General features: G+C 62.6%; 113 protein-coding genes, 1 tRNA gene, 1 rRNA gene and 1 riboswitch. Of the genes, 57 read left to right on the top strand and 58 right to left on the bottom strand.

All coding sequences use genetic code 11. The features are described from left to right. Both A3722_RS11405 and A3722_RS11410 read right to left on the bottom strand, forming a co-directional pair. Positions 1 to 564 (bottom strand): 16S ribosomal RNA (locus A3722_RS11405); the annotation flags it as partial. 652 nt (positions 565 to 1216) lie between these two features. Continuing rightward, on the bottom strand, positions 1217 to 2077 hold the full coding sequence (locus A3722_RS11410; RefSeq protein ID WP_067625286.1) for a mechanosensitive ion channel family protein: 861 nt from the start codon (positions 2075 to 2077) through the stop codon (positions 1217 to 1219). Between the two features lie 185 nt (positions 2078 to 2262). Between A3722_RS11410 and A3722_RS23290 the strand changes: the two genes are divergently transcribed. Continuing rightward, positions 2263 to 2421, top strand: a complete 159-nt coding sequence (locus A3722_RS23290) for a YqaE/Pmp3 family membrane protein (RefSeq protein WP_082849460.1) — start codon at positions 2263 to 2265, stop codon at positions 2419 to 2421. A gap of 63 nt (positions 2422 to 2484) precedes the next feature. On the opposite strand, the gene A3722_RS23295 is transcribed toward A3722_RS23290, so the two are convergent. The 7 genes from A3722_RS23295 to A3722_RS11440 form a co-directional block, all read right to left on the bottom strand. Next, complete coding sequence (locus A3722_RS23295) at positions 2485 to 2658, bottom strand: CsbD family protein (protein WP_082849461.1); 174 nt, start codon at positions 2656 to 2658, stop codon at positions 2485 to 2487. A 122-nt stretch (positions 2659 to 2780) separates the two neighbouring features. Further along, positions 2781 to 2855, bottom strand: a tRNA-Phe gene (locus A3722_RS11415). Positions 2856 to 2970: 115 nt separating this feature from the next. Beyond that, complete coding sequence (locus tag A3722_RS11420) at positions 2971 to 3162, bottom strand: DNA gyrase inhibitor YacG (protein WP_067625290.1); 192 nt, start codon at positions 3160 to 3162, stop codon at positions 2971 to 2973. Then, positions 3159 to 4193 (bottom strand): ribonuclease E/G, encoded by a 1035-nt coding sequence (locus A3722_RS11425; protein WP_067625293.1) that lies wholly within the window; start codon positions 4191 to 4193, stop codon positions 3159 to 3161. Before A3722_RS11425 ends, A3722_RS11420 begins: the two co-directional genes overlap by 4 nt. Beyond that, positions 4190 to 4768: a Maf family protein gene (locus A3722_RS11430; RefSeq protein ID WP_067625295.1), complete on the bottom strand. Its 579-nt coding sequence runs from the start codon at positions 4766 to 4768 to the stop codon at positions 4190 to 4192. The genes A3722_RS11425 and A3722_RS11430 overlap by 4 nt, the downstream gene beginning before the upstream one ends. 81 nt (positions 4769 to 4849) lie before the next feature. Then, on the bottom strand, positions 4850 to 5068 hold the full coding sequence (gene infA / locus A3722_RS11435) for a translation initiation factor IF-1 (RefSeq protein WP_005978431.1): 219 nt from the start codon (positions 5066 to 5068) through the stop codon (positions 4850 to 4852). A gap of 81 nt (positions 5069 to 5149) precedes the next feature. Further along, positions 5150 to 6025 (bottom strand): carbon-nitrogen hydrolase family protein, encoded by an 876-nt coding sequence (locus A3722_RS11440; protein ID WP_067625298.1) that lies wholly within the window; start codon positions 6023 to 6025, stop codon positions 5150 to 5152. A gap of 191 nt (positions 6026 to 6216) precedes the next feature. Between A3722_RS11440 and A3722_RS11445 the strand changes: the two genes are divergently transcribed. Both A3722_RS11445 and A3722_RS11450 read left to right on the top strand, forming a co-directional pair. Further along, positions 6217 to 7212 carry a LysR family transcriptional regulator gene (locus A3722_RS11445; protein ID WP_067625301.1) on the top strand — a complete coding sequence of 332 codons (996 nt, stop codon included), beginning with the start codon at positions 6217 to 6219 and terminating at the stop codon, positions 7210 to 7212. A gap of 6 nt (positions 7213 to 7218) precedes the next feature. After that, positions 7219 to 7917 carry an NAD-dependent deacylase gene (locus A3722_RS11450; protein ID WP_067625204.1) on the top strand — a complete coding sequence of 233 codons (699 nt, stop codon included), beginning with the start codon at positions 7219 to 7221 and terminating at the stop codon, positions 7915 to 7917. Between the two features lie 21 nt (positions 7918 to 7938). Here A3722_RS11450 and A3722_RS11455 read toward each other — a convergent pair whose 3' ends face one another. After that, on the bottom strand, positions 7939 to 9591 hold the full coding sequence (locus A3722_RS11455) for a BCCT family transporter (RefSeq protein WP_067625202.1): 1653 nt from the start codon (positions 9589 to 9591) through the stop codon (positions 7939 to 7941). A 256-nt stretch (positions 9592 to 9847) separates the two neighbouring features. Then, positions 9848 to 10147, bottom strand: coding sequence for a 50S ribosomal protein L28 (rpmB, locus tag A3722_RS11460; RefSeq protein WP_067625199.1), 300 nt, complete (start codon positions 10145 to 10147; stop codon positions 9848 to 9850). Between the two features lie 268 nt (positions 10148 to 10415). On the opposite strand from rpmB, the gene A3722_RS11465 reads away from it, so the two are divergent. Then, entirely contained in the window at positions 10416 to 11111 is a 696-nt protein-coding gene (locus tag A3722_RS11465; protein ID WP_067625196.1) for a CDP-alcohol phosphatidyltransferase family protein, read from the top strand. A 15-nt stretch (positions 11112 to 11126) separates the two neighbouring features. On the opposite strand, the gene A3722_RS11470 is transcribed toward A3722_RS11465, so the two are convergent. Together A3722_RS11470 and ileS are read right to left on the bottom strand one after the other, a co-directional pair. Continuing rightward, complete coding sequence (locus A3722_RS11470) at positions 11127 to 11582, bottom strand: methylated-DNA--[protein]-cysteine S-methyltransferase (RefSeq protein ID WP_067625193.1); 456 nt, start codon at positions 11580 to 11582, stop codon at positions 11127 to 11129. Between the two features lie 246 nt (positions 11583 to 11828). Then, positions 11829 to 14750: an isoleucine--tRNA ligase gene (gene ileS, locus A3722_RS11475; protein WP_067625190.1), complete on the bottom strand. Its 2922-nt coding sequence runs from the start codon at positions 14748 to 14750 to the stop codon at positions 11829 to 11831. 371 nt (positions 14751 to 15121) lie between these two features. On the opposite strand from ileS, the gene A3722_RS11480 reads away from it, so the two are divergent. Further along, complete coding sequence (locus A3722_RS11480; protein ID WP_082849462.1) at positions 15122 to 15871, top strand: Crp/Fnr family transcriptional regulator; 750 nt, start codon at positions 15122 to 15124, stop codon at positions 15869 to 15871. On the opposite strand, the gene A3722_RS11485 is transcribed toward A3722_RS11480, so the two are convergent. The 4 genes from A3722_RS11485 to A3722_RS11500 are packed head-to-tail and all read right to left on the bottom strand — an operon-like array spanning position 15868 to position 21143. Continuing rightward, a complete protein-coding gene (locus tag A3722_RS11485; RefSeq protein WP_067625187.1) occupies positions 15868 to 17025 on the bottom strand; it encodes a glycosyltransferase in 1158 nt (385 codons plus the stop codon). The two genes, A3722_RS11480 and A3722_RS11485, sit on opposite strands and share 4 nt — an antisense overlap. Continuing rightward, entirely contained in the window at positions 17022 to 17966 is a 945-nt protein-coding gene (locus A3722_RS11490) for a glycosyltransferase family 2 protein (RefSeq protein ID WP_067625184.1), read from the bottom strand. Before A3722_RS11490 ends, A3722_RS11485 begins: the two co-directional genes overlap by 4 nt. Continuing rightward, positions 17938 to 19095 carry a glycosyltransferase gene (locus A3722_RS11495; RefSeq protein WP_067625181.1) on the bottom strand — a complete coding sequence of 386 codons (1158 nt, stop codon included), beginning with the start codon at positions 19093 to 19095 and terminating at the stop codon, positions 17938 to 17940. Before A3722_RS11495 ends, A3722_RS11490 begins: the two co-directional genes overlap by 29 nt. Further along, positions 19092 to 21143 carry an HAD-IIB family hydrolase gene (locus A3722_RS11500; protein WP_067625178.1) on the bottom strand — a complete coding sequence of 684 codons (2052 nt, stop codon included), beginning with the start codon at positions 21141 to 21143 and terminating at the stop codon, positions 19092 to 19094. The genes A3722_RS11495 and A3722_RS11500 overlap by 4 nt, the downstream gene beginning before the upstream one ends. Positions 21144 to 21289: 146 nt before the next feature. On the opposite strand from A3722_RS11500, the gene A3722_RS11505 reads away from it, so the two are divergent. Continuing rightward, the gene (locus tag A3722_RS11505) at positions 21290 to 22069 is read left to right on the top strand and encodes a sulfotransferase family protein (RefSeq protein ID WP_067625176.1); all 780 of its coding nucleotides are present in this window, start codon (positions 21290 to 21292) and stop codon (positions 22067 to 22069) included. Positions 22070 to 22073: 4 nt separating this feature from the next. On the opposite strand, the gene A3722_RS11510 is transcribed toward A3722_RS11505, so the two are convergent. The 3 genes from A3722_RS11510 to A3722_RS11520 form a co-directional block, all read right to left on the bottom strand. After that, a complete protein-coding gene (locus A3722_RS11510) occupies positions 22074 to 23078 on the bottom strand; it encodes a YcjF family protein (RefSeq protein WP_067625173.1) in 1005 nt (334 codons plus the stop codon). Further along, positions 23078 to 23467: a GNAT family N-acetyltransferase gene (locus A3722_RS11515; protein ID WP_236627395.1), complete on the bottom strand. Its 390-nt coding sequence runs from the start codon at positions 23465 to 23467 to the stop codon at positions 23078 to 23080. The genes A3722_RS11510 and A3722_RS11515 overlap by 1 nt, the downstream gene beginning before the upstream one ends. Before the next feature lie 71 nt (positions 23468 to 23538). Further along, the gene (locus A3722_RS11520) at positions 23539 to 24966 is read right to left on the bottom strand and encodes a YcjX family protein (RefSeq protein ID WP_067625167.1); all 1428 of its coding nucleotides are present in this window, start codon (positions 24964 to 24966) and stop codon (positions 23539 to 23541) included. Positions 24967 to 25055: 89 nt separating this feature from the next. On the opposite strand from A3722_RS11520, the gene truA reads away from it, so the two are divergent. After that, the gene (truA, locus tag A3722_RS11525) at positions 25056 to 25829 is read left to right on the top strand and encodes a tRNA pseudouridine(38-40) synthase TruA (RefSeq protein WP_067625164.1); all 774 of its coding nucleotides are present in this window, start codon (positions 25056 to 25058) and stop codon (positions 25827 to 25829) included. Between the two features lie 175 nt (positions 25830 to 26004). On the opposite strand, the gene gndA is transcribed toward truA, so the two are convergent. After that, complete coding sequence (gene gndA / locus A3722_RS11530; protein WP_067625207.1) at positions 26005 to 27453, bottom strand: NADP-dependent phosphogluconate dehydrogenase; 1449 nt, start codon at positions 27451 to 27453, stop codon at positions 26005 to 26007. Between the two features lie 135 nt (positions 27454 to 27588). Between gndA and A3722_RS11535 the strand changes: the two genes are divergently transcribed. Together A3722_RS11535 and A3722_RS11540 are read left to right on the top strand one after the other, a co-directional pair. Then, the gene (locus tag A3722_RS11535) at positions 27589 to 28050 is read left to right on the top strand and encodes an NUDIX hydrolase (protein ID WP_067625162.1); all 462 of its coding nucleotides are present in this window, start codon (positions 27589 to 27591) and stop codon (positions 28048 to 28050) included. Positions 28051 to 28212: 162 nt separating this feature from the next. Next, positions 28213 to 29694, top strand: a complete 1482-nt coding sequence (locus A3722_RS11540; protein ID WP_067627792.1) for an inorganic phosphate transporter — start codon at positions 28213 to 28215, stop codon at positions 29692 to 29694. Between the two features lie 19 nt (positions 29695 to 29713). Here the strand turns inward: A3722_RS11540 and A3722_RS11545 are convergent, their stop codons facing one another. From A3722_RS11545 to A3722_RS11555, 3 genes are all read right to left on the bottom strand, one after another. Next, a complete protein-coding gene (locus A3722_RS11545) occupies positions 29714 to 30748 on the bottom strand; it encodes a 2-dehydropantoate 2-reductase (RefSeq protein WP_067627795.1) in 1035 nt (344 codons plus the stop codon). Continuing rightward, entirely contained in the window at positions 30745 to 31650 is a 906-nt protein-coding gene (gene argF / locus A3722_RS11550) for an ornithine carbamoyltransferase (protein WP_067627797.1), read from the bottom strand. The genes A3722_RS11545 and argF overlap by 4 nt, the downstream gene beginning before the upstream one ends. 71 nt (positions 31651 to 31721) lie before the next feature. Next, positions 31722 to 32897 carry an aspartate aminotransferase family protein gene (locus tag A3722_RS11555; RefSeq protein WP_067627800.1) on the bottom strand — a complete coding sequence of 392 codons (1176 nt, stop codon included), beginning with the start codon at positions 32895 to 32897 and terminating at the stop codon, positions 31722 to 31724. Between the two features lie 363 nt (positions 32898 to 33260). On the opposite strand from A3722_RS11555, the gene A3722_RS11560 reads away from it, so the two are divergent. Then, positions 33261 to 33875: a GcrA family cell cycle regulator gene (locus A3722_RS11560; protein WP_067627803.1), complete on the top strand. Its 615-nt coding sequence runs from the start codon at positions 33261 to 33263 to the stop codon at positions 33873 to 33875. A gap of 74 nt (positions 33876 to 33949) precedes the next feature. Here A3722_RS11560 and A3722_RS11565 read toward each other — a convergent pair whose 3' ends face one another. Both A3722_RS11565 and A3722_RS11570 read right to left on the bottom strand, forming a co-directional pair. Further along, positions 33950 to 34732 (bottom strand): SseB family protein, encoded by a 783-nt coding sequence (locus A3722_RS11565; RefSeq protein WP_067627807.1) that lies wholly within the window; start codon positions 34730 to 34732, stop codon positions 33950 to 33952. Positions 34733 to 34748: 16 nt separating this feature from the next. Continuing rightward, positions 34749 to 35348: a uracil-DNA glycosylase family protein gene (locus A3722_RS11570; protein ID WP_150120171.1), complete on the bottom strand. Its 600-nt coding sequence runs from the start codon at positions 35346 to 35348 to the stop codon at positions 34749 to 34751. Positions 35349 to 35457: 109 nt separating this feature from the next. On the opposite strand from A3722_RS11570, the gene A3722_RS11575 reads away from it, so the two are divergent. From A3722_RS11575 to A3722_RS11585, 3 genes are read left to right on the top strand one after another with little or no spacing between them, the layout of a single operon-like run. Then, on the top strand, positions 35458 to 35799 hold the full coding sequence (locus A3722_RS11575; protein ID WP_067627805.1) for an ArsR/SmtB family transcription factor: 342 nt from the start codon (positions 35458 to 35460) through the stop codon (positions 35797 to 35799). Further along, positions 35792 to 36823, top strand: a complete 1032-nt coding sequence (locus A3722_RS11580; protein ID WP_067628991.1) for a permease — start codon at positions 35792 to 35794, stop codon at positions 36821 to 36823. The genes A3722_RS11575 and A3722_RS11580 overlap by 8 nt, the downstream gene beginning before the upstream one ends. Then, positions 36823 to 37731 carry a cation diffusion facilitator family transporter gene (locus A3722_RS11585; RefSeq protein ID WP_067628989.1) on the top strand — a complete coding sequence of 303 codons (909 nt, stop codon included), beginning with the start codon at positions 36823 to 36825 and terminating at the stop codon, positions 37729 to 37731. Before A3722_RS11580 ends, A3722_RS11585 begins: the two co-directional genes overlap by 1 nt. A gap of 23 nt (positions 37732 to 37754) precedes the next feature. On the opposite strand, the gene A3722_RS11590 is transcribed toward A3722_RS11585, so the two are convergent. Then, a complete protein-coding gene (locus A3722_RS11590; RefSeq protein WP_236627396.1) occupies positions 37755 to 39158 on the bottom strand; it encodes a sensor histidine kinase in 1404 nt (467 codons plus the stop codon). A gap of 282 nt (positions 39159 to 39440) precedes the next feature. Between A3722_RS11590 and A3722_RS11595 the strand changes: the two genes are divergently transcribed. The 5 genes from A3722_RS11595 to A3722_RS11615 all read left to right on the top strand — a co-directional run bounded on the left by A3722_RS11595 (position 39441) and on the right by A3722_RS11615 (position 45219). Then, positions 39441 to 40247, top strand: coding sequence for an acyl-homoserine-lactone synthase (locus A3722_RS11595; RefSeq protein ID WP_067628985.1), 807 nt, complete (start codon positions 39441 to 39443; stop codon positions 40245 to 40247). A gap of 244 nt (positions 40248 to 40491) precedes the next feature. Next, a complete protein-coding gene (locus A3722_RS11600; protein WP_067628983.1) occupies positions 40492 to 41151 on the top strand; it encodes an ABC transporter ATP-binding protein in 660 nt (219 codons plus the stop codon). Further along, positions 41129 to 42865, top strand: coding sequence for a capsule biosynthesis protein (locus tag A3722_RS11605; protein ID WP_067916141.1), 1737 nt, complete (start codon positions 41129 to 41131; stop codon positions 42863 to 42865). The genes A3722_RS11600 and A3722_RS11605 overlap by 23 nt, the downstream gene beginning before the upstream one ends. After that, entirely contained in the window at positions 42862 to 43695 is an 834-nt protein-coding gene (kdsA, locus tag A3722_RS11610; protein WP_067626052.1) for a 3-deoxy-8-phosphooctulonate synthase, read from the top strand. The genes A3722_RS11605 and kdsA overlap by 4 nt, the downstream gene beginning before the upstream one ends. A 27-nt stretch (positions 43696 to 43722) precedes the next feature. Continuing rightward, on the top strand, positions 43723 to 45219 hold the full coding sequence (locus A3722_RS11615) for a phosphomannomutase/phosphoglucomutase (protein ID WP_067626054.1): 1497 nt from the start codon (positions 43723 to 43725) through the stop codon (positions 45217 to 45219). A 77-nt stretch (positions 45220 to 45296) separates the two neighbouring features. On the opposite strand, the gene A3722_RS11620 is transcribed toward A3722_RS11615, so the two are convergent. The 5 genes from A3722_RS11620 to A3722_RS11640 all read right to left on the bottom strand — a co-directional run bounded on the left by A3722_RS11620 (position 45297) and on the right by A3722_RS11640 (position 49758). Continuing rightward, positions 45297 to 45944, bottom strand: coding sequence for a phosphoribosylanthranilate isomerase (locus A3722_RS11620; RefSeq protein ID WP_067626056.1), 648 nt, complete (start codon positions 45942 to 45944; stop codon positions 45297 to 45299). Positions 45945 to 45953: 9 nt separating this feature from the next. After that, positions 45954 to 46304: a lipopolysaccharide assembly protein LapA domain-containing protein gene (locus A3722_RS11625; protein ID WP_067626059.1), complete on the bottom strand. Its 351-nt coding sequence runs from the start codon at positions 46302 to 46304 to the stop codon at positions 45954 to 45956. Next, positions 46304 to 46588, bottom strand: a complete 285-nt coding sequence (gene ihfB / locus A3722_RS11630) for an integration host factor subunit beta (RefSeq protein ID WP_067626061.1) — start codon at positions 46586 to 46588, stop codon at positions 46304 to 46306. The genes A3722_RS11625 and ihfB overlap by 1 nt, the downstream gene beginning before the upstream one ends. 284 nt (positions 46589 to 46872) lie before the next feature. Continuing rightward, entirely contained in the window at positions 46873 to 48816 is a 1944-nt protein-coding gene (gene rpsA, locus A3722_RS11635) for a 30S ribosomal protein S1 (RefSeq protein ID WP_269084652.1), read from the bottom strand. A gap of 180 nt (positions 48817 to 48996) precedes the next feature. After that, positions 48997 to 49758 carry a response regulator gene (locus tag A3722_RS11640; protein ID WP_067627289.1) on the bottom strand — a complete coding sequence of 254 codons (762 nt, stop codon included), beginning with the start codon at positions 49756 to 49758 and terminating at the stop codon, positions 48997 to 48999. A 130-nt stretch (positions 49759 to 49888) separates the two neighbouring features. On the opposite strand from A3722_RS11640, the gene trmB reads away from it, so the two are divergent. The 4 genes from trmB to A3722_RS11660 all read left to right on the top strand — a co-directional run bounded on the left by trmB (position 49889) and on the right by A3722_RS11660 (position 53181). Then, positions 49889 to 50590, top strand: a complete 702-nt coding sequence (gene trmB / locus A3722_RS11645) for a tRNA (guanine(46)-N(7))-methyltransferase TrmB (protein WP_067627291.1) — start codon at positions 49889 to 49891, stop codon at positions 50588 to 50590. Between the two features lie 106 nt (positions 50591 to 50696). After that, complete coding sequence (gene aroA / locus A3722_RS11650; RefSeq protein WP_067627293.1) at positions 50697 to 52049, top strand: 3-phosphoshikimate 1-carboxyvinyltransferase; 1353 nt, start codon at positions 50697 to 50699, stop codon at positions 52047 to 52049. After that, complete coding sequence (locus A3722_RS11655; RefSeq protein ID WP_067627295.1) at positions 52046 to 52549, top strand: hypothetical protein; 504 nt, start codon at positions 52046 to 52048, stop codon at positions 52547 to 52549. Before aroA ends, A3722_RS11655 begins: the two co-directional genes overlap by 4 nt. After that, on the top strand, positions 52546 to 53181 hold the full coding sequence (locus A3722_RS11660) for a (d)CMP kinase (RefSeq protein WP_067627297.1): 636 nt from the start codon (positions 52546 to 52548) through the stop codon (positions 53179 to 53181). The genes A3722_RS11655 and A3722_RS11660 overlap by 4 nt, the downstream gene beginning before the upstream one ends. Before the next feature lie 47 nt (positions 53182 to 53228). Here A3722_RS11660 and metK read toward each other — a convergent pair whose 3' ends face one another. The 7 genes from metK to A3722_RS11695 form a co-directional block, all read right to left on the bottom strand. Beyond that, a complete protein-coding gene (gene metK, locus A3722_RS11665) occupies positions 53229 to 54410 on the bottom strand; it encodes a methionine adenosyltransferase (RefSeq protein ID WP_067627299.1) in 1182 nt (393 codons plus the stop codon). Positions 54411 to 54414: 4 nt separating this feature from the next. Continuing rightward, a riboswitch (SAM-SAH riboswitch) is annotated at positions 54415 to 54463 on the bottom strand. Positions 54464 to 54494: 31 nt separating this feature from the next. Next, the gene (gene lnt, locus A3722_RS11670) at positions 54495 to 55994 is read right to left on the bottom strand and encodes an apolipoprotein N-acyltransferase (protein WP_067627301.1); all 1500 of its coding nucleotides are present in this window, start codon (positions 55992 to 55994) and stop codon (positions 54495 to 54497) included. Beyond that, positions 55991 to 56893 (bottom strand): hemolysin family protein, encoded by a 903-nt coding sequence (locus A3722_RS11675; protein WP_067627303.1) that lies wholly within the window; start codon positions 56891 to 56893, stop codon positions 55991 to 55993. Before A3722_RS11675 ends, lnt begins: the two co-directional genes overlap by 4 nt. A gap of 27 nt (positions 56894 to 56920) precedes the next feature. Next, positions 56921 to 57466: an rRNA maturation RNase YbeY gene (gene ybeY, locus A3722_RS11680; RefSeq protein ID WP_082849464.1), complete on the bottom strand. Its 546-nt coding sequence runs from the start codon at positions 57464 to 57466 to the stop codon at positions 56921 to 56923. Next, on the bottom strand, positions 57441 to 58430 hold the full coding sequence (locus tag A3722_RS11685) for a PhoH family protein (RefSeq protein WP_067627305.1): 990 nt from the start codon (positions 58428 to 58430) through the stop codon (positions 57441 to 57443). The genes ybeY and A3722_RS11685 overlap by 26 nt, the downstream gene beginning before the upstream one ends. Positions 58431 to 58577: 147 nt before the next feature. Continuing rightward, positions 58578 to 58880, bottom strand: coding sequence for a hypothetical protein (locus tag A3722_RS11690; protein WP_386283760.1), 303 nt, complete (start codon positions 58878 to 58880; stop codon positions 58578 to 58580). A 34-nt stretch (positions 58881 to 58914) separates the two neighbouring features. Beyond that, on the bottom strand, positions 58915 to 59457 hold the full coding sequence (locus A3722_RS11695) for an OmpA family protein (protein WP_386283763.1): 543 nt from the start codon (positions 59455 to 59457) through the stop codon (positions 58915 to 58917). Between the two features lie 457 nt (positions 59458 to 59914). On the opposite strand from A3722_RS11695, the gene A3722_RS11700 reads away from it, so the two are divergent. Further along, positions 59915 to 60259, top strand: coding sequence for a hypothetical protein (locus A3722_RS11700; RefSeq protein ID WP_067627307.1), 345 nt, complete (start codon positions 59915 to 59917; stop codon positions 60257 to 60259). A gap of 53 nt (positions 60260 to 60312) precedes the next feature. Here A3722_RS11700 and miaB read toward each other — a convergent pair whose 3' ends face one another. Continuing rightward, positions 60313 to 61617, bottom strand: coding sequence for a tRNA (N6-isopentenyl adenosine(37)-C2)-methylthiotransferase MiaB (miaB, locus tag A3722_RS11705; protein ID WP_067627323.1), 1305 nt, complete (start codon positions 61615 to 61617; stop codon positions 60313 to 60315). Between the two features lie 122 nt (positions 61618 to 61739). Here miaB and A3722_RS11710 point away from each other — a divergent pair, with 122 nt between their 5' ends. The 4 genes from A3722_RS11710 to A3722_RS11725 all read left to right on the top strand — a co-directional run bounded on the left by A3722_RS11710 (position 61740) and on the right by A3722_RS11725 (position 65016). Next, entirely contained in the window at positions 61740 to 62609 is an 870-nt protein-coding gene (locus A3722_RS11710; RefSeq protein WP_067627325.1) for a hypothetical protein, read from the top strand. Between the two features lie 305 nt (positions 62610 to 62914). After that, positions 62915 to 63607, top strand: coding sequence for a phosphatidylserine decarboxylase (locus A3722_RS11715; protein WP_067627309.1), 693 nt, complete (start codon positions 62915 to 62917; stop codon positions 63605 to 63607). 10 nt (positions 63608 to 63617) lie between these two features. Then, positions 63618 to 64397 (top strand): CDP-diacylglycerol--serine O-phosphatidyltransferase, encoded by a 780-nt coding sequence (pssA, locus tag A3722_RS11720; RefSeq protein WP_067627311.1) that lies wholly within the window; start codon positions 63618 to 63620, stop codon positions 64395 to 64397. A 1-nt stretch (position 64398) separates the two neighbouring features. Next, a complete protein-coding gene (locus tag A3722_RS11725; protein ID WP_067627313.1) occupies positions 64399 to 65016 on the top strand; it encodes a class I SAM-dependent methyltransferase in 618 nt (205 codons plus the stop codon). Between the two features lie 31 nt (positions 65017 to 65047). Here the strand turns inward: A3722_RS11725 and irrA are convergent, their stop codons facing one another. Then, on the bottom strand, positions 65048 to 65467 hold the full coding sequence (irrA, locus tag A3722_RS11730; RefSeq protein ID WP_040701812.1) for an iron response transcriptional regulator IrrA: 420 nt from the start codon (positions 65465 to 65467) through the stop codon (positions 65048 to 65050). A 163-nt stretch (positions 65468 to 65630) separates the two neighbouring features. Between irrA and fabA the strand changes: the two genes are divergently transcribed. Beyond that, entirely contained in the window at positions 65631 to 66140 is a 510-nt protein-coding gene (fabA, locus tag A3722_RS11735) for a bifunctional 3-hydroxydecanoyl-ACP dehydratase/trans-2-decenoyl-ACP isomerase (RefSeq protein WP_067261401.1), read from the top strand. Between the two features lie 66 nt (positions 66141 to 66206). Here the strand turns inward: fabA and A3722_RS11740 are convergent, their stop codons facing one another. Both A3722_RS11740 and A3722_RS11745 read right to left on the bottom strand, forming a co-directional pair. Next, positions 66207 to 66809 (bottom strand): SDR family oxidoreductase, encoded by a 603-nt coding sequence (locus tag A3722_RS11740; protein WP_443068610.1) that lies wholly within the window; start codon positions 66807 to 66809, stop codon positions 66207 to 66209. 67 nt (positions 66810 to 66876) lie between these two features. Continuing rightward, entirely contained in the window at positions 66877 to 68256 is a 1380-nt protein-coding gene (locus A3722_RS11745; RefSeq protein ID WP_067627314.1) for an NAD-dependent succinate-semialdehyde dehydrogenase, read from the bottom strand. Between the two features lie 164 nt (positions 68257 to 68420). Here A3722_RS11745 and fabB point away from each other — a divergent pair, with 164 nt between their 5' ends. Next, a complete protein-coding gene (fabB, locus tag A3722_RS11750) occupies positions 68421 to 69650 on the top strand; it encodes a beta-ketoacyl-ACP synthase I (RefSeq protein WP_067627316.1) in 1230 nt (409 codons plus the stop codon). 9 nt (positions 69651 to 69659) lie between these two features. Beyond that, on the top strand, positions 69660 to 70451 hold the full coding sequence (locus A3722_RS11755; protein WP_067916143.1) for an enoyl-ACP reductase FabI: 792 nt from the start codon (positions 69660 to 69662) through the stop codon (positions 70449 to 70451). Between the two features lie 186 nt (positions 70452 to 70637). On the opposite strand, the gene A3722_RS11760 is transcribed toward A3722_RS11755, so the two are convergent. After that, on the bottom strand, positions 70638 to 71753 hold the full coding sequence (locus A3722_RS11760) for a THUMP domain-containing class I SAM-dependent RNA methyltransferase (RefSeq protein ID WP_067624555.1): 1116 nt from the start codon (positions 71751 to 71753) through the stop codon (positions 70638 to 70640). Positions 71754 to 71861: 108 nt separating this feature from the next. Continuing rightward, positions 71862 to 72290: an FKBP-type peptidyl-prolyl cis-trans isomerase gene (locus A3722_RS11765; protein WP_007120820.1), complete on the bottom strand. Its 429-nt coding sequence runs from the start codon at positions 72288 to 72290 to the stop codon at positions 71862 to 71864. Positions 72291 to 72484: 194 nt separating this feature from the next. Here A3722_RS11765 and A3722_RS11770 point away from each other — a divergent pair, with 194 nt between their 5' ends. From A3722_RS11770 to A3722_RS11795, 6 genes are all read left to right on the top strand, one after another. Further along, positions 72485 to 73171, top strand: a complete 687-nt coding sequence (locus tag A3722_RS11770; RefSeq protein ID WP_067624552.1) for a haloacid dehalogenase type II — start codon at positions 72485 to 72487, stop codon at positions 73169 to 73171. Then, on the top strand, positions 73171 to 73992 hold the full coding sequence (locus A3722_RS11775; RefSeq protein WP_067624549.1) for an alpha/beta fold hydrolase: 822 nt from the start codon (positions 73171 to 73173) through the stop codon (positions 73990 to 73992). The genes A3722_RS11770 and A3722_RS11775 overlap by 1 nt, the downstream gene beginning before the upstream one ends. Continuing rightward, positions 73989 to 74960, top strand: coding sequence for a threonine ammonia-lyase (locus A3722_RS11780; RefSeq protein ID WP_067624546.1), 972 nt, complete (start codon positions 73989 to 73991; stop codon positions 74958 to 74960). The genes A3722_RS11775 and A3722_RS11780 overlap by 4 nt, the downstream gene beginning before the upstream one ends. A gap of 107 nt (positions 74961 to 75067) precedes the next feature. Next, the gene (gene pcaD / locus A3722_RS11785) at positions 75068 to 75871 is read left to right on the top strand and encodes a 3-oxoadipate enol-lactonase (protein ID WP_067624543.1); all 804 of its coding nucleotides are present in this window, start codon (positions 75068 to 75070) and stop codon (positions 75869 to 75871) included. A gap of 120 nt (positions 75872 to 75991) precedes the next feature. Next, positions 75992 to 77212 (top strand): TCR/Tet family MFS transporter, encoded by a 1221-nt coding sequence (locus A3722_RS11790; RefSeq protein WP_067916145.1) that lies wholly within the window; start codon positions 75992 to 75994, stop codon positions 77210 to 77212. 72 nt (positions 77213 to 77284) lie between these two features. Next, positions 77285 to 78373, top strand: coding sequence for a Zn-dependent alcohol dehydrogenase (locus A3722_RS11795; RefSeq protein WP_067627049.1), 1089 nt, complete (start codon positions 77285 to 77287; stop codon positions 78371 to 78373). Positions 78374 to 78390: 17 nt separating this feature from the next. On the opposite strand, the gene A3722_RS11800 is transcribed toward A3722_RS11795, so the two are convergent. From A3722_RS11800 to A3722_RS11815, 4 genes are all read right to left on the bottom strand, one after another. After that, positions 78391 to 79668, bottom strand: a complete 1278-nt coding sequence (locus A3722_RS11800) for a glycerate kinase type-2 family protein (RefSeq protein WP_067916147.1) — start codon at positions 79666 to 79668, stop codon at positions 78391 to 78393. 47 nt (positions 79669 to 79715) lie between these two features. Next, positions 79716 to 80705: a glucokinase gene (locus A3722_RS11805; protein ID WP_067628507.1), complete on the bottom strand. Its 990-nt coding sequence runs from the start codon at positions 80703 to 80705 to the stop codon at positions 79716 to 79718. A gap of 122 nt (positions 80706 to 80827) precedes the next feature. Next, on the bottom strand, positions 80828 to 81046 hold the full coding sequence (locus tag A3722_RS11810; RefSeq protein ID WP_067628509.1) for a hypothetical protein: 219 nt from the start codon (positions 81044 to 81046) through the stop codon (positions 80828 to 80830). A 115-nt stretch (positions 81047 to 81161) separates the two neighbouring features. After that, complete coding sequence (locus tag A3722_RS11815; protein ID WP_082849465.1) at positions 81162 to 82520, bottom strand: formimidoylglutamate deiminase; 1359 nt, start codon at positions 82518 to 82520, stop codon at positions 81162 to 81164. 86 nt (positions 82521 to 82606) lie between these two features. On the opposite strand from A3722_RS11815, the gene hutI reads away from it, so the two are divergent. From hutI to hutU, 4 genes are read left to right on the top strand one after another with little or no spacing between them, the layout of a single operon-like run. Continuing rightward, positions 82607 to 83815 (top strand): imidazolonepropionase, encoded by a 1209-nt coding sequence (hutI, locus tag A3722_RS11820; RefSeq protein ID WP_067628515.1) that lies wholly within the window; start codon positions 82607 to 82609, stop codon positions 83813 to 83815. Continuing rightward, the gene (hutH, locus tag A3722_RS11825; RefSeq protein ID WP_067628518.1) at positions 83812 to 85350 is read left to right on the top strand and encodes a histidine ammonia-lyase; all 1539 of its coding nucleotides are present in this window, start codon (positions 83812 to 83814) and stop codon (positions 85348 to 85350) included. The genes hutI and hutH overlap by 4 nt, the downstream gene beginning before the upstream one ends. After that, positions 85347 to 86147 (top strand): N-formylglutamate deformylase, encoded by an 801-nt coding sequence (hutG, locus tag A3722_RS11830; protein ID WP_067628520.1) that lies wholly within the window; start codon positions 85347 to 85349, stop codon positions 86145 to 86147. Before hutH ends, hutG begins: the two co-directional genes overlap by 4 nt. Continuing rightward, positions 86144 to 87811, top strand: a complete 1668-nt coding sequence (gene hutU, locus A3722_RS11835) for a urocanate hydratase (protein WP_067628522.1) — start codon at positions 86144 to 86146, stop codon at positions 87809 to 87811. The genes hutG and hutU overlap by 4 nt, the downstream gene beginning before the upstream one ends. 34 nt (positions 87812 to 87845) lie before the next feature. Here hutU and A3722_RS11840 read toward each other — a convergent pair whose 3' ends face one another. Continuing rightward, entirely contained in the window at positions 87846 to 88535 is a 690-nt protein-coding gene (locus tag A3722_RS11840; protein ID WP_067628524.1) for a UTRA domain-containing protein, read from the bottom strand. 184 nt (positions 88536 to 88719) lie between these two features. Here A3722_RS11840 and A3722_RS11845 point away from each other — a divergent pair, with 184 nt between their 5' ends. Continuing rightward, complete coding sequence (locus tag A3722_RS11845) at positions 88720 to 89241, top strand: cell wall hydrolase (protein ID WP_067916149.1); 522 nt, start codon at positions 88720 to 88722, stop codon at positions 89239 to 89241. 3 nt (positions 89242 to 89244) lie between these two features. Here the strand turns inward: A3722_RS11845 and A3722_RS11850 are convergent, their stop codons facing one another. The 6 genes from A3722_RS11850 to A3722_RS11865 all read right to left on the bottom strand — a co-directional run bounded on the left by A3722_RS11850 (position 89245) and on the right by A3722_RS11865 (position 91651). Then, positions 89245 to 89673 carry a YqaA family protein gene (locus A3722_RS11850; RefSeq protein ID WP_067623302.1) on the bottom strand — a complete coding sequence of 143 codons (429 nt, stop codon included), beginning with the start codon at positions 89671 to 89673 and terminating at the stop codon, positions 89245 to 89247. 126 nt (positions 89674 to 89799) lie between these two features. Beyond that, positions 89800 to 89964 carry a hemin uptake protein HemP gene (locus tag A3722_RS23300; RefSeq protein WP_082849466.1) on the bottom strand — a complete coding sequence of 55 codons (165 nt, stop codon included), beginning with the start codon at positions 89962 to 89964 and terminating at the stop codon, positions 89800 to 89802. 5 nt (positions 89965 to 89969) lie between these two features. After that, complete coding sequence (locus tag A3722_RS24300) at positions 89970 to 90146, bottom strand: hypothetical protein (protein WP_161487453.1); 177 nt, start codon at positions 90144 to 90146, stop codon at positions 89970 to 89972. A 163-nt stretch (positions 90147 to 90309) separates the two neighbouring features. Next, positions 90310 to 90627 carry an antibiotic biosynthesis monooxygenase family protein gene (locus tag A3722_RS11855; protein WP_067623295.1) on the bottom strand — a complete coding sequence of 106 codons (318 nt, stop codon included), beginning with the start codon at positions 90625 to 90627 and terminating at the stop codon, positions 90310 to 90312. Between the two features lie 11 nt (positions 90628 to 90638). Next, positions 90639 to 91400, bottom strand: a complete 762-nt coding sequence (locus A3722_RS11860; RefSeq protein ID WP_201722022.1) for a ChaN family lipoprotein — start codon at positions 91398 to 91400, stop codon at positions 90639 to 90641. Beyond that, the gene (locus tag A3722_RS11865) at positions 91397 to 91651 is read right to left on the bottom strand and encodes a hypothetical protein (protein ID WP_067623293.1); all 255 of its coding nucleotides are present in this window, start codon (positions 91649 to 91651) and stop codon (positions 91397 to 91399) included. Before A3722_RS11865 ends, A3722_RS11860 begins: the two co-directional genes overlap by 4 nt. Positions 91652 to 92085: 434 nt before the next feature. Between A3722_RS11865 and phnC the strand changes: the two genes are divergently transcribed. From phnC to phnE (A3722_RS11885), 4 genes are all read left to right on the top strand, one after another. Next, positions 92086 to 92880 carry a phosphonate ABC transporter ATP-binding protein gene (gene phnC / locus A3722_RS11870; RefSeq protein ID WP_067623287.1) on the top strand — a complete coding sequence of 265 codons (795 nt, stop codon included), beginning with the start codon at positions 92086 to 92088 and terminating at the stop codon, positions 92878 to 92880. A 45-nt stretch (positions 92881 to 92925) separates the two neighbouring features. Next, on the top strand, positions 92926 to 93834 hold the full coding sequence (gene phnD / locus A3722_RS11875) for a phosphonate ABC transporter substrate-binding protein (RefSeq protein ID WP_067623285.1): 909 nt from the start codon (positions 92926 to 92928) through the stop codon (positions 93832 to 93834). 73 nt (positions 93835 to 93907) lie between these two features. After that, on the top strand, positions 93908 to 94786 hold the full coding sequence (gene phnE / locus A3722_RS11880) for a phosphonate ABC transporter, permease protein PhnE (protein WP_067623282.1): 879 nt from the start codon (positions 93908 to 93910) through the stop codon (positions 94784 to 94786). 65 nt (positions 94787 to 94851) lie between these two features. Further along, complete coding sequence (phnE, locus tag A3722_RS11885) at positions 94852 to 96087, top strand: phosphonate ABC transporter, permease protein PhnE (RefSeq protein ID WP_236627398.1); 1236 nt, start codon at positions 94852 to 94854, stop codon at positions 96085 to 96087. Between the two features lie 9 nt (positions 96088 to 96096). Here the strand turns inward: phnE (A3722_RS11885) and phnF are convergent, their stop codons facing one another. Beyond that, positions 96097 to 96810 carry a phosphonate metabolism transcriptional regulator PhnF gene (phnF, locus tag A3722_RS11890; RefSeq protein ID WP_067623277.1) on the bottom strand — a complete coding sequence of 238 codons (714 nt, stop codon included), beginning with the start codon at positions 96808 to 96810 and terminating at the stop codon, positions 96097 to 96099. Positions 96811 to 96911: 101 nt separating this feature from the next. Here phnF and phnG point away from each other — a divergent pair, with 101 nt between their 5' ends. The 7 genes from phnG (at position 96912) to phnN (ending at position 102017) form a co-directional block, all read left to right on the top strand. Continuing rightward, positions 96912 to 97370, top strand: a complete 459-nt coding sequence (gene phnG / locus A3722_RS11895; RefSeq protein WP_067623274.1) for a phosphonate C-P lyase system protein PhnG — start codon at positions 96912 to 96914, stop codon at positions 97368 to 97370. Continuing rightward, complete coding sequence (gene phnH / locus A3722_RS11900; protein ID WP_067623271.1) at positions 97370 to 97930, top strand: phosphonate C-P lyase system protein PhnH; 561 nt, start codon at positions 97370 to 97372, stop codon at positions 97928 to 97930. The genes phnG and phnH overlap by 1 nt, the downstream gene beginning before the upstream one ends. Then, positions 97930 to 99033 carry a carbon-phosphorus lyase complex subunit PhnI gene (locus A3722_RS11905; RefSeq protein WP_067623268.1) on the top strand — a complete coding sequence of 368 codons (1104 nt, stop codon included), beginning with the start codon at positions 97930 to 97932 and terminating at the stop codon, positions 99031 to 99033. Before phnH ends, A3722_RS11905 begins: the two co-directional genes overlap by 1 nt. A gap of 47 nt (positions 99034 to 99080) precedes the next feature. Continuing rightward, positions 99081 to 99950, top strand: a complete 870-nt coding sequence (locus A3722_RS11910; protein WP_067623308.1) for an alpha-D-ribose 1-methylphosphonate 5-phosphate C-P-lyase PhnJ — start codon at positions 99081 to 99083, stop codon at positions 99948 to 99950. Further along, positions 99947 to 100717: a phosphonate C-P lyase system protein PhnK gene (phnK, locus tag A3722_RS11915; protein ID WP_007117460.1), complete on the top strand. Its 771-nt coding sequence runs from the start codon at positions 99947 to 99949 to the stop codon at positions 100715 to 100717. Before A3722_RS11910 ends, phnK begins: the two co-directional genes overlap by 4 nt. A gap of 71 nt (positions 100718 to 100788) precedes the next feature. Continuing rightward, positions 100789 to 101472 carry a phosphonate C-P lyase system protein PhnL gene (phnL, locus tag A3722_RS11920; protein ID WP_067623263.1) on the top strand — a complete coding sequence of 228 codons (684 nt, stop codon included), beginning with the start codon at positions 100789 to 100791 and terminating at the stop codon, positions 101470 to 101472. After that, complete coding sequence (phnN, locus tag A3722_RS11925; protein ID WP_067623260.1) at positions 101469 to 102017, top strand: phosphonate metabolism protein/1,5-bisphosphokinase (PRPP-forming) PhnN; 549 nt, start codon at positions 101469 to 101471, stop codon at positions 102015 to 102017. Before phnL ends, phnN begins: the two co-directional genes overlap by 4 nt. On the opposite strand, the gene A3722_RS11930 is transcribed toward phnN, so the two are convergent. Continuing rightward, positions 101993 to 102670 (bottom strand): DUF1045 domain-containing protein, encoded by a 678-nt coding sequence (locus A3722_RS11930; protein ID WP_067623256.1) that lies wholly within the window; start codon positions 102668 to 102670, stop codon positions 101993 to 101995. The two genes, phnN and A3722_RS11930, sit on opposite strands and share 25 nt — an antisense overlap. A 47-nt stretch (positions 102671 to 102717) precedes the next feature. Between A3722_RS11930 and A3722_RS11935 the strand changes: the two genes are divergently transcribed. The 5 genes from A3722_RS11935 (at position 102718) to A3722_RS11955 (ending at position 108597) form a co-directional block, all read left to right on the top strand. After that, complete coding sequence (locus A3722_RS11935) at positions 102718 to 103866, top strand: alpha-D-ribose 1-methylphosphonate 5-triphosphate diphosphatase (protein ID WP_067623254.1); 1149 nt, start codon at positions 102718 to 102720, stop codon at positions 103864 to 103866. 208 nt (positions 103867 to 104074) lie between these two features. Then, a complete protein-coding gene (locus tag A3722_RS11940; RefSeq protein WP_236627397.1) occupies positions 104075 to 106474 on the top strand; it encodes a hybrid sensor histidine kinase/response regulator in 2400 nt (799 codons plus the stop codon). A 61-nt stretch (positions 106475 to 106535) separates the two neighbouring features. Beyond that, positions 106536 to 106823 carry an SH3 domain-containing protein gene (locus tag A3722_RS11945; protein WP_067623246.1) on the top strand — a complete coding sequence of 96 codons (288 nt, stop codon included), beginning with the start codon at positions 106536 to 106538 and terminating at the stop codon, positions 106821 to 106823. Between the two features lie 241 nt (positions 106824 to 107064). Then, positions 107065 to 108000 (top strand): class II glutamine amidotransferase, encoded by a 936-nt coding sequence (locus A3722_RS11950; protein WP_067623243.1) that lies wholly within the window; start codon positions 107065 to 107067, stop codon positions 107998 to 108000. Positions 108001 to 108030: 30 nt separating this feature from the next. After that, the gene (locus tag A3722_RS11955) at positions 108031 to 108597 is read left to right on the top strand and encodes a poly-gamma-glutamate hydrolase family protein (RefSeq protein ID WP_067623239.1); all 567 of its coding nucleotides are present in this window, start codon (positions 108031 to 108033) and stop codon (positions 108595 to 108597) included. Positions 108598 to 108607 lie beyond the last annotated feature (10 nt).

Consider the following 108607-nt stretch of genomic DNA (forward strand, 5'->3'; position numbering starts at 1 on the left):
TGAGCCCCGGGATTTCACCCCCAACTTTCTGATCCGCCTACGTACGCTTTACGCCCAGTAATTCCGAACAACGCTAACCCCCTCCGTATTACCGCGGCTGCTGGCACGGAGTTAGCCGGGGTTTCTTTACCAGGTACTGTCATTATCATCCCTGGCGAAAGTGCTTTACGATCCTAAGACCTTCATCACACACGCGGCATGGCTAGATCAGGCTTGCGCCCATTGTCTAAGATTCCCCACTGCTGCCTCCCGTAGGAGTCTGGGCCGTGTCTCAGTCCCAGTGTTGCTGATCATCCTCTAAAACCAGCTATAGATCGTAGACTTGGTAGGCCATTACCCCACCAACTATCTAATCTAACGCGGGCCGATCCTTCTCCGATAAATCTTTCCCCCGAAGGGCGTATGCGGTATTATTCACCGTTTCCAGTGGCTATTCCGCAGAGAAGGGCACGTTCCCACGCGTTACTAACCCGTCCGCCGCTAGACCCGAAGGTCTCGCTCGACTTGCATGTGTTAGGCCTGCCGCCAGCGTTCGTTCTGAGCCAGGATCAAACTCTCAAGTTGAAAAGCTATTGCTAGCTTATCCTTGACGTCGAACCTCTGCACATCGACCTGTATCCCTTACTGAAAGATACAAGCCGTTCTCTGCTTGTTGTGCTTGAGACTACAAAGTAGTCGAAAGCCGTCCAAACAGTGAAGCTGACACTCTATCATCGGCCGAAGCCTAAGAGCGCGATATACAGACGTTGATCCATCGAATAAACCAAACCGCCCACATATCTCTTCAGATATCAAATTTTCAAACAACGTTGAGACAAAAGAAACTGAGATGCGCCCTAACTTCTTGGCGCGCCCGGCCCTAATACCTCGAATTTTTATCCGCTTTCCGAACCGAACTCAGCGTCTCCGCTCCCGTCCGCCCCGTCTGGCGCCCCGCCGCTGCATCGCTGCGCCGCCGGTAGAGGGGGTTCTAAGGCGAGTGACAGAAACCCGCAAGCAGAAAGTTGAGAAAAGTGAAGGTTTCGGGGAACCTTTCGGCAAGCGGCTGAAATTGCATGCTATTTTCAAGCTTTCGAAGGGCAGGATCCAGCCGCCCTGCCCCGGCTCCGACGGAAGATCGGCCAGATTCCAGTGAATCACCCACGATTCACAGCCGAGAAGCATCTATTTGGTGAATCAAATCGAAAGCCAGCACCCCTTCATAATGCCGCAATCCTCACCCCTCTGCTTCATTATCCTCTGAACGGCGAAGCGGCAGCGGCTCTTTGAAGGTGAGCGTACGGTAAGGAAATGGTATCTCAAGCCCGGCGTCATCCAACGCCCGCTTTACCGCCGTCACGACCTCATCCCGAGAGCGGCGCTGTTCCACCGGAACCGAGCCTGTCCACCAAGTCACTTCGAAATTAATCGAGGAATCCCCAAACTCTTGGGCGAAGATATGAATGGGGTGATCCCCCTGCTCTACTGTCTCACAACCCTCGACAGCTTGGGTGATGACAGTGCGCGCCTCATTCAAATCCACATCATAGGCCACGCCGCAGATCACTGTTTGGCGGCGGTGTTTTTGATCCGTGCGAACATAGACAGGGTTTTTGAACAGCATCGCGTTCGGGACGATCACAAGTTGCCCGTCCGTCTGGCGAATGTGGCTCTCTCTGATGGCGATATGGGCAACTTTACCCTCGATCCCCTCACATTCGATATGATCCCCCATACGCATCTCGCGGCGAAAGAGGATGATGATCCCAGCAAGGAAGTTCTCAAAGACATCCTTGAAGGCAAAGCCGATGGCGACCGACCCGATGCCGAGGCCAGCCAGAATGCTGGCGGGGGTAAGGCCGGGGAAGACGATCACGGCCGCGATCATGATGCCAAAGACCCAAATGAGGATCGACGTCAGAAGCGTAAAGAGGTCTTGCAGGCTTGGGCGGAGTTTGGTTCGCGACAGGGTTCTAGTGACCAGCGAACGGCCAAGCGCGGCGATCGCCCAAGTCAATATCAATACAAGGGTGGCGACGGCAATCTGCGGCAAAAGCGCAATAGTATCCCGCGCCATCTCCATGATCTGGCGCCACATAATCCTGACTGGCTCCACCCTGCCCCTCCTCCTGCTTTTCGATAGAGTGCCGCAAAACCCTTGCTGCGGCGAGTGTAAATTGCCCGCGCCTGTCACGGCATCCCTGGCCGCTTGGCTGATGAGGGCTAGCTTAGACCAGCCACTAACCCACCTAGAAAGGAGCCCGGCGGCCCCGGCGTGACACTATGGACATCATTCGCATTATCATCGCTATTCTATTGCCCCCTCTGGGGGTGTTCTTGCAGGAAGGTCTAGGAAAGCACTTCTGGATTAATCTCATCCTAACGCTACTGGGCTACATCCCCGGGATCGTCCATGCGATCTATATCATTATCAAGAAGTGAGCGCGCCTAGCCTTGCGGCTCAGACAGAAAAGCGCGCCTCCGGTCAGAGGCGCGCTTTTGCGATTAGTCTGATAGCTTATCTTTGGCGTCGCCGACGCCCTTTTGCACCTTGCCTTCAGCCTGATCGGCCTGACCTTCGTGCTTGAGGTCGTCGTTGCCTGTGGCATCGCCAGCTTCTTCTTTCAGCTTGCCGCCGATGTCTTTCGCCTTGCCTTTAGCTTGGTCGTCATTCGCCATGGTTGCTCTCCTCTATATGAGTAGAGGGACAACGTCAGAAAGCTGGCGGAGGTTCCGGGCTGGCTGCGGAAGTCGCGCGCGCCGCGGGGGCGAAGGGTGTGATTTGTTTTGTTCGGTAAAAATGGTGCCCGGGGGCGGAATCGAACCACCGACACGAGGATTTTCAATCCACTGCTCTACCCCTGAGCTACCCGGGCACGGGTCACCTCTTTCGAGGTCGGGTGAGCGGGTTCTAGGACCTGTAGCGCGGGGTGTCCAGCCCCATTTTGCCCCGAAACCCACTTCTTTTCACGAAACGCAAATTATCCTGTCTTAATGGGGCTTTGCAGGGCGGTCTTGTGCTGCTTCGGCGGCCTCGATGGCTGCTTCAACGTCTTCCGGATCGCGCGAGGGGACGGCGTAGCTTCCGCTGAACCAGCGGCCCAGATCGATGTCGGCGCAGCGGCGCGAGCAGAAGGGGCGGTGTGCCTTGATGGTTTCGGCTTTGCAGATCGGACAGCTCATTGCCCTGCCCCTGCAAGTACCTCCGCCAGCACCGGACGGGCGCGTTTACGCTGCAATTCGTAGTGACCCAAAGGCGTCCAACCGACCAGCGTCGTGTCCACGTCATCGGCGCGGAAGGCCGCACGCAGCGCGCTTTCGAAGGTGCGGCGGTCTTTCTTGGGCATGGGGGCCAGATCGAGCGTGATCTGCCCGCCCAGCCCGCGCAGGCGCAACGCGCGGGGCAGCGCCTTGGCGCAGGCCATATTGGCTTTCACCCCAGCCGCGAGCGAGGCGTCACTGCCCGTGTTCACATCCACGGCCACCAACGCGCGGGTCGGCTCAACAAAGATCGACGCCCCGCCACCAAGCGACACTTGGGAGGAGGACACGCGGTCAAGCTCTTCCAATACCCCATGATCGGCAAAGCCCCCGGCTTCGGTCACCACCTCGGCGGGCGCGGTCCAATCGCGCCATGCGAGCAGATGCGGCCCATCGCCTTCGCTCAGCACCTCCATCTCCTGCGCGTCGTCATTGGCCACGGTATCCGCAAGCGCCAACATATTCGCGATATCCTCGGCAATATCCTCGCCATCGGCCCCGGCGCAGGAGGACCGCAGGATCAGACCCAGATCAGCACCGCCTGCGGCCTCATGAGCGATTTCCAGCAGTCGGTCACGTTCTTCTTCGTCTTTGATAGAGCGCGAGATGTTCAGCCCCGGCGCATCTGGCGTCACGATGGCATAACGCGATTTGAACAGCAGCTTATTGGTCACCGGGATCGCCTTGCCCGGCTCTGCATGGCCCGAGACCTGCACAAGGATCGTCTGGCCGGGGGCCAGCCCTTTGATCTGGCGCAGAAAAGCCGCCCCATCGGGGGTCTTGAGGAACATCCCCCCCTGCCCCTTTACCGGGCGATCAGCAATCGCGCGATATACTGTGCCAGCGCGCGGCGCGTCGCTGTCTACCAAAAAATCGTCCAGCTTGCCGTCCACCATGAGTGCAGCGGCTTCAACATCGCCAAGGTGGTCAAGAATGATCGTACGGCCCTTCATGCGGCACCTCCGTCAAATGGGTAGCCTGCCGCTTGCAGCAGGTTCGCAGCCTCGGCCAATGGCAGGCCGACGATTGCGGTGAATGAGCCGCTGATCCATGGGATCAGCGCGCCGGCGGGGCCTTGGATGCCATATCCACCCGCCTTGCCGCGCCAATCGCCGGTGGCAAGGTAGCGGCGAATCTCAGGCTCGGATAAAGATTTCATCTTCACGTTGCTTTGCACATCGCGCTGCCAAAGCTTTTCGCCCCGCTTCACGGCAACGGCAGTGACCACCCTATGCCGACGGCCCGACATCAACCGCAGGAAAGCTTCGGCTTCAGCCTCATCCTCGGGCTTGCCGAGGATGCGCCGCCCGAGCGCCACAGTGGTGTCCGCGCAGAGCACGATGTCATCCGCCTCAGCAGGCACGGCCGCCACCTTTTCACGCGCCATGCGGGCGCAATAGGGGCGCGGCAATTCGGCCTTGTAGGGGGTCTCGTCAATGTCGGGGGCGCGGATGGCATCGGGGACCACGCCGATCTGGGCCAAAAGCTCCAATCGGCGCGGTGATCCTGATCCGAGAATGAACTGCATCTTATGGGCCTCTTTGCCTGAGGCCGGCAGCCCGGTCGGGGCCGCGCACGGCCCCGCCTGCGCCGCGCAACGCGCGAACGCTTACTTGAAGCGATAGTTGATCCGACCCTTGGTCAAATCATAGGGTGTCATTTCCACCTGAACCTTGTCGCCAGCCAGAACACGGATGCGGTTTTTCCGCATCTTGCCTGCCGTATGCGCGATGATCTCATGGCCGTTTTCCAGCTCGACCCGAAACGTCGCGTTAGGCAGGAGTTCCTTCACGACACCGGGAAATTCGAGCGTATCTTCCTTGGCCATGGTCTCTCCTTGAGCACAAAACCCTCCAATTTGAGGGCGCAGGCTTAAATGGGCGCATTTTTGCGCTTTTTCAAGGGGGATTCAGCGCAAAGCGACGTTTATCGCCTTTCCGTCGCGGCCAATCTGGTCTTGCCAGTCCCTTCGGTTCAAAACGATGCCATCTGCGCGCACCTCGGCGACCTGCGCCAAATCGGCTTCTGCAATGGTCCAGCCGGGTGCGTTCACCTCGCGCAGTCCCAAAATGCCCGTCGGCGGGAAGCCGCGATCCGGCGGGCAGAAAATCCCCCCCGCGCCAAAAGATTGACCCAAAGCCTCTGACCAATCCGCCGCGCCCACCACCGAAGACATCGCCGTGATGCACTGATTCTCCAACGCGCGGGCCATGGAGCCGATGCGCACCCGCCAATAGCCCGCTAGCGTTTCGGTGACACTGGGCACGCAGATCACATCGCAATCGCTCAGCGCCCGGCCCAGCAGGGGAAACTCACTGTCATAACAGATCAAAATCCCGATCTTGCCAATCGCGGTCTCGAAAACCTGAAGCGCATTGCCTCCGATCACGCCCCACTCTTCACGCTCGAAACGGGTCATGATCTGCTTGTCCTGCACCCCCACCTGCCCCGTAGGCGTAATCAGCCGCGCGCGGTTGACCGGACGGCTCTCGGTCGCCGCGGGGCCAGAGCCTGCCACGATATGCACATTGTGCTCGGTGGCGAGCTTCATATGCAGCCGGTCGGCTTCCTCAAGCTTGTCCGAGACCGAGAAAAGCGAGCGCTCCAGATCGGCGGCCACTTCGGCCCCATCCAGCGTGGCCAATTCCATCGCGGCATATTCGGGAAAAACCAGCAGTTCCGCCCCCTGCACCGCGGCCTCGGCGACCCAATGGGCCAGTTTGTCTTCGTACTGCGCCCATGAGGTCAGAACATCGAGCGGATAGGCGGCTGTGGCGATTTTCATTCGGAGAGGCTCCTGAGGGCTGTTTGCCCGCAGTCTGCGCAGCTTTGGCGGCGGCTTCAAGGGGGCGACCCGTGAGCCCAAAGCGCCTCCCGCCGCTTTTCCAGATGCGACAGATATGCTGCCACTTCCATGGGCAAATGCTTGACCTGAGCCGCCCGTGGTTTCACAAGATCCGAAAGAGTTGGGACCACATGCTGAACAAAGGCATCACCCTTCGGGGCATCGAAGTGTTTGAGGCGCTCGCGCGCAGCGGATCGGTGGCGCAGGCGGCAGAGGCCACGGGGCTCAGCCAGCCCGCCGTCAGCCAGCAGATGCGCAACCTCGAAGCCGCCATCGGGGCGGAACTGGTCGATCACACCCGCCGCCCCATGCGATTGACCCAAGCCGGGCAGATGTTTCTGCGCCGGGCCGAACAGGCGCTCAGCGAATTGCGCCAAGCGCAGAGCGAAGTCACGGTGATGGATCTGGCCCATCTGGAGGCGCTGAACCTCGGTGTGATCGATGATTTCGACGATGATCTGACCCCGCGCCTTGCCACGATCCTTGGCGACAGCCTGACCGGGTGCCGCTTTCGCATGATCACCGCAGGCAGCAACGAACTGGCCCAGGCGCTCCGCGATCAAAGCCTGCATATGGCGCTTTCGGCGCAGATCGACGGACCGATTGACGGGGTTTTGGAATACCCACTGGCCCGCGACCCCTTCATCCTCGTCACCCCGGCGGGCGCGCCCTATGCCCCCGAGGCCCTGCTGCGCGGCAGCACCGATCTGCCCTTTTTGCGCTACGCCGCCGACCAGTTAATCGCGCGACAGATCGAGGCACATCTTACCGCGCAGGGCCACAACCTGCGCGCACGGTTCGAGATCGGCAGCCATCTGGCGCTGATGGCCATGGTGGCACGCGGCATTGGCTGGGCGATAACGACGCCCTTGGGCTACATGCGCGCCGCCCGTTTCCACGACCGGCTGGCCGCGCATCCCCTGCCCGCCCCCCTGAACACCCCGCTACCCGCGCGAACCATTTCGCTCTTTGCCGGGGCCGAATGGTCCGGCCCGGTGCCGCGCGACATTGCCCAGACCATGCGGCAGTTGATGCAGACGCATATGATCGCCCCCGCCCTCGCGCAACTGCCGTGGCTGGCGGATGGGTTTCACCTGCTTGAAGCCGAAGACCCGATCGGAGAATAATACCCCATGACCAAGATCGTGATCCTTACTGGCGCGGGGATTTCTGCCGAAAGCGGGCTCGAAACCTTCCGCGCCTCCGATGGCCTTTGGGCGCAGCACCGCGTCGAAGACGTGGCCACCCCCGAAGGCTTCGCCCGCAATCCAAAACTGGTGGTCGATTTCTACAACGCCCGCCGCGCACAGGCGGCCGAGGTGTCACCCAACGCCGCGCATCGCGCCCTCGCCCGGCTAGAGGCCGAGCTTGACGGCGAGGTGGTCGTCATCACCCAGAATGTCGATGATCTGCACGAACAGGGCGGCTCGCGACAGGTGATGCACATGCATGGTGCCCTCAAAGGCGCGCTCTGCGCCGCCTGCGATCACCGCTGGCCTGCGCCCATGGTCATGGCACCGGGCGATGCCTGCCCCGCCTGCAACGCCCCCGCCGCGCGACCCGATATCGTCTGGTTTGGCGAGATGCCTTATCAGATGGACGCGCTGTTTGATCATTTGGTTGAGGCGGATGTCTTTGCCGCGATTGGCACCTCGGGCAACGTTTACCCCGCCGCCGGTTTCGTCGCCGAGGCCCGCCGCGCCGGGGCGCATACGATTGAATTCAATCTCGAACGCTCTGCCGTGGGCAATCAGTTCGCGGAGCATCGCATCGGGCCAGCCAGCCAGACGGTCCCCGAATGGGTGGCAGAGGTTTTGGCGGCGCGCCGCTAAGTTACGGCACGCCAGATAGTCTCAGCGCGGTTCGCTGCGCAGACCCTTGTAGACCGTATAGCACATGACCAGCATCAAGATCGCAAAGGGCACACCCGTCGCCGTGACCCCGGCCTGCAGGGCCGAGAGCCCGCCGCCGATCAACAGCACGATGGCGATCAACCCTTCGACGATGCACCAAAAGATACGCTGCGGGACCGGCGCGTCGATTTTGCCTCCCGCCGTGATCGTATCGACAACCAGCGACCCCGAATCCGACGAGGTAACAAAGAACACCAGCGCCAAGAGAATCGCGATGGTCGAGGCCACCTTGGTGAAAGGCAGTTCATTCAACATCCCGAAAAGCGACAGTTCCGGCGAATAGCTGTCGATCACATTGGCCTTCACCAACGATGTTTCGGGGCTGGTCAGGATTTGATCAATCGCAATACCGCCAAAGACGCCCATCCAGATAAAGATGATGAGGGAGGGGATCAGCAGCACACAGATGATAAATTCCCGCACCGTGCGCCCGCGCGAGACCCGCGCGATGAACATCCCCACGAAAGGCGCCCAAGATACCCACCACGCCCAATAGAACGCCGTCCACCCTTCGCGGTAGCCGTCGTCATCGCGGCCAAAGGGGTTGGAAAGTGGAATGATCTCTTGCGTATAGGCCACCAAGCCGGTCCAAAAGCCATCAAGCCCCACCAACGTTGGGCCCACGAACAGCACAAAGAGGAAGAACAGGACCGCCACGATCATGTTCACCTCCGACAGGATCTTTACCCCGCCGTCCAACCCGCGCCAGACCGACACCAGCGCCACGGCGGTGACCAAAAGGATAATGACCACCTGCACGTTGGTCGAAATCTCAAGCCCGAAGGCAAAGTTGAACCCCGCGTTGGCCTGCTGCGCGCCCAAGCCAAGCGATGTGGCAAGACCAAAAAGCGTCGCGAAAACCGCCAAGATATCAATGATATGTCCCGGCCAGCCCCAGACCCGATCGCCCAGAAGCGGATAGAAACAGGACCGGATCGAGAATGGCAGCCCCTTGTTATAGGTAAACAGGGCCAAGGCCAGCGCCATGATCGCATAGACCGCCCAGCCATGCAGCCCCCAGTGGTAAAAGGTCGCCGCGAGCCCCATGGCGCGGGCGGCCTCGACATTCTCAGGTATGATCGACCCATCTTCGGCAATCGGCAGGGGCACCCCCAAGGGGCCAGAGACGTTCATATGATACACCGGCTCAAGCACGCCAAAGAACAAAAGCCCGATGCCCATGCCCGCGGCGAAAAGCATAGCGAACCAAGCAAGGTAGGAATACTCTGGCACGGCCTCTTTCCCGCCAAGCCTGACTTTGGAGATGGGCAAGAAAATCAGCACGATACAAAAGATAACGAAGATGTTCACGATGATCATGAACAGCCAGTCCAGCTTGGTGGTGGCGAAATCCCGAACAGCAAGGAAGACCACCCCGGCTTGATCCGGGAAAAGCATCGTCAGCAGCACAAAGGCCACTGCCGTCAGGCCGGACACCATGAAGACCGGGTTGTGGATGTCAAAGCCCAGCGGGCCCAATGTCCCGTCGATGTTGTCTTGGCCAACCTCGAAATCAGTCTCGATCTCATTCGTGTCGGCAGGCGTGCCCGAGGGCGGGCTAGAGTTTGGCGTGCCGGGGGTGGGGTCAGTCATGAAATCTCCGATCTTGATGCACGGTCTGAGCCCCGCTTGGCAGGTAGCATGGCCAGAACAACAAATGTCAGAGGATCAATTAGCGCGCATTTCCAAGGTTTCCCGAATAAAAACATACCCCTGCGCAACAAAACCGCCAATGGCAGCGCGGGGTGCCATCCTGATAGCCGGGAAACCCTTAAGAAAGACCTAAGCCCAAAACGAAAAAGGCCCCGATCCTTTCGGATCGAGGCCCCAATCTGGTCTGTGGTAAGCCTTAGCTCAGCACATCGGCGGTCGCGCTGGTTTTCGCGATGGCCTTTTTGATTTTCAACGCATTGTCGGACAGTTCAACGTCCTTGGCTTTCGCCAGGAACTTGTCCAGACCACCGCGGTGGTCGACGCTGCGCAGGGCTGCGGCAGAGATGCGCAGCTTGAACGCGCGGCCCAGTGCTTCGGACTGCAACGACACGTCGTTGAGGTTCGGCAGGAACCGACGGCGTGTACGGTTGTTGGCGTGGCTTACGTTGTTGCCCGTCATCGGGCCTTTTCCGGTCAATTCGCAACGGCGCGACATGGGTTCATCCTTTTGCTGTTGTGTCCTTCCAGCGATCCGGAAAAACACATAACGTGGGGGCCGCGCAGAGCCGACCCTGAATTGGTTCGCTGGCTTTAAGGGGAATCGCGGTAGCCGTCAACCCGAAGCGCGGGACTTGGGCATATTTCCTGCGCAATGCCCGGCCCCGTCAACTGCGCCCCTGCTGACCCACCTTTGCTACGCTGGTTTTTGCCGCCCGCGCCAGAGTTTCCTTTGCATCCCCCCGGCGGATTTGCGATGCAGACGCATGACCATACAGATGCGTGCCCTCTTCGTTCACCTTTTCACTGCCACCGGTGCGGTGCTGGCGATGCTTGCCATGCTCGCCGCTGTGGAAGAGAAATGGGACCTGATGTTCCTTTGGCTGGTGATCGCCTTCTTCGTCGATGGTATCGACGGCCCGCTAGCGCGCAAATACGATGTGAAGACCAACGCCCCCGAATTCGATGGCGTCTTGATGGACCTCATCATCGACTATCTCACTTATGTCTTCATCCCGGCCTTCGCGCTGTTCACCTCGGGGCTGATGGATGGCTGGAGCGGTTGGGCGATGATCATTATCATCACCTTTGCCAGCGTCATGTATTTCTCCGACACCCGCATGAAAACAAAGGACAATTCCTTTAAAGGTTTTCCCGGCTGCTGGAACATGCTGGTGCTGGTGCTCTTTGCTTTGCAGCCCCAGTGGTGGGTCAGCCTAATCGTGGTCACGATCCTTGCCGCAGCGATGTTTCTGCCGATCAAGTTCGTGCACCCCGTCCGGACCGAGCGTTGGCGCCCCGTGACATTGCCCATGGCGCTGGCATGGACCTTCTTCGCGGGCTGGTCGGCTTGGGTGAACTTTCACCCCGAAAGCTGGGCCCACTGGGGGCTGGTGATCACCTCAATCTACCTGATCTGCGCTGGTGCTGCGCAGCAGTTGATCCCTCTCGCCGAAGACTGAGCCTGCTTTACGAGGTTAGATCAGCAGCCCCGCCGCGCCTTCATGGCGCAGCAATGCGACCTTGGTTTCGACCCCGCCTGCCCCGCTAAAACCGGTCAGACCCTTTGCCCCCATTACCCGGTGGCATGGGATAATGACCGGGATCGGATTGCCGCCACAGGCCCCACCCACCGCTTGCGCAGGCACGCCGAGGTCGCGGGCAATCTCTCCGTAGGTGCGGGTGTGGCCAAAGGGAATCGCAAGAATCGCGGTGCAGACCGCGCGCTGGAAGTCGCTCCCCATAACGCGCAGCGGTAGGTCAAAGCTTTGACGCTCGGCTGTCGCGTATTCCTTGAGTTGGCGCAGCGCGGCATCCAGCAGGTCCGAGCGATCCTGCCGCGCTGCCTGCCCCCACCCAAGCGCCGTGATCGCCCCGTCCTCTTCGGTCAGGGTCAGATCGCCGAAGGGCGTGGAGAGGGAGGCTTGTTTCATCGCCTCATTCTGCGTCAGAAAACGCGCCTGCGAAAGAGCGCTTAGGGCATCGCCCTCCCTAGGGGACGTTGCTACCTTTCCGGCGGGCATGGGCGTCCAAGAGCCGCTGAAGGTGCGATCTGTGGAAACGCTGCAAAATTGCCCTCCAGCGGGTGTGCCACCGGGCAGGACATATGATCAGGGTGGCGCAAAGGAAAACGGGCGACAGATAAACCGCCGCCCGCCATTTTCAGTTCTAATGCTGGCTCAGGCGTCCGCCAAAGCCTCACGCACCGCCTCATCACAGCGCCCGCAAACGCCGGGATGCTCATGCGTGCCGACATCCGGCAGCACCTTCCAGCAGCGCTCGCATTTGGCACCCTCGGCCTTTTCGAATACCACCGCCACGCCTTGCGTCTCGGGCATGCGGAAGGCCTCAGCCGGGGCTGCATCGCCGGTTACGGTGATGTCAGAGGTGATGGCTACGTCCTCAAAGGACACGCTCTCCAACGCCTCGCGCTGCGCCGCGTCGTCGACATGCACAACGGGGGCCGCTTCGAGCGAGGCACCGATCACCTTCTCGGTCCGCTGCACCTCCAGCGCCGCCGTCACCACACGGCGCGCGGCACGGACCTTGGCCCATTTCGCCGCCAGTTCCGGGTTTAGCCATGCTTCAGGCGTTTCGTGCATATCCACCAGATGCACCGAGGAGTCGTCGCCCGGGAAGCGCTCCAGCCAGACTTCTTCCATCGTGAAGACCAGCACAGGTGCAAGCCATGTGGTCAGACGGTGGAACAGGATATCCAGCACCGTGCGCGCGGCGCGGCGGCGCAGGGTATCGCCATCGCAATAAAGCGCATCCTTGCGGATATCGAAGTAGAAGGCCGAGAGATCGACGGTGGCAAAGGTAAACACCGCCTGGAACACACCTTGGAAGTCAAAGCGCGCAAAGCCGTCGCGCACCACCTTGTCGAGTTCCGCCACCCGGTGCAGCACCCACCGCTCTAGCTCCGGCATATCTGCCGGATCAACCCGGTCCGCCTCGCTGAAATCATTCAACGCGCCGAGCATATAGCGCATGGTGTTGCGCAAGCGGCGATAGCTGTCGGCCACGCCTTTGAGGATCTCATCCCCGATCCGCTGGTCGGCGGTGTAATCGGTCTGCGCCACCCAAAGCCGCAGAATATCGGCGCCATATTGCTGGACGATCTTCTCGGGCACGATGGTGTTGCCGATGGATTTGGACATCTTCATGCCCTTCGCGTCCAGCGTGAAACCGTGCGTCACCACGTTGCGGTAAGGCGCGCGGCCCGTGGTGCCCACAGACTGCAACAGCGAGGAGTGGAACCACCCGCGGTGCTGGTCGGTGCCTTCCATATAAACGTCAGCGATGCCGTCCTCGGTCCCGTCTTCACGGTCGCGCAGGGTGAAGGCATGGGTCGAGCCGCTGTCAAACCAAACGTCGAGGATGTCGGTCACCTGATCGAACTCTGCCGGATCGACGATGCCCTCAAGGAAGCGTTCTTTCGCGCCTTCCGCATACCAGGCATCCGCGCCTTCGGCCTCGAAGGCCTCAACGATACGCTGATTGACCTCAGGATTGCGCAGCAGGAAGTTCTCATCTGTCGGCGCCACACCCTTGCGCACAAAACAGGTCAGCGGCACGCCCCAGGCGCGCTGGCGGCTGAGCACCCAGTCAGGCCGTGCTTCCATCATCGAATGCAGGCGGTTGCGGCCAGATTTCGGCACCCAATTGACCTTGTCGATGCAAGTCAATGCGCGTTCGCGGATGGTCTTGCCGTTCTGGTCCAGCCCGTCGCCGACAACCTTGTCGATCGCGGCAAACCACTGCGGCGTGTTGCGGTAGATCACCGGCGCCTTGGAGCGCCAGCTATGCGGATAGCTGTGCTTGATCTTGCCGCGCGCGAGCAGCCCGCCGACCTCAACCAGCTTGTCGATGATGGCGCTGTTGGCGTTGCCCTCTTTGCCGTTCGGCTTGAGGATCGCCTTGCCGCCAAAGAACGGCAGATCGTCGCGGAAACGGCCGTCTTCCATGACGTTGTAGGTGATGACCTGCGGCAGCATGCCCAGATCGCGATAAAGCTCGTATTCCTCAAGACCGTGCGACGGCGCGCAGTGCACGAAGCCAGTCCCCTCGTCCGAAGTCACAAAATCGGCGGCACGGAAATCTCGCGGATCATCCCACTCGCCCTCCGCCCCTTCGGCGCCGGCCAGCGGGTGCAAAAGCGAAATCTTGGCTAATTCGTCATTCTCGACACCGCGCACACGGTTCCACATACCGTCTTCCAGACGGGCGCGGGCAAAGACATCCGCCGCCAGATCATCGGCCAGCAGGAAACGCTCGCCAACATTGGCCCAGCATTCGTCCGGTGTGCTGGTCACTTCGTAAAGGCCATAGGAAATGCCCTCGCCGTACACCACGGCCTTGTTCGAGGGCATGGTCCAAGGCGTTGTGGTCCAGATCACCACCTGCGCCCCGTCCAGATCGCCCTCGGTCCCGACCACCTTGAACTTCACCCAAACGGTGTGGCTTTCCTTGTCGTGATACTCAACCTCGGCCTCGGCCAGCGCGGTTTTCTCAACCGGCGACCACATCACAGGCTTGGAGCCTTGATAAAGCGTGCCGTTCATCAGGAACTTCATGAATTCCTCGGCGATGACACGCTCGGCATGGAAATCCATGGTCAGATAGGGGTTTTCCCAATTGCCGGTGATGCCCAGACGCTTGAATTCCTCGCGCTGCACGTCGACCCAACCGCGGGCGAACTCGCGACATTCGGCGCGGAATTCATTGATCGGCACCTGATCCTTGTCGCGGCCCTTCTTGCGGTACTGCTCTTCGATCTTCCATTCGATCGGCAGGCCGTGGCAGTCCCAGCCAGGGATGTAGCGCGCGTCATAGCCCATCATCTGATGGCTGCGCACAATCATGTCCTTGATCGTCTTGTTCAACGCGTGACCGATGTGCAAATGCCCGTTGGCATAGGGAGGGCCGTCATGCAGCGTGAAGGGCTGACGCCCCTCTTTCTCGCGCAAGCGGTCATAGACGCCGATCTTCTCCCACCGCTCCAGCCAGCCGGGCTCGCGCTTGGGCAGTCCGGCGCGCATGGGGAAATCGGTCTTGGGCAGGTTCAGCGTGGCTTTGTAGTCGGGGGTCTCGGCGCACATGGGGAGCGTCCTTTAGGCATATGGGGGTTATTCAATCTCGGTCGGTGCGAATGGCTCAAGCACCTCGGCCCGGCGTCTCAATTGCTCAGAGCGCCGGGGATATAATTCGAATAATGATCGCGGTGAGGCGTGTCATAGGGGCGCTTATAAACAGCCCCCCCTGCCCCGACAAGCCCCGGAAGAAGCGCAACAATCCGTGCTGAAAATCCCGCCACATGCGCCGCCCGCCAAACTTAACATTTTTTATGATCCCCGGCCTTCCCTTGAATTTTTCGGCAAAATCAGCATCATAAGCCTTTCGATAAAAGATATAGCCCGCGGACCCTGCATTTAAGGACCCGCGTCATTTTCATTGGGCGAAAGACTTACGTGTGACGATCAAAGACTCCTTTTACAACGATATGTCGGTCAAGCCCTGTGGCATGGTGGACCATCTAGACGGTGCGCAATGGGCTAGGCTTGCGCCGCTGTTGACCCAGCACAAGCAATTTACGCCGGGCGCCGTGATCAGCCGCAGGGGTGATTTCTTGGATTATAGCCTGCTGCTGCTGGATGGGCTCATCGCCCGCAGCGTGCCCCGCGGGCAGCGCGCGCGGAGCACGTTCGTCGCCCTGCAGTTCCCCGGAGAGTTTGTCGATCTCCATGCCTTCCCGCTCAAACGGCTAGACCATGATGTCATTTCGCTGACCGATACGCGGGTCGCCATGATCGCGCATGAGCCGCTGCGCGAATTGCTGAATGGCGATGTTGAAATGGCCCGGAAACTCTGGCTCATGACTTTGGTCGATGCCTCCATCCACCGCCATTGGGTGATGCGCAACAGCGCCATGCGCGCGCTCGCGCGGGTCGCGAATTTCCTGAGCGAATTTGATGCCCGCATGTCCGCCGCCTACGGTATGGAGCGTCAAAGCCTGCCCTTCAGCCTGCGCCAGACCGACATCGCCGATGCTACCGGCCTCACCTCGGTGCATGTCAGCCGAACATTGCGCGAATTGCGCGAACACGGCTGCTGTGCGGTGACGGGCGGCAAACTGCTGATCCATGACCGCGCGGGGCTGCATAAGGTCGGCCAGTTCGAGCCTGCATACCTCTATATGCCGCAGTCCGAAGCGGCCCTTTAACCTGCCTCTGCCAAAGGCCGATCCGCACCCTCCACATGCAGGGCGATCGCCGGATATGTTCTGTGCGGCACCACCGCGTCGCCCTGCGCTAGGGCCGCGTGATAAAGCCGCTCGAACTTTGTCACCATCGCCTGCGCATCAAACAGCCGCGCCACACGGGCGCGCGGCACCTCGGCGGGGATCGCGAGCGCCTGTCGCAGTGCCTCAGCCAAGGCCACGGGGCTGTCATCCACAGCAATAACGCCCGCCTCGCCCAACACTTCTTCAACCGCCCCATGCGGCGTCGCGGCCACTGGCAGGCCCGTCGCCATCGCCTCTACCGCCGCGAGGCCAAAGGGTTCCTCCCACTGCGGGGTGAAAAGCGCCACCGACGCCCTGCCATAGGCCCGCCCAAGGGCCTCTGTATCCAGATGCCCAACATAGGCCACATCGTCATAAAGATGCGGTCTTACCATGTCGTTAAGGTAGTCCTGATGCTCCACCACGCCGTAGATGCGCAGCGGCACCCCGGCGATCTGCGCCGCCTCTGCCGCCAGATGGGTGCCCTTGGTCGGGGTAATGCGCCCGGCCCAGACAGCGCTCCCATCGCCCGGCCCGCCTTGGGGCCATTCGGAAAGGTAGATGCCGTTGTGTACCACATGCGCCGTTTCCGGCGCGCCCTCGGGCCACCAGATGCCGCGCTGCCGGGCCGACACCACAGACGACAGATGCCATGGCGCCGCCCCATCCATCAGCGCGCCGCGCAGCACCTTAAAGGGCGGAATATGCAATGAAGTGACCATCGGCAGCCGCTCCGCCCGCGAGAGCCGCGGAAGGTAGCGGTGCAGCGCGTTGTTGTGTACCACGTCAAAGCGCCCCTCCAGCAGCAGCCGAGCGGCGCGGGCATAGCAGGCATCGAGGTGGTCGTTCAGCGCATCGGTGCCGTGAAACTCATGCCACGGATAGCGTGCGTCGTAATGCGTTTCGCAAATCGGCAGCAGTTTGACCCCCGGCGGCAGGCCCGTTGCACTATCGCCACAGGCCAACAGGGTCACGTCATGGCCCCGCTCGGCCAGCATACGGGCAAGGCTATGGGTAAAAGCCTCCATCCCGCCCTTGAACGGCGGGGCGATGGGGTGCCGAATATGGCCGACGATGGCGATGCGCAGGGTCATTCCGCCGCGATCCGCTCTTCGCCCCGGAGGTGGCGCAGCACACGCGCGGTATTGGCATAGGGCTGGTCTGACTGCTGTTCACAAAGCGCAAAATCATCCGCATCCGGTTCGCGCAGCTGCACCAGCGTATCGCCATCAGCCCCCACCAAACCCATCAGGCGAAAAGCGGTGAGCCAGTGGTTCATAGTGCGGTGACCCCATTTGTCGGCAAAGATCTCGGTATTGCGCAGGATCGACGGGATGTGGTGAATCGGCGGCATGCAATGCGGGTGATGCTGGTGAAACACCTTCGCCCCCTTTGCCCAGTGGATCGGCACGCCGCGTTCATCCAATTCGCGGCCAAAGTCGGTATCCTCGCCCCCGTAGCCGGTGAAACGTTCGTCAAACCCGCCGGAGCGGTCCCAATCCGCGCGGTGAATGGCAAAGTTCAGCGACCAGAAGCAGCGGTAATCGTTGCAGCGCTTCAGCCCTTCTGCGGGCGGTCCTTGGCGGTCGGAATGGCGCACGGCCACGGCTTTGAGCGTGTCATAGCTCCATCCCTCGGTCGCCGTGCCCGCGGGGAGGTAATTGACCTCGCCCATGATCAGCCCGTTGCCCGGCACCGCATAGCCCATATAGTCGGCGATCAGCTCTGGGGCCGGAATGCAATCCACGTCGAGAAAGACAAGGCAATCGCCCATGGCCTCTGCCGCGACGGTATTACGCGCGCGTGACAGCGGCAATTCGCGGCCCGTGACCTGCACTTGTCGGATCGGGAAATCGGTCTGCGGCAGATCGTCATAAAGCGTGTCTTGCATGACCCCGATCACCAGTTCATCCGGCTGTCGGGTCTGACGGGTCAGGCCAAGGATCACATTGCGCAGATGAGCAGCCCGCCCCCGCGCAAGCGTCAGCGCGCTGACTGTGGTGGTTTCAGGCACGGATGGGGTGAACGACGTCATGTAAATCTCCGGTTTCATTGGATGTTTCGGATAGCAACTGATCGGTCAGGCCGGTCAGCCAACGGGCGGTCTGAGCCGCGGCATCTTCATCGACCAGGCCGCGCTGCAGGGCCGGGTCATGGGTATCGAACGTGCGTTGGATCGCCGCGCGCCATGCTCCGGCAGAAGATGGTAAATGCGCCAGATGATGCGCCGCCCCCGCGCGGTGCAGCGCCTCGGCCTTTTCGATCTGTTCATCGAAATAGCGCCACTCCGGTACGGCCAACCACGGCGTCTCGGCAGCGAGGATCTGATGACAGGTGGTATTGCCTGTCGAGGCCACGACCATATCCGCCGCCGCCAGATAATCCGCCGCGTTATCGACCCAACCGTGATGGTGCAGGTTCGCAGGTTCGGTCGCGTGCCAATCCCGCGCCATCCGACCGATGGTGACGAATGCCGTCTCAGGCAGCGCCCGCGCCGCGATGCCAAAGGGCGCCGAGGCAAATCCGGTGCCGCCCCCGCCTGACATGACAACCACCATGCGCTGATCCGGCGCGATGCCAAGCTGGTCGCGCAACATGGCGCGCCGCGCCGGATCGGGGCGTTTTACGTCGACCCCCAAGCCCCCTGCGAAATGCGTCTTTGCCATATGCCGTGCGGGCCAATCAGGCTGCGCCAGCGCCTTTGCGGCGGGGCAAAGCAGTCCGACAGCCCCGTCATAGGCCGCCTGATGCCCCGGATCGTCGCGCTGCCCGTGCTGCAGCACTTTCACATGCGCCACCGAACAGATCCGTGCCAGTTGGGCCACTTCCGCCGAGACATCGCTGATCATCAGCACCGGATTGGCGCTGGCGAACCAAGAGGCCAGTTGCGCCATGGCCTGCCGAATACCCGGCCAGCCGAGCGGCGCGCAATGCACCGTATCCGGCGCGTTGGTGGTATCATTGATGTCTTCGTTTCCTGTGGGCTCAAAGAGCGACGGCAAGGCAATAACTTCAACCTGCCGGGTGAAGGCGGGAAAGATATCGGGCTTGGCGCAAAAGACGGTCACCGGCTGGCTCTCCGGCAGCGCGTTGACCACTGCGGCGCAACGTTCCGCATGGCCCCGGCCCTGATGGTGGACGAAGTAACCGATGGGCCGGGTCATTGCGCCACCATCTTGACCGGCGGCTCCATCGCGTTGAGGGCGAAACCAAAGGTCTCCAGCCCTTCCAAAACCCCCGCCGCATGGGCCGCGCGGGCATGGTAGAGCCGCCTACCGCTCAGACGTTCGCGCAGCCCGTCCATTGCATTGCCGACCAAGATGCCACGGCCCGGCCCATCCTCCACGGCCTGCAACATATCGAAATCATTGCCACTGTCCCCGGCCACCACGACCCGGTCCATTGTCATGCCCAACCGCCGCGCCGCGGCACAGACCGCAGGGCCCTTGCCCGCGGCCAAAGGCAAGACATCGATCAACCGCCCGTGGGAGGCCACGATCTGCGCCGCCACACCGCGCCGTGCCAGATGCCGTTCCAACCGGCGCGCGGTGCGCATGTCGCCGAAACCGCTGAGCTTCCAGCGCCGCTGTTCGACCCGCGCCTGCCAGTTAAAGCCGAACTCCTTCAGCGCGCGCTCCACCCGGTCGCGCTGCCATCCGGCGTCGAGCTTTTGGGCGAAACGCTCATCCAGACAAAGCCGCCCTTCCGCATCAGGCAGATAGACCTCAGTGCCGACAGAAGTGATGAAAACACGCGGGCTTGGCAGGTTCCAATCGCGCAGAATGCGGCGGGCCTCCGGCAGGCTGCGGCCCGTGGCCACGGCAAACATCGGACGGTCGCGGGCGATCCATGCGTTGAACAAAGCAGCAGAAGGCGCGCAGCCGGTCAGCGTGTTGTCGATGTCGCTGGCCAGCATGACCGACGCTTGCGCCGTCACTGGCGCGGGGTTGCAAACATCCTCGCAGATATGTTGCACCTCTTCGGCCCATTTCGACCAATCGTAGCGCCCGACATGGGCACGCCCGGCTTGTGCAGCCTCGGCCCAGAATGCAGGCTCGTCCAAAAGCTTCAACAGCGCCGCCTCTATCGCCTCCACATCGCGGGGCGGGACGCAGATGCCATGCCCAAGGTCCGCCACGATATCAGCAGGCCCGCCCTCTTGCGTCGCCACCACCGGCAATCCATGAGAGGCCGCCTCCAACATGGTCAGGCCAAAGGGTTCATGCAGCGCGAGGTTCACGAAAACCCCGCCCGTTTGCGCCGCGCGGTCATAAAGTGCGGCCACATCGCCCTGCGTATGACTGGGCGGCAATGCCACCTTGCCCCGCAACGCTGGCACCTCCAGCGTCTCGCGCAGGCGGGTCAGTTCCGCGCGGGCCTCTGCATTCGCCTGCAGCGCATCGCCGTGCTGCCCTGCGAGGATCACAAGGTTCGCCCGCGCCTGTAGCGCAGGGCTGTCCGCATAGACCCGCGCCAAGGTTGCAAGGTTCTTGCGGGCCACGGGGCGCGCCACGGCCAGCAGCGTAGGGCGGTCGGGATCGCTCAGCCTATCCGCCAGCAAGGCGCGGCCCGCCCCGGCCTCTGCCGGGCGGCGCAGCGACACACCCGGAGAGACGCGGTGCACCCGCGCCTGCGCATCCGCCCCATAGGCGGCGACCTGCACCTCTGCCTCATCGCGCGAAGACAGCACCACCGCATCCGCCTCTAGCAGCGCGCGCCGTTCCGCCGCGACCCGGTCGGTATCTACTGCAGACCCCGATTTACTCAGCGCCAGCGAATGCGGGGTATAGATCACCGGGATACCAAAACGCGCGCGCGCCGCCAGTGCCAGTTGCGCCGCATCGGCAAAATGCGCGTGGATCACATCCGGCAACCCCTGCGCCTGCGCCAAACCCTCTAGAAAAGCATCCACCAGTGCGGGAATTTCCGCGGCGAGGTTTTCTTTGCTCAGATACCCCCGCTGCGCGGTCCAAAGCCGCCGGATCGACAGGCTGCGGCTGACCTGCTGCTCGGCCTGGGCGTGAACCGCCCCGAGCGCCGGCTCATCGAAAGCACGGGTCACGATCTGCACTGCATCCACATCACCCCGTGCCGCCTGCGCGCGCGCGGCCCCCAAGATATAGGCGATGTGACCGCCGGTATCTTCGGTCACGCCATAGTTGACAGACGGCGCTGTGAGGCAGCCCCCGAGGGCAATGTGGCAAATGAACATGAGCGGGTCTCCTTATGGAGAGGTGACCCCCCTAGCGCCCCCTCCGTTCCGATAACAAATGTTAATGCAAACATTTCTCGACGACGGGCATGGCGGTCCTAGCTTCTGGCCACCGTACCCTGCCCAGCCCCAATCAGAGCCCGCCAATGCCTGCCCAGACCCCTCCGCGCTATCTGTTCATCGGCGGGCTGCACCGCTCTGGCACGTCGTTGGTCAATCGGCTGGCCAATGCCCTGCCGGGCGCGGGCGGCATCACCGGATCGGCAGCGCCCGAGAATGAAGGCGTCTACCTGCAAGGGGCCATCCCCCATACGGCGCAATCCGGACGGCCCATGCATTTCGCGACCAATCCACAGGAACATCTGACCGAGGCCCACCCGCTCAACACTTTGGAGACAAAGACCCGCCTGACGCAGGACTGGGCGCCGTGGTTCGCCCCCGACCTGCGCTGGCGGGTTGAGAAATCGCCGGTGAACCTGACCCGCATGCGGTTGATGCAGCACCTCTTTCCGATGTCGCAGTTCATCGTGGTTCTGCGCCACCCCGAAGCGGTCGCGGCCTCCGTCGCCGCATGGGTCGATGCCCCGCCACAGGCGTTGATCGATCACTGGATCGGGGCGCAGGCGCAGATGTTGGGCGACCTGCCCTATCTCCATGCGGTGATGGTGCTGCGCTACGAGGATATCGTCGCCGACGCCCCCCGCGCCCTGCGCCGGATCGCGCGTTTCATCGACCTTTCCGAAGCGGCGCTGCCCGAAGGCATCGCGGATGGAAATCAAAGCTATACCGGGGTCCCGCAGATGACGGCGGAACAGGCGCCGGAGGCCGCGCGGTGGGGCTATGCCCCCGGGTTGCAGGTCTCACCTTGGCCCGGCCTGATCCAACACCCGCTGCGCGCCGTGCGGGAGGCGGTCGCAGCGGCCTGATCCGTTAGCCGTTGCCGAACACCCCGGTCAGCGCGCGTTTGACGATGCCCCGCACGCCGGGGCGTGTTTCGCGGGCAAAGGGCAGCGGGCGGCAGACCTCGATCGCGGCCACCCCGACCCGAGCTGTCAGCGCGCCATTCACCAGCCCTTCGCCAAAACGTCGGCTCAGCTTGGCCACGATGGAGCCCCCCAAAAGCGGCTCAATCAGGTCGTCGCCCACCGCCACGGCCCCGGTGGCGACTAAATGCGACAGCACTGCGCGGGTCAGCCGCCACGAGCCGAAAAAGCCCGAACGCCCGCCATAGATCTCGGCAATGCGGCGGATCATCCGCAGGTTGCTGCTGAGCGCCGCGGCCACATCAGCCAGCGCCAAGGGGACCAGCGCGGTGACGGCGGCGACCTGCCGGGCGGCGGCCTCGACCTCGCGGGTGGCGGCGCGGTCGAGGGGGGCTAGAACCTCGCTCTCGGCCAGCCCTAGCAGCGCCTCGGCATCGAATTGATCGCCGCGCAGTTCGGTCAGCCGGTCGCGGCCCCAGCGGGTGTCTTCACGGTGTTTGTAAAGCGTTTCCAGCCGATCCGTCACGCTGCGTGCGGCGGCCAAATCCCCCTGTGCCAGCGCCTCGCCCGCGTCATGGCGCAGCCCGTCCAGCCGCGCCAGACGCCCAAAGGCCGCCATTTCGCGCAGCGACAGCAGCAGTAGCACCAGCAAGAACGCCCCGATCAGCAGCGTCATCGCCCAGCCCAGCAGCGGGTAGCGCGCCATCAGGTCGATCACGAAGGTCCAAGCCGCGATCGACACCAGCGCCGTCACCAGCGCCCCGGCCAGCGCCCAGAACATCCGCACCAGCCGCGAGGGTTTGCGCGCGGCGAGCCGTGCCGCGATCTGCATCGCTTGGCCCTTGGGCGGCGGCGCTTCGACGTCCAACTCCGGCACGGCTGGCGCGTCGGCGACCGAGGGCTGGGGCTTGGCGTCTTCTTCTAGGTCGAACAGGATCGGTCCCCGGGCCATCAGGCGGCCTCCCTTTGCCAGTGCAATGTTAGATCGGGCAGCCCTTCGTCATTGGCGCTGCCATCGCCACGGGCGGTTTCGGCAAACCCATGTTGGCGGTAGAAAGCGATGGCCTCTGCATTGGCCTGAAATGTCCAGCAAGTCAGTGCCTTATGGCGCGTCTTTAACCTTCGCAACAAGGCCGATCCGATGCCCCGTCCCCGCGCCGCCTGCGACACATAAAGTGCATCCAACTCCCCGCCCTCACAGGCCGCGAATCCGGCGATCCGGCCTGACTGCTCGGCCACCGTGACCCAGCCGCGGGCGATCATTGCGTCAGCGTGGGCGATATCCTCAGCCGCCGTATGAATGCGCGGCAACCATTTAGTATCGCGGGCAAAATCGCTCATGATCCCCCCTACTGCGCCTGCGTCCAAGGGCTGCGCGGGACGCAGAGTGGTGGGGCGTGTCAACACTTCGCTCATAGTCGGTCCCCGATCAGAAACTCCGCCGCGCGGTCGAGCCGGATATGGGGCGGGCCGTCGCCGGGGCGCAATTCCAACACCGCCGGCGCAAAACGCATGATCTGGTAATCCGCCCCCAGCCATTCCTGCGCGCCCTGCCGGGCGGGGGTCAGCAAATGCGCCGGGTCTTCAGGCAACTCTCCGGGGTAGAATGCCGCCTGCCGCCCGCGTGTTTCATCGTCGTTCAAAAGCGTGCCGCGCACCACGTCGAGCGGCTCACCGCCATGGGTCATCACGTCTTCGGTCGTGGCGCGCAGGCTGGCGATGGCCATCGCCCGCGTGCCCGCGCCTGCGTATTGCGCCCGGTCCCGCGCGTCGCGGATCAGCGCCTGCATGATGCCGCTCAAGCGGGGGTGCTGGCTGTGATGCAAGTGGTCGGCCTTGGTGGCCGCAAACAGGATTTTCTCAACCCGCTTGCCGCGCAGCAGGCTGGTCAGGAAGTTGTTTGTCCCCGGACGGAAGGCGCCCAGAATATCGGCCATCGCGCCGCGCAGGTCTTCGACCGCCCGCGGCCCTTGGTGGATCGCGCCAAGCGCGTCGACCAGCACCACCTGCCTGTCGATCCTAGAGAAATGATCCCGGAAGAAGGGCTGCACGACCTGTTTCTTATAGGCCTCGAACCGCCGCGCCATCTCGCGGATCAGCGACTTACGCGGTGCCCCGTCGGAGCCCGGCAGCGGCGCGAAGGTCAACACCGGTGAGCCTGCAAGGTCACCGGGCAGCAGAAACCGCCCCGGCGTACAGTCGGAATAGCCATTGGCGCGGGCGGTTTGCAGATAATCGGCAAAGCTGTCGGCAAGCCTGCGGGCGGTGGTTTCTTCCAACTCGGCATGGGGGTCGGTCTGCTCGGCCAAGGCGCGGTAGCTCGCCGCCTCCTCACGCGAGGCGATACGCTCAATCACCTGCGCGGACCATTCGGCGTAGGAGACATCCATCAGCGCCAGATCAAGTAGCCATTCGCCGGGGTAATCCACGATATCCAGATGCAGCGTGCGTGGCCCTTGCAGCCCCGCCAGCAGCCCATTGGGCCGCACCTTGAGCGACAGCCGCAATTCCGAGATCGCCCGCGTGCTTTCCGGCCAATGCGGCGTCTTGCCGGTCAGCGCGGCGAGGTGGTTCTCATAGTCAAAACGCGGCACGGTATCGTCGGGCTGTGGCTGCAAAAACGCCGCCTCTATCCGCCCTTCGGAGGCCGCCAGTAGCCCCGGCATCCGCCCCCGGTCCAGCAGGTTCGCCACCAGCGAGGTGATGAAAACCGTCTTACCCGAGCGCGCAAGACCCGTGACCCCAAGCCGGATCACCGGCTCGAAAAACGTCTCTCCCACCGTGTCGGTGACATTCTCAAACTGCCGCCAAATGCCGTCGGCAATGCCTGTGATACCCAAAGCTGCGCCCGTCCCTTTGTCTTTGCCGTTAACATAGGGTCGGCAGCCGGGGATTGCCAGAAGCGCCCGCCCGCGCTAAGGCCCCGTTCATGCCCAGATATGCCTTAAAAATCGAATACCACGGTGCGCCCTTCAATGGGTGGCAACGTCAGGTTGACCAGCCCACGGTACAAGGCGCGATCGAGGCCGCCTTGGCCAAGTTGGAGCCGGGCGCGCATACCATCGCCGCCGCCGGGCGCACCGATACCGGCGTGCATGGGCTGGCGCAGGTCGCCCATTGCGACATGGCCCGCGACTGGCGGCCCTTCCGGCTGGGCGAGGCGCTGAATTATCATCTGAAACCGCAGCCCATTGCAATCACCGATTGCGTACTGGCCCCCGATGATTTCCACGCCCGTTTCTCGGCGCTTGAGCGGCGCTATCACTTCCGCATCCTCAGCCGCCGCGCCCCGGCGGTGCATCAGGCGGGGCTGGTTTGGCAGATCAAACATGGCTTGGATGTAGAGGCGATGCAGGCGGCGGCGGTTCTCTTGGTGGGTAAACATGATTTCACCACCTTCCGCTCAACCGTCTGTCAGGCGGAAAGCCCGGTGAAAACGCTGGACCGCTTGCAGGTCTCTCAGGTCGAGACCATGGCCGGGACGGAATATCATTTCGACGTGCGCGCGCGGTCTTTCCTGCACAATCAGGTGCGCAGCTTCGTCGGCTCGCTAGAGCGTGTCGGCGCGGGCTCTTGGAGCGTGGCGGATATGGGGACGGCGCTTGCGGCAAAGGACCGTGCGGCCTGTGGGCCGGTCTGCCCGCCGCAGGGGCTTTATCTGGCGCATGTGAGCTATCCGGTGGACCCGTTTGCCAAAGCCTAACGAGGTCCATCGCCTCCCCGCGGGGTGGCGATGCTACGCTCATTTCATGCCACTTTATGGCGCAACCATGGGTGGGCTTTTCGTCGTGTTCCGCCCGTTGCTAAATCGCCTCCCCGACCGGGCGTGCAGGCGATGGTCCGGCGCCTTCGGCCTGATTCCGGACCCGCAAGCACCCTTACGGCAGAGGCGTCCACGTCCCGTGGAATTTGCCCTCTTCGCTTATCCGCTCGAACCCATGCGCGCCGAAGAAATCGCGCTGAGCTTGGATCATATTGGCCGTGCCGCGCGCCCGGCGCATGCTATCATACCACGCGAGCGCCGCCGACAGCGCAGGCAGCGCCACGCCGAGCAGCGCGCCCGCCGCCACCACACGCCGCAACGCGGGAACGCTCTCTTCCAGCCGTTTGCGCATGGCGGGGGCAAGGATCAGATGCCCGCCCGGCAACTCACCCCGGAAGGCGTCGGCAAACTCGTCCAACAGCGCCGAGCGGATGATGCAGCCCGCCCGCCAAATCTCGGAAATCCGCGCCATGTCGAGGGACCAGTCGAACTCCTCCGACGCCGCCGAAAGGATGCGAAAGCCCTGCGCGTGGCCGATGATCCGCCCGGCCAAAAGCGCCATCTCCAGATCGTCCACCTCAGGCAGTGGCGCGTCTTGCACGCCCTCTGGCAGCAGCGGTTCGGCCATCTCGCGCACGGCCTTTTCGCTCGACCAACCACGCGCGCCGACGGCGGCTTCGATGGTATTGGCCGATTGCCCCATCTTGAGCGCTTCGATCAAGGTCCAGCGCCCAGTGCCCTTTTGCCCCGCCTGATCTCGGATCACGTCGACCATCGGCGTGCCGCTTTGGGCATCGACCGACAAAAGCGCGGCTGCCGACACTTCGATCAGATAGGAGTTCAGCGGACCCTTGCGCCAGTCGGCGAAAAGGTTGCCGATCTCCACCGCGCCCTGCCCGCCTGCATCCCGCAGCAGGCCGTAGACTTCGGCGATCATCTGCATGTCGGCATATTCGATACCGTTATGCACCGTCTTGACGAAATGCCCAGCCCCGTCGGGGCCCAGATGCGCCACGCAGGGGGAGCCTTCGAAATGGGCGGCAATCGTCTCGGCCATCGGTTTGAACTGGGTCCACGAATGTTCGCTGCCGCCCACCATCATCGACGGGCCATTGCGCGCCCCGGCCTCTCCGCCCGACACGCCCATGCCGACGAAATGCAGACCGGTGCCGTCCAATGCGGCACTGCGGCGGCGGGTGTCGTGGAAATCGGCGTTGCCGCCGTCGATCAAGGTGTCGCCCTCATCCAGCAGCGGTTTGATCGTCTCGATCATCGCATCGACCGGTGCGCCAGAGGGGATCATGAACAAGATGCTGCGCGGGCGGGCGATGGCGGCGACGAAATCTTCCAGCCGCTCGGTCCCGATCAGGCGCTCGGCCAGCGGGCCGGCTTCGTCAAGGAAAGGCGCGATCCACTCTGCCTCACGATTGCTCACCGCCACGGTAAAGCCGTTGTCGGCCAAGTTCAGCGCCAGAGCAGAGCCCATGGTGCCTAGCCCGTATACCCCGATATCGGCGCCTGCCCCCCGTGCCGCGCCCCCGTCCGCCTGCGTGCCAGTTGCCATAACGATCATGCCTCATTTCTAGCCGGTCATACTGCAAGCCCGCCGATCCGGCGCGCCGCAGTTTGATTTGCGTTCGGGAACACTATATAATGCGGGGATAACAAGAAAAACACCCGACCGAGGCATAGTTCTGTAATGACACAAGTATTTAGACGCGCTTGGGAGGATATGGTCCTTCCTATTTTCAAACGTCCCCGCCGCGTGCAGGTTGCGGCCCTTTGCTACCGCGACACCGAGGCAGGCAAAAAGGTGCTGCTGATCACCAGCCGTGACACAGGCCGCTGGATTTTGCCCAAAGGATGGCCGATCGACGGGTTGGACGGTGCCGGAGCCGCCTTGCAAGAAGCGTGGGAAGAGGCCGGGGTGACAAAAGCCGACATCGAATCCGATCCGATGGGCATTTTCGACTATGACAAGGGTCTCGGCGAAGGCTTGACCGTGCCCGTGACCACACAGGTCTACCTCACTCGCGTGCGCGATTTAAGCGAGGAATACCCCGAAGCAGGCATGCGCAAACGCGCGTGGTTCACGCCCCAAGAGGCGGCGGAACTGGTGGATGAGCCTGATCTTAAAGCAATCTTATCTGCCTTTCACTAAAGTCTAGCGGCACCGGGCCTTTGCTCGGTGCCCCATTGCCCTTCTCCCACCCCAATGCCGCCCCCGCCGAATGTTACAATTTTGTGACAGGGTGACTTGCGCCCTCGATAGCCTTATGTCACCCCCCGCTGAACGTTAGGATCGTTGGGAGATCATACAGGAATGGCAACGGAACCGCAGGGCAGCCAGTGGAAGACGCTGGACAAGGACCTCAACCGCATTTCGCAAGTCGAACTGGCCGCGACCTATGTCGCCCGCCCCCTCGTGGCGCCGGGCATTGCGCTGGCCTTTATCGTGGTGGCAGGTGCTGTTGCGGCGGTCTTCTTCGGGCATCAGCCCTCTAGCTTTGTCGTGATCGCGGCGGCGATCTTCGGCGCTTATATGGCGGTGAACATCGGCGCGAACGACGTGGCCAACAACATGGGCCCCGCTGTGGGGGCCAATGCGCTGACCATGGGCGGGGCGATCGTGATTGCGGCCTTGTGCGAATCCGCCGGTGCCTTGCTGGCGGGGGGCGATGTTGTCTCGACCATCTCCAAGGGCATCATCGACCCGGCCAGCGTGGCCGACACGCGCATCTTTGTCTGGGCGATGATGGCAGCGCTGGTGTCTTCCGCGCTTTGGGTAAACCTTGCCACATGGGTCGGCGCGCCGGTGTCGACGACCCATTCGGTCGTGGGCGGTGTCATGGGCGCGGGCATCGCAGCTGCGGGCCTTGGCGCGGTCAACTGGAGCTCGATGAGCATGATCGCCGCAAGCTGGGTGATCTCTCCCGTGCTGGGTGGTGCCGTGGCGGCGATGTTCCTTGCGTTCATCAAGGCACGGATCCTGTACCAAGACGATAAAATCGCCGCCGCACGCACATGGGTGCCGGTGCTTGTGGGTCTGATGGCCGGGGTCTTTGCGGCCTATTTGGCGCTGAAGGGCCTCAAGAAAATCATCAGTATCGAGATGCCCATGGCCTTGATCATCGGGCTGGTGACGGGGCTGGTGGTCTATGCCATCTCCGCCCCGTTGATCCGCCGCGCGTCCGAGGGGATGGAGAACCGCAACCGCTCGGTCAAAACGCTTTTTGGCCTGCCGCTGGTGCTGTCTGCCGCCCTTCTCAGCTTTGCGCATGGGGCCAATGACGTGGCCAATGCGGTGGGGCCGCTGGCGGCGATCGTGCATGCGACAGAGTTCGGTGGCTTTGAGGATAAGGTCAGCATCCCGACATGGGTCATGATCATCGGCGCCTTCGGCATCTCCTTTGGTCTGTTCCTTTTTGGGCCGAAACTGATCCGCATGGTCGGCAGCCAGATCACCAAGCTGAACCCGATGCGCGCCTATTGCGTGGCCCTTTCGGCGGCGATCACCGTGATCGTGGCAAGCTGGCTGGGCCTGCCTGTGTCCTCCACCCATATCGCTGTGGGCGGGGTCTTTGGCGTGGGGTTCTACCGTGAATGGCATATGGAGCGGCGCCTGCGCCGGATCGGCGGCCAAACCAGCGAAGTGAAACGCATCGCCAAGGAAGAGCGCCGCCGCCGCAAGCTGGTGCGCCGGTCGCATTTCATGACCATCGTCGCGGCTTGGGTAATTACCGTGCCCGCCGCGGCCCTGCTCTCTGCCATGGTCTTTTGGGTGCTCAACACCCTCGTGAACTGAGGTCAGGCGCGTCCGCGCCTCACCCTTTCCGCTGGTCCTGCCCTGCTGCCATCTCGGCCCGCAAGGCGGTGACCGGCAAATGCGGCAGCCCCTCGCCTGCAAGCTCTGCCCAGCCCATCACACGCAAGACCATATCCGTTACCGGTGTCGCCCGGCCAAGCGCCTGCCCGCGGCGCTGCACCTCGCCTTGCAACGCGTCGATCTCGGTCGGGCGGCGCGCGGCAAGGTCTTGCGCCATGGAGGTCCGCGCCTGCGGATCAATCTGCAACATGGCCAAGGCGATGCGTGTGAACAGCGGTGTCGGCAGGCGCAACAGCGCCGGGACCAGACGCGCCGGGATTGGCGTGGTCATAGCGGGGCGGATCTTCTCTGCCCGCAGAATGGCAAGCGCCTCGGCCCATTGATCGGCCATCAGCCGCCGCCACGCCCGATCCTGCAACTGCGCTTGCAACGGCAGACCGCTTAGCGCGTTCAGCGCGTTGTTGAGGTTCATCAGGAACTTACCCCATTGCAGGGCCGTGATATCCGCGTGTTCCACCACCTTCAGATCCGGCAGCGACAGCCGGATCGCCAGATCCGCCGGTCCGCCCTCGATCACCAGATCGCCCGAGCTTGCCCGGTGGTAGCACCCCTGTCCCATGGCCACGACGTTGAAGGGCACCAGCCCGGCGCGCAGATCATGCTGCGGCAAGTGCTGGGCCAAGGCCGCGCGGTTGCCCATGCCGTTTTGCAGGCTGATAACCTGCACGCCCTGCGCGCTGTGGCGGGCGATCTGCCGGGCGATGTTTTCGGTGTCGCGCGATTTAACCGTGACCAGCACGATATCGGCATCGCGCAGGCAGGTCTCATCACCCGCAAGGGTCAGATCATCCGCCGAGAGGTAGCGGGCCATGCCGCCAAAATCGGTCAACGTCAGCCCGTGGGTGCGGATCTCGGCCTGAATACGAGGCCGGGCCAGCAGGGTTACGGAATGCCCCGCCCCGGCCAGCAACCCGCCGATGAAACAACCGATCGCCCCCGCGCCCGCGACAACGATGCGGGGGCCGTCGCTCATGCCCCCAGACACCAGCGCATGACGGCTTTTTGGGCGTGCAGACGGTTTTCGGCCTCATCAAAGATCACCGAATGCGGGCCATCCATGACCGAGCTTGTCGCCTCATCATCGCGGTGCGCAGGCAGGCAATGCATGAAGAGCGCGTCAGGTTTCGCCAGCGCCATCAGCGCGTCGTTCACCTGATAGCCACGCAGCTGGTTGTGCCGCCGTTCGCGGGCCGATTGCGGATCATGCATGCTGACCCATGTGTCGGTCACCACCAGATCGGCGCCCTCGACAGCCTTTTGCGGATTGCGTTCGACGGTATAAAGCCCGTCGAGCGCCGCTTCAGGGTCCAGCGGCTCGGGGCCGGTAAAGACGAGATCAAAGTCGAACTGTTTCGCCGCATGGGCAAAGCTGGCAAAGACATTGTTGCCGTCGCCCGACCAGACCACCTTTCGCCCCTTGATCGGGCCGCGGTGTTCCTCAAACGTCTGGATGTCGGCCATGATCTGGCAGGGGTGCGTGCGGTTGGTCAGCCCGTTGATCACCGGCACGGTAGCATGTTCGGCCATATCAAGCAGGGTCTGCTCTTCGAAGGTGCGGATCATGATCATGTCGACATAGCGCGACAGCACGCGGGCGGTGTCGGCGATGGTCTCACCATGGCCCAGTTGCATGTCCGCCCCCGAAAGGACCATGGTCTGCCCGCCCATCTGACGCACGCCCACGTCGAAAGACACGCGCGTCCGGGTCGAAGGTTTTTCAAAGATCAGCGCAACCATGTGGTCTTTCAGCGGCTGATCTTCATCCGGCGCGCCGCGCGGGCGGCCTTGGCGCGCGGCCTTCATGGCGGCGGCGTTGTCGATGATCTGCCGCAAATCGGCGGGGTCGGTTTGGTGGATATCAAGAAAATGGTTCATCTGTCGTCTCTGTCTTGCGGGTCTAAGGCCACGGCCTCCGGTGCCCGAGGAATATTTTAGGTGAATGGCGTTCAGGCCGGGGTCAGCGCGCGCGCGATGGCGTCAAGGCGGGTTACGGCCTCGGCGATCTCATCGTCGGAAATGGTCAGCGGCGGCAGAAGGCGGATCACATTGTCCGCGGCGGGTACGGTGATCAACTCATTGGCATAGCCCGCAGCGACCACATCCGCGTTCGCCACTTTGCATTTCAGCCCCAGCATCAGCCCCGCGCCACGGACCTCTTCAAAGACACCCGGATGCTCGGCCACCAGCCCCTCAAGGCGCTGACGCATCAGCCCCGCTTTGCGGTTCACTTCTGCCAGAAAGCCCGCGTCGGCGACCACATCCAGCACGGCGCAGCCCACGGCACAGCCCAGCGGGTTGCCGCCATAGGTCGACCCATGGGTGCCAGCGGTCATGCCCGAGGCGGCCTTTTCCGTTGCCAGCACCGCGCCCAGCGGAAAGCCCCCGCCGATGCCCTTGGCAACCATCATGATGTCGGGTGTCACCCCGGCCCATTCATGGGCAAAGAGCCGTCCGGTCCGGCCAACGCCGCATTGCACCTCGTCCATAATCAGCAACAGCCCATGTTGGTCACAAAGCGCGCGCATCTGCTGCAACTCGGCATCTGGCACGGCGCGGATGCCGCCTTCGCCCTGAACCGGCTCCACCATGATGGCGGCGGTTTTATCGGTGATGGCGGCCTCCAGCGCGTCACTGTCACCAAGATCGAGATGCACGAATCCCGGCAGCAGCGGGCCGAAACCTTTGGTCATTTTCTCAGACCCCGCCGCGGCAATCCCGGCAGATGAACGGCCGTGGAACGACCCGCTGAAAGTGATGATCTCAACCCGCTCGGGCTGGCCTGCTTCATAGAAATATTTGCGCGCCATCTTCACGGCCAACTCGCAAGCCTCGGTCCCTGAATTGCAGAAAAATGCCGTGTCGGCAAAAGTCTCGGCCACCAGCCGGTCAGCCAGCGCCTCTTGCTGCGGGATGTGGTAAAGGTTTGACGTGTGCCACAGCGCTTGGGCCTGATCCGTCAGCGCCTTCACCAGCGCTGGATGCGCATGGCCGAGCGCGTTCACCGCGATCCCCGCGCCAAGGTCGAGAAAACGTCGCCCATCCGCCTCGATCAGCCATGTGCCTTCGCCTTTGACAAAGGTCAAAGGGGCGCGATTGTAGGTTGGCAGAACGGAAGGGATCATCTGTTTGTCCTTGAAAGAGGGCCGCGTCACGCCGGTAAAAGGGCATGGGGCTGGCGCAGGGTCAATGGGATTTGGTTGTTTTTGAAAGGGTGCAGCATGTCTGCTGCGAGATCAGGCCATCACGCCGCCCCCTAAAGGGCGCCATGTTTATCGAACGAAGCGTCGTCGGATGGAATATGTGGCACATTTGATCATGGGCCTTGCATAGCCGCCCTTCATCCCCCACGTAAAGCCCCAATCGCAGCGCGCCGCCCTCAAGGGGCATCGGCGCTTGCACCTGCGGCCCCAGAAGATAAAATGGGGGCCGATACACTGACAAAGCGGTCCGGGCTATGGGGCCGCTTTTTAACTGGGGAACCCCGTATGTCCTGGACTGATGAGCGCGTAGAGACACTTAAAAAGATGTGGGGCGAAGGCCAGTCCGCCAGCCAGATCGCAAAAGAACTGGGCGGGGTGACGCGCAATGCCGTGATTGGCAAGGTGCACCGTCTGGGCCTGTCGAACCGCACCGCCGGGGCACCCGCCGCCGCAGCGGCCGCCAAGCCAGAGCCCAAGGCCAAGCCCGCAGCGCCCAAAGCCGAGGCCAAGCCAAAGCCCACCACCAAGCCAGCAGCGGAACCCGAGGCCGAAGCCGCCCCTGCGCCCGAAGCCGAAGAGCCCGCCGCAGCCCCGGCGCCCAAGCCCAACCTGCCCGCGCGCAAACAGATCATCCCCGCAGGCCAACCGCTGCCGCCGCAGCCTTCGGCCAATGAGATCAGCCCAGAGGCGCTCGCCAAGGTCAGCGAAGTCGAGAAGAAGGCCAAGAAGATCGGCCTGATGGAACTGACCGAGCGGACCTGTAAATGGCCCGTCGGCGACCCCGCGACCGATGACTTCTGGTTCTGTGGCCTACCCGTGCAACAGGGCAAACCCTATTGCGAGGCCCACGTCGGCGTCGCCTTCCAACCCATGAGCGCCCGGCGCGACCGCCGCCGCTAAGACCGGCGCGATGGAATGAAAAAGGCGGGTGGGTGTGATTGCCCTGCCCGCTTTTTCTTTGCCTCAAGGCACAATCAGCGCAGTTTCGGAGGCTTTGCCGGATCACTGCCGGGGGCCATCCGGGGCGTGTTCTGCAAAGGCTCCATTTGCGGCAAGTCAAAGCGCAGACCAACGCGGGCAAGTTTCTCCACCACCGCATCATTGGGGCCGAAAAAGCCCACGTCCATCGCCCCTGCCTCAATGCCCGAAAAGGTCAACGCCTCGGACGCCGCCCGCACAAGCGCATCCTGCGCGCGGGGGATCGCCCCGACGAAGGCCAGCAAATGCCCGCGCCCGCCGCCCGTATATTCAACCCCAACGAGGAACGCGCCTGCCGCCATGCCGGTGGCCGTCGCCAATTTCGCATCAATCGCGGCGATCAGCGTCTCAGGCAAGCCCTGCGGCGGGAACACGCGGTCGATGCCTGCCTCCACCTCGCCCGGCGCATGGGCCAAGGTGCTGCGCAGCCAGTCCATCGCCTCGGCAGGCAAGAGGATCTCCGACGGGGCCACGCCGATGTTCACCGCCATGCCAAGCGGCTGGCCCTCCAACATCGCGGCAATCGCCCGGCCCGAAAGCGCCACATAGGGAGACGCCTCCCCCACATGGGCCGACAGCCGCGCGGCGCGGTCGAAAACCATGACATAGCTATCGTCGAGCAGCACCGGGCTGATCTGATCGCCCTGCGGCTCATCCTCTAACAACATGAAAAGCTCAACATCGGCGATACGCTCGTAAAAGCGCAGGCGGGCGGCGTCATCCTCGGGGGCGGCCATCATCGCGGCATGGGCTTGGTCCAGCGGGGTCGGCTCAATCAGCCGGGCTGTCTTGGGGTCAGTTTGGGGCTCGGTCATTCATCACCTCGGACACGGCGGCGCGCAGACGGGGGAGGACCTCTTCCGCGAACCAGGGATTCTTGTTCAACCATCCGGTATTGCGCCACGACGGATGAGGCAAGGCAAAGACCCCCGGCGGATGATCGCGCCACCCCGCCACGGCCTCGGTCACATTGCGGAATCCGGGCAGGTGATACTTCATCGCATAGGCCCCGATCAGCACCGTCAGACGCAGGTCGGGCAGCATCTCGAGCACGGGCTTGCGCCAAGTTTGGGCACAGATACGCGGCGGCGGCAGGTCACTGCCCTTGGCGTCATAGCCGGGAAAGCAAAAGCCCATCGGCACGATGGCAACACGGTCGCGATCATAGAATGTCGCCTCGTCCAAGCCCAACCAGTCGCGCAGACGGGTGCCGGACATGTCCCAAAACGGCTTTCCCGCCTCATGCACCCGTTTGCCGGGCGCTTGGCTGGCAATAAGCAGCCGCGCGCCGGGTTTGAACCAGACGATGGGCCGTGGGCGATGCTGGGTCGCCGTCACGGCAAAACGCTCGGCACAAAGGCGACAGGCCGCCAGATCATCTCGGATATCCTTCATGAGGAGGAGATAAGCGGTAGGGCCGAAAGATAAAGGGCCGCAGCAGATCACTTCGACAAATATCGAAATAAAGCTTGCGTTAAGCTTACATTTCGATATTTCTAGAATCATGAAACATGAACCCGCAACCCCCGCCCTCACCCTCGCCGCCAGCAGCTTTGCCGCGCTTGGATCAGAACAACGCCTGTTGGTGCTGCGCACGCTGGTGCGCGCCGGATCAGCGGGGTTGAGCATCGGCACGCTGGGCGAACGCACCGGGGTGACCGGCTCGACCCTGACACATCACCTGAAACTCTTGGCCTCTGCCGGACTGGTGAAACAGGAAAAACAAGGCCGCAGCACAATTTGCGCCGCCGTCGCCTATGAAGAAGTGCGGGCGCTGGCGAATTTCCTGCTCACCGAATGCTGCGCAGACGCAATCAACGCATGTACGGAGCGTGATCATGGCTGAAACCACGCAATCCCCTCCCGTGCTCCATCGACTGGCGTTTTTGAAAGGCGCTTGGGGCATCACCTTGGCTCTTCTTGCCCTCATCGCCCTGCTGGATCCCCCGCAAATCGTGCCGACCGTTATCTTCACCGCCGAAGCGCTTTTGGGCACCGCCCCGTTCATCGCCTTCGCCGTGCTGGCCGTGGCCTACCTCAAAGCCAGCGGCGCCGAGAGCCTGCTCGCCCGCGCATTTGAGGGCAATCCGGCCCGGATGGTGGTCATGGCCGCCGCCCTTGGCGGACTGTCGCCCTTTTGCAGCTGCGAGGTGATCCCCTTTATCGCTGCCCTGCTCGCCGTTGGCGCCCCGCTGGGTGCGGTTATGGCCTTCTGGCTTGCCTCCCCCTTGATGGATCCGGCCATGTTCGCGATCACCTCCGGCACGCTGGGGTTCGATTTCGCCGTGGCGAAAACCATCGCAGCACTCGGCGTTGGCATGGTCGGCGGCTTCACCGTATTGGCTCTATCGCGGACCCCGCTCTTTAATGATCCGCTGCGCGCCCAGCCCGCGAAAAGCAGCTGCTGTTCTTCGGCCAAACCCTTCTCCGGCGCGCCGGTTTGGAAGTTCTGGCAAGAGCCCGAGCGCCGCGCGAGCTTTAGCGACACGGCGCTGACCAACGCGGTTTTCCTCGTGAAATGGCTTACGCTCGCCTATGTGGTCGAAGCCTTGATGCTGACCTACGTGCCCGCAGAATGGATCGCCAATATCTTGGGCGGCACCGGAGTCATGCCGATCATCCTCGGCGCTTTGGTGGGGGCTCCGGCCTACCTCAACGGCTATGCCGCCGTGCCCCTGATCGACGCGCTGCTGGCCCAAGGCATGACCCAAGGCGCGGCCATGTCCTTTGTCATCGCAGGCGGGGTAAGCTGCATTCCGGCGGCCATCGCAGTCTGGGCGCTGGTCAAACCGCATGTCTTTGCCGCCTACCTTGCCTTTGCCTTTGTTGGCGCCATCTTCGCGGGCATGGCTTGGCAATGGGTGGCATAATGGGGCACGGACATCATCACCACGTTGATCCCGAAAGCGGCGACGGCAAGGTCGCCGCCGCGGTCGGGATCAACATCGTCCTGACGGTGGCCCAAGTCATCGGCGGGATCGTGGCGGGCAGCCTGTCGCTCATTGCTGATGCCCTGCATAATTTCAGCGATGCCATAGCGTTGATCATCGCCTTTGCCGCGCGCAAGATCGCTCGCCGCCCGGCAGATGCGCAAATGACCTTTGGCTATGGCAGGATTGAGGCGGTGGCCGCATTGGTCAATTACACGACCCTGATCGTGATCGGTCTCTATCTTGTCTACGAAGCTGTGCTGCGGTTCTATGATCCCTCCCCCGTCGCCGGGTGGATCATTGTCATAGTCGCAGGCATCGCGCTGCTGGTCGACCTGGGCACGGCGGCGCTGACCTACCGCCTGTCGAAGTCCAGCGTGAACATCCGGGCCGCCTTTTTGCACAATCTGGCCGATGCGCTCGGCTCAGTCGCCGTGATCGTGGCTGGCAGCGCCGTGATTCTCTTTGGCTGGCATTGGGTTGATCCGGCAGCCACCTTGCTCATCGCGGGCTATATCCTCTGGCAATCCTTCACCGAAATGCCGGGCGTTGTGCGTATCCTGATGCTGGGCAGCCCGCCTGACATCGATGCCCATGCGGTGATCGCCACGATCAAAGACATTCCCGGCGTCGCCTCTGTTCACCATCTTCATCTTTGGATGATGGATGAACATGCCGCGGCGGTGGATGCCCATGTGGTGCTGACGGCAGAAACCCAAGCTACGCCTGCCGGGATTCGGGACCAGATCAAAGCGGCGCTGGCAGAACGCTACCACCTGCACCACAGCACGCTGGAAATGGAAAACGCACAGCAGTGCTGCGCGGAAGCGAAGGTCATCGGTCACTAAAGACGGGCCGGGCCGCCGCGAACCTAGGCCGCGGCCCGATCCCCGGAGGGTTTCTGGGGTTCTTCATCGCCGATCGGCCCGTCCCCGTTGACCATATCTTTGACATGTATCCCATGCGCCAACTCGCGCCCGGACCCATTGCCCAACGGCATATCGATATAGAACGTCGTGCCGGGGCCCGCGTTTTTGAAGTAGTCGATCTGACCGCCCAAGGCTTCGATGATCCGCTTGGAGATGTTCATGCCCAGACCGGTGCCACCCACGGCGCGCTGGTCAGACGAGTCGATCTGCGAGAATTCGTCAAAGACCTTCTCCCGCTTGGATTCCGCAAGGCCGATCCCCTCATCAATCACGCTGATCCGCACCTTATCCTCGTGCTTGACGGAGGTGACCTTCACCGTCGACCCCGCGGGCGAGAATTTGGCCGCATTGGACAGAAGGTTGGACATCACCTGCTGCAGGCGTTTTTCATCGGTGGCAATTCCCGCCGCATCCGAAGGCTTGGCATAGCGCAGCGTCACGCCCAAGTTGCCTGCAAAGGCCTGATTAAGCTCAATCGCGTCTTCGATAATCGTTTGCACTTCAAGCGGTTCGATATCAAAGCTCACCTTGCCCGCCTCGAACTTTTGCAGGTCGAGAATCTCGTTAATGATCGACGTGAGCCGCGCCGAATTGCGCTGCGCGATCTTCAAGACCTTCTCCATCTGAGGGGTCATTTCACCCAGAACCCCGGCGCAGGCCATATCGAGCGACCCTTTGATCGATGTCATCGGCGTGCGCAGCTCGTGGCTAATGGTCGAAACGAATTCGGTTTTTACCTTAAACGCGATCTTGGTTTTCTCATGCTCTGCTTTCAACTCTTCCAACTGGCGCAGGTTGGTGCGGTACATTTTCATGAAGATACGCGAGCAATCGACGATGAAATAAAGCACGAAGACCACGGTGAACAACTGGGTCCAGAGCTCGGACTCTATGCTCGCTCCGGTGCGGACGATGTCCCAGATTGGAATGAACAGGAATGTCGCCCCATAGATCGCAAGCCGCAGCATCAACACTGGCAGGATATGATGGTTGTTCATCGACGCAAAAAGCGCTGCCGCGAATAGGAAGAACAGCGGCAGAAAATGGGTCGTCGCCCCCTGCTGAAGCGCAATCCCAAGCGCGAAATAGCTGATCACCCCGGCGCTTAGCACCGTCCCGAGGTAGATGCGGTTCATGAACAACCGCGCCAAACGGGGGCTGCGCCCGCGCCACCGGGTGATGCGCAAGAAGAGAAGGTAGTCAAAGGTCTCGGAAATCGCGATAAAGATCAACGTCGTGATCGACAGCCAAAGTTCGTAGTAGAAAGCGGACAGGCAAATGGCCGCCGCAAAAATCATTTGCCGCTGCCAGAACAGGTTAACGCCGACTTGGGAATAATCCCGCATCTGCTGCACCTTAGTCGCGTCAGCGAGATGCGGCGTATGAATCGGCCCGTATGTTACTTTTTCCTGCGACATCGCTCTCGTTTTCTTCGGTCGGCTGCTCGAATGTCAGCATTCTGCCGACAAACGCCCTTAACATGTTGCATTTCGGCATCTTCGCACATGTTAGACGCGATCTTCCCCACTTCTACACCCGGAAATGGGACATAAGTATGGCCATTTCATGCAACTAGAGGTTAGCCTCTTGATAAGAGTTATTTTTACAGCGAATTTTCGAGGTCAAACATGAGTCTGCAAGGACGGAGCTTCAGTGGGAAATCTTGGCAGGATGTTCTTCCCGAACTGACGCCACAAGACGCTAAAGCGTTGGAAATTAAAAATAATCGCTTCCCCCGTAAACTCCTTGGCCCCAAAGCGGCTGAACCTGATCCCTACAGCCCAGAGGCCCTCGCCCGGGCCAATCCGTACATGCGCGCCACAACTTTGTCGTTTTTAAACATGCATCAGCACGGTGAATTATTCGTCAATTTCCTCCGGGCCCGACGCCGAATCTTTATCGATGACAAGCAATGGGATCTCCCTCAGGTTGATGGGATGGAGTTTGACCAATACGACACGCCCCGCGCGCGCTGGATCGTTCTGCACGAGTATGGAGAGGTCATGGGCGGTGTGCGTCTGATGCCCACCACCTCGACTTGCGCGCAATACAGCTACATGCTGCGCGATGCGCAGCTCGGGATGCTGCCGGACATTCCGCAGGACGTGCTGTTTTTCAAAGCGCCCGTCCGCGATGACATTTGGGAAGCGACCCGCCTTTTCCTGACCAGCGCGGTCCCCGCGCAGCGCCGCATTGCCGTGCAACGTATGCTCATGAACCAAATGGCCGGTGCCGCCTATGCCATGGGCGCAAGCCACGTTTTGGGCATCGTGCCGGCCACCTTTAGCCGGTGGATGACCCGGCTTGGCCTGATGAGCGCCGTGCCCGTGGGCCCCGTGCAAAACATCGACGGCGACCGCACGCAGGCGGCCTTGATGAACGTCAGCTACATCGGCGAGATGATTCCGACCGAAAGCACCCACACACTGCACTGACCAGCGCACCGAGTGCCGCGCCGATGAGCAAGCCGACATCATCCCGGCGGCTTGCCCAGCAACCGCGCTACAGACGGCGGTTTGAGCATCCGCAGCCCTGTCCGCGCCCTGCCCGCACGGCGACTTGCGGCAGCCACCGCCAGCATTTCGACATATTGTGGTCAAATTCGGTGAATAAACGGCTAAGGTACCTCTGATACAAGAGGCGCCGAGAGGCCGCGCTCAGCACCAACCGGAGCAGGGAATGCTGGAATTTGAAAATGTGTCCAAGTCCTTTTGGACGGGATCGCAGCACAAGGTCATCCTTGACCGGGTGTCTTTTCGCGTGGAACTTGGCAAGTCCTTGGGCATTCTGGCCCCCAACGGCACCGGCAAAACCACCCTGATCAACATGATGGCCGGGCTTGAGAAACCGGATGATGGTGAGATCAGGCGCAGCTGTAACATCTCGTTTCCATTGGGTTTTATGGGCGGCGTCGTCAACAAAGTCTCAGCCATGGAAAACGCCCGCTATATCGCGCGGCTCTATGGGCTCGACCCGGATTACGTCGAAAGTTTTTGCCGCTGGCTGTGCGGCTTGGGCGAATATTTCGACCAACCGCTTGGCACCTATTCCGCGGGGATGCGGGCGCGGTTCTCTTTCGCGCTGATGCTGGCGCTGGATTTTGACATCTATCTGATTGACGAAGGCATGCCCGGCACGACAGACGTAGAGTTCAACCGCAAGGCGGGCGACATTCTGAAAGAACGGCTGCAAACCACGACGATCATCATCGTTTCGCATCAGGCCCATACGCTTGAAAAGTTCGCCCGCTCCGCCGCTGTCCTTTTGGATGGTAAATTACATATGTTCGACACCTTGGAAGAAGCGAAACAGCTCTATGACTACGAAACCCAAGGCTAGGAAATTCCGCATCCGCAAGGCACCGCCGCCCGCGGCCTCCGGCGCATCGCCGAGCAGTGCAGCGAAAGCGCAGGCACCGCAGACCGATGCCGAAAAGGCCGAGAGAACGGCCAAGCTGCGCGCCGTGGCCGATGCAACGCAGGTAGAACCGTCGTACAGCAAGGAAGCCTTGGAACATGCCGCGCGCAGCGGCAAAACCTCGGATCCTGAAAGCCCCCGCAGCGGAGAGGTGTCGTCGGCCAAGGAAGTGTCGGCCGAGCAGGATATCGACGCGATCCGCCGCGAAGGGCTGACGGGCCGCCAATTGCGCATGGCGCGCCGCGTGGCGCAGAAACACGGGCTGGCACCGACCTCAGATTTCGACGCGGTGCGCCTTTTGCGCGCCAAGGGGATCGACCCGTTTCAGCGGTCCAACATGCTGGAACTCGTGGTGCCGCAATCGGGCGATCAGGGCGGCAACGCTCTGCCCGCCACCCGTGGGCAGCCCGGCGACGCAAAGGTGCAGCTGCCGCAGACCACCCCGCGCGGCCCCCGCGGCCTGCCCTCGACCGATGTGAGCCCCGCAGAGCGCCGCCAGCGCGAGATTTCGGATATTCAGCGCGACATCACCCGCCGCCGTCGCCGTAAAGCGGCTATGCTGATGGTGCGGCTCGCTTTCTTTGTGATGCTGCCGACCTTTGCGGCGGGCTATTATTTCTACAAAATCGCCACGCCGATGTATGCCACTGAAAGCCAGTTTCTGATCATCCAGAACGAAGGCGGCGGCGGCACCAGCCCCTTTGGCGGGTTACTGCCCACGCAATTCGCCAATAGCGCAGACAGCATCGCCACGCAGGCCTATCTGCAATCGAAAGACGCGATGCTGCGCCTTGACGAAGACGCAGGCTTTCGCACGCATTTCGCAGACCCGCAGATCGACGCGATCCAGCGGCTTTCGGAAAGCCCCACCAATGAGGAATCCTACAAGACCTATAAAAAGAACGTCAAAATCGGCTATGACCCGACCGAAGGCGTGATCCGGATGGAGGTCATCGCCGCCGATCCAGAGGTGTCGGAAGAATTCTCGAAACGCCTGCTCACCTATGCCGAAGAGCGGGTCAACGACCTGAGCAAGCAAAAGCGCGAAGACGGCATGCGTGACGCGCTCGAAGGCTATGAGACCGCGCAGACAAACCGCCGCGCGGCGCAGGAAGCACTGATCAAACTGCAGGTCGACAACAACGTCGATCCCGAAGCGATGATCGCCTCGATCCGGACCCAGATCACCAATTACGAAACCCTGTTGATTGAAAAAGAACTCGAACTCGCCGCTCTGCTCGACAACCAGCGCCCGAACCAAGCCAAGGTCGACGGCGCGCGCGGCGATGTGCGGCGGCTTCGCGAACAGCTGACCAAACTGCGCGAACGCATGACCGCCGCCAACGAAGGCGAAAACTCGCTGGCGCAACAGGCGGTCGCGGCGCAGCTTGCGCAGGCCGATCTGGCCGCCGCCGACATGGTGCTGCAAAGCGCGCAAACCGCAATGGAGCAAGCCCGAACCGAGGCCGGGCGGCAGGTACGCTACCTCACCGTGGCCGTAAATCCCGTGGCCCCGGACGAGGCAACCTACCCCCGCAAGTTCGAAAACACGATATTGGCTTTCCTTATCTTTGCAGGCATCTACCTGATGTTGTCCCTGACAGCATCCATTCTAAGAGAACAGGTAACTTCATGACCCAGCTGCGCATTGGCAACCTGACCGTCGGCAACGACCGTCCCCTCACCGTGATCGCTGGCCCCTGCCAGTTGGAGAGCGAAGACCACGCGCAGATGATCGCAGGCATCCTGAAAGAAGCCTGTGACGCGGCTGGCGCGCAGTTCATCTTCAAGGCCAGCTATGACAAGGCCAACCGCACCTCCCTCTCGGGCAAGCGCGGTTTGGGCATCGAAAAGGGTCTGCAAGTCCTGCAATCCGTGGCCCGCGCCAATGATGTGCCTGTGCTGACGGATGTACACAACGAAGCGCAATGCGCCCAAGCTGGCGAAGTGGTCGACGTGCTACAGATCCCTGCGTTCCTCTGCCGCCAGACCGATATCCTGCTGGCCGCTGGCGAAACGGGCAAGGCCGTGAACGTCAAGAAGGGCCAGTTCCTCGCCCCTTGGGAGATGCAGAACATCGTCGACAAGATCGAAAGCACCGGCAACAAGAATATCCTCTTGACCGAGCGCGGCACGACCTTTGGATACAACACGTTGGTTGCCGACATGCGCAGCCTGCCGCAGATGGCCCAAACCGGCTATCCGGTGGTGATGGACGCGACACATTCCGTCGCGCAGCCGGGTGGCAAGGGCGGCTCTTCGGGCGGGCAGCGTGAGTTTGCCCCGGTCATGGCCCGGGCAGCTGCCGCCATCGGCGTTGCGGCGATCTTCATGGAAACCCACGAAGACCCCGACCGCGCCCCCAGTGACGGGCCCAATATGATCTACCTCGACCAGATGCCGGGGCTGATCAATCTGCTGATGCAATTCGATGCGCTGGCAAAAAGCCATCCGCTGACTTTCTAAATTTATCCCAAAAAGCGAGTATTTGACGTGAGTAAACCGGCCTCCACCGTGACCCCGAACACTTGGGAATTTCTCCGCGATGCGATGATCACCCCGACAGGCTTTCGCGAGTATGACGCGCGTTGGAAATATCCCGACGACATCAACCTGCCCGGCATCACCGCGCTTGGCCTTGGCCTTGGCACGCAGATGCACGCGCGCGGGATCGAGCCTGTCATCGCCGTGGGCAATGACTATCGCGACTATTCGCTGTCGATCAAAAATGCTCTGATGCTTGGGCTGATGCAGGCCGGGATCACGGTCAAGGACATCGGCCCCGCCCTTTCCCCCATGGCCTATTTCGCGCAGTTCCACCTTGATGCTCCGGCGGTCGCCATGGTCACCGCCAGCCACAACCCGAACGGCTGGACCGGCGTCAAAATGGGCTTCCAGCGCCCCCTGACCCACGGCCCCGATGAGATGGGCGAGCTGCGCGACATCGTCCTGAATGGCCGAGGCGAGAAGCGCCCGGGCGGCGCCTATGAGTTCGTCGACGGCGTGCGCGAAGCCTACCTCGACGATCTGGTGGGGGATTTCAAGATGACCCGCAAGCTCAAGGTCGTCTGCGCCACTGGCAACGGCACCGCCTCGGCCTTCGCGCCTGAACTGTTCCGCCGGCTGGGGGTCGAGGTTGTCGATAGCCACAACACGCTGGACTACACTTTCCCCCATTACAACCCGAACCCCGAAGCCATGGAAATGCTGCATGACATGGCCGACAGTGTCCGCGCTTCCGGTGCTGATTTCGCGCTTGGTTTCGACGGTGACGGCGACCGCTGCGGTGTGGTGGACGATGAAGGCGAAGAGATCTTTGCCGACAAAATGGGCGTCATCATGGCCCGCGATCTGGTGAAACTTCACCCCAACAGCACCTTCGTCGCGGATGTGAAATCCACCGGGCTCTTTGCCTCTGACCCTGAGTTGCAGAAACACGGGGCCAAGGCCGACTACTGGAAAACCGGCCACAGCCACATGAAGCGCCGCGTCAAAGAACTGGGCGCGCTGGCGGGCTTTGAGAAATCCGGCCACTATTTCTTGGCCGAGCCGATTGGCCGGGGCTATGACTGCGGCATGCGCGTCGCGGTGGAAATCTGCAAGCTGATGGACCGCAACCCGGACATGTCCATGTCCGACCTACGCCGCGCCCTGCCCCAAACTTGGGCCACGCCGACCATGTCGCCCTACGCCGCAGACACCGAGAAATACGACATCCTCAACCGACTGGTTGAAAAGCTGGTCGCCAAAGCAGAGGCCGGAGACAAGATCGGCGGCCGCGCGATTGCCGAGGTGATCACCGTGAACGGCGCGCGCGTCATGCTCGACAACGGCGGCTGGGGCCTCGTGCGGGCTTCGTCCAACACGCCGAACCTTGTCGTGGTTTGCGAAAGCCCCGAATCCGAAGCCGAAATGCGCGCCATCTTTGCCGATATCGACGCAGTGATCCGAACCGAGCCGGGCGTCGGCGACTACGATCAATCGATCTGATCCGGCCCTTCGGCGACTTGAATAAGAAAGGCCCGGGGCAATGCCACCGGGCCTTTTTTCTTTTGATCTGAAAGGGCTTACTTTAGTGCCGCTTCGCAAAAGGCGCGAATACGCTCCGCATCCTTCACACCCGGCGCACTTTCAACGCTAGAGGACACATCGACCTGCCGCGCCCCGGTAAGGGCAATCGCCTCTCCGACGTTGTCTGCATTCAAACCACCGGCGAGCATCCAAGGCTTCGGCCAGCGCCGCCCTGCGATCAGGCGCCAGTCAAAGGCCAAACCGTTCCCACCGGGCAGAACCGCGTCCTTCGGCGGTTTGGCATCGACCAAAAGCTGATCCGCGACCGTCACATAGTCGTTCAGCACCGCCAAATCAGCGCGGTCCGCCACCCCGACGGCCTTCATCACCGGCAGCCCATAGCGGGCCTTGACCTCGGCCACCCGCGCGGGGCTTTCGCTGCCGTGAAGCTGTAGCATGTCGAGAAACGGCACCGCCGCGAGCAGCGCATCAAGCGCTGCATCATCCGCGTTGACGGTCAGTGCGACTTTGCAAATGCCATCTGGCACCGCTTCCGTCATATGGGCTGCGGCCTCAAGCGACAGATGGCGTGGGGATTTTTCGAAAAAGACGAAGCCCAGTGTCCGTGCGCCCGCCAAAAGGGCGGCGGGCACATCCGCGGGGTCGGTCAAACCGCAAATTTTTACGTTAACATTCTCGGGCATGGGTGGGGTTTAGCCTGCTTCGTCCAGCAGCGCCAGCACCTCATCCTTGCCCTGATGCTTCTCTTCCTTAAGGCGGATCACTTCACGCTCCAGCCGACGCCGCTCGCGGGCCTGTCGCGCCAGTTCGGCCCGGTGGCCGTGCTCTCGGATCCATTCCCAGACAAAACCGACCAAGAGACCCACGATGATCCCGCCAAGGATTACAATAAAGAGCGGCAGTTCCACGGATGGGTTCACCGCAAACCAACCTGAAATCTCGGTTGGAAGCACCTGAAGTGTCACGATATTTCGGTTCGCCAAGGCAACGGAAACCAGCGCCACCGCGAACAGCGCGATGCAGGCATAACGAATGTAACGCATCAGCTTTTCCCGTTCAGCCGGTCGCGCAGTAACTTGCCGGTCTTGAAGAAGGGCACGTGCTTTTCTTCGACATTCACTGTCTCACCGGTGCGCGGGTTGCGCCCTACGCGGGCATCGCGTTTTTTGACGGAAAAAGCGCCAAAGCCGCGCAGTTCAACCCGGTCCCCACGCGACATGGCGCCCGTGATCTCGTCAAAGACCGTGTTTACGATCCGCTCAACATCACGTTGATAAAGATGCGGATTGTCGTCAGCGATCTTCTGGATCAGTTCCGACCGGATCATGGCACGTCCCCCGAGAATTTATTGATGTCTTAACCGACTATAGGAAATAACGCCCCACACGGGAAGGTGTTCCACCAGCACTGCGATAGATTTTTCGCAGCGAAACCCCTGTTATTTCGGCTTTTTTCCGCCGCATACTGCCCGCGAAGGCCCTGATGCACAGGGATTGAGCGCACATTTCTAATCCCGCTTTGCGATTCGACTGCGGGGCGCGAAGGCAAAAAGGCCTCGCATGTCGCCATGCGGGGCCTTCGCTAACTACACACATTCAACGTGGAATGTGTTTACTCGTCGTCGCCTTTCAGCGCCGCACCAAGGATGTCGCCCAAGCTCGCGCCGGAGTCGGAGGAACCGTACTGCTGTACCGCCTCTTTCTCTTCTGCGATCTCACGCGCCTTGATGGAGACGCCCAGACGGTGTGCTTTCGCGTCGACATTGGTGATGCGCACGTCAACCTTGTCACCGACCGAGAAACGCTCAGGGCGCTGTTCGGCACGGTCACGGCTGAGGTCGGAACGACGGATGAAGCTCTTCATGCCTTCGTATTCGACTTCGATGCCACCTTCTTCGATGGAGGTCACGGTTACGGTCACGATCGAGCCGCGCTTCACGCCGCCAACGGCTTCGGCGAACTTGTCACCGCCAACGTTCTTGATTGAGAGCGAGATGCGCTCTTTCTCAACGTCGACTTCGGAGACAACGGCCTGAACCACGTCACCTTTGCGGTAGTCTTGGATCGCTTCTTCGCCGCGCTGGTCCCAGCTGAGGTCGGAGAGGTGAACCATGCCGTCGATGTCGCCGGGCAGACCAACGAACAGACCGAATTCGGTGATGTTCTTGACTTCGCCTTCGACTTCGGTGCCCTCGGGGTGTGTTTCAGCGAACACTTCCCATGGGTTGCGCATGGTCTGCTTGAGACCAAGGGAAACACGACGCTTGGCGCTGTCGATTTCCAGAACCATGACTTCGACTTCTTGCGAAGTGGACACGATCTTGCCGGGGTGCACGTTCTTCTTGGTCCAAGACATCTCGGACACGTGAACCAGACCTTCAACGCCCGGCTCCAGCTCAACAAATGCGCCGTAATCGGTGATGTTGGTCACACGACCGCTGTGCACGGAGGACAGCGGGTATTTCGCGCCAACCAGATCCCACGGATCTTCTTGCAGCTGCTTCATGCCGAGGCTGATGCGGTGCGTCTCTTTGTTGATCTTGATGACCTGGACCTTGATGGTCTCGCCGATCGACAGGATCTCAGAGGGGTGGTTCACGCGGCGCCATGCCATGTCGGTGACGTGCAACAGGCCGTCAACGCCGCCAAGGTCAACAAACGCACCGTATTCGGTGATGTTCTTGACCACACCATCGACGGTTTGACCTTCGGTCAGGTTGCCAATGACTTCGGCACGCTGTTCGGCGCGGGACTCTTCGAGGATCGCACGGCGCGATACAACGATGTTGCCACGACGGCGGTCCATCTTGAGGATTTGGAACGGCTGCTTGAGACCCATGAGCGGGCCCGCGTCGCGCACGGGGCGGACATCGACCTGCGAACCGGGCAGGAACGCAACTGCGCCGCCGAGGTCGACGGTGAAGCCACCTTTGACACGGCCAAAGATCGCGCCTTCGACACGCTCTTCTGCGGCATAGGCTTTTTCCAGACGATCCCAGGCTTCCTCACGGCGGGCCATTTCGCGGCTGATGACAGCTTCGCCACGCGCGTTTTCGACTTGGCGAAGGAAAACTTCGACTTCGTCGCCAACTTCGATTTTGGGGGATTCGCCGGGATCAGCAAATTCTTTGAGCTCAACGCGGCCTTCCATTTTGTAGCCGACGTCGATGATGGCTTGGCCCGCTTCGACAGCGATCACCTTGCCTTTGACGACTGTGCCCTCTTGGGGCGTGTCCATTTCGAAGCTTTCGTTCAGAAGCGCTTCGAATTCGTCCATTGCTTTAGTCATGTAGCTTTTCGTATCCTTATCAAATGTTTCTGGCCGCGCGGTTGTCTCCGCCGGTCTGGAGTTGCAATTGGTCGTCGTGGTGGCACCGTGCAAATCACGCCGGAGAAACTCCGAAGCAAAGGCACAGCGGTAAACCCGCAGCCGAACGCAAACAAAAGAGGGCCGGTTGGTACCGACCCTGCCCGTTATATCGCGCCCGAAGCTGTAACCGCCCCTTAGACAGGGCGCGTATAGGCCAATTTTGCCGCTCCTGCAAGGGCTATGCATGCGTTTGGCCGGTGATGTGCGGGGGTCTGCCGGGTGGAGGCGCTGCGAGGAGTGGCAAAAATCAGGGATGCTCGGCGCGATCCACGCGAGCGGAAAAGGCAGGCGGGGCCCGCCCCGCTAACGCGCCACCAAGCGCGCCCTACGACGCCTGCGCGAACAGCCTCACCGTAGACAGCCCCGTCACCCGACTGCCCCACCCCATCCGGCACCCAGACCCGGTGTCGGTTTTGGCGGATCGGCAAGATCGCCTTCGGCAAGCTCGCTGCCTTGAAAGCTGGCCAGATCCTCTACAAACTCCCACAGGCGCAGGAAGGTATAATCGACCTTTGCCAGATCTTCCTCCACCAGCGCCGGGTTCGACCGGTCGAGCGCGCGCAGGTCGCGCATCACGTCGCCGACCATCGGCTTTATCTCCTGCGCACATTCCCCGGCAAAGCGCCGCAGAACACTCTGAACCTCAGAGCGTTTCTGCTCCTGCGTGGTAATGCCTAGTTGCAGCGCCGTCTTTTGCAGGGCGTTGAAAGCCGAGCGCCGCAAAGTGCTTTGCGAAAGCTCATCCTTTGCGATGTAATCGCTACACCCGCCGCGCAGCGCCTCGATCGCCACCTCGGTTTGATCCGTCCCGGTAACCATCACGGTTGCCGCGGCACCGTTCTGCGGATGTGCCCGGATCATCTGCAGCCCGCGCAACCCGTCCCCATCGGGCAGGTTGTAATCCAGTAAGATCAGGTCAAACTCCCCCTCATCCAACTGCTGGGCTAGGGCGGCGATACTCTCCGCCTCGGTCATTCGGATGGGAAAGTCGAGCCCACCGCAAAGCCGTTTGATCCGCATGCGATCAAACCGCTGATCATCCACGATCAGGATACGCGCCACAGTTCCCGGTGTAGTCGTACCGCCTGCCGTATCGCCCGCGCCGGCCTCATGCCTTGCCACGCTCATCAGCTGTCCCCCTGCATTGCTCCGACATCTAGGCGCATGGAGCCTAACAAATGATTAACCCCCACCTATTCGCCACCGCCCCTGCAGAGGAATGTTGCGGTGACGCGGCGGGGCGGCTACATGAGCCGCCATGAGTGAAACAGAACGCCCCCGCCGCAACTTCTATGGCCGCCTCAAAGGCAAATCCCTGAAGAAGTCTCAAAAGACCTATATCGACGAGGATCTCGACGCATTGTCGCCGGGGGCCGTTGATTGGGAGAGCAATCCCGACCGCACACCGCTGGACCTCGACACGCTCTTTGACGGGCGCAAGGTCTGGCTGGAAATCGGCTTTGGCGGTGGTGAACATCTGGTGCATCAGGCGGGGCAAAACCCCGGCGTGGGCATCATCGGCTGCGAGCCATACATCAACGGTGTTGCGATGCTGCTGGGCAAAATCCGGCGGGCGGGCGTGGATAACCTTGCCATCCATCCCGGTGACGTGCGCGATATGTTCGATGTGCTGCCCGAAGCCTCCATCGACCGGGCGTTTTTGCTCTATCCCGACCCTTGGCCAAAAACCCGCCACCACCGCCGCCGCTTCGTCACGCCCGAGCATCTGCAGCCTCTGGCTCGCGTGTTGAAACCCGGTGCGATTTTCCGCGTGGCGACGGATATCGAAGACTACGTGCGCCAGACCCTTGAACAGGTGCCGCAGCACGGGTTTGACTGGCTGGCCGAAGGGCCGCAGGACTGGCGTGCGCCTTGGGATGATTGGATCTCGACCCGCTACGAGCAAAAAGCGCTGCGCGAAGGGCGCACCCCGCATTACCTGACCTTCCGCAAACGCTAAGCCCGAGCGCCTGATACCACCCTGATTACAATCCATTGCACGCGCGGCGATGGACGCTGCCGCCCGCCTGCGATAATAGGGGCCTCAAGCAGATTAGAGGTACCTCATGTCCAGTCACGGCAGCCCCATTCCCATGTCATCGCGCGCCTGCGGGCCGCTTAGCGGCACCGCCGAGGTGCCCGGCGACAAGTCGATCTCGCACCGCAGCCTGATCCTTGGCGCCATGGCCGTGGGCGAGACCACGATCACCGGGCTTTTGGAAGGGCAAGACGTGCTCGACACCGCTAAAGCCATGCGCGCTTTCGGGGCCGAGGTGATTGACCACGGCGGCGGCTCTTACTCCGTTCACGGCGTCGGCGTCGGCGGCTTTGCGGAGCCTGACAACGTGATCGACTGCGGCAATTCCGGCACTGGCGTGCGCCTGCTGATGGGGGCCATGGCAACCTCCCCGATCTCTGTCACCTTCACCGGCGATGCCAGCCTCAACAGCCGCCCGATGGCGCGGGTGACCGATCCGCTGGCGCTATTCGGCACGCAATCCGTGGGCCGCGCCGGGGGCCGCCTGCCGATGACATTGGTGGGCGCGGCTATACCTGCGCCGGTGCGCTATACTGTCCCGGTCCCTTCCGCGCAGGTCAAATCCGCCGTGCTGCTGGCGGGGTTGAATGCCCCCGGCAGAACCGTCGTGATTGAGGCCGAAGCCACGCGCGACCATACCGAGCGGATGCTGGCAGGCTTCGGCGCCGAGATCACGGTTGAGGACACGGACGAGGGCCGCATCATCACCCTGACTGGCCAGCCCGAGTTGAAACCACAACATATCGACGTGCCGCGCGACCCTTCCTCCGCCGCCTTCCCCGTTTGCGCCGCGCTGATCGTGCCCGGCTCGGACGTGCTGGTGCCGGGCATTGGGCTGAACCCCACGCGAGCGGGGCTGTTCACCACCCTGCGCGAGATGGGCGCGGATCTGACCTATGAAAACGAACGGACCGAGGGCGGCGAGCCTGTTGCCGACCTGCGCGCGAAGTTCTCACCAAACCTCAAAGGCATCGAAGTGCCGCCCGAACGGGCTGCCAGCATGATCGACGAATACCCCGTGCTCTCGGTCGTGGCGGCCTGTGCGACGGGCGAAACCGTGATGCGCGGCGTCAAGGAACTGCGCGTCAAGGAAAGTGACCGGATCGAGGCCATGGCCAGCGGGCTACGCGCCAATGGGGTTGAGGTCGAAGACGGGCCGGATTGGTGGATCGTCAAAGGGCTGGGCCACGGCAATATTCCCGGAGGCGCGACCTGCCAAAGCCACCTCGACCACCGCATTGCCATGTCGTTCCTGATCCTCGGCATGGTCGCGCAAAACCCGGTGCAGGTGGATGACGGCGGGCCCATTGCCACGTCTTTCCCGATTTTCGAACCGCTGATGGCGTCCTTGGGGGCGCAGGTCGAACGGCTGCCTGCGTGATAGGCGACCGGCTCATCTGGCTCAGCCTCTGCGCTGCATTGGCCTTTGCAGCCCTTGCGGGCTTTGCCGAAACCTACCTGCGCGCGGGGGGCATGGGGGTCTTGGATGGGCGGCTTCTGGGCTATGATCTGGCCGAGGCACGCGCCTATCTCGCCGCTCTCGACCCGAGGCAGACCGCACTCTACCTCGGCCAGTTCCGGCTGGCTGACACGGCCTTTCCTGCGCTTTTGGCGCTGGCGCTGTTGCTCTGGTTTCGGCGTTGGTCGGCGGGCGGGCTTCGGCTGGCCCTGACGCTGGCCGTCGCGCTCTACGTCGGGGCGGATTACACCGAGAACATGCTGATAGGGCGGCTGGTTGAACTGGGGCCAGAACGGCTGACGGCACAAGCGGTCGCGACCGCCAGCCTGTTTACGCAGGCGAAATGGATGATACTGGCGGCCTGTTTCGGAGCAGCCCTGCTGCTTGGTCTACGGGCGCGCAACGAAAGGAACCTGCAATGACGAAGAACACCAGCGGCGGCATGACCGTCGCCATCGACGGCCCCGCAGCGGCGGGCAAAGGCACGGTCGCCAAGGCCGTCGCGGCGCATTTCGGCTTTGCGCATCTCGACACCGGGCTTTTGTACCGGGCGGTGGCCGCGAAAACCCTTACCGGGATGGACGCCGAAGAGGCCGCGCAAACCCTCGCCCCTGTTGACCTTGAAGACCCCAGCCTGCGCAACCCGGATGTCGCGCAGGAAGCCAGCAAAGTGGCGGTGATCCCAGCGGTGCGGGCCGCCCTCGTGCGGTTCCAGCGCAGCTTTGCCACCCGCGCGGGCGGTGCCGTACTGGACGGGCGCGACATTGGCACAGTGATTTGCCCCGATGCCCCGGTGAAACTCTTCATCACCGCCAGCCCCGAAGTGCGCGCGCAGCGCCGCTTTGCAGAGCTTGCGGGCAAGGGGATTGAGATCACCTATGAAACCGTGTTGGAAGACGTCAAACAGCGCGACCTTCGCGACATGAGCCGCGACCAAGCGCCGCTGAAACCGGCCGACGATGCCAAGCAGATCGACACGACTGAGATGGCGATTGAAGATGCGGTGGCCGCCGCGGTGGCTCTCATTGAGGCCAAACAGGCCCGGCGGGGCTAAGTGCCGCGAAGCCGAGAGGGTGGGCGCGACCGCCCACCCCGATATCGTTATACTGCCGCCTTAAGCTGATCGACCAGATCGCGGCGCTCCCAGCTGAAACCGCCATCCGCATCCGGCGCGCGGCCAAAGTGGCCATAGGCCGCCGTGCGCTGGTAAATCGGCTTGTTCAACTGCAGATGCTCGCGAATGCCGCGCGGGGTCAGGTCGATGATCTGGCGGATCGCCTTTTCAATCGCCGCGTCATGCACATCGCCGGTGCCATGGGTGTCGCAATAGATCGACAGCGGCTCGCTCACGCCAATCGCATAGCTAAGCTGAATGGTGCATTTCTTGGCCATCCCCGCTGCTACAACGTTCTTGGCCAAATAGCGCGCGACATAAGCGGCTGAGCGGTCAACCTTGGTCGGATCCTTGCCGGAGAACGCACCGCCGCCATGCGGAGCGGCCCCGCCATAGGTGTCCACGATGATCTTGCGCCCCGTCAGGCCCGCGTCGCCATCCGGCCCGCCGATGACGAAAACGCCCGTGGGGTTCACGTGCCAGACGGTGTCATCGTCGATCCAGCCCTCGGGGAGCACTTCGCGGATGTAAGGCTCAACGATGTCGCGGATATCGGCGCTGGTCTGGCGTTCGCTCTCATGCTGGGTCGAGAGCACGATGGAGCTTACGCCCACGGGTTTGCCATTCTCATAGCGCACCGAAAGCTGGCTCTTGGCGTCGGGCCGCAGGGTCGGCTCGGTGCCGTCCTTGCGCACTTCGGCCAGACGCCGCAACACCGCATGGGCGTAATGGATCGGCGCGGGCATCAGCTCGGGTGTCTCGTCGGTGGCGAAACCAAACATGATCCCCTGATCGCCTGCGCCCTCTTCCTTTTCACCCGACGCATCAACGCCTTGGGCGATATGGGCGGATTGAGGGTGCAGCAGGTTGGTGATCTCACATGTCGCGTGGTGGAACTCATCCTGCTCATAGCCGATGTCTTTGATGCAGGCGCGGGCGATGTCTTCGACACCGGCCAGATATTCGTCAAGCTTGGCCTTATTGGCCAGACCGACCTCACCGCCAATCACGACGCGGTTGGTGGTGGCAAAGGTCTCGGCGGCGACCCGCGCTTCGGGTTCCTCGCTGATGAAAGCGTCGAGGATCGCATCGGAAATCCGGTCGCAGACCTTATCCGGGTGCCCCTCGGAAACGGATTCCGAAGTGAAAGTGTAGTTCTGACGAGACATGTAGTGCTCCAATAAAAATTACGCACCACGTCAGGAAGCCGTTGTGGTGCTCTGCCAATGGCTTAGACAACCGCTGGTGGATGGTCAATCGGCATTCCCGGGGCTGCGGCGGCGGGCCACGGCAAGCCCCGCAAGGCACAGCGCCAAGAGCACAGAAAGCGGCAAATCTCCGCTCCGGCTATAGAGTGTGGGCGGCAAGGGCGCGGGCAGTGGCGCGTCGATGAACCCTTCGGTGTTCAGCGCCAGCGATGCGGTTACACGCCCCTGCGGGTCGATCATCGCCGAGATGCCAGTGTTGGCCGCACGGGCCATCGGCAGCCCCTGCTCAATCGCCCGCATCCGCGCTTGGGCAAGGTGTTGGCGCGGGCCTGCGGCCTTGCCGAACCACGCATCGTTGGTGACCTGCATCAAAAACGCGGGCCGCGCCGGTGCGGCGTTCACGTCATGGGCAAAGACGGCCTCATAGCAGATCAGCGGCAATGCCGCGCCGAGCGGCCCCATATCCAAAAGCTGCGCACCCGGCCCGCTGGAAAAGCCGTTGCCCTCCCGCGCGGCGAGCCCGTGGATCCCGAAACGCGCCATCAGATCGCCCAGCGGCATATATTCGCCAAAGGGCACGAGATGGTGTTTGTCATAGACCTGTCCGACCGCTCCATCGGCATCCAGCACCACCAGCGAATTGTAATAGCGCATGTTCGACCGGCGCTGCACGCCCAGAGCCACCGGCACGTCAGAGGCGGCTCCAATCTCGGCCAGCGCACTGCCCGCCATATCCAGCGCCCAAGGGATCGCAGTTTCGGGCCAGATTACCAGATCAGGCGCTAGGCTCTCGTCTTTTGGCGCGGCGGCGGTGTAGTCGAGTTGCCGTGTGAAAAAGAATTCGAATTTGTCCGCGTTCCACTTTTCCCGCTGGGTCGCATTGGGCTGGACCAGGCGCACCACCTGATCGGTCAATACCGCTGGCGGCGCTTGTGGTGGCAGCAGCAAGAGCAGAACGGTCGACAGCGCCAGTGTCCCCTGCCCCAATCGCAGCGCCAAAGGGCCGCGCAGCAGCAAGATCGCGGCGATGGCAAAGAGCCAGAGGTTCAGCGCATAGGGGCCGACCCAAGCCAACCCCTGCCCGGCCATCACGCCGACCAGCGCCTGCGCGGGCATGGCCCATGGGAAACCGGTGAAAATATAGGCGCGCAGCAGTTCCACCGCCGCCCAAGCCAGCGCCAAGGCCAGCCCGCGCCGTGGCGCAACCCAGCGGGCCAGACCAAAGCCCAGCCCCCAAAACAGCGCCATGCCCGCCGCCAGCAAAATCAGCGCAAAGGGCGCCATCCAGCCGTGACGCTCTACATCAACCATAAAGGGCGACACGATCCATTGCAGCGCGTGCAGGAAATAGCCAAAGCCAAAGCCCCAACCCAACAGCGCCGCGCGAAACGGGCCGCCAGATCGCGCACGGTACAGCCAAAACGCCGCCACCAGCCCGGCAAAAAGCAAAAGCGGCAGTTCATAGGGGGCTTGCCCGAAGGCTGCGATGGCGCCGGCGATCGGAGCCAGCAACATCCGGCCCCGCATCGCCAGCCGTTGCCTCATCCCCCGGCCCCTTGGGTGCGGACCCGTAACCTTTTGATGCGGCGCGGGTCGGCGTCGATCACCTCGAACTCCGGCCCATCGGGGTGCAAGACAACCTCGCCCCGCGCGGGAACACGACCCGACAGCATGAAGACCAGCCCACCGAGGGTGTCGATCTCCTCTTCGTCGACGGTCTCATGGTCGGTCAGGGAATGGCCGATCTCAGCCTCGAAATCACCCAATGGTGTCTTGGCCAGTGCCAGATAGGTGCCGGGTTTTTCGACCGTCCAATAGGTGCCCTCGTCGACGTCATGTTCGTCTTCGATTTCGCCTATGACCTGTTCGATCAGGTCTTCGATGGTGACCAGACCGTCAACACCGCCATATTCATCGATCACCAATGCCATATGCCGCCGCTCGGCCTGCATCTTGGTCAGCAGCACGCCGATGGTCATGGACGGCGGCACATAGACCAAGGGGCGTAGCATGGCGCGCAAATCGAACTTGGTGTTTTTGCCATTAAACCCGTGATTTAGCGCAAGGTCTTTCAGGTGGACCATGCCCACGGGCGTGTCCAAGGTGCCGTCGTAAACCGGCAAGCGGGTCATCCCGCTTTCCTTGAACACCGCCACCAGCTCATCCAGCGTGGCGCTGACCGGCACGGCGGTAATATCCGCCTTGGGCACGGCCACATCATCAACGCGCATCCGGCGCAGGTTGATCATGCCATGGCCCGTGGGCCGCTCGGCCTCTCCCGATGCCTCGGGGGTGTCATCCTCGCTGTCCGATGGGCTTAGCGCCTCGAACACCCGAGAAAAGAAATTGCCGGTGCGCATTGCGCTATCGTCCGGCAGCTCATGTCTATCTTCATCCGCAAGCGCGCTCTGCGCCGCGTCAGATGATCCGTCTGTATCGCCCATTGGGTCCCGTCTGTGTTGCAAAGCCCCTTAAGGCCCATTTTCCTTATATGGGTCATCATAACCCATTTTGCCAAGTATTTCGCGTTCTAACCCTTCCATCAACGTCGCGTCGGGGTCATTTTCATGGTCATAGCCCAGAAGATGCAACAGCCCATGCACGATAAGATGGGTTACATGCGCGGCCAGTGGCTTGCCCGCCGCTTCGGCTTCGGCGGCGCAAGTCTCATAGGCCAAAGCGATGTCGCCCAGTTCGAGCATTCCGTCAATGCCAGGGATGGCGGGCAGCGGATCGCCGCCCGGTGCGGCGGCACCCCGTTCTTCTGCGGGCCAGCTCAGCACATTAGTGGCGCGCGCCTTGCCACGAAAGTCTTCGTTCAGCGCGGCGATACGTGTGTCATCACAGGCCAGCAGGGTCATCTCTGCCGCCTCGGCGTCGAGGCCGAGCTGCCCCAGAGTGGCGCGTGCTGCGGCATGGGCGAGCGTCTCAAGGTCGACCGCGTTCCAGCGGTCGTCCTCAATCACGATGTCGAAATCCTCTAGCATCACATCAAGCGGCACCGCTATCCGCCTCATAAGCCTCAATAATTGCCGCAACCAGCGGGTGGCGCACAACGTCCTTGGAGGTGAAGTAGTTGAAGCTAATACTCGGGATCGTCTTGAGCAGCCGTTCGGCATCCTGAAGCCCAGACTGCACGCCACGCGGCAGGTCGATCTGGGTGCGGTCGCCGGTGATCACCATGCGGGAGTTTTGCCCAAGACGTGTCAGGAACATCTTCATCTGCATCGACGTGGCGTTTTGCGCCTCATCCAGCACGACGAAGGCGTTCGACAGCGTCCGCCCCCGCATAAAGGCCAGCGGCGCGATCTCGATGCGCTTTTCTTCCAGCAGCTTGGCCAATTGTTTACCCGGCAGGAAGTCGTTCAGCGCATCATAGAGCGGCTGCATGTAAGGATCGACCTTGTCCTTCATATCACCCGGCAGATAGCCCAGCTTCTCTCCCGCTTCGACCGCAGGACGGGACAGGATGATCCGATCCACATGGCCACCGATGAACATCGACACGCCCACGGCTACGGCCAGATAGGTCTTGCCGGTACCCGCAGGACCGATGCCAAAGGCCAGTTCATTGTCGAACAGCGATTGCACGTAAGCCTTCTGCGCATCGGTGCGCGGCTCTACCCGTTTCTTGCGGGTCTGGATTTCAATCGCGTCGCCCATCGGCATTTCCAACTGATCGCCCTGACGCACGCCAGTGCCCGCGCTGGAATTGCCCATGCGCAACATTCCGTCCACATCTGCAGGCTCAACCGAGCGCCCGCTTTCCAGCCGCACATAAAGCGCGTTGAGCAGGCTTTCTGCTTTCTCGACGGCCTCGCCCTCACCCAAGATCTGCAGGTGATTGCCGCGCCGGATGATCTGCACCTCGAGCGATTTCTCGATGGCAGCCAGATGCGCGTCATAGGCGCCGCAGAGGTCGATCAAAAGGCGGTTATCGGGAAATTCCACCACCCGTTCGGCCGCGGTTTCCGGTGTCATCAGATCAGTTGAAGGCAATGCGCGTATCCTTTGTGAAGCACTAATTGGTGAGATAGTCAGGCGAGCAGGATTTACCAACCCGTAGCGACAAAAAGGGCCGAAGCGCAACGCGCTCCGGCCCGGTGTGTTTGATATGGCCCGCCAAGGTCAGTTCGGGTCTTTGATCTTGGAGCCACCCTTGAAGTGGCCCGCGGTATGTGTCGGCGGCGCCACGCCCGAGCAGACCGGCTTGCCGAATTTATCAAGCCGCGCCGAGAGATAGCCCTCGACCCCGTCATCGATGATCCAGTGGTCGCAGCCGTTTGGATCAACCCAGATGCCCGCTTGAAGGGTGCTGAGGTGCTTTGTGTCGATGCCGCGGTCAACGGTCTTGTCCGAAGGATACCCCCGGCCCAGACCGCCTTCGTAATCGGTACAGGCCGACAGGCCGACGGCACAGGCGGTGACCATGAGAAGTTTCGTCTTAATCACTTTTATGGTCCCTTCAGCGAATGCAGATAATTTCGACACGGCGGTTTTTGGCCATGTTCGCAGCGGAATTGTTCGGCACGGCAGGCATCCGTTCGCCGTAGCCACGCACATCGGCGATCTTGGCCCCGACTTGGTTGGCGACACGCGCCACCGAGTTTGCGCGGTTGTAGGACAGACGCATGTTATAGGCATCCGAGGCACGGCTGTCGGTATGGCCGGTGATGATGTAGGACACCGCGCCGGTCGACTGGAAGAAATTCGCCAGACGCGCGCGACCCTGGGCCGAGATGTTGTATTTGTCGGTGGCAAAGAACTGGTCTGCCTCCATCACACCGCAGACATCGCCACGGCGGCATACCGGGATGCCCTGACGGGTCGTATGCGGGGTCATATAACCCTCGGCCCCGTCATCCATGACCCAATGTTCACAGCCATCGGGATCGACCCAGATGGTCGGCGTGTAGACGCCCTTGTCACGGCCCTGTTGCGAGGGTGTCTGCGCATCGGCCGACGTGCTGGCCACAGTCAGCGCCGCCGCCATCGTCAGGCTGGCCATGGCGCGCAGTGCTTTGGAAATAGTGGGTCCCACAGCTTTTGTCCTATTCTAAATATTGGTTCTTATTTTTGGCAAATGCGACCCCTCCCCGGACCCGCGCCTTGTTAGTATAGGGTTAGGTTAGGTAAAAACTGCCCTGCTGTGAAGCTGTGAAATCAACATTTTGTGGCCGAGCCTTGACCGATTACAACGAATCCTTCGCGCAATAACGGTGAAACCAGTGACTGCGGCAGCCATTCTTTGTTCGCCGGAACGGCTGAAATTACCCTATTGCCTATGCCCTGGCGACAATCCCCCGCAAGCCCTTGAGATTGTTCTCACCCCCCTGACAGTGCCTTCGAATCTTCTTGAAATACGTACCTTTAGACCTAAACCTCTATCCATCGGATCGCGAGGGTGGGACTTCGCGCGGCTTTGCCGATCTTGATTGCTGCAATGATAACTGGGGGACCAACTCATGATGAAAATGCTACTCGCCACCGCCGTCACCGGCCTGCTTGCCATGCCTGCTTTTGCCGGGGGTGTGAAATACGCCTACCACAACCAAGGCAAGGCGCACCCAACGGGCAATGTGATCCACGTCAGCTGCTACCGTGGCCCGTGGAATGATGTGATCTGGGACCGGCCAAACTCGGTCTTCGTGGATAGCCTCGTGGCCGTCGGCTATGACTTCTCCACCGCCCATGCCGTGGCCGAGCGTGTCTGCCGGGATCACACGCTGGTGGGCAACCCTGAGGGGCTGAAAGCGACAATGAAACGGATCTTTGCGGATGCCGCTTCGCATCGCAAGCACAACTACTGACAAGCTTAGGGTGCGCGGCAACGCGCACCCGCAACGGCCCTAGTGGCGGCCCGTTAGACCAAGACAGCCGCCAAAGAGTTTGTCTTGGCTTCGGTCACCCTTACGCGCTGAATGTCACCGATCTGCGCCGTGCAGTTCTCGATATGAACCGCGTGCAGATACTCTGACTTGCCAAGCATCTGACCGGGCAAACGGCCCTTCTTCTCAACCAGAACCGACACCTCGCGGCCCACCATCGACTGCTGGATCTCTTGTTGGTGCTGGGTGATTAACCCTTGCAGGCGCTGCAAGCGATCGTCGGCCACGGCTGCATCGACCAGCGGGCGTTCGGCCGCCGGGGTGCCGGGGCGGGTGGAATATTTGAACGAATAGGCATAGCCGTAGCGCACCTGCCGGACGAGCTCCATCGTCGCTTCAAAGTCGGCATCGCTTTCCTCGGGGAAGCCGACGATGAAATCGCCCGACAGCACAATATCAGGCCGCGCCTCGCGGATGCGTTCGAGCAGCTTCAGATAGCTTTCGGCGGTGTGGCTGCGGTTCATCCGTTTCAGGATGTGATCACTGCCCGACTGCACCGGCAGATGCAGGTAAGGCATCAGCTCGGGCACCTCAGCATGGGCCGCGATCAGATCGTCGCCCATGTCGTTGGGGTGGCTGGTAGTGTAGCGGATACGCTCCAGCCCATCGACCTTGGCGAGTGCGCGGATCAGACCGGCCAGCGTCATGCCGCCGTGGTAAGCGTTTACGTTCTGGCCCAGCAGGGTGACTTCGCGCACGCCGCGCTCGACCAGATCGCGGGCTTCTTCCAGCACCTTCTCGGCGGGGCGAGAGACTTCGGCCCCCCGCGTATAGGGTACCACGCAGAAGGCGCAGAACTTGTCGCAGCCCTCTTGCACGGTGAGGAAGGCCGCAGGCGCGCGTTTCATCTTGGGGCGGCCCTTGAGGTGGTCGAATTTGTCTTCTGCCGGGAAATCGGTGTCGAGCGCGCTCTGCCCGGTCTGCACTTTCGCCTCCATCTCTGGCAAACGGTGGTAGCTTTGCGGGCCGACCACCAGATCGACAGCCGGCTGGCGGCGCATGATCTCTTCGCCCTCGGCCTGTGCCACGCAGCCCGCCACGCCGATCTTCAGATCGGGGCGCGCGTCTTTCAACGGCTTCAGGCGGCCCAGTTCGGAATAGACCTTCTCTGCGGCCTTTTCGCGGATGTGGCAGGTGTTGAGCAGGATCATATCCGCATCATCGGCCCGGTCGGTCGTGACATAGCCCTGACCGCCAAGGCTTTCGGCCATGCGTTCGCTGTCATAGACGTTCATCTGGCAACCATAGGTCTTGATGAACAGCTTTTTCGGTTGTGTCATGGCGGGCATCCAAGGGTTTTGACGGATTTCGGGCAGATGGCGTCGTCTAACAGCGGTGGCCGCGTCTTGCAATGGACCCGGAATTGACCGACCTTGCGGCACGGAAATACCAGCGGGGGCCTATGCGGTATCGCGATCTAGATCATCTTATCAAAGAGGCCCGCCCGGCGCTGGAGGCAGGCCCCATCGCCATGATCTTGGTCGAGGATGAGGTCGAGGTCGACACCACCCTGCGCCACCACCAGCAAGCGGGCTTTGACAGTGTGGTGGCGCTGATGCCCCCCGCTTTTGACCTGCCCCGCGACTTACAGGACAGCGTGCTGCGGGTGGACTATGACACCACCGCCGAAGCCGCGCTGGAGGCGGCGGTGAACCGCATGATTGCCGCAGTGCCGGGGCAATGGCTTTATTACTGCTACAACGCCGAATATCTGTTCCACCCCTTCAGCGAGACGCGCAACGTCAAGGAATTGCTGGCCTTTCACGGAGAGGAGCGGCGCGATGCCATGCTGGCCTATGTCGTCGACCTCTATGCGCTGGACCTCCAAAGGCATCCCGATGCCGTCTCACTCGATCAGGCGCATCTTGACCGCTCGGGCTATTACGCGCTGGCGCGCAAGGATCCGGTCCGGCAGGGGCATCCCAAGGAACGGCAGCTTGATTTCTTTGGCGGGCTGCGTTGGCGGTTTGAAGAGCACGTCCCCGTGCAGAGCCGCAAGATCGACCGTATCCCGCTGTTTCGCGCCAAACCGGGGCTGCTGCTGCGCGGCGATCACACGTTCAACGACGAGGAATACAATACCTACGCCTGCGCGTGGCATCACAATGTCACCGCGGCGGTCTGCTCTTTCCGCACGGCAAAGGCACTGAAGAGCAATCCGGGCAGCCGCTATGGTATTCCGACATTCCAGTGGCAGAATTCCGAGCCGTTCGAGTGGCATTCCCGGCAGCTGATGGATCTGGGTCTGATGGAGCCGGGGCAGTGGTTTTGAGCGGGACCCGCCAGTTCTAAAGGCGCCGATTGGAGCCGCGAACTATTCGAACTCTCCCGTCCGGTGGCACACCGGGCATCGCCCTCCCTCCCCCCGGAGGGCGATCTTGCAACGTTTGGGCAGTCGGACCAGTCAGGGTCCAGAATGACCGCCCCACACTACGAGTCCGCATCGCCCACCAGGAAGGGCGACACCCTCAGCATGATCCCTGCACCGACCCGCCGATGCCGCCCCCAAGATCAAAACCTCCTTGCACTCACCCGCCATGTACCTATGACGGAAGACAGCCTGAACGGGAGGGTCCGATGTCCGTCAACTTGCTCGACACATTCATCAAGCCGATGCACCGCGAGGGCATCAAATTCGTGGCGATCTTCGCCGCCGTCACACTGGTGCTCTTCGCCATCGAAGAGGTGCTGGGCTGGATCGGCGTCGGTCTCACCATCTGGTGCTACTACTTTTTCCGCGACCCAGAGCGCGTCACGCCGGATAGGCCCGACCTGATCGTCAGCCCAGCCGACGGCATCGTCTCGCTCATCGAGCCTGCGGTGCCGCCCGCCGAACTGGGCATGCCGGATGTGCCGCTGACTCGCGTCAGCGTCTTCATGAGCGTGTTCAACTGCCACATCAACCGCGCCCCCGTTGCAGGCAAGGTGCAGGCCGTGGCCTACCGCCCGGGCAAGTTCTTCAACGCCTCGCTCGACAAGGCCAGCGCTGACAATGAGCGCAACAGCCTGTGCATCCGTATGGACGATGGGCGTGATCTGGCCGTGGTGCAGATTGCGGGTCTTGTGGCGCGGCGTATCGTTTGCTTTGTCAAATCCGGCGACGGGCTGGAAACCGGCGAACGCTTTGGCTTGATCCGCTTCGGCTCCCGGCTAGATGTCTATTTGCCCGAAGGCGTCGACCCGATGGTGCGCATTGGGCAGACCATGGTCGCCGGGGAAACCGTGCTGGCCGAGTTGAAACAACCGGTGATCGACACCGCCCCACTTTAGGAAAGCCTCCATGCGCCCCCCTTCTGAAAAGACCGGCGCAGACCTTGCGCTGATCCAACTCCTGCCCAATGCGCTGACGATCACCGCGATTTGCGCAGGGCTTTCGGCGATCCGATTTGGGGTGCAGGGCAACTATGTGCTGGCGGTGCAATTGATCCTGCTGGCCTGTGTGCTCGATGGGTTGGACGGACGGCTCGCGCGGCTTTTGCGTTCTTCCAGCCCGATGGGCGCGGAACTGGATTCACTGGCCGATTTTCTGAACTTCGGGGTGGCCCCGCCGCTGATCCTCTATTTCTGGGCGTTGCAAGACATGCGCAGCGCGGCGTGGATTTCCGTGCTGGTCTATGCGGTCTGCTGCGTGGTGCGACTGGCGCGGTTTAACGTGAACGACAAAGCCGAAGCCGAAAAGGCCAAGAACGGCGACGCGGTGGGCGAAAGCGGCTCGTTCTTTACCGGCATCCCCTCACCTGCCGGTGCCTTGTTGGTGCTGCTGCCGATGACCGCCTCTTTTGCCTTTCACAACCGGCCCATCGTACCGGATTGGATGATTGCCGCGCATATGGTGCTGATCGGCTTTCTGATGATCAGCCGCATTCCGACATGGTCATTCAAGACCACCAAAATCTCGCGGCGGCATGTGAAATACCTGCTGGTAGGCGTGGCAATTTTCGCCGCCGCCCTCGCGACCTACGCATGGACCACGCTCGTCGTGCTCTGTGTGGCCTATATCGGCATGGTGATCTGGGGCCTATTGCGGGCGAAGAAAACGAATAAAACCAAAAGGATTTAAGATGGATATCAAGGCGGTCGAGACTTCGTATGCCCGCTGGGCGCCGATCTATGACAAAACCTTTGGCGCGCTGACCAGCGGTGGTCGCCGCCATGTGGTCGCCCATATCAACAAGGGCGCGGGCTCGGTGCTGGAAGTCGGCGTTGGCACGGGCCTCTCCCTGCCCCACTACGCGCCGCATCTATCGATCACCGGCATTGATTTTAGTGACGAGATGCTCGCCAAAGCCCGTCAGCGGGTCACTCGCGAGGGGCTAAAGCACGTAGCCGACCTGCGCCAAATGGATGCCCGCGACCTCGATTTCCCCGACGCCAGCTTTGATACCATCGCCGCCATGCATGTCCTTTCGGTCGTGCCCGAGCCGGAACGTGTCATGGAAGAGATTGCCCGCGTGTTAAAGCCAGGCGGTCAGGTGGTGATCGCAAACCACTTCATGCGCACGACAGGCGTACTCGGTTTCCTAGAGAAGGTCTCCGCCCCTTTCGCCAATACGCTTGGCTGGCATTCGGATTTCGAGATGGAAACCGTGTTGCAACAAGATGCGCTGCAGGTCGAAGACGAACGTGCCTTGCCGCCCATGGGCATGATGACATTTCTGGTGCTGCGCAAACGCGGCTGATCTTTCACGCGGCGGGGCGTGCCCCGCCCGTTCAGGATTTCCGGCGCAGGCGGATCACCACATCGACCGAGGCAATTTCGGCCCCCTCTGGCGCATCGGGAAGCTGGGCGATCACCAATTGCTCTGACGGCGCGTCGGTCAGCTTGCTGTCGTCTTCCCAGAAAAAATGCGGGTGGTCGTGGGTGTTGGTGTCGAAATAGCTTTTGGAGCCATCAACGGTCACTTCCTGTAACAGCCCCGCATCACAAAAGGCGCGCAGCGTGTTGTAGACCGTGGCCAGCGACACAGCCTCGCCCTGCCCCTTTGCGGCCTCAAACAGGCTTTCAGCGGTAACGTGGCGATCTTGGCCATCGCCCACCAGAAGGCTCGCCAGCGTGACACGTTGGCGTGTGGGGCGTAGTCCGGCCTGCGCCAGCCAGCGCGTCCCGACCTCTTGTTCCTGTTCGGACATCAGTTTCCTGCCTTTCAGAGCCATATAAAGGATGAAATCCCCGGTTTTCAATTGAAAACCTCGCGCCAATCGTCGCAGTCGCCCTTGCGCGGCCCTTGCAGCACTCGGTGACGCGGTGCTAAACGGGGCCGGTGTTATAACAGAGCAGCAGGAGAGCCGCAGGATGGCCGACTACCCCACGAGTTTCGACAAGGAAGATCTGCTGAAATGCGCCCGCGGTGAGCTTTTCGGCCCCGGGAACGCACAGCTTCCCGCCCCGCCGATGCTCATGATGGACCGGATCACCGATGTCTCGGCCGACGGTGGTGCCCATGGCAAAGGCCATATCACCGCCGAATTCGACATCACCCCGGACCTGTGGTTTTTCGAATGCCACTTCCCCGGCAACCCGATCATGCCCGGCTGTCTGGGCCTTGACGGTCTGTGGCAGTTGACCGGTTTCAACCTCGGCTGGCGTGGCTGGCAGGGCCGCGGCTATGCGCTTGGGGTTGGCGAAGTGAAGCTGACCGGCATGGTGCGCCCGGACCGCAAGATGCTGACCTATAAGATTGATTTCACCAAGGCGATCCAGACCCGCCGCCTGACCATGGGCGTGGCCGATGGCATCGTCGAAGCCGATGGCGAGGTGATCTATCAGGTGAAAGACATGAAAGTCGCGCTGAGCGAAAGCTGAGCCAAAGCGACATTCCGATATGAAAAAGGGGGCCTGCGTGGCCCCCTTTTAGTTTGCATAAGCCGTTCAGAGCGTCTGCATCTCTTGCACCTTGCCATCGTGGCGCCCGGTCACTGCAGCCTCGGCCAAAACGGCGGCGACATCAGCGCGATGTGCCTTGCCTTTCTGATCGACACCTTCGCCGAGATTGATCGCATTGGTCTTGGGGTCATCGGTCAGCGCCACAGGCCGCAGGATCGAATGGGTCAACCCAGAGGCTTGCAGGTGCGCGTCTGCTGCCTGCTTCGCCTTCAGGTAATGGGTCATCTCATTGTCCTCCGGCGGATTGTCGGCACCGACAGAGCTCAGCATGACGAAACGCTCAACATCGGCCTCGCGCGCCAGATCGACCAGATGTTGCGCGCCCTCGCGGTCGACCTTCTCGGTCATCTCTGGCCCTGTGCTACCGCCAGACCCGGCAGCAAAGACCACCACATCGACGCCATCACAGACGCCCGCCTGCAGATTGGTCAAATCACCCTTCCGCTGCTCGGTGCCCTCAGGCAAAACCGACGTGTCTGAGCCGTCGCGCACCAGCGCGATGGGCTCGGCTCCTCGGTCTTTCAATTCACTGACGAGCAAACGCCCGGTTTTGCCGGTCGCACCGGCGACAAGTACTTTCATAGTCATCTAGAACCTCTTGCAATCTATCGTTCAAATCGGCGAGCGGCATGCAGCACCGCCCGCCCATTGCCATTTAGGACGGCAGAAAAATCGCCTTGGCGTTGACAAATTCGCTCATGCCAAAACCGCCATGTTCCCGTCCATAACCGGAGTTCTTGACCCCGCCGAAGGGCATGTTCGGATCCGCCAAACCAAAACCGTTGATCCGGATCATCCCGGTGTCAAACTCGGCTCGGGCCAACTCCAACGCGCGGTCTTCGTCTTTCGAGAAGATACCGCCGCCAAGACCATAGCGGCTGTCATTGGCAATGCGCATCGCATCTTCATCGTCCTTCGCGCGGATCACCGAGGCGACAGGGCCGAAGATTTCATCGTCATAGGCGGGCGAGCCGGGCTTCACATTGCCCAACACGGTCGATGGATAGTAGGCACCGGTACGATCAGGCACTTCGCCACCGCAGAGCAGTTCGCAGCCCTTTTCGACGCTTTCCTTAACCTGATCGCGCACGGTTTCGAACTGCTCTTGGCTCGACAGCGGGCCAAGGCCGGTGCTCTTGTCCATCGGGTCGCCCATCTCGATCGATTTCATCTGCTCGACAAAAGCTTTCACGAAGGCATCGTAGTTTTTGTCGGTCACGATAAAGCGCTTCGCCGAGATGCAGGTCTGGCCGTTGTTGTAAATCCGACCAGCAGCAGAGAATTTCACCGCCGTGTCGATATCCGCGTCATCCAACACGATGAAGGCATCGTTCGAGCCCAGCTCCAGCACCGATTTCTTGAGATGCTTTGCCGCCAGCGACCCAATGTGGCTGCCCGCCTTGTCAGAGCCTGTCATGGTCACGCCGCGCACCAGATCATGGGCGATCAGCTTGTCGCTGGTGTCATGGTCGATGATAACGACGTTAAACAGGTCTTTCGGCAGGCCCGCTTCTTCGCAAATTTCCTTAAGACGCAGCGCGCTGCCGGTACAAATCTGGGCATGTTTCAGGACGTTACCATTGCCTGCCATCAGGTTTGCCGCCAAAACGCGGACCGGCTGGTAAAAGGGGAAGTTCCAAGGCTGGACCGAATAGATCACGCCTATCGGCTGATAGGTCACCACGCCGTTTTTCTTGCCATCCATCAACTCGCGGGTCTCGTCCTTGAGCTTTTCCGGGCCCGCATCGGCGGTCCAGTCGAAGATCGCGGCGCAGAGGTCAACTTCGTCAAGGCTGTCTTGATAGAGCTTACCAACCTCGCGGGTCATCAACTCGGCCAGTTCCTCTTTATTATCGCGCAGCTTTTCGGCAATCTTTTTCAGATAGGGCGCGCGCTCATCATGGGAGAGCTTGCGCCAGTCCTTAAAGGCCTCATGCGTGGCTTCGACCGCGCGGATCGCCTCGGCTTCTGACATGACGTTGTAGGTGCTCAGTACCTCTTCGGTGGCGGGGTTTACCGTCTTGATCTCGGGCATTCTGTTCTCCTCTATGTCTCGCTGGGCAAACACCGCCCATCCCTTGCGCGTTCCATCACAGAACCTTGACCGGCAACTTCTGCGCAGGTGGTTTTGGCAAACCGCTTGCGCCGTCCCGCCGTGCTGTCATACACCGGGGCTGATAAAACAAAGGAGTGCTGCCCATGCGCCGCGTCGTCGTCACAGGGTTGGGAATTGTCTCATCCATCGGAAACAACGCCGAAGAAGTGCTTGCCGCGCTGAAGGACGGCACCTCCGGGATCGAAGCAAGCCCGGAGATGGCCGAACACGGGTTCCGCAGCCGCGTCGCCGGCACGCTCAAGATCAATCTGGCCGATCACATCGACAAGCGCACCCTGCGCTTCATGGGGCCGGGCGCGGGTTATGCCTATGTCGCCATGTCCCAAGCGATTGCGGATGCGGGTCTGGACGAAAGCCTGATCAGCAACCCGCGCACCGGTCTGGTGGCAGGCTCTGGCGGGCCGTCGACCAGCGCCATGTTCACCGCGCATAACATCGTGAAAGACACCGGGGCGACCAAGCGCATCGGGCCCTTTGCCGTGCCGAAATGCATGTCTTCGACCGTCAGCGCGAACCTCTCGACCGCCTTTAAGATCAAGGGCATTAACTATTCCATCACCTCCGCCTGCTCCACCTCGCTGCATTGCATCGGCAACGCGGCCGAGCAGATCATGCTGGGCAAGCAAGACGTGATGTTTGCCGGTGGCGGCGAAGAGTTGGACTGGACGCTGTCGTGCCTCTTTGACGCGATGGGCGCGATGTCCTCCAAATACAACGACGCGCCCGAAACAGCGAGCCGCGCTTTTGACGCGGACCGCGATGGTTTCGTGATCTCCGGCGGCGGCGGCATGCTCGTGCTTGAAGACCTCGACCACGCGCTGGCGCGCGGTGCGAAAATCTATGCCGAAGTGACCGGCTATGCCGCCACCAGCGACGGCCACGACATGGTTGCGCCCAGCGGTGAAGGCGGCGAGCGCGCGATGCGTCTGGCGCTTGAGACACTGCCTGAGGGCCGCAAGGTGGGCTACATCAACGCCCATGGCACCTCGACCCCCGTCGGCGACGTGGGTGAGATCGAAGCGGTGCGCCGGGTCTTCGGCAAAGGCAGCACGCCGCCGGTGAGTTCCACCAAGTCAATGACCGGTCACGCGCAGGGCGCGGCGGGCGCCTTGGAGGCGATCTTCTCGCTTCTGATGCTCGACAACGATTTCATCGCCCGGTCGATCAACGTGCAAAACCTCGATCCGGCGCTTGATCCGTCGGAAATCGCGCTGGCGCGGGTGGACAATGCGGGGCTCGATTCCGTGATGACCAACTCCTTCGGCTTTGGTGGCACCAATGGGTCGATGATCCTGTCGAAATACAAAGGCTGAGGGCGCGTTATGTCAGGATTGCTTGCAGGAAAACGCGGCCTCATCATGGGTGTGGCCAACGAACGCTCCATCGCTTGGGGCATCGCCAAGGCGATGGCCGAAGCCGGGGCCGAACTGGCCTTCACCTATCAGGGCGAAGCCTTTGGCAAGCGTCTTGAGCCGCTGACCCAGAGTGTCGGGTCGGACTTCATGGTCGATGTCGATGTGACCGATGACGCCTCGCTCGACCGCGCCTTTGATGAGCTGGGCGCGCGCTGGCCGACGATTGACTTCGTCGTGCATGCCATTGCTTTCTCGGACAAATCCGAGTTGACGGGGCGGTTCCTGAACACCAGCCGGGCGAACTTCAAGAACTCGATGGACATCTCGGCCTATTCCTTCATCGACGTGGCGCGCCGCGCGCATCCGTTGATGGTGGAGAATGGCGGCACGTTGATGACGTTGACCTACATGGGGTCGAACCGCGTGACGCCGAACTACAATGTGATGGGTGTGGCCAAGGCGGCGTTGGAAAGCGCCACGCGCTATCTGGCAAATGATCTGGGGCCTGAGGGGATCCGTGTGAACGCGATTTCGCCGGGGCCGATGAAGACGCTGGCGGGGGCTGCCATCGGTGGCGCGCGCAAGACGTATAAGCACACGGATCAGAACGCGCCGTTGCGGTCCAATGCGACGCTGGAAGCTGTGGGTGGCACGGCGGTCTATCTGGCGTCTGATGCGGGGGCTTGCACAACGGGCGAGATCATTCGCGTCGATGGCGGGTTCCACGTGTTGGGGATGCCGCAGGCGGATCATCTTTAAACACGCACTGAGGGCCATCGCCTGCCCGCGGGTCGGCGATGCAACGGCTGGACCTTGCCACTTTATGGTTCAGCCGTGACGTGACTTCGCCAAGTCGCGCCTAGCCTCACCAAATCGCCTGCCCGCCGGGACGGGCAGGCGATGGCCCGGCGCCTGCGGCTTGATTCCGTGCTCAGGTGGTAGGTTCTACCGCAGCACATCCGTCTGCCAGAGCCAAATTTTCATCCCACCATGCGCAATCGCCGGCCCCTGCGGCTTCCACGGCAGCCCTGTCGCCCGCGCCAAGGGCGGCTCTGACGTTACCAGCCCCACACGCCAACCGCGGAACCGCGTCTTCAGCGTCTCGCCCAGCGTCCCATACAAAGGATAAAGCAGCTTCTTATTCCCGATCCGCCCTCCGTAAGGCGGGTTCACGATCACCAGACCGGGTGATCCCTCGGGGGGCTGCACTTCCCCTGCCCCATGACAAGCAAAATGACACCACGCACCAACACCCGCACGCTCGGCGTTGGCCGTGCTCATCCGGATCGCGCCTGCGTCCCGATCCGAGCCGTAGAACCGCGCCGCAGGTTCGGCCACTGCCCCACCGCTAAGCATCTCTTCCCAAGCTCCAGCATCAAAACTCGCCAAGTCCTCAAAGGCAAAGCTCCGGCTGCGTCCCGGCTTCACCCCCGCCGCGATCTCCGCCGCTTCGATCAGAAACGTCCCTGAGCCGCACATCGGGTCGAGCACCGGTTCGCCCGGCACATAGCCGCAAGACCGCAGCATCAGCGCCGCCATATTCTCGCGCATCGGCGCCTTGCCTACGGCCTCTTTATGCCCGCGTTTGTGCAGCGCCTCGCCAGAGGTATCGAGGCTGAATTGCACCGCGTTGTCATGGATGCGCACCTTGAGCACCAGTGCTGCCTCGGAATCCACCGTGATCCCATGGCTTTCGCGCAGCGCCGTCTCGACCCGCTGCTGCGCCGCCCCGGCATGGTAAATCTTCGACGCCTTGCACGTCACCTGCACCTTCACCGGCACATCGGCACGCAGCACGTCACCAAAGGGAAACTTGCGGCAGCGCTTGTCCAACTGCGCCAGATGGAAGGCCATAAACCCGCCGATCCGCGCTAGCACCCGGCCCGCGCCGCGCAGCTCTAGGTTCGCGCGCCAGACCTCGGGCCAGCCGCCCTGAACCGTCACGCCGCCGGGCTGCGCCTGCGCTTCGACAAAACCTTTTTCCTGCGCCTCGGCGCAGAGCAAATCCTCAAGCCCGGGCGGGCAGACAAGGAAAATCTCGAATGTATCTGGGGTATCCATGCCCCCTGCATAAGCGCCTGCGCGCTGCGGTGCGAGGGGAAAAAGACGCGCATCGCGCCTTGTAGGCCCGCCGGAGAGACATCCCCCCGGCAGGCAGTGTCAGATCGCTTAGGCGATTTTGACCAGTTCGATGTCGAACTGCAGGTCTTTGCCTGCCAGCGGGTGGTTGGCGTCGAGGGTCACGGTGGTCTCGTCTACTTCCACCACGGTCACGGGCAGCGCCTGACCTTCGGGGGTCTGCATCTGCAACTGCGTACCGGGATCAAGCGGGATATCCGCCGGGATACCTTCGCGCGGCACCGACTGGCGCATCTCAGGGTTCACCGGGCCATAAGCTTCTTCGCTGGGCACCTGAACGACCTTCTTGTCGCCTTCGGCCATGCCGGGCAATGCGCTGTCGAGGCCGGGGATGATCTGACCCGAACCCACAACGAACTCCAACGGGTCACGACCCTCAGAGCTATCAAATGTGGTGCCGTCCTGCAGCGTGCCGGTATAGTGAATCTGTACTGTGTCGCCGGATTTGACCTCAGCCATTGTTGTCTCCAATTTGTCAGGGGAAAAAGGGAAGGAGGCCGCGTATCTGCGCGGGTGCTCCAAATTCCGCGACAGCATGAAGATTGTGATCCCGAGAGTAAACCCCCAGTCCTGGCCGATTGGGGAATTCGCCCCTTTCCGCCGCTGCGCCCCCGTGCCACTCTGCCGCGACACGGAAAGGGAGAGCCTGTCAGATGCCCATCACAACCTGCGTTTTCGACGCTTACGGAACCCTGTTCGACGTGGCCGCCGCCGCCCGCGAGGCCGCGCGGGAGCCCGCCTTTGCCGCCATCGCCGACACTTGGCCGCAACTGGCAGAATACTGGCGTCTCAAGCAGTTGCAGTATTCATGGCTGCGCGCCGTGACCGGGGCGCATGACGATTTCTGGCAGGTCACCCAAGATGGTCTGGACTGGTCGTTGGAGAAGATGGGCGTCGCTGACGACCCTGCCCTGCGCGAGCGCCTGTTGGCGCTTTATTGGGAGCTTCAGGCCTTTGCCGAAGTTCCCGCCATGCTGCGTGCGCTGCAAGACGGCGGCCTGAACACCGCGATCCTGTCGAACGGCTCACCCGCAATGTTGGACGGGGCGGTGCAATCTGCGGGAATCAGTGACCTTTTGGATGTGTCGCTCTCGGTCGAAAGTGTCGGTGTCTTCAAACCGCACGCTTCGGTCTATGATCTTGTCGGGCAGCACTACGGCTGCGCCAAAAACGAAGTGCTGTTCGTCTCCTCCAACGGCTGGGATGCCGCAGCAGCGACAGGCTATGGTTTTACCACCGCATGGGTAAACCGGGGCGGCGATCCGGTGGACCAGCTGCCATGGAAACCGGCGCATCAGCTGCGTGAGCTCAGCGGCATCCCTGCATTGGCGGGGCTTTGATGGCGCGGTTCACCACCTCCGACGGGCTGTCGCTTCACTACACGGACGAAGGCTCCGGCCTGCCGATCCTCTGCCTTGCGGGCCTCACCCGCACCGGCGCGGATTTCGACTACCTCGCCCCACATTTGGCCGATCACCGCCTGATCCGCATGGATTACCGGGGCCGAGGGCGTTCGGATTTCGACAAGAATTGGAAGAATTACACACTTCCAGTTGAATGCCGCGACGTGCTGGAACTGCTGGCGCATCTGGAGTTGGAGCAGGTCGCCATCATCGGCACCTCGCGCGGCGGGCTCAATGCCATGGGGCTGGCGATGATCGCCCATGACCACCTTCTGGGCGTGGCGCTGAATGATGTCGGGCCCGAGCTTGACGCCAAGGGCGTCGAGTTCATCATGGGCTATCTGGGCCGCAACCCCGCCGCCAAGACCTATGAAGAGGCCGCCGCCGCCATGGCCCGGGCCTTTCCCGAATTTCGCGGCGTGCCGGAAAGCCGTTGGCTGGAAGAGGTGCAGCGCCATTACACGGCGACCGAACACGGGCTGAAAATCACCTATGACCCGCATTTGCGCGATGCCATCGCCACAGCGGGGCAGCCGACGCCCGACCTCTGGCCGTTTTTCGACGCGCTCCAGGGCATGCCGCTCGCGGCGATCCGGGGGGCCAATTCGACCCTGCTCAGCCGCGAAACGCTGATGCAAATGCAGGCGCGGCGGCCGGATATGATCGTGGCCGAAGTGCCGGATCGCGGCCATGTGCCGTTTCTCGACGAACCCGAGGCGCGGGCCGCGCTCCACGAATGGATAGGACAACTGCAATGAATATCGACATGATCCGCGCCGCCGCCGCCCGCGCAGAGGGCCATGTGCGCCGCACGCCCCTGTTGAACTCGCCCTTTCTGGACGAAATCGCGGGCCGTCGCATTTGGGTCAAGCCAGAGTGCTTGCAACATACCGGCAGTTTCAAGTTTCGCGGTGCGTGGTCGGCGCTGTCATCGCTGGATCCTGACGCGCGGGCGAAGGGTGTCATCGCCTATTCCAGCGGCAACCACGCGCAGGGCGTGGCGCTGGCGTCGAAAATGCATGGTGCCCCCGCCGTGATCATCATGCCCAAAGACAGCCCGCGCCTGAAAATAGCCAACACCCGCGCCTATGGGGCCGAGGTCGTGCTCTATGACCGCGCGAATGAGAGCCGCGAAGAGATCGGCGCGCAACTGGCCGAAGAACGCGGCCTGACGCTGATCAAACCTTACGACAATCCGCAGGTGATCGCGGGCCAAGGCACCACGGGGCTGGAGATTGCGCAGCAGGCAGCCGAGGCGGGGATCAACTCTGCCGAAGTCATCGTCTGCTGCGGCGGCGGTGGCCTGACCTCGGGCATCGCCTTGGCGTTGGAGGCCGAGGCCCCCGGCTTTCGCGTGCGCCCGGCAGAGCCGGAAGGCTTTGACGATGCGGCCCGGTCGCTGGCTTCTGGCAAGATCGAGCAGAACCCGAGCGCCTTGGGATCAATCTGCGACGCCATCGTCACACCCGCGCCGGGCGAGCTGACCTTTCCGATCATGCAACGGCTTGTCGGGCCGGGGCTGGTGGTGAGCGACGACGAGGCGCTGCAGGCGATGGGCCATGCCTTCAACCGGCTGAAGGTCGTGGCCGAGCCGGGCGGTGCCGTGGCGCTGGCGGCGGCACTGTTCCGTGGGGCTGAGATTGAGGGCGACGGTGTGATCGTCACCATCTCTGGCGGGAATGTGGATGCGGATATGTTCGCGCGGGCGCTGCAGACGTTGGGGTAAAGACAAGGGCAGCGCCGGCCTAGGGGGCATTTTTGATCTGTCCCGCCTTTGACCTTCGCCCCACGCGCGATATGCTGACCACCACCGCCGCTCACAGGAGACCACCCATGCAGATATTCGACACAGGTGACGTCCAACTTCACTACCGCGTCGATGGCCCCGAAGACGGCGCGCCTGTGGTCTTTGCCAATTCGCTCGGCACCGATATGCGCCTGTGGGATCCCATTCTGCCACTACTCGCCCCCGGTCTGCGCATCATCCGTTTTGATAAACGCGGCCATGGCCTCTCATCCTGCCCGCCCGCGCCCTATTCGATGGGGTCGCTCATTACCGATACCGAACGGCTGCTCGATCACCTGCAGGTGCGCAACTGCGTCTTCGTCGGGCTCTCGATCGGCGGCATGATCGCGCAGGGGCAGGCGGTGAAACGGCTCGACCTGATCCGCGCGCTGGTGCTGAGCAACACCGCCACCAAGATCGGCAACCGCGACATCTGGGACACGCGCATCGGCGCCGTGGAACAGGGCGGCATCGAAAGCCTTGCCGATGCGGTGATGGAGCGCTGGTTCTCCCCACAATTCCGCGCCACGCCGGAAATGGCGCTCTGGCGCAACATGCTCACCCGCCAGCCGGACGCGGGCTATGCGGGCTGTTCGGCGGCGATCTCGCACAGCGATTTCATGACCCCCACCTCCGGCCTGCGCCTGCCCGCGCTCGGCATCGCAGGGTCGGAAGACGGCTCCACCCCGCCCGATCTGGTGCGCGAGTTGATCGACCTGATCCCGGCCTCGAAATTTAAACTGATCCGCCGCGCGGGGCACCTGCCCTGTGTGGAGCAGCCGCAGGAATACGCTGATACGCTAAACGATTTTCTTGCCAGTGTCGGGCATATCCCGAAGGCACAGGGCTGAGCGTGGCGGCAGGTGTCTCTGGCGGCAAGCGGGCCATGCGCCCGCAACGCCTGCCGCATTCGCGCCCTATCGCGACGTCCACCCTTGCCTTCGCCCCCTGCGCGGACCAGATCTGACCGAATGCCGCTGCCACTGATCTTTATCCTTGTGACGGTGATGATCGATGCCATGGGCGTCGGTCTGATCCTGCCCGTGATGCCCGACCTGATCCGCGAAGTGCGCGGCGGGGGGCTGAGTGATGCGGCCCTTTGGGGCGGCGTGCTGGCCACGGGATTTGCCGCGATGCAATTCCTCTTCGGCCCGGTTCTGGGCGGGCTGTCCGACCGTTTTGGCCGCCGTCCGGTCTTGCTGCTGGCGCTGGTCGTGATGACGGTTGATTACGGCGTCATGGCCCTGGCGGGCAGTGTCTGGCTGCTGCTGATCGGGCGGCTGGTGGGCGGTGTAACGGCGGCAACCCACGCCACGGCCTCGGCCTATATGGCCGACATCTCTCCGGCGCAGGACCGCGCGGCGCGTTTCGGGCTGATCGGCGCGGCCTTTGGCGCGGGCTTTGTTCTGGGGCCGCTGATGGGCGGCATCTTGGGCGAATATGGCACCCGCGCGCCGTTTTGGGCGGCAGCGGTGCTGGCGGCGGGCAATGCGGCCCTCGGCTGGGCCGTGCTGCGCGAAACCCTGCCCCAGACGCAGCGCCGCGCCTTTGACTGGCGACGGGCCAATCCGCTAGGTGCGCTGCGTGCCCTTGGCTGCCTGCCCGAGATCGGCAGGCTTCTGGCGGTCTATTTTATCTACCACGTGGGTTTTGCCGCCTATCCGGCGGTTTGGGCCTATTTCGGGGTCGAGCGGTTTGGCTGGTCCCCTACGATGATCGGCCTGTCGCTGGGTCTTTTTGGCGTGCTGATGGCCCTTGTCCAAGGTGCGCTGATCGGACCCGTGATCCGCCGCTTGGGCGCGCGCGCCACGGTGATCTTGGGCCATGTCTTTGCCCTTGCCGCCTTTGCTGCGCTGACCGTGCTGACCTCAGGCACTTGGGCGCTGATCATGACCCCGCTTGCCGCCCTTGCCGGGGTCATCCCGCCGGCGCTTCAAGGCATCATGTCCGCCCGCGTCAGCGCCGATGCCCAAGGCGAGCTGCACGGCGCGCTCAGTTCCTCCACCGCGCTGGCGATGATCCTCTCGCCACTGACGATGACGGCGGTCTTTGCCTATTTCACGGCGCCTGACACCGCGCTTTACCTGCCCGGCGCGCCCTTCCTGCTGGCGCTGTTTCTGACCCTCGGCGGGCTGGTGCTCTTTGCCAGCCGCCCTCCCCTCACGTCACAAACCGGCACTTCGCCGCATTAGGCCCATTCCCCGCCTTGCGCCACCGGCCCTTCCGCGTCAGGCTGGCGAAAACCAAGTGAAAGGGACAGGCCATTGCAAACCATCAAAGCCGCCGTCTGCCATGCCTTTGACAGCCCGCTGAGCGTCGAAGACATCCGCCTGCAGGCACCGCAATCGGGCGAGGTCGAAGTGACTTTGGATGCCGTGGCGATCTGCCATTCCGACATCCTGTTTGCCGAAGGCGGCTGGGGCGGCACCCTGCCCGCCGTCTATGGGCACGAGGCCGCAGGCCGGGTCAGCGCCGTGGGGCCGAATGTACAGGGGCTGGTCGAGGGCGACAGCGTGGTGGTCACCCTGATCCGCGCCTGCGGCAGCTGCCCCAACTGCGCCTCGGGTCAGCCGACGATCTGCGAAACACCGCAGGCGCCCGAAGGGCCGCTTCAGACCGCAGAGGGGGCGCCGCTTTTTCAAGCCATGAACACCGGCGGTTTCGCCGAAAAAGTGGTGGTCGATCGCTCGCAGGCCGTGAAAATCTCGCATGACATCCCCAAAGACGCCGCCTGTCTGATCGCCTGCGGCGTGATCACCGGCGTGGGTGCCGTGGTCAATGCAGCGGGCCTGCGCGCAGGCCAAGATGTGGTGGTGATCGGCGCGGGCGGGGTCGGCCTTAATGCCATCCAAGGGGCGCGCATCGCGGGCGCACGGCGGATCGTGGCGGTGGACATGACCGAAGAAAAGCTCGCCATCGCCCGCGAATTCGGCGCGACCGACACCGTGCTCGCGACCGAGGAAAAACCGTGGCGCGCGGCCTCCAAGGCCATGGGGCGCGGGGCGGATGCCGTGATCGTCACCGTGGGGGCGATCCCCGCCTATGAAACCGCGCCGCGCTACCTTGCGGCCGGGGGCCGGGTGATCATGGTCGGCATGCCCCACAGCGGAGCCGAGGCCAGCTATGAGCCGGTGGTCCTTGCCGCCTTGGGGCAAGGCATGGTCGGCTCCAAAATGGGCGACGTGGTGATCCAGCGCGATATCCCGTGGATGGTTGACCTTTACCTTCAGGGCCGCTTGCAACTCGACAGCCTGATCTCCGGGCGCTGGCGGCTGGATCAGATCAACGAGGCGATTGCCGACACCAAGACCGGCGCTGCGAAACGCAACGTGATTATCTTCGACCGCACCTAGGCGGACCCAGAACCGGCTCAGCTTTCGGGTAGATCGCCGATCAGCAGGGCGCGGAAATCATTCACATTGGTCCCAGTGGGGCCGGTGTGAAACAGGGCGTCTACCGCCGCAAACGCACCGTAGGCATCGTTGTGTTGCAAGGCGCGGCGTGGGTCCACCCCTGCCGCGCGCATCGCGCCCGCCGTGCCCGGCGCGACGAATGCGCCCGCGTTATCCTCTGACCCGTCGATGCCGTCGGTGTCCGCCGCCAAGGCGGTAATACCTTCTTGCCCGTCGAGCGCCAGCGCCAAGGACAGCGCGAATTCACTGTTGCGCCCGCCGCGCCCCTTGTGGCGGAGGGTGACCGTCGTCTCTCCGCCTGAGAGCAGGACCAGCGGCGCGGGATGCGGGAAACCACTCTCTTGCGCCTGCCGGGCGAGCGCGGCATGCACCAGCGCCACCTCGCGCGCCTCGCCTTCGATCGCGTCCGACAGTATCCATGCGGTGACCCCCCGCGCCTGTGCCGCCTTGGCTGCCGCGGTGAGGGACAGACCCGCAGAGGCAATAACATGCGTGGCCGTCTTGCTGGGCGCGTCTTGCGCAGGCTGCTGCGCGGCCTCTTGCAGAAAAGCCATGCAACGGGGCGGCAGTTCCAGCCCCCGCGCGGCTACCTCCTGCAAAACCTCCGCCGCGGCCCGCCGCCCCGGCACCGTAGGGCCAGAGGCCACGGCCCCCGGATCATCCCCCGGCACATCCGAGACAACAAGGCTCACCACCTGCGCGGGATAGGCCAGTTCCGCCAGGCGCCCGCCGTTCACCGTGCTAAACTGCTTGCGGATGTCATTCATCACGGAGATCGGTGCACCTGAGGCCAGAAGCGCGGAATTCAACGCCTGCAAATCCTCCAGCGTCAGCCCCTCGGGTGGGGCGGGCAAAAGCGATGACCCGCCGCCGCAGATTAGCGCGATCACTTGATCCTCCGGCCCCAGCCCGCGCAGCGCATCCTGCAAGGCGCGGGCGGCCTCGATCCCGGCCTGATCTGGCACCGGATGGGCGGCCTCCAACACCTTGATGCGCTGGCAGGGCGCGCCATAGCCATAGCGGGTGACCACGACACCGTCATAGGGATGCGGCCAAAGCGCCTCGAACGCCTGCGCCAATTGCGCCGCCCCTTTGCCTGCGCCGATCACCACCGTTCGGCCCTTGGGGGGCGGCGGCAGCCTGTCTTTCAAGATCAGCCGCGGATCGGCGGCGGCGACGGCGGTGTCGAACAGGTTGGCCAAGAACTGGCGTTTCGGATCATTGAGGTTGGACATAGGGCACTCCGGCTGCTGTGGCGATCATGGCGGCCCGCTGCCTGCTGTCAATCCGGCAGGGGGCGATCGTGCTGCACAAACAGACAGTTGCGCGCACCCATCAGGCCAAAATCGGGGTCATTGCACAGGCCCAAGGGCAGCGCCGCGCGCCATTTGCTGTGCCGCCCGCCCGCGTTGAAGGCAGCGAGGAAGGCCTCATCCAACATCCAAGGGTTCTGCTGCGCCACGCCCCCCGTGATGAAAACCCCACCGCGCGCGCCCAAGACCAAACCCAAGTCCCCCGCGACCCCGCCGAGGTATCGCGCCATCAAGACCACCGCCCGGCAGGCACTCGTGTCCTCCCCAGCCTTGGCCGCGGCAAAGATCGCCGCCGCCCCCTCCAGATGCGCCGCCTCGCCGCGGGCGGTTGCGATGGCGCGGTACCAATAGGGGATGCCGGTGCCCGACAGGATCGCCTCGGCCTCTACCGCAAGCGCGTCGCCCATCTGGACCTCGGGCCAAAGCGCGATCAGGGCTTCAAAATAGGCCACTTCCTCCGCGCTATGAGGGGTCAGCCGCAGATGCCCGCCTTCGCCCGGCACCGCCGTGGGCCGCGCCCCTTGCCAGACCAAAGACCCCACGCCCAAGCCCGTTCCCGGCCCGACAATCACCCGCGCGCCCGGTTGCGGCGCAGGGCCGCCCTGAAGAAAGCTCACCTTTGCCGCGTCCAGCGTGGCCAAGGACCAGGCCGCCGCCTCGAAATCATTGAGCAGCAGTACCTTGCCGGGCGCCACATCGCAGGCCCGGGCCAGATCATCGCGCGAGATGCTGCGCGCGGCGTTGGTCATGCGCACCTGCCCGTCGACAACCACCCCGGCCACCGCCATCGCGACCCCCTCGGGCGCGCCGCGCATCTCGCTACAAAGCGCCGCACAGGCGTCTGGCAATGTGGTCAGCCCATCGGTGCGATGCGTGCAGCGCCGCACCACCGCGCCTGCCGGGTCCACCGCCGCAAGCCGCAGGTTGGTGCCGCCAATGTCCCCTACAAGATACCACATATGTCTGCCCCAATTCCCTTGTTACCGGTGCAAGATGGCCCGCCCGCGCGACCAAGGCAAACAACAAAAAACCCGGAAGCAAAGGCTTCCGGGTCTTGGCGGTCAACGCAGTTGGCTGGGGGTCAATCGGGTGCGACAGGCACGGTCGCCGTATCATCGCCCTCAATCGCGGTGCCCTCGTCGACGATGACCTCGTCTTCGGTGCCGGGGGCGGTGGCGACTTCCTCGCCCGTCCAAAAGACAATGATGCCGATGCCAAAGATCACGACAATCGCCATTCCGATCAGCGGCCATTTGTGACGGCTTTCCTGCTTTTTCAGATTTGTGTCTGGTGGACTCATGATCCGCTCCCTTTCGCTGGCTTCGGGCTATGCCGCGCAACACCACGCCGCGCGCGGCCCTTGTTAGGGGGCAAACCCGGCAGGCCGCGGCAAAGTTCCCGGAAGCTGGAAGGTTTCACAAAAGCGCCGTCAACTCTGCCATGGCACGCCGGTAGCCCGCCACGATCCGGTCACGCTGCCGGTGCCGCCCGCCCGTCACCGCATGCCGGCCCGCTGACCACAGATCCGTCACAACATGATCCTTCGCGGCAAAGACCAGACCGTCGAGCAGTTGCGCGGGCCGCAGCGCACAAAGTGCCGGGTCTTGGCTGTCGATCGCCATCAGATCGGCCCATGCGCCCACTGCAATCTCGCCCGCTCCCCGGCCAAGCGCCTGCGCACCGCCGCGCGCGGCCCCGGTATACAGCGTCTCCCCGACCGAGCCTTCGCCCGGCACCATCACGTTGCGCGCCAGATCGCGCAGGCGTTGGGAATACTCCAAAGTGCGCAACTCTTCGGTCAATGAGATCAGCACGTTGGAATCCGACCCAATGCCAAACCGCCCCCCGGCAGCAAGGTACCCCGGCCCGTTGAACGGCCCATCCCCCAAATTCGCCTCTGTCACCGAGCAGAGCCCCGCCACCGCGCCGGTCCGGGCCAAGGCCGCCGTCTCTGCTTCGGTCATATGGGTCGCATGGATCAGGCACCAGTTCTCGGTCACCTCAGCGTTCGCCAGCAACCAGTCTACCGGCCGCGCGCCGAGCCAGTCCGAGACGTCTGCGACTTCCTTGGGCTGTTCGGCGATGTGGATATGAGTCGACACCTCGGGATGCGCGGCCAGCACCTCGGCCAGTTCCGCCGGGGCTGTGGCGCGCAGCGAATGCGGCGCGATGCCCACACGGCAGTCTGGGGGGAGATCATCCACCGCCCGTTTCGCCCGCTCCACCAGCGCATTGAACTGCGCCACCCCATTGCCAAAACGCGCCTGCCCCGCGTGCAAGGGCACCTGCCCCGCGCCGCCGTAGGTATAGAGCACCGGCAAATGCGTTAGCCCGATCCCCGTCTCCGCCGCCGCCGCCACGATCCGGGCCGAAAGCTCACCCAGATCATCATAGGGCGTGCCGTCGGGCTGGTGATGCAGGTAATGAAACTCGCCCACGCTGGCAAAACCCGCCTCTTGCATCTCAAGGAAAACAAAAGCGGTGATGGCCTCAATATGCGCGGGCGTGAGATGGGCGGTGAAGCGATACATCAGATCGCGCCACGTCCAGAAACTGTCTTTGCCAGCCATGCGCGCCTCGGTCATCCCGGCCATGGCGCGTTGAAAGCTGTGGCTGTGCAGGTTGGCCAGCGCAGGCAGCAGGGTATCGACGCGGCTGTCGTCAGGATGCGGCGTTTGTCCGGTCTGCACCGCCGTGATGCGGCCCTTTGCCACCGTAATCCGAACGTCCCGCGCCCAGCCCTGCGGCAGTCTTGCGTGTTTTGCGAAAATCATTTGACGGCCTTTCGGTTTTTTATGTATAGACATATAACAATTAAAACCGCGTTAGAAAAGTAAAACCTCAGGAGGGGGCGATAGAGATGGAAGAGCACGACCGAGTTTTGATCGACCTCACCGCCGCGACCTTGGACGGCGCAGAACCCTATGGAATGATTGAGAATGCAGCGATTGCGATTGCCGGAAGCCAGATCGCATGGGTCGGCCCGCGCCTTGACCTGCCACGGGCCTACCGCCACCAGCCGACAGAATCACTGGGCCACCGCCTCGTCACCCCCGGTCTGATCGACTGCCACACCCATATCGTCCACGGCGGCGACCGCGCGCGCGAGTTTGAGATGCGCCTTGAAGGAGCCACCTACGAAGAAGTCGCCCGCGCCGGGGGCGGCATCGTCTCAACCGTCACCGCCACCCGCGCCGCCAGTGATGCCGATCTGCTGGCGGATGCCCTGCGCCGCGTCGATGTGTTGATCGCCGAAGGCGTCACGGGGATCGAGATCAAATCCGGTTACGGTCTGGATATCGACACCGAGCTGCGCATGCTCCGCACCGCACGCGCCGTGGGCGGGCAGCGCCCGATCCGGGTGCGGACGACCTTCCTCGGCGCGCACGCCGTGCCAGCCGAATACGCAGGCCGCGCTGACGCCTATATCGACGAAGTCTGCATCCCCGCCCTACGCGCCGCCCATGCCGAGGGGCTGGTCGATGCGGTCGATGGATTCTGCGAGGGCATCGCCTTTCAGCCTGCCCAGATCGCGCGGGTCTTTGACGTAGCGCGGGAATTGGGGCTGCCGGTGAAACTCCATGCCGAGCAACTGTCGAACTTAGGCGGCGCGAAACTCGCAGCCTCCTATGGCGCGCTCTCGGCGGATCATATCGAATACCTCGACGCGGACGGCGTGAAAGCGATGGCCAAGGCGGGCACCGTTGCCGTCATCCTCCCCGGTGCGTTCTATACCCTGCGCGAAACCCAAGCGCCCCCGATTGACCTGCTGCGCAAACACAGAGTGCCGATGGCGCTGGCGACGGATATCAACCCCGGATCGTCGCCGCTGAACTCCCTGCTGCTGACGCTCAACATGGGCTGCACCCTGTTCCGCATGACCCCCGAAGAGGCGCTGCGCGGCGCCACGCAGCACGCCGCCCGCGCGCTTGGGCTGGGCGGCTGCGGCATGATCCGCCCCGGCCTGCGCGCCGACCTCGCCGTTTGGGATATCAAACACCCTGCCGAGCTTGCCTATCGCATCGGCTTCAACCCGCTTCACTCTCGCATTTTCGGAGGCCAACCGTGACCACCCTGACCCTCACCCCCGGCGCGGCCACCTTGGACGATCTGGCCCGCATCTACCGCGAAGAGGCCGCGGTAAAGCTTGACCCCGCCTGCCGCCCAGCGATTGAACTGGCCCACGCGCGCATTGCCAAAGCGGTGGCGGGCGCGGATGCCGTCTACGGCGTGAACACCGGTTTCGGCAAGCTCGCCTCGGTCAAGATCGCCTCAGATGACACGGCCACCCTGCAACGCAACCTGATCCTGTCGCATTGCTGCGGCGTCGGCCCGGCGATCCCGCGCGGCCATGCGCGGCTCTTGATGGCGCTCAAACTGCTGAGCCTTGGGCGCGGCGCCTCAGGCGTGCGGCTTGAGGTCGTCGATCTGATCGAAGCCATGCTGGAGCGTGGCGTGACCCCGGTGATCCCGGCGCAAGGATCGGTCGGTGCCTCAGGCGATCTGGCCCCCTTGGCCCATATGGCCGCCGCGATGATGGGCCACGGCGAGGCGGAGTTCGAGGGCCGCGTCATGCCGGGCGGCGCAGCACTGGCCGCCGCTGGTCTCACCCCGCTGGAGTTCGGCCCGAAAGAAGGGCTGGCCTTGATCAACGGCACGCAGTTTTCGACCGCCTTCGCGCTGGCGGGGCTGTTTGACGCATGGCGGGCGGCAAACTCGGCGTTGGTGATCTCGGCCCTGTCGACGGACGCGATCATGGGCTCCACCGCGCCCCTACAACCGGAGATCCATGCCCTACGCGGACATCGCGGCCAGATCGAAGCGGGCGAGACGATGCGTGCCCTGCTCAACGGCTCGGAAATCCGCGAGAGCCACGTGGTGAATGACGCCCGCGTGCAAGACCCCTACTGCATCCGCTGCCAGCCGCAGGTGACCGGGGCCGCGATGGATGTGCTGCGCATGGCCGCCCGCACGCTTGAGGTCGAAGCCAACGCCGCCACCGACAACCCGCTGGTGCTGGTCGGCGCGGACCTGATCGTTTCAGGCGGGAATTTCCATGCCGAACCGGTGGGTTTTGCCGCCGATATGATCGCACTGGCCGTGGCCGAAATCGGAGCCATCGCGCAGCGCCGCGTGGCGTTGATCGTGGACCCGGTGCTCAGCTTCAACCTGCCGCCCTTCCTCACGCCAAACCCCGGCCTCAACAGCGGCTATATGATCGCCGAAGTCACCACCGCCGCGCTGATGAGCGAGAACAAACACCTCGCCAATCCTTGCGTCACCGACAGCACGCCGACTTCGGCCAACCAAGAGGACCACGTTAGCATGGCCGCCCATGGCGCGCGGCGGTTGGGGCAGATGATCGAGAACCTCAACCGTATCTTGGGGGTCGAGCTGCTCTGCGCGGCACAAGGCATCGACTTCCGCGCGCCGCTGGCCTCCAGCGAGACCCTGCAGCGGGTGGTGACACGGGTGCGCAAGGATGTCGCGACGCTGGATGAGGACCGTTACCTCGCCCCCGATCTGGAACGGGCCGCGCGGATGGTGGCCGAGGGCGAGATCACCCGCGCCGCTGCCCTCGACATGCCGGAGCTTTCCGCGTGACCCCCGTAGAGATCACCCGCGGCGACAGCCCCATCGTGCTTGGCCTGCCGCATACCGGCACCGATCTGCCCGACACGGTGCGCCGCGATCTGAACCCGCGCGGGCGCGAACTGGCGGACACCGACTGGCATATTCATCGACTTTACCAAGGGTTGCTGCCCGGCGCGACCACCGTGCGCGCGACCTTCCACCGCTATGTGATCGACGCCAACCGCGACCCTTCGGGCGCATCGCTCTACCCCGGTCAGAACACCACCGGGCTGGTGCCGCTGACGGATTTCGATGGCCAAGACATTTGGACCACCCCGCCCGACGAAGCCGAAGTTGAGGCCCGCCGCCAAGCATTCCACGCGCCCTATCACGCGGCGCTCGAGGCGGAACTGGCCCGCGTGCGCGACCTGCACGGGGTCGCGATCCTCTATGACTGTCACTCCATCCGCTCGCTGATCCCCTTCCTCTTTGACGGCCCCTTGCCCGATTTCAACATCGGCACGAACCTCGGCACCACCTGCGCGCCTGAGATCGAAGCCGCCGTCGCGGATATCTGCGCCGCCGCCCCCGGCTATACCTCTGTCATCAACGGGCGCTTCAAAGGCGGCTGGACCACCCGGCACTATGGCCGCCCCGCCGAAGGGCTTCACGCAATCCAGATGGAACTGGCGCAGAGCAGCTACCTCGACACAGAAGCCCCACCTTGGCCCTATGACCCCGACAAAGCCGCGCGGCTGCGCGGGCACCTGACGGACATCCTGACAACTCTGGCCGTCCTGGCCCCTACCCTGAAAGGCACATCATGAGCGATCCGCGCAAGAACACCCGTGACGTCTATCCCGCGACAGGCACCGAGCTTTCGGCCAAAAGCTGGCTCACCGAAGCGCCCCTGCGGATGCTGATGAACAACCTGCACCCAGACGTGGCCGAGAACCCGCATGAGCTGGTCGTCTATGGTGGCATCGGCCGTGCGGCACGGACGTGGAAGGACTATGACCAAATCGTCGCCTCGCTCCGCGCGCTCGAAGACGACCAAACGCTGCTGGTGCAATCGGGCAAGCCTGTCGGTGTATTCAAGACCCACAAAGACGCCCCGCGCGTGCTGATCGCCAACTCCAACCTCGTGCCGCATTGGGCGAATTGGGACCACTTCAACGAGCTCGATAAAAAGGGTCTGGCGATGTACGGCCAGATGACCGCAGGCTCGTGGATCTACATCGGCTCCCAAGGCATCGTGCAGGGCACCTATGAGACATTTGTCGAGGCGGGCCGCCAGCATTATGGCGGCGATCTGACCGGCAAATGGATCCTCACCGGCGGGCTTGGCGGCATGGGCGGCGCGCAGCCCTTGGCGGCTGTCATGGCCGGGGCCTGCTGTCTGGCGGTCGAGTGCAACCCCGACAGCATCGATTTCCGCCTGCGCACCCGCTACGTCGACGAAAAGACCGACAGCCTTGATGAGGCGCTGGCGATGATCGACCGCTGGACCGCAGCGGGCGAGGCGAAATCCGTGGCCCTCCTGGGCAATGCCGCCGATGTCTTCCCCGAACTGGTGAAACGCGGGGTCCGCCCAGATATCGTGACCGACCAGACCTCGGCCCATGACCCGGTAAACGGCTATCTGCCGCAGGGCTGGACGATGGGCGAATGGCGCGAGAAACGCGAGAGCGATCCCAAAGCGGTTGAAAAAGCCGCCCGCGCCTCGATGAAGGTGCAGGTCAAGGCGATGGTCGATTTCCATGCCGCGGGCATCCCCACGGTCGACTATGGCAACAACATCCGCCAGATGGCGCTGGAAGAAGGGTTAGACAACGCCTTTGATTTCCCCGGCTTTGTCCCCGCCTACATTCGTCCGCTGTTCTGCCGGGGCGTGGGGCCGTTCCGCTGGGCGGCGCTGTCAGGCGATCCGGAGGATATTTACAAGACCGATGCCAAGGTGAAAGAAATCCTCTCCGAAGTTACGCACCTGCACAACTGGCTCGACATGGCCCGCGAGCGTATTTCCTTCCAAGGTCTGCCCGCACGGATCTGCTGGGTGGGTCTGGGTGTGCGCCACAGGCTGGGGCTGGCCTTCAATGAGATGGTCCGAAATGGCGAGCTGAGCGCGCCGGTGGTGATTGGCCGCGACCATCTCGACAGCGGGTCCGTCGCCTCGCCCAACCGCGAGACGGAGGCGATGAGGGACGGTTCTGACGCTGTGTCGGATTGGCCGCTGCTGAATGCGCTTTTGAACACCGCCTCAGGGGCCACTTGGGTGTCGCTGCACCACGGTGGCGGGGTCGGCATGGGATTCTCGCAGCACTCCGGCATGGTGATCTGTTGTGACGGATCCGAGGACGCTGACCGCCGTATCGAACGGGTGCTGTGGAACGATCCGGCGACGGGTGTGATGCGCCATGCGGATGCGGGCTATGACGAGGCGCTCGATTGCGCGCGCGAACATGGACTGAACCTGCCGGGCATCCTTTGAACGCCATGTGCCGCTGCCCTCGGGCGGCGGCACATCAATAACGGGTCGTCAGACGGTGACCGGGGCGATGGGACAGCCGCACATAGGTCACCGCCTGCCCCTCCCACCATGTCGACCGCTCAACCGTGAAAACCGGATTACCCAGGGCGCAGGCGAGATACTCGCTCAGCCGCTGATCTGCCAAACCGGCGGAGAGGCTGATTTCCACATCCGAAAAGGGTATCGCCGAGATCAGCCATTCGTTCGGCCCCACCGCTGCGAAATCCTCCTCCCGCGCCTGCGGCAGGGTCGCAAGGTTGATCCAGCGGTCTTCATATTGATAGGGATCGCCATCGGCGTAATGCATACAGACCAGATGCAGCGCCTCGCTGCCTGCGGTCAGTTTCAGGCGCGCGCGGAGCCAGTCCGGCGCAGGCTCGACCGCGTGGCTCACCAGCGAATAGCGATAATCAGCGCCCTTCTCTTCGATCTCGGCCCGGACCAGCGGAATGTCGAAGCGCGCCTGCCGTACCGGGGCCATCCGCACCCGTGTCCCGGCCTTGCGGCGGCGCTCGATAAACCCCTCGTCGGCCAATTCGCGCATGGCGCGGTTGACCGTCGCGCGGGCGCAGCCATAGGTCTCGGCCAAATCGACCTCATTGGGCACAAGACTGCCCAGAGGCCATTCGCCCTTGGTGATCTTTGACAGGATGTCGGTTTTCACATCCCGGTAGGTGACTTTCATAAGAACGGCCCTGCTGGGTTCATGACTATTTTATCAAGCATTACACTAGATCAATCGTCAGCCCAAGCGCCCCCGCGCGCCCCGCCCGGAGAGAAACCGCCTGAGCGCGGGCGCGGGTCTTGCCTCGCCCCGCGTTTGCTGGAAAATTACGCGCCACCTGCCCCCTCACCCAGAAAGGCCGCCCATGCGCGTTCAGCCCCCGAAAATCCGCACCGCCGCCCTGATGCTTGGCCTTGGCCTGCTCGCCGCCTGCGGTGCGAAACAGACCGAGGTGGTCACGGTTCAGGGGGATGAGTTGGAGTGTATGGCGCGGGCGATGTATTTCGAATCCAACCGCTCCAGCCGCGACGGGATGGTCGCCGTGGGCACGGTGGTGCTGAACCGCGTCCATTCCGAAGCCTTCCCCGATACGGTCTGCGGGGTGGTCGGCCAGCGCAATCAGTTCGCTCCGGGCGTGATGACGAAACCGATGAGTGACCGCGGGGCCCCATTGGCCCGCGCCACGGCGCTGGCGGTGCTTCAAGGTGAGCGGCACCCCAAGGTCACCCGCGCGAAATTCTTCCACGCCGCGTGGTACAATGCCAATTACAACAACATGCATTACGTGGTGACCGCAGGCGGCAATGCCTTTTACGAAAAGCGCCGTCCGGCCCTTGTGACCACGCCCAACCCGCTGCCGCCGCTCGAAGGGATCACCCCGCTCTGAGCGTCACAGAACCCCGCGCGCGAGCAGGATCAGCACCAGATAACGCCCGCCTTTGGCAAGGGTGACAATCAGCAAGAAGCGCCAGAGCGGTTCGCGCATCATGCCCGCGGCCAAGGTTAGCGGATCGCCGATGATCGGCACCCAACTGGCCAGCAGGCTCCAATAGCCCCAGCGTTGATACCAGCCAGAGGCCCGCGCCATCTGCCGCGCCGAGAAGGGAAACCAGCGGTGATCGGCAAAATGGCTGAGGTAGCGCCCGAGCAGCCAGTTCAGCACCGAGCCCAGCACATTCCCCAGCGTCGCCACAAGCCACAACAGCGCCGTGGCATGGGCACCCGACCACATCAGCCCTAAAAGCACCGCTTCGGATTGCGCGGGGACCAGCGTCGCCGCCAGCAGGGCCGCGAAGAACAGGCTCAGCAGGGCCAGCATGTCAGCGGCGAAGGACAGGGAAGGCGAAGAGTTCGGGCATGCCGCGTCAGTAATGACGCCGTGGCGTCAGGGCAAGCCGCAGCCGCGCCTTAGGCGTTCCGCGCCGCACTTGAGCAGCCGCGCGGCCTACTTCGTCAGGATCAATTTCCCTGCCCGCGTGATGCGCAGCGTATAGGTCTGGCCATCCAGCACGATATTGGCCGTCGAGCCATTGGGCACCAAGGCACGCGCATCATGCACGGCGTCTTCGACCGGTTGGCCTGCGGGCGAGGGATCGGGCAGCTTTTGCATCAGGCTCATCCTGCGTCCCCCATCTGGCGGGCGCGTTGCAGATCAATTAGGTGCTCAAGGCCAAAGCCGTCGCAGGGCGCGGTATCGTTGCTGCCAAGCGCGATATCGCGCCAGCTGTTGTTGGATTGAGTCTGTAGCCGGGCATGGGCCATTGGCTCGGGCGTGGTCACGGGTGTCCTCACGGGGGCGGGCTCCTTTCCATTGACATCCGGGCTTCCGACGCGCGGTGGCTTGGACAGTTTCGGCGTAAAGTCGTTCATACCCCGGCCAAAATACCGGGCTCTTACAACGGCTACTTAATCCGATTATTTTAGTCAAGTATAGAAAGGCCCGGCCTGCCCCGCGTCAGACCGCTTCGATTTGCTGAATGGTCTGAAAGCCCTCGAACCGTGGCGCGCCTTCGTGCAGCTTGCGGGTTTGCCCCGCCCGCGCATGCGCTGCGCGGAAGGCGTCACTGGTGGTCCACGCCCGAAAATGCGCTTCGCTTTCCCAAATGGTGTGCGAGGCATAGAGGATCGTCCCTTCCTCTTCCGGCCCCTTGAGCATGTGGAAGGACACGAACCCCTCCGTCTCGTTCAGATGGCTTTCGCGGTTCAGCCAAAGCTCTTCGAATGCGGCGGCATTCTCGGGCAGTACGGTGAAACGGTTCATGGCAAGGTACATGGGCGGGTCCTTCAATTCTTGGTCAGGGCGTTACAGGGGTCTTCGCGCTTGGTGGGCGGGATCAGGCGGGTCTCGTCAAATGGCATCTCTGTCTGTGTTTCGACAAAGCCGATGGCATGGGTCGTGACCTCGGGGGCCGCTTGCGCGATCAGCGCGGGAATGCCCCAATCGGTGCGGGCATGGCCGTTGCCGGTGATCACGGCCACGGGCGGGCCATAGGTCTCAAGCGCTTCGAGCGCCGCGCGCGCGAATGTGGCGTCGCGGTAGCGTTGCACGGCGACCATGCCCCCCATCATGTCGCGCGGCATGGCCCGGCAATGAGCGGCGAACTGCACCTCGATGCGGGCCGCCTGCTGATCGTCGGGCAGCGGTTGATCAAGGCCAAAGCGCGCCGCTTCCGGCCCGAAAAGCGCGGCTGCGCCCTCAAGATACACACTGCGCACCGCCTCGCGGGGGGCGGCGGCACCGATGATCCGCGCCTCGCCCAAAGCATCGAAGATCGGCGCGTAGATGTCGAAATCCTGCCAACCACTTGCCGCCCAAGCCTGCGCGATCTGGCTGCGATCGGCATCGGCTTTTGCCCCCTGCGCGGCAGTTAGCATCTCGAACACCACGGCAGCGGGGCGCAGCGTCTCCAGCGCGGCGGCCTGTTCGAGATGGGCATGGGGGTTGTCATGCACCTCCCCCAAGATCACGATCTCGGCGGAGGTGTCGGCACCCGCGGGCAGCGCGAGCCAGAGTAGCAAAGCGGCGCTGCGGGTCTTACCGCTCACGATTTGCGCTCATCCGCGTCGGTTTTCACTTCGGGATCGTTATAGTCGTTGGGGTCAAAATCGTCGGGGTCAAAGGGGTCTTCGTCTTCGGCGATGCCGCTGACATGGGTGGTGCCGCTTTCCTCATCGAAAACCAGCCCATAGTTCGCCTTGCCCTCGCTTTTGTAGCGCCGGAATTCGTGGATGCCTGCGTAGACAAAAACCAATGTGATCGGCAACAGAATCAAAAATGCGATAATCTGGGCGTCCATAAACGCGCTCCTTTAGATGCTTGTCGGGGGCCTGTATCACCGAAGGGGGCGCGGCTGGGTGGCACTGCGCGACCGGTGATCCGGCCAAAGATAGTACGGTCCGCCGCGCGAGGCTGCGCGGTCTGACCCAATGCGGCCCTATCCGAACCGCCCTGTAAGAGAAAGCATTAATCCGGGGGCTTTGTTCCGCAAGCTCTATTCGGCTGGCCCTTGTTTTATTGAAGTTGGCTGGCCCTCGCGCCGCACATTCCCCAACCTGCGCACTGCCCCGCGCGGGGGCAGCCGCGCCGTCCAACCGCCTATAAAGCAAGCACAAACGCCCACACCTGGGCAGCCGTTCCCGAAAAAGCCACGCGTTACAAAAGCTTCGTCAAACTTAAACATTCGTGACATTCACCGCTGCGATAGCTCGCCCCGCAAACCCCGGGGGACTTATGCTCGTCATTTCTGAACTGACCAAAACATTCGGCGCGAACACAGCGGTAGCCCGCGCCAACCTGCAGGTCGACAAGCCGCAGATGATCGGGATCATCGGCCGCTCCGGCGCGGGGAAGTCCACGCTGCTGCGGATGTTAAACCGGCTGACCGATTCCTCTTCGGGGCAGATCCTGTTCCAAGGGCGCGATGTGACCGCCCTGCGCGGCGCCGCCCGGCGCGGCTGGCAGGCGGAATGCGCAATGATCTTTCAGCAGTTCAACCTCGTCCCGCGGATGGATGTGGTATCGAACGTGCTGCACGGCACGCTCAACCGCCGCTCGACGCTGAGCAGCATCTTCAACCTCTACCCCGATGCCGACATCACCCGCGCGATTGAGATCCTCGACCGTCTGGGCATCGCGCAGCACGCGCCGAAACGGGCCGAGGCGCTTTCCGGCGGGCAGCAACAGCGCGTCGCCATCGCCCGCGCCCTGATGCAAGACCCGCAGATCATTCTGGCCGATGAACCCATTGCCAGCCTCGACCCGATGAACGCACAGGTGGTGATGCAATCGCTGCGCCGCATCCACGAGGAAGATGGCCGCATGGTCATCGCCAACCTTCACACGCTGGATACCGCGCGCCGCTACTGCGACCGCGTGGTGGGGATGCGCGACGGCAAGATCGTCTTTGACGGCACGCCCGAGCAGCTGACCACCAGCATGGCCCGCGAAATCTACGGCGCAGACAGCAGCTTTTCCGAAGCCGCCACCTCAACCGAGATCGAAACGCTGGACAAGGTGCCAGCCTGACACGACCCGCCCCAAGGGGCATATTTTCAAACTGGAGACGACAAAATGAAGAAGCTCATCGCCGCCGCACTGGCAACCACGGCCCTGACCGGCGCTGCACTGGCTCAATCCGCAGATGTCACCGAATTTCGCATCGGCATCCTCGGCGGGGAAAACGCGCAGGACCGGATGAACTCCTACGAATGTCTGCGCGGCTACACCGAAGAGCGCCTTGGCGTTTCGGCCAAACTCTTTGCCCCTGCCGACTATAACGGCGTTATCCAAGGCTTGCTGGGCGGCACGCTCGACATGGCATGGCTCGGTGCCTCGGCCTATGCCGCCGTTCACCTGCAAGACCCCGAAGCGGTTGAGCCGGTGCTGGTCAAGATCAACCTTGATGGCTCCTACGGCTACCACTCCATCGGCTTCGCGCGCAAAGATGCGGGTATCGGCAGCCTTGAAGACATGCAGGGCAAGGTCTTTGGCTTTGGCGATCCGAACTCCACCTCCGGCTACCTGATCCCTTCCATCGAAATCCCCCAGACGACCGGTGCCACCATGGAATCTGGTGACTACTTCGGCGAAGTGAAATTCACCGGCGGGCATGAGCAGACCATCGTCGCGGTCAACAACGGTGATGTGGCGGGCGGCGTGACATGGGCCGACGGTCAGGGCAATTGGGAAGACGGCTATAACTCCGGCGCGCTGCGCAAAGCCGTGGACGCGGGCCTTGTCGACATGAACGATCTGGTGGAAATCTGGCGCTCCAAGCCGATCCCCGAAGGCCCGGTCGTGCTGCGCAAAAACCTGCCTGAAGAGGTCAAAGCGACCATGACCCAACTGGTGGATGAGCTGCACGAGATGGATGCCGATTGCGCTTACGGCGTGGCTGCGGGCGAGAGCCTTGGCTTCGATCCGATTGCCCATGACGCCTATGTCTCGATCGTCGAAGCGCGCAAGGCGAAATCCAACTGATCCTAAGGGGCAAAAGACATCTGGCAGGTCCCGGCAACGATTGTCGGGGCCTGTCGTCATAGGGGGACGACAGATGCAACAGACCACCACCGCGCCGCAGATCACGGCGGACTACCTTGCCCATACCCGACAAAAGCGGGTGATGAATATGATCCTGCTGGTCGTTTTCATCGCCCTGCTGATCGGCGGTTTCGGCACCGCCAATGCCCGCAACGCTGGCGGGTTCTGGAACGGGCTGCCCAATGTCTTTGATTTCCCCGCCGATGTGCTGAGCGAGGCATGGGAGCGCATTCATCTGCTGCCCGGCTATTTCGTCAAATACCTCCCCTCTCTCATCGAGACGGTGAACATCGCCGGGGCCGCGACGCTGATCGGTGCGCTTTTCGCGTTCTTCGCCGCCCTGCTGGCCACCCGTGGCCTTGCCCCCGCCCCATGGCTCGTCGGCCCCCTGCGCCGTTTGTTGGACGTGCTGCGCGCTGTGCCTGAGATCGTCGTCGCCCTCGTGCTGATCTTCCTGCTCGGCGGCGGCCCGGTGCCTGCGATGATCGCCATCGCGCTGCATACCGTGGGCGCGCTTGGCAAACTTTTTTCCGAGGTGAACGAGAACGCCTCCCTCAAACCCGTCGACGGCCTTGCCTCTGTCGGGGCGGGCTGGCTGCAACGCATGGTGCTGGGCGTCGTGCCGCAGGTCGCGCCCAACTACCTCTCCTACGCGCTGCTGCGGTTCGAGGTGAACATCCGCGCATCGGCCATCCTCGGCTTCGTGGGCGCAGGCGGCATCGGCTATGACCTGCGCAACACGATGTCTTGGGGCCAAGGCAAATTCGATGAGGCAGCCGCGATCTTTCTGCTGCTCTTCGGCACCATCATCATCGTCGACCAAGTCTCAAGCCATTTCCGTAACCGGCTGACCCATGGCCGCGCCTATAAGGACAAGGGAGCCATCCTGTGACCGACCTTACCGCTTCCACCCTCCCCGCGCAGCAGGTCGCCAGCCGCAGCTTTCGCCGCAAGCGCATGGCGAGCCTTGCCGCTCCGGTGCTGATCCTCGTGTATCTCACCTACGTCTTCTTTGCCTTCGACGTGGCGGGGCTGGGCGATCGCATCAATGTGTCGAACATGAAGACGCTGGTCGCCGACAGTTACAGCTACAAAACCCATGTCGCCCGCGACAATCGCAATGGCGAGATGGAGATCGCCATCGAAGGCGAACGCAAGGGCCGCTATGCGCCGGGCACCGCCCCCGATTGGGTCACCTTAGGCGAGACTTCTATCGTCGAGCTGGGCAACGGCCATACCGTCGAACTGGGGCCAGAGGTGCGCTATGACGTGCCGGGCTACGGGCTGATCACCGCCACACCGGGCCGCAGCGGCGTCAACGCAACCCTGCCCGACGGCCCCCTGCCTGACTGGATCAACGCCTCGAAAAACCGCCTTGCCATAACCACGGAGGCAGGCCGCCTGACGATCACCCGCAACCGGGCCGAGGTTTTCCGCTATTTCAATGGGTGGGAGCTGTTCTTCTTCACGCTCGACAGCCCCTATCACGGCATGTCCCCGCTAGAGCTGCTGCGCAGTGGTGAATACGGCGCGATCTGGCAGGATTTTTGGACCAACAAAATGTGGCGTCATGGCGATGTGGCATGGGCGCTGGTCGAGACGGTCCTGATGGCCTTTCTCGGTACCTTTGGCGCGGCGATGATTGCCCTGCCGTTGGGGTTCCTCGCGGCCAAGAACTTCACCCCTCTGGGCGGCCTGCGCTTCGCCGCGCGACGGCTCTTTGACTTCCTGCGCGGTGTCGACGGGCTGATCTGGACCATCGTTCTCTCCCGTGCCTTTGGCCCCGGCCCGCTGACCGGCTCGCTGGCGATCCTGCTGACCGATACCGGCACCTTCGGCAAAATCTTTTCCGAAGCGCTGGAGAATGTGGACGACAAGCAGATCGAGGGCATCGCCTCCACCGGGGCAGCACCTGTGCAACGCTACCGCTTTGGCGTCATCCCACAGATCACCCCGGTACTGCTGAGCCAAATGCTCTATTATCTGGAGTCCAACACCCGCTCTGCCACCATCATCGGCGCGATCACCGGGGGCGGGATCGGCCTTTTGCTGACCCAAGCGATCATCACTCAAAAGGATTGGGAGGAGGTCAGCTATTACATCGTGCTGATCATCCTGATGGTTATCGCGATGGACAGCTTCTCGGGCTGGCTGCGCCGCAAGCTGATAGCGGGCACCGAGGCGGGTCACTAAGGCCGCGCATCAATCGCCGGGGTTCAGCGTCAGCGTCACGCGGTCCCCGGCGAACCATGTCACCCCATATTCCACCGGCACACCCTCCGGGTCCACGTTGATCCCGGCAGACCGCAAGATCGGCGCGCCTTCGGTCAGCCGCAAATGCAGCGCCTGCGTGGCATTGGCCAGTTTCGCCGTCAGCCGGGTCGAGGCGCGGGTGTAATCTGCCACCCCGCCCTGCGCCAAGGCCGAGGTGACCGAGCGGCTGGTCTCAAGCGCTTTTAACAGATCAGGGAACCGCGCGGCAGGAAACAGGCTGCGGAAAATCGCGATGGGCTGGTCATCGGCCAGCGACAGCCCCTCATAGACATGCACGAGCGCCTCACCCTCCAGCCCAAGCTGCTCGGCCTCATGAGCTGAGGCTGCGCGCGTCTCCAACGTCAAAATCTCCTTCGCTGGCACCCGCCCCGCCGCAGCAAGGTTCTGGTGGAACCGCACCCTCTTGCCGATGGGGTAATCCGTGGGCCGCTGCGCCACGAAGACCCCCGCTCCGCGACGGCTGTAGGTCAGCCCGCTCTCGTTCATGTCGCTGATCGCCCGGCGCACCGTATGGCGGTTGACCCCGAAACGCGCCGCCAATTGCGCCTCGGTCGGGAGCCGATCGCCGGGGGCGTATTTCCCCGTGGCGATGTCATGGGTGAGCGTGGCGGTGATGGTTTTCCAGATCGCAGTTCGGGCCATGTCGCAGAAGTTTCACATATCCATGCTTGCGCCAGCGGGAGGCCAGCGGCTAATACTTGTATAGTTGTATAGTAAATTAGACAAATGCACAAGGTGTCTAGATGACGGTTGAAATCAAAGAAAAGACCCGCGATCGGCAGGCTTGGATGGGCCTGCTCGCGCGGGCCGAGGCCGCTGATCTGGCCCGGCTCTGGGCGCGCTACGGCGCGGTTCCAGCCCATGACCTGCTCCGCGCGCCCGAGATCGGTGGCGTCATGCTGCGGGGCCGGATGGGCGCTCTGGGCGATGCCTTTAACATGGGCGAAATGTCGGTCACGCGCTGTTCGGTGCGGCTTGCGGATGGGCCTGACGGCCACGCCTATATCCAAGGCCGCAGCCGCGACAAGGCGCTGCAAGCCGCCCTCGTTGATGCCCTGATGCAAAGTGATGCCGCCGATGAGGTCCGCAGCAAACTGCTCGACCCACTGGCCGAGATCGAGGGCCAACGCCGCGCCCGCCGCGCCGCCAAAGCCGCCGCCACCAAGGTCGATTTTTTCACCATGGTCAGAGGAGAAGACTGATGCAGACCCTATCGCTGACAGGCGGGTTTCGCGACGCGCCGAAAGACGCCGCTTTCGCCTTTCGCGCGGTGATGAACGCCATGGCCAAACCGGGTGAGATCAACAGCGTGACCGGGGCCGAACCGCCTGCGGGCCTGTCCACCGCCGCCGGGGTCGTCTTGCTGACACTCTGCGACCCCGAAACGCCGCTCTACCTCGCGCCCGGCTTTGACCGGCCCGAAGTGCGCGACTGGATTACCTTCCACACCGGCGCGCCCTTCGCCCCGGCCAATGCGGCGCACTTCGCCTTAGGCGCTTGGGACGACCTGCCGCGCGGCGACTTCCCCCTCGGGACCGCCGCCTACCCCGACCGTTCCGCAACGCTGATCGTCGAGGTGGATGATCTACAGGCCAAAGGCGCAACCCTCACCGGCCCCGGCATCAGAGACCGCACCGCGCTGTCGCTGCCCGAACGCGCCGCCTTCCAGCAAAACGCGGCGCTCTTCCCGCGCGGTTTGGATTTCATTTTCACCTGCGGCGACCGTCTGGCGGCGCTGCCCCGAAGCACAAAGGTGTCCTGATGTATGTAGCGGTAAAAGGCGGCGAGCGGGCGATTGACAACGCTCACGCATGGCTTGCCGAAGAACGGCGCGGCGACGCAAGCGTGCCGGAACTGAGCGTCGCGCAAATTCGCGAGCAGATGACGCTGGCGGTGAACCGGGTGATGGCCGAAGGCTCGCTCTATGACCCTGACCTCGCCGCGCTGGCGATCAAACAGGCGCGGGGCGATCTGATCGAAGCGGTGTTTTTGATCCGCGCCTATCGCACCACCCTGCCGCGTTTCGGGGCCTCGCGCCCGATGGACACCGGCACCATGGCCTGCGACCGCCGCGTCTCGGCCACCTTCAAGGATGCGCCGGGCGGGCAGATTTTGGGGCCGACCTTCGACTACACGCACCGGCTGCTTGATTTCAAACTGGCCGCCGATGGTGAGGTGCCGTCCGCGCCCGAAGTGGCCGATGCCGAGCCTTCTAAAGACACGCCGCACATCATGGAATTCCTCGACCGCGAAGGGCTGATGCAGCGCGACACGGATACCAGCACCCCGCCGCGCGATCTGACCCGCGAGCCGCTGGAACTGCCCGCCACCCGCGACCTGCGGCTGCAAGCGCTGACCCGCGGCGACGAAGGTTTCGTGCTTGGCATGGCCTACTCCACGCAGCGCGGCTATGCGCGCAACCACGCCTTCGTCGCGGAACTGCGCATCGGCAAAGTGGCGGTCGAGATGGACATCCCCGAACTGGGTTTCGCCATCGAGATCGGCGAAGTTGAGCTGACCGAATGTGAGACGGTGAACCAATTTGCAGGCTCCAAGACCGAGCCGCCGCAGTTCACCCGCGGCTATGGGCTGGTCTTCGGCATGTCTGAGCGCAAGGCGATCTCCATGGCGCTGGTGGACCGGGCCCTGCGTTGGGAGGAGTTGGGGGAAGACAACCTCGGCGCGCCTGCGCAGGACGCGGAATTCGTGCTCTATCACGCCGACAACATCCAAGCGACGGGGTTCTTGGAGCATATTAAACTGCCCCATTATGTCGATTTCCAATCCGAGCTTGAACTGATCCGCAAGCTGCGCCGCGAGGCGACAGCGGCGTCCCAAGACGCGCCCCGGGAGGCCGCAGAATGAGCCCTGCCATGACACAGAGTGACCAAGACAGGCATGAGGACCGGGGCATGAACGACTACAATTTTGCCTATCTGGACGAGCAGACCAAACGGATGATCCGCCGCGCGATCCTGAAAGGGTTGGCGATCCCCGGCTATCAGGTGCCCTTTGCCAGCCGCGAGATGCCAATGCCTTACGGTTGGGGCACCGGAGGGGTGCAGGTCTCCGCCGCCGTGCTGACGCCCGAGGATACCTTCAAGGTGATCGACCAAGGGGCGGACGACACGACCAACGCCGTCTCAATCCGCCGCTTTTTTCAAAAGACGGCTGGCGTTGCGGTGACCGAGGCCACGACCGAGGCCAGCGTCATCCAAACCCGCCACCGCATCCCCGAAGCCGCGCTGCGCGAGGATCAGGTGTTGGTCTATCAGGTGCCGATCCCCGAACCGCTGCGTTTTCTTGAACCTTCGGAAGTAGAGACCCGCAAAATGCACGAGCTGGAGGAATACGGGCTGATGCATGTGAAACTCTACGAAGATATCGCCCAGCATGGTGCGATTGCCACGGCCTATGCCTATCCGGTCAAGGTCGAGGGGCGCTATGTGATGGACCCCTCGCCGATCCCGAAATTCGACAATCCGAAACTGGAAATGGCCGCGGTTCAACTCTTCGGCGCAGGGCGCGAGCAGCGGATCTATGCGTTGCCACCCTATACGCAGGTCGTGTCGCTGGATTTCGAGGACCACCCCTTTGAGGCCAGCAAGGCAGACCACCCCTGCGGCCTTTGCGGGGCCGAGGACAGCTATCTGGATGAGTTGATCGTCGATGACGCAGGCGGGCGTTTGTTCATGTGCTCCGACACCGATTATTGCGCGGCCCGTCAGGCCGCCGGGCATCGCGGCGCGGATGCGGCACCTACCTTGGAGGGCATGGCATGACTCCTTTGCTGCAAGTTGAAAACATCGCGAAATTCTATGGCGCGCGGATCGGCTGCACTGATGTCAGCTTTGACCTCTACCCCGGTGAGGTGATGGGCATCGTCGGGGAAAGCGGCTCGGGCAAGTCGACGCTGCTGAACACGCTGGCGGGGCATCTGACCCCGGATCGCGGGGCGGTGCGTTTCGACACCCGCGCCGATGGCCTGCGCGACACGGTGACGATGAGCGAGCCGGAGCGCCGGATGCTGTCGCGCACAGATTGGGCCTTTGTCCACCAACACGCTCGCGACGGGCTGCGCATGAACGTCAGCGCAGGCGGCAATGTGGGCGAGCGGCTGATGGCCGTTGGCGCACGGCATTACGGCGACATCCGCGCCAGCGCCACCGATTGGCTGGGCCGGGTGGAGATCAACGAAGACCGGATCGACGACCGGCCTTCGGCCTTCTCTGGCGGGATGCAGCAGCGCTTACAGATTGCCCGCAACCTCGTGACCGGGCCACGATTGGTATTCATGGACGAACCCACCGGCGGGCTGGACGTGAGCGTGCAAGCGCGGCTGCTCGACCTGCTGCGCGGGCTTGTGCGCGAGATGGGGCTGAGCGCGATCATCGTGACCCATGATCTGGCGGTGGTGCGGCTGCTGGCAGATCGGCTGATGGTGATGAAGGACGGCCATGTGGTGGAAACCGGGCTGACGGATCAAGTCTTGGACGACCCGCAGCATGGCTATACGCAGCTTTTGGTCTCTAGCGTGCTACAGGTTTGACGGTGCAGGGAAATGTTTCGCACGCGAAACAAAGGACAAACGTTAACAATAGGTTAAACAAGGTTAAACCCATGATACGCGTGGAAAATGTAAGCAAATCCTTCACCCTGCACAACCAAGGTGCGGCGGTGATCCCGGTGATGCGTGGCGGTGAATTGACCGTGGCACGCGGCGAATGCGTGGCGCTGACCGGAGCGTCGGGGGCCGGGAAATCGACGCTGATGCGGATGATCTATGGCAACTACCTGACCGCCTCGGGCCGGGTCATGGTGGGCGATCTGGATGTCGCCCAAGCCGCCCCGCGCGAGATACTGGAGTTACGCCGCCATGTGCTGGGCTATGTCAGCCAGTTCCTGCGCGTCGTGCCACGGGTGGCGACGCTTGATGTGGTGGCCGAGCCGCTCCGGGCGGTGGGCAGCAGCGAAGCCGACGCACGGACGCGGGCCGGAGAACTGCTGGCGCAGCTCAACATCCACGAACGCCTCTGGCAGCTCAGCCCCACGACCTTTTCCGGCGGGGAGCAGCAGCGCGTGAACATCGCGCGCGGCTTTGCGCACCCCTACCCCGTCTTGCTGCTGGATGAGCCGACGGCGAGCCTTGATGCCACCAACCGCGCTACGGTGCTGGCGCTGATCGAAGAAGCCAAGGCCCGCGGCACGGCGATCTTGGGCATCTTCCATGATGAGGCCGCCCGCGACCAAATCTGCGACCGCGAGGTGGATGTGACCCGTTTCACCCCCGGATTGGCCGCATGAGCGGGCGCTTTATCGCGGTGGTTGGCCCGTCGGGTGTGGGCAAGGACAGCGTGATGGAAGGACTGGCCGAAACCCTGCCCGACCTTTTCCTCGCCCGCCGCGCCATCACCCGGCCCGGTGAGGCCGGGGGCGAGGATTTCGACGGGATCAGCGAGGCGGCGTTTCTGCGGCTCGAAGCGGAGGGCGCCTTTGCCTTGAGTTGGGCCGCGCATGGGCTACGTTATGGCATTCCCATCGCGGTTGAAATGGCGCTGGCCGAGGGGCGCGACGTGCTGGCGAACCTCTCTCGCAGCATGCTGACCGAGGCCAAAATGCGGTTTGCGCGGTTCGAAGTGCTGTCGCTGACCGCTTCGCCCGATGTATTGGCGGACCGGCTGCGGGGCCGTGGGCGCGAAACCGAAGCAGAAATCACCGCACGGCTAGCCCGGGCCGACCGCGCCCTGCCCGACCATATCGCGGCGATAGAGATCGACAACTCCGGCCCGCTCAAGCAGACCGTGGCGCAGGCGCTGGCGGCGCTCTATCCCGAGAGGGCGGCGCGGTGAACCTCGTGGAACATACCGTCTTCGGCCTGCCCCACCAGCGTCAGGCTGTCCAGAATAAAGGGCTGCGGCAGATGCGGCGTGATATAGGGGGCCAGCGCTGCGGTGACCTGCGGCAGATCGCCCTTGGGCAGCTTGCCGGTCAGGGTGATGTGAAAGCGGAACGCCTCCATCACGTAAGGATAGCCCCATTTGGTGAGGTTCGCCTCTTGTGCAGGCGTCAAGTTGGCTTGGCGGCGGCGGGCCAGATCGGCTTCGGAAGGAGGCGCGCGGAACGTGTCGAGGCCGCGCACCACCTCGGCGGCCATGGCGTTGAGCGCGGCGGTGCCCCCCTCAGGCGTCAGCGCCAGAAAGCGGCCCAGCGGGGTCAGGCTGAGACCATCCAGCGTGACGGGGGCAAGCTGCGTGCACGATGTCTCGAACGCGGATTGCAGGCCGTCAGCCGTAGCCCCCTCGGCCAAAACGAAAGGCGGCTTGATCGTCGCATGCAGCCCGTATTTGCGCGGTGTTTCGGTCAGGGCGGCCACGTCCAGCGCGGCCACTTCAGGATGCGCCACGGCCTGCCCGCGCGCCACATCCCAGCCCAGCCAAGCGGCCCCAGCCTCGGCCAAACTGCCCTGCGGCGTGTAATAGATCGCGTAGCGGTCGAACTTCATTCATCTTCTCCCTGCATCCATGGATGCGCAACAAGCGTGACGTTCACATGACAAAAGAAACCATTCTCGCCAATGCCAAAATCATCCTGCCCGATGCGGTGATCCCCGGCAGCGTGGTGCTGCGTGACGGGGTGATCGCCGATATCGCGGAAGGCACCGCCCTGCCCAAAGGAGCGGTCGATTGCGAGGGCGGCTACCTCGCCCCCGGGCTGGTCGAACTCCACACCGACAACCTTGAGCGCCACATGAAGCCGCGCCCCAAGGTCGACTGGCCGCACCGCGCGGCGATCATCGCCCATGACCGCGAGTTGGCGGGCACCGGGATCACCACGGTTTTCGACGCGATCCGGGTGGGGTCGATCCTGTCGGACGAAAGGCGCAAACGCTACGGGAAATACGCCCGCGACATGGCCGATGAAATCCTGACGATGCGCGACAGCGGGGCGCTGGCGATCAGCCACCATATCCACCTGCGGGCCGAGATCTGTTCGGAAACGCTGGTGGAAGAACTGGCCGAGTTTGGCCCCGACGACAAAGTCGGCATCGTTAGCCTGATGGATCACACGCCGGGCCAGCGGCAATTCCGCGATGTGCAAAAGTTCGAGGATTACGTCTGCGGCAAGAACGGTCTGCCCCGTGAGGATTTCGGCGATTACGTCACCTTCCTGCATGGGCTGCAAGAACGGCTGGGCGCGAAACATGAGGCGGCAGCGGTGGCGGCGGCGGCGCGCTATGGCGCGGCGCTGGCCAGCCATGATGACACCACGGCCGAGCAGGTCGCGACCAGCCACGCTCATGGCGTGCGCTTGGCCGAATTCCCCACCACCCGCGCGGCGGCAGAGGCCTGTCACGCCCAAGACATCGCAACGATCATGGGCGCGCCGAACCTCGTGCGCGGCGGGTCGCATTCGGGCAATGTGGCGGCAAAGGAATTGGCGGAACTGGACTTGCTGGACATCCTGTCGTCGGATTATGTCCCCGCGGCCCTGCTGCTGGGGGCGGTGCAACTGGGCAATCTATGGGGCGATATGGCGCGGGGGCTGGCGACCGTCACTCGCACGCCCGCGCATCACGTAGCCCTGACCGACCGGGGCGAGATCGCCTTGGGCGCGCGGGCTGATCTGATCCTGTTCGAGGTGATGAAAGACGCGCCGATCCTGCGGTCGGTCTACGCCATGGGCCATCGCGTCGCGTAGCCTCTCATCCTCTACGGCATCCGCCAGCTTGGCGGGTGCTGGCCCGCGTTTTTCTGCGCGAAAACCCGCCCCTTGAAAGAATGTGCTTTTTGCGCTCGTCTTGCCGCTTCATAAGACTAGGTTACAAATACCCTGCAACTTGCAGGTCGAATTTAGCCGGGTCCAGCGACCGACAAGCTTGAGGAAAATGGTGCAAGAAGCATTGAGATTGGCGAGTGATCGCCTTGGGCAGATCGTAGAAGACGCGGCAAGCGAAGTTTACCTGTTTTCAGTCGAAGACTTTACCTTCACCCTCGCCAATCGCGGCGCGCGGGAGAACCTTGGCTATTCGATGGAAGAGCTGCGCGGCATGGCGGCGTGGGACATCAAGCCCGAACTGTCGCGCGAGGCGTTTCTGGACCTCGTTGAGCCGCTGGTCAACGGCAAGACGACAACGATTGAATATGAGACGGTCCACCAGCGCAAGGACGGCTCGCGGTATTGCGTTCTGACCCATTTGCAGCTGATCTCAACCGAAGGCGAAAAGGTCCTTTATGCGGCCATTCAGGACATCACCAAACAGAAAGAGACCAACGCGGCGCTGACCAAAGTCTCGGCCCGGCTGGACGCGATCCTGAGCAACACTACGATGGCCATCTTCATGATGGACGACAAACAGCAATGCGTCTTTATGAACCGCGCAGCCGAAGAGTTGACCGGCTATAAATTCGAGGAAACCGTCAAAAGACCGCTGCATGATGTGATCCACCACACCCACCCCGACGGGCGGCATTTCCCGATCGAAGACTGCGCCATCGACCGCGCTTTTCCGGAAAACCACCAGACGCAGGGTGAGGAAACCTTTGTCCATAAGGACGGCAGTTTCTATCCCGTGGGCTTCACCGCCTCGCCGATGAAGGATGAGACCGGCAAAACCGTGGGCACCGTGATCGAGGTCCGCGACCTGCGCGAGGAACTGCGCGCACGCAATGCCGAAATTGAGTTCAACAACGCGCTGAAAACCAAGGTCGAAGAGGCCATGGCCGAACGGGACCGGCTTGAGGCGCAGTTGGTACAGGCGCAAAAGATGGAAGCCGTGGGCCAACTCACTGGCGGCATCGCGCATGATTTCAACAACCTGCTTCAGGTGGTGGGCAGCAACCTTCAGCTTTTGTCAAAGGAACTGGCCGAGGTCGACGCCAAGCGGCGGTTTGTCGACAACGCCATGGCGGGTGTGTCGCGCGGCGCAAAGCTGACCGCGCAGCTGCTCGCCTTTGGTCGGCAGCAACCCTTGGAGCCGAAGCCGCAAAACCTTGGCCGATTGGTGCGGGGCATGGACGACATGTTGCGCCGCACCCTTGGCGAAGGGATCGAGGTCGAAACGGTGATCTCGGGCGGGCTGTGGAACTGTCTTGTCGATCCGGCGCAGTTGGAAAACGTGATCCTGAACCTTGCGATCAACGCGCGCGACGCGATGGCCCACCATGGCAAGCTGACAATCGAAGTGGGCAACGCCGCCCTTGACGACGCCTATGCCCAAAGTCACCCGAATGTGGCCCCCGGCCAATATGTCATGCTGGCGATCACCGATACCGGCGCAGGCATCGCACCGGAGATCATGGAAAAGGTCTTTGATCCCTTCTTCACCACCAAAGACACGGGCGAAGGCACGGGGCTTGGCCTCAGCATGGTTTACGGCTTCATCAAACAGTCCGGCGGGCATATCAAACTCTACAGCGAAGAGAACCAAGGCACGACCGTGCGGGTCTATCTGCCGCGCACGCAGCGCCAGGAAGAAAGCGCCCCGCTGCCTGCCGCAACCGAAACGCCCACCGGCAGCGGTGAGGTGATCCTTGTGGTCGAAGACGACGCCGCCGTGCGCGAAACCGCCGTCGATCAGCTGCGCGATCTTGGCTATGGCGTGCTCACCGCCGAGAATGCCGATAGCGCGTTGGCAATCGTCAAAAGCGGGGTGAAGATCAACCTGCTGTTCACCGATGTGGTCATGCCCGGCAAAATCCGCAGCCCCGAGCTTGCCCGCGAGACCAAGGCGCATCTGCCGAATGTCGGCGTGCTCTTTACCTCGGGCTATACCCAAAACGCGATTGTCCACGCCGGGCGGCTGGACGAAGGGGTCGACCTGCTGAGCAAGCCCTACACCCGCGAGCGGCTGGCGCTGAAAATTCATGAGATTCTCTCTCGCCAATCCAGCACCGATGCCGCCCACGTGGCGCAGGATGACGCGCACAGCGCCCCTGATGACGCGCTCAAGGTCTTGCTGGTCGAAGATGACGCGCTGATCAGCATGGCGACCGCGGATATGCTTGCCGATCTGGGCTATGCCGTGACCGAAGCCGACAGCGTCGCCGCCGCCGAACGCAGCCTTGAGGCCGAGCGGTTCGACATCATGTTCACCGATCTCGGCCTGCCCGACGGCTCTGGCATGGATCTGGTGCAGCACGTCACGCAACTGCGACCCGAGATCACGGTCATCATCGCCTCGGGGGCCGATCCGCGAGAATATGCCGAAGGCGAGGCCGAGCCCGCGCGCTATGTCAGCTTGATGAAACCCTATGACGAGCATTCTTTGAAGCGCGCCTTGGAGCAGTGCAAAGAGCCGGCAGGATAAGGCGGCTAGGATCAGCCTGGTTTTCGATCTATGACGTGAGAAAACAAAAGAGAGGCAGATCATGCGCAGGATTACATTCGCAGCAGTTTCCACCCTTATCTTCGTCGCAGGTTGCGCAGGCATCGCCGCCGATCAGGTGATGGTCCACCGCACCGGACCGGATGAGCTTTTGAAGCTGCGGTCTGGGCCGGGACTTGATTTTGGGGTCATCATGGGGCTGCCCGATGGCACCATCTTGAACCGCCGCGATTGCGTGACCGAGATTGGCCAGCTTTGGTGTCGGGTGTCCTTGGCCGATGCGCCAGAGGTGCAGGGCTATGTCTCGGCGGATTATATCTCTGACGTCTGATCTATAGGTCAGACTGCGGGCGGCGCGCATTTGGTGCCGCCCGCGGCGCTCTTGGGTCAAGCCACCGCGCCCCAGCCCAGTTGGCGGCGCCTGTCGTCGACAGGGTGGGGCATTCGCCCCCTGCAAGCCCCCTGTCGCCCCCCCTGTTCGGCCCACCTGTCGATTTCCGCGTGCACCGCTCTATCTCAGCCCTTTACACCCTTCGTGAAACCGCTGAAATATCTCAAGAGTAAGGAACACCATGTGCCGCTTCCTCGCCTATATCGGACCTGAACTGCCAATCGAGGCGCTGCTCCTTGCCCCAGAGAACAGCCTGCTGAACCAAAGCCTTGATCCGGAACTTCACCCCAGCCTGCAACTGGCCGGTTGGGGCTTCGCCGCCTGGAGCGCGCATCTGCTGAAACCCGACGCGCCGCTGCTTTATCACCGGCCCAAAGCGGCCTTTCACGACGACAATGCCAAGACCCTGATCCCCAGCCTACAGGCCCATACGATGCTGTCGCATATCCGCGCGGCCTCTTATGACGCCAGCGTCGTGCAGGCCGATGAAAACTGCCACCCGTTTTCCTTTGACCATACCCCGTGGATCATCGCGCAGAACGGTGCCCTGCCCCATTGGCGGCAGTTGCAACGTGAACTTCTGCCCCATTGCAAAGATCAATACCTCACCCAGATGCGCGGCACGACGGATACGGAATTTCTTTATGTGCTGCTGCTGTCATTGCTGGAAGGCGACAGCGATGACGATGTGCAGCGCGGATTTGAAAAACTATTGCGGGTCATTTGTGAGGCCGCGCGAAAACTTGATCTGGCGGCATTGACCAAGCTAAAAATCGCGCTTGTCAGTTCAGATCGTATTATCGGCGTAAACTATGGCTGCGGGCATGACGGCGAGACCGATGTGACCGGCGACTGGAAGAAACTGCGCGACGAGGACTTACCCCTCTCTATGCTGCTTGAACCGGTCTATATACTGACAGGCGCGAACTTTGAGGATCATGCGGACTCCTATAAGGTCGACCCCTGCCCCGAGGGCGAAGCCGAATCGGCGATTTTTGCCTCCGAGCCGCTGACCGAAGATGGGGATGAATGGCAGGAAATCGAGTTTGGCGAGATCGTGTTTCTGGAGCGGAAAGACGGGCTTATCTCCAAAACGGTGCGCAAGCTCGACGTTTGATCGCCCTCCCCAGCCGATAGGAGCCATATCATGACGGATCGTTTCCAGAACTATGCCGACCTCTCTGCCGAGATGCTGCGCGATGATGATTACCAGATACGCGCCGAGGATCGAGGCAGCGCGGTGATCATCATCGCGCCCCACGGCGGTACGATTGAGCCTGAGACCAGCCTGATCGCCGAGGCCATCGCGGGAAGCGACTATTCCTACTATTTGTTCGAGGCGCTGAAGGCCGGGGCGCATGGGGATTTCCACATCACCTCGCACCATTTTGATGAGCCGCAGGCGTTGGAACTTGTGGCAAGCGCGCAGGTCGCCGTGGCGATCCATGGCCGCAAGGATGATGGCACCGAAACGGTCTGGCTTGGTGGGCGCGCCGAGGCGCTACGCGATGCCATCGGCGCGGCCCTGCGCGACGCGGGGTTTGACGCGGCACCCAACACCACCCTGCCCGGCGTGCATGAGACGAACATCTGCAACCGCACCCGCTCTGGCGAGGGGGTGCAGCTTGAACTGCCTCGGTCGCTGCGGCGTGCCCTCGCCGAGGATGCGGATATGTTAGAGAGGTTTTGTCTGGCGGTGCGCGGGGCGCTTTAGCCAAAGGCGG

The sequence above is a fragment of the Sulfitobacter sp. HI0027 genome (assembly GCF_001634775.1).
Taxonomy (GTDB): domain Bacteria; phylum Pseudomonadota; class Alphaproteobacteria; order Rhodobacterales; family Rhodobacteraceae; genus Sulfitobacter.

Bases quoted from the DNA above. Each gene is read 5' to 3' on its own strand.
- A3722_RS11450 (WP_067625204.1), top strand. From the start codon at position 7,219: ATGACCAAGATCGTGATCCTTACTGGCGCGGGGATTTCTGCCGAAAGC.
- A3722_RS23295 (WP_082849461.1), bottom strand. From the start codon at position 2,658: ATGGCGAATGACGACCAAGCTAAAGGCAAGGCGAAAGACATCGGCGGC.
- A3722_RS11700 (WP_067627307.1), top strand. From the start codon at position 59,915: ATGATGAAAATGCTACTCGCCACCGCCGTCACCGGCCTGCTTGCCATG.
- A3722_RS11445 (WP_067625301.1), top strand. From the start codon at position 6,217: ATGCTGAACAAAGGCATCACCCTTCGGGGCATCGAAGTGTTTGAGGCG.
- A3722_RS11575 (WP_067627805.1), top strand. From the start codon at position 35,458: ATGAAACATGAACCCGCAACCCCCGCCCTCACCCTCGCCGCCAGCAGC.
- A3722_RS11710 (WP_067627325.1), top strand. From the start codon at position 61,740: ATGCGGTATCGCGATCTAGATCATCTTATCAAAGAGGCCCGCCCGGCG.
- A3722_RS11540 (WP_067627792.1), top strand. From the start codon at position 28,213: ATGGCAACGGAACCGCAGGGCAGCCAGTGGAAGACGCTGGACAAGGAC.
- A3722_RS11505 (WP_067625176.1), top strand. From the start codon at position 21,290: ATGCCTGCCCAGACCCCTCCGCGCTATCTGTTCATCGGCGGGCTGCAC.
- ileS (WP_067625190.1), bottom strand. From the start codon at position 14,750: ATGTGCGCCGAGACCCCCGACTACAAAGCCACGCTGAACCTGCCCAAG.
- rpmB (WP_067625199.1), bottom strand. From the start codon at position 10,147: ATGTCGCGCCGTTGCGAATTGACCGGAAAAGGCCCGATGACGGGCAAC.
- A3722_RS11840 (WP_067628524.1), bottom strand. From the start codon at position 88,535: ATGAAAGTCACCTACCGGGATGTGAAAACCGACATCCTGTCAAAGATC.
- A3722_RS11625 (WP_067626059.1), bottom strand. From the start codon at position 46,304: ATGCGTTACATTCGTTATGCCTGCATCGCGCTGTTCGCGGTGGCGCTG.
- A3722_RS11845 (WP_067916149.1), top strand. From the start codon at position 88,720: ATGCGCGTTCAGCCCCCGAAAATCCGCACCGCCGCCCTGATGCTTGGC.
- A3722_RS11515 (WP_236627395.1), bottom strand. From the start codon at position 23,467: ATGAGCGATTTTGCCCGCGATACTAAATGGTTGCCGCGCATTCATACG.
- A3722_RS11815 (WP_082849465.1), bottom strand. From the start codon at position 82,520: ATGATTTTCGCAAAACACGCAAGACTGCCGCAGGGCTGGGCGCGGGAC.
- fabB (WP_067627316.1), top strand. From the start codon at position 68,421: ATGCGCCGCGTCGTCGTCACAGGGTTGGGAATTGTCTCATCCATCGGA.
- ihfB (WP_067626061.1), bottom strand. From the start codon at position 46,588: ATGATCCGGTCGGAACTGATCCAGAAGATCGCTGACGACAATCCGCAT.
- A3722_RS11440 (WP_067625298.1), bottom strand. From the start codon at position 6,025: ATGAAAATCGCCACAGCCGCCTATCCGCTCGATGTTCTGACCTCATGG.
- hutU (WP_067628522.1), top strand. From the start codon at position 86,144: ATGAGCGATCCGCGCAAGAACACCCGTGACGTCTATCCCGCGACAGGC.
- A3722_RS11510 (WP_067625173.1), bottom strand. From the start codon at position 23,078: ATGGCCCGGGGACCGATCCTGTTCGACCTAGAAGAAGACGCCAAGCCC.
- A3722_RS11580 (WP_067628991.1), top strand. From the start codon at position 35,792: ATGGCTGAAACCACGCAATCCCCTCCCGTGCTCCATCGACTGGCGTTT.
- A3722_RS11800 (WP_067916147.1), bottom strand. From the start codon at position 79,668: ATGTCCAACCTCAATGATCCGAAACGCCAGTTCTTGGCCAACCTGTTC.
- A3722_RS11690 (WP_386283760.1), bottom strand. From the start codon at position 58,880: ATGGTCACCGCCTGTGCCGTCGGCCTGTCGGCCTGTACCGATTACGAA.
- A3722_RS11805 (WP_067628507.1), bottom strand. From the start codon at position 80,705: ATGTGGTATCTTGTAGGGGACATTGGCGGCACCAACCTGCGGCTTGCG.
- A3722_RS11935 (WP_067623254.1), top strand. From the start codon at position 102,718: ATGACAAAAGAAACCATTCTCGCCAATGCCAAAATCATCCTGCCCGAT.
- A3722_RS11905 (WP_067623268.1), top strand. From the start codon at position 97,930: ATGTATGTAGCGGTAAAAGGCGGCGAGCGGGCGATTGACAACGCTCAC.
- phnL (WP_067623263.1), top strand. From the start codon at position 100,789: ATGATACGCGTGGAAAATGTAAGCAAATCCTTCACCCTGCACAACCAA.
- A3722_RS11950 (WP_067623243.1), top strand. From the start codon at position 107,065: ATGTGCCGCTTCCTCGCCTATATCGGACCTGAACTGCCAATCGAGGCG.
- phnF (WP_067623277.1), bottom strand. From the start codon at position 96,810: ATGGCCCGAACTGCGATCTGGAAAACCATCACCGCCACGCTCACCCAT.
- A3722_RS11850 (WP_067623302.1), bottom strand. From the start codon at position 89,673: ATGCTGGCCCTGCTGAGCCTGTTCTTCGCGGCCCTGCTGGCGGCGACG.
- A3722_RS11910 (WP_067623308.1), top strand. From the start codon at position 99,081: ATGAACGACTACAATTTTGCCTATCTGGACGAGCAGACCAAACGGATG.
- A3722_RS11585 (WP_067628989.1), top strand. From the start codon at position 36,823: ATGGGGCACGGACATCATCACCACGTTGATCCCGAAAGCGGCGACGGC.
- miaB (WP_067627323.1), bottom strand. From the start codon at position 61,617: ATGACACAACCGAAAAAGCTGTTCATCAAGACCTATGGTTGCCAGATG.
- phnN (WP_067623260.1), top strand. From the start codon at position 101,469: ATGAGCGGGCGCTTTATCGCGGTGGTTGGCCCGTCGGGTGTGGGCAAG.
- A3722_RS11490 (WP_067625184.1), bottom strand. From the start codon at position 17,966: ATGACGTCGTTCACCCCATCCGTGCCTGAAACCACCACAGTCAGCGCG.
- A3722_RS11545 (WP_067627795.1), bottom strand. From the start codon at position 30,748: ATGAGCGACGGCCCCCGCATCGTTGTCGCGGGCGCGGGGGCGATCGGT.
- argF (WP_067627797.1), bottom strand. From the start codon at position 31,650: ATGAACCATTTTCTTGATATCCACCAAACCGACCCCGCCGATTTGCGG.
- fabA (WP_067261401.1), top strand. From the start codon at position 65,631: ATGGCCGACTACCCCACGAGTTTCGACAAGGAAGATCTGCTGAAATGC.
- A3722_RS11570 (WP_150120171.1), bottom strand. From the start codon at position 35,348: ATGAAGGATATCCGAGATGATCTGGCGGCCTGTCGCCTTTGTGCCGAG.
- A3722_RS11535 (WP_067625162.1), top strand. From the start codon at position 27,589: ATGACACAAGTATTTAGACGCGCTTGGGAGGATATGGTCCTTCCTATT.
- phnD (WP_067623285.1), top strand. From the start codon at position 92,926: ATGAAGAAGCTCATCGCCGCCGCACTGGCAACCACGGCCCTGACCGGC.
- A3722_RS11780 (WP_067624546.1), top strand. From the start codon at position 73,989: ATGAATATCGACATGATCCGCGCCGCCGCCGCCCGCGCAGAGGGCCAT.
- A3722_RS11500 (WP_067625178.1), bottom strand. From the start codon at position 21,143: ATGTTCATTTGCCACATTGCCCTCGGGGGCTGCCTCACAGCGCCGTCT.
- A3722_RS11620 (WP_067626056.1), bottom strand. From the start codon at position 45,944: ATGCCCGAGAATGTTAACGTAAAAATTTGCGGTTTGACCGACCCCGCG.
- A3722_RS11755 (WP_067916143.1), top strand. From the start codon at position 69,660: ATGTCAGGATTGCTTGCAGGAAAACGCGGCCTCATCATGGGTGTGGCC.
- A3722_RS11555 (WP_067627800.1), bottom strand. From the start codon at position 32,897: ATGATCCCTTCCGTTCTGCCAACCTACAATCGCGCCCCTTTGACCTTT.
- A3722_RS11495 (WP_067625181.1), bottom strand. From the start codon at position 19,095: ATGACCCGGCCCATCGGTTACTTCGTCCACCATCAGGGCCGGGGCCAT.
- trmB (WP_067627291.1), top strand. From the start codon at position 49,889: ATGAGTGAAACAGAACGCCCCCGCCGCAACTTCTATGGCCGCCTCAAA.
- pcaD (WP_067624543.1), top strand. From the start codon at position 75,068: ATGCAGATATTCGACACAGGTGACGTCCAACTTCACTACCGCGTCGAT.
- A3722_RS23300 (WP_082849466.1), bottom strand. From the start codon at position 89,964: ATGCAAAAGCTGCCCGATCCCTCGCCCGCAGGCCAACCGGTCGAAGAC.
- A3722_RS11765 (WP_007120820.1), bottom strand. From the start codon at position 72,290: ATGGCTGAGGTCAAATCCGGCGACACAGTACAGATTCACTATACCGGC.
- A3722_RS11865 (WP_067623293.1), bottom strand. From the start codon at position 91,651: ATGGACGCCCAGATTATCGCATTTTTGATTCTGTTGCCGATCACATTG.
- A3722_RS11740 (WP_443068610.1), bottom strand. From the start codon at position 66,809: ATGACTATGAAAGTACTTGTCGCCGGTGCGACCGGCAAAACCGGGCGT.
- A3722_RS11855 (WP_067623295.1), bottom strand. From the start codon at position 90,627: ATGTACCTTGCCATGAACCGTTTCACCGTACTGCCCGAGAATGCCGCC.
- rpsA (WP_269084652.1), bottom strand. From the start codon at position 48,816: ATGCATAGCCCTTGCAGGAGCGGCAAAATTGGCCTATACGCGCCCTGT.
- A3722_RS11695 (WP_386283763.1), bottom strand. From the start codon at position 59,457: ATGGCCAGCCTGACGATGGCGGCGGCGCTGACTGTGGCCAGCACGTCG.
- A3722_RS11640 (WP_067627289.1), bottom strand. From the start codon at position 49,758: ATGAGCGTGGCAAGGCATGAGGCCGGCGCGGGCGATACGGCAGGCGGT.
- phnE (WP_236627398.1), top strand. From the start codon at position 94,852: ATGGCGAGCCTTGCCGCTCCGGTGCTGATCCTCGTGTATCTCACCTAC.
- A3722_RS11455 (WP_067625202.1), bottom strand. From the start codon at position 9,591: ATGACTGACCCCACCCCCGGCACGCCAAACTCTAGCCCGCCCTCGGGC.
- A3722_RS11425 (WP_067625293.1), bottom strand. From the start codon at position 4,193: ATGAAGGGCCGTACGATCATTCTTGACCACCTTGGCGATGTTGAAGCC.
- A3722_RS11420 (WP_067625290.1), bottom strand. From the start codon at position 3,162: ATGAGCTGTCCGATCTGCAAAGCCGAAACCATCAAGGCACACCGCCCC.
- A3722_RS11760 (WP_067624555.1), bottom strand. From the start codon at position 71,753: ATGGATACCCCAGATACATTCGAGATTTTCCTTGTCTGCCCGCCCGGG.
- phnE (WP_067623282.1), top strand. From the start codon at position 93,908: ATGCAACAGACCACCACCGCGCCGCAGATCACGGCGGACTACCTTGCC.
- infA (WP_005978431.1), bottom strand. From the start codon at position 5,068: ATGGCCAAGGAAGATACGCTCGAATTTCCCGGTGTCGTGAAGGAACTC.
- irrA (WP_040701812.1), bottom strand. From the start codon at position 65,467: ATGTCCGAACAGGAACAAGAGGTCGGGACGCGCTGGCTGGCGCAGGCC.
- A3722_RS11715 (WP_067627309.1), top strand. From the start codon at position 62,915: ATGTCCGTCAACTTGCTCGACACATTCATCAAGCCGATGCACCGCGAG.
- A3722_RS11595 (WP_067628985.1), top strand. From the start codon at position 39,441: ATGAGTCTGCAAGGACGGAGCTTCAGTGGGAAATCTTGGCAGGATGTT.
- A3722_RS11745 (WP_067627314.1), bottom strand. From the start codon at position 68,256: ATGCCCGAGATCAAGACGGTAAACCCCGCCACCGAAGAGGTACTGAGC.
- A3722_RS11410 (WP_067625286.1), bottom strand. From the start codon at position 2,077: ATGTGGCGCCAGATCATGGAGATGGCGCGGGATACTATTGCGCTTTTG.
- A3722_RS11590 (WP_236627396.1), bottom strand. From the start codon at position 39,158: ATGCGGGATTATTCCCAAGTCGGCGTTAACCTGTTCTGGCAGCGGCAA.
- A3722_RS11675 (WP_067627303.1), bottom strand. From the start codon at position 56,893: ATGGGCGATACAGACGGATCATCTGACGCGGCGCAGAGCGCGCTTGCG.
- A3722_RS11810 (WP_067628509.1), bottom strand. From the start codon at position 81,046: ATGAGTCCACCAGACACAAATCTGAAAAAGCAGGAAAGCCGTCACAAA.
- A3722_RS11725 (WP_067627313.1), top strand. From the start codon at position 64,399: ATGGATATCAAGGCGGTCGAGACTTCGTATGCCCGCTGGGCGCCGATC.
- metK (WP_067627299.1), bottom strand. From the start codon at position 54,410: ATGTCTCGTCAGAACTACACTTTCACTTCGGAATCCGTTTCCGAGGGG.
- phnG (WP_067623274.1), top strand. From the start codon at position 96,912: ATGACGGTTGAAATCAAAGAAAAGACCCGCGATCGGCAGGCTTGGATG.
- A3722_RS11660 (WP_067627297.1), top strand. From the start codon at position 52,546: ATGACGAAGAACACCAGCGGCGGCATGACCGTCGCCATCGACGGCCCC.
- phnK (WP_007117460.1), top strand. From the start codon at position 99,947: ATGACTCCTTTGCTGCAAGTTGAAAACATCGCGAAATTCTATGGCGCG.
- A3722_RS11930 (WP_067623256.1), bottom strand. From the start codon at position 102,670: ATGAAGTTCGACCGCTACGCGATCTATTACACGCCGCAGGGCAGTTTG.
- phnH (WP_067623271.1), top strand. From the start codon at position 97,370: ATGCAGACCCTATCGCTGACAGGCGGGTTTCGCGACGCGCCGAAAGAC.
- A3722_RS11465 (WP_067625196.1), top strand. From the start codon at position 10,416: ATGACCATACAGATGCGTGCCCTCTTCGTTCACCTTTTCACTGCCACC.
- hutI (WP_067628515.1), top strand. From the start codon at position 82,607: ATGGAAGAGCACGACCGAGTTTTGATCGACCTCACCGCCGCGACCTTG.
- A3722_RS11775 (WP_067624549.1), top strand. From the start codon at position 73,171: ATGGCGCGGTTCACCACCTCCGACGGGCTGTCGCTTCACTACACGGAC.
- A3722_RS11605 (WP_067916141.1), top strand. From the start codon at position 41,129: ATGACTACGAAACCCAAGGCTAGGAAATTCCGCATCCGCAAGGCACCG.
- A3722_RS11430 (WP_067625295.1), bottom strand. From the start codon at position 4,768: ATGCAGTTCATTCTCGGATCAGGATCACCGCGCCGATTGGAGCTTTTG.
- A3722_RS11600 (WP_067628983.1), top strand. From the start codon at position 40,492: ATGCTGGAATTTGAAAATGTGTCCAAGTCCTTTTGGACGGGATCGCAG.
- A3722_RS11770 (WP_067624552.1), top strand. From the start codon at position 72,485: ATGCCCATCACAACCTGCGTTTTCGACGCTTACGGAACCCTGTTCGAC.
- A3722_RS11470 (WP_067625193.1), bottom strand. From the start codon at position 11,582: ATGAAACAAGCCTCCCTCTCCACGCCCTTCGGCGATCTGACCCTGACC.
- A3722_RS11560 (WP_067627803.1), top strand. From the start codon at position 33,261: ATGTCCTGGACTGATGAGCGCGTAGAGACACTTAAAAAGATGTGGGGC.
- A3722_RS11955 (WP_067623239.1), top strand. From the start codon at position 108,031: ATGACGGATCGTTTCCAGAACTATGCCGACCTCTCTGCCGAGATGCTG.
- lnt (WP_067627301.1), bottom strand. From the start codon at position 55,994: ATGAGGCAACGGCTGGCGATGCGGGGCCGGATGTTGCTGGCTCCGATC.
- A3722_RS11685 (WP_067627305.1), bottom strand. From the start codon at position 58,430: ATGACACCGGAAACCGCGGCCGAACGGGTGGTGGAATTTCCCGATAAC.
- aroA (WP_067627293.1), top strand. From the start codon at position 50,697: ATGTCCAGTCACGGCAGCCCCATTCCCATGTCATCGCGCGCCTGCGGG.
- pssA (WP_067627311.1), top strand. From the start codon at position 63,618: ATGCGCCCCCCTTCTGAAAAGACCGGCGCAGACCTTGCGCTGATCCAA.
- A3722_RS11485 (WP_067625187.1), bottom strand. From the start codon at position 17,025: ATGACCCTGCGCATCGCCATCGTCGGCCATATTCGGCACCCCATCGCC.
- A3722_RS11790 (WP_067916145.1), top strand. From the start codon at position 75,992: ATGCCGCTGCCACTGATCTTTATCCTTGTGACGGTGATGATCGATGCC.
- phnC (WP_067623287.1), top strand. From the start codon at position 92,086: ATGCTCGTCATTTCTGAACTGACCAAAACATTCGGCGCGAACACAGCG.
- gndA (WP_067625207.1), bottom strand. From the start codon at position 27,453: ATGGCAACTGGCACGCAGGCGGACGGGGGCGCGGCACGGGGGGCAGGC.
- A3722_RS23290 (WP_082849460.1), top strand. From the start codon at position 2,263: ATGGACATCATTCGCATTATCATCGCTATTCTATTGCCCCCTCTGGGG.
- truA (WP_067625164.1), top strand. From the start codon at position 25,056: ATGCCCAGATATGCCTTAAAAATCGAATACCACGGTGCGCCCTTCAAT.
- A3722_RS11945 (WP_067623246.1), top strand. From the start codon at position 106,536: ATGCGCAGGATTACATTCGCAGCAGTTTCCACCCTTATCTTCGTCGCA.
- kdsA (WP_067626052.1), top strand. From the start codon at position 42,862: ATGACCCAGCTGCGCATTGGCAACCTGACCGTCGGCAACGACCGTCCC.
- ybeY (WP_082849464.1), bottom strand. From the start codon at position 57,466: ATGAGGCGGATAGCGGTGCCGCTTGATGTGATGCTAGAGGATTTCGAC.